This is a genomic window from Methylomonas sp. MgM2, assembly GCF_054172045.1.
On the sequence record NZ_JBSYXO010000002.1, the window covers coordinates 1 to 115,343 of the forward strand.

104 protein-coding genes and 1 other RNA gene (1 of these 105 running past the window's edge) are annotated in these 115,343 nt (G+C 51.4%); 41 read left to right on the forward strand and 64 right to left on the reverse strand.

Features of this window, described 5'->3' with window-relative positions:
• Positions 1 to 313: 313 nt before the first annotated feature.
• From ACW73I_RS01690 to ACW73I_RS01725, 8 genes are all read right to left on the reverse strand, one after another.
• Positions 314 to 9,628: a Tc toxin subunit A-related protein gene (locus tag ACW73I_RS01690; protein ID WP_458027474.1), complete on the reverse strand. Its 9,315-nt coding sequence runs from the start codon at positions 9,626 to 9,628 to the stop codon at positions 314 to 316.
• An 88-nt stretch (positions 9,629 to 9,716) separates the two neighbouring features.
• Positions 9,717 to 10,250 carry an REP-associated tyrosine transposase gene (locus tag ACW73I_RS01695; RefSeq protein WP_458027767.1) on the reverse strand — a complete coding sequence of 178 codons (534 nt, stop codon included), beginning with the start codon at positions 10,248 to 10,250 and terminating at the stop codon, positions 9,717 to 9,719.
• 227 nt (positions 10,251 to 10,477) lie between these two features.
• Positions 10,478 to 18,028, reverse strand: coding sequence for a SpvB/TcaC N-terminal domain-containing protein (locus ACW73I_RS01700; protein ID WP_458027475.1), 7,551 nt, complete (start codon positions 18,026 to 18,028; stop codon positions 10,478 to 10,480).
• A 281-nt stretch (positions 18,029 to 18,309) separates the two neighbouring features.
• Positions 18,310 to 19,290 (reverse strand): thymidylate synthase, encoded by a 981-nt coding sequence (locus ACW73I_RS01705; RefSeq protein ID WP_458027476.1) that lies wholly within the window; start codon positions 19,288 to 19,290, stop codon positions 18,310 to 18,312.
• Between the two features lie 43 nt (positions 19,291 to 19,333).
• Positions 19,334 to 19,888: a DUF2058 domain-containing protein gene (locus ACW73I_RS01710; protein ID WP_458027477.1), complete on the reverse strand. Its 555-nt coding sequence runs from the start codon at positions 19,886 to 19,888 to the stop codon at positions 19,334 to 19,336.
• Positions 19,885 to 20,481, reverse strand: coding sequence for a Uma2 family endonuclease (locus tag ACW73I_RS01715; protein WP_458027478.1), 597 nt, complete (start codon positions 20,479 to 20,481; stop codon positions 19,885 to 19,887). The genes ACW73I_RS01710 and ACW73I_RS01715 overlap by 4 nt, the downstream gene beginning before the upstream one ends.
• Positions 20,482 to 20,521: 40 nt before the next feature.
• The gene (locus ACW73I_RS01720; protein ID WP_458027479.1) at positions 20,522 to 21,739 is read right to left on the reverse strand and encodes a hypothetical protein; all 1,218 of its coding nucleotides are present in this window, start codon (positions 21,737 to 21,739) and stop codon (positions 20,522 to 20,524) included.
• A 4-nt stretch (positions 21,740 to 21,743) separates the two neighbouring features.
• Positions 21,744 to 22,586, reverse strand: a complete 843-nt coding sequence (locus ACW73I_RS01725; protein WP_458027480.1) for an outer membrane protein assembly factor BamD — start codon at positions 22,584 to 22,586, stop codon at positions 21,744 to 21,746.
• An 81-nt stretch (positions 22,587 to 22,667) separates the two neighbouring features.
• Between ACW73I_RS01725 and rluD the strand changes: the two genes are divergently transcribed.
• The 6 genes from rluD (at position 22,668) to cysN (ending at position 28,619) form a co-directional block, all read left to right on the forward strand.
• On the forward strand, positions 22,668 to 23,618 hold the full coding sequence (gene rluD, locus ACW73I_RS01730; RefSeq protein WP_458027481.1) for a 23S rRNA pseudouridine(1911/1915/1917) synthase RluD: 951 nt from the start codon (positions 22,668 to 22,670) through the stop codon (positions 23,616 to 23,618).
• On the forward strand, positions 23,599 to 24,324 hold the full coding sequence (pgeF, locus tag ACW73I_RS01735; RefSeq protein ID WP_458027482.1) for a peptidoglycan editing factor PgeF: 726 nt from the start codon (positions 23,599 to 23,601) through the stop codon (positions 24,322 to 24,324). The genes rluD and pgeF overlap by 20 nt, the downstream gene beginning before the upstream one ends.
• 2 nt (positions 24,325 to 24,326) lie before the next feature.
• Entirely contained in the window at positions 24,327 to 25,178 is an 852-nt protein-coding gene (locus tag ACW73I_RS01740; protein ID WP_458027483.1) for a ZIP family metal transporter, read from the forward strand.
• A gap of 168 nt (positions 25,179 to 25,346) precedes the next feature.
• Positions 25,347 to 25,598 (forward strand): hypothetical protein, encoded by a 252-nt coding sequence (locus ACW73I_RS01745; protein WP_458027484.1) that lies wholly within the window; start codon positions 25,347 to 25,349, stop codon positions 25,596 to 25,598.
• A 451-nt stretch (positions 25,599 to 26,049) separates the two neighbouring features.
• Entirely contained in the window at positions 26,050 to 26,958 is a 909-nt protein-coding gene (gene cysD / locus ACW73I_RS01750; protein ID WP_458027485.1) for a sulfate adenylyltransferase subunit CysD, read from the forward strand.
• A 35-nt stretch (positions 26,959 to 26,993) separates the two neighbouring features.
• Positions 26,994 to 28,619, forward strand: coding sequence for a sulfate adenylyltransferase subunit CysN (cysN, locus tag ACW73I_RS01755; protein WP_458027486.1), 1,626 nt, complete (start codon positions 26,994 to 26,996; stop codon positions 28,617 to 28,619).
• 57 nt (positions 28,620 to 28,676) lie between these two features.
• Here cysN and ACW73I_RS01760 read toward each other — a convergent pair whose 3' ends face one another.
• The 9 genes from ACW73I_RS01760 to ACW73I_RS01800 form a co-directional block, all read right to left on the reverse strand.
• The gene (locus ACW73I_RS01760) at positions 28,677 to 28,949 is read right to left on the reverse strand and encodes an oxidative damage protection protein (protein ID WP_458027487.1); all 273 of its coding nucleotides are present in this window, start codon (positions 28,947 to 28,949) and stop codon (positions 28,677 to 28,679) included.
• 9 nt (positions 28,950 to 28,958) lie between these two features.
• On the reverse strand, positions 28,959 to 29,999 hold the full coding sequence (mutY, locus tag ACW73I_RS01765) for an A/G-specific adenine glycosylase (protein WP_458027488.1): 1,041 nt from the start codon (positions 29,997 to 29,999) through the stop codon (positions 28,959 to 28,961).
• A 162-nt stretch (positions 30,000 to 30,161) separates the two neighbouring features.
• Complete coding sequence (locus tag ACW73I_RS01770) at positions 30,162 to 30,329, reverse strand: type II toxin-antitoxin system RelE/ParE family toxin (protein ID WP_458027489.1); 168 nt, start codon at positions 30,327 to 30,329, stop codon at positions 30,162 to 30,164.
• The gene (locus ACW73I_RS01775; RefSeq protein WP_458027490.1) at positions 30,326 to 30,535 is read right to left on the reverse strand and encodes an addiction module protein; all 210 of its coding nucleotides are present in this window, start codon (positions 30,533 to 30,535) and stop codon (positions 30,326 to 30,328) included. The genes ACW73I_RS01770 and ACW73I_RS01775 overlap by 4 nt, the downstream gene beginning before the upstream one ends.
• A gap of 102 nt (positions 30,536 to 30,637) precedes the next feature.
• Positions 30,638 to 31,021 carry a hypothetical protein gene (locus ACW73I_RS01780; protein WP_458027491.1) on the reverse strand — a complete coding sequence of 128 codons (384 nt, stop codon included), beginning with the start codon at positions 31,019 to 31,021 and terminating at the stop codon, positions 30,638 to 30,640.
• Positions 31,022 to 31,108: 87 nt separating this feature from the next.
• On the reverse strand, positions 31,109 to 32,689 hold the full coding sequence (gene guaA / locus ACW73I_RS01785; RefSeq protein ID WP_458027492.1) for a glutamine-hydrolyzing GMP synthase: 1,581 nt from the start codon (positions 32,687 to 32,689) through the stop codon (positions 31,109 to 31,111).
• 122 nt (positions 32,690 to 32,811) lie between these two features.
• Positions 32,812 to 34,278, reverse strand: coding sequence for an IMP dehydrogenase (gene guaB, locus ACW73I_RS01790; protein WP_458027493.1), 1,467 nt, complete (start codon positions 34,276 to 34,278; stop codon positions 32,812 to 32,814).
• An 80-nt stretch (positions 34,279 to 34,358) separates the two neighbouring features.
• Complete coding sequence (locus ACW73I_RS01795) at positions 34,359 to 34,835, reverse strand: hypothetical protein (protein ID WP_458027494.1); 477 nt, start codon at positions 34,833 to 34,835, stop codon at positions 34,359 to 34,361.
• Positions 34,836 to 34,841: 6 nt separating this feature from the next.
• Positions 34,842 to 35,432: a CPBP family intramembrane glutamic endopeptidase gene (locus ACW73I_RS01800; RefSeq protein WP_458027495.1), complete on the reverse strand. Its 591-nt coding sequence runs from the start codon at positions 35,430 to 35,432 to the stop codon at positions 34,842 to 34,844.
• A gap of 88 nt (positions 35,433 to 35,520) precedes the next feature.
• On the opposite strand from ACW73I_RS01800, the gene ACW73I_RS01805 reads away from it, so the two are divergent.
• The 5 genes from ACW73I_RS01805 to ACW73I_RS01825 all read left to right on the forward strand — a co-directional run bounded on the left by ACW73I_RS01805 (position 35,521) and on the right by ACW73I_RS01825 (position 38,899).
• Entirely contained in the window at positions 35,521 to 35,793 is a 273-nt protein-coding gene (locus ACW73I_RS01805; protein ID WP_458027496.1) for a YcgL domain-containing protein, read from the forward strand.
• A gap of 92 nt (positions 35,794 to 35,885) precedes the next feature.
• The gene (locus ACW73I_RS01810; RefSeq protein ID WP_458027497.1) at positions 35,886 to 36,905 is read left to right on the forward strand and encodes a DUF2333 family protein; all 1,020 of its coding nucleotides are present in this window, start codon (positions 35,886 to 35,888) and stop codon (positions 36,903 to 36,905) included.
• A gap of 4 nt (positions 36,906 to 36,909) precedes the next feature.
• Complete coding sequence (locus tag ACW73I_RS01815; protein ID WP_458027498.1) at positions 36,910 to 37,212, forward strand: DUF4389 domain-containing protein; 303 nt, start codon at positions 36,910 to 36,912, stop codon at positions 37,210 to 37,212.
• A gap of 3 nt (positions 37,213 to 37,215) precedes the next feature.
• The gene (gene dinB, locus ACW73I_RS01820; RefSeq protein WP_458027499.1) at positions 37,216 to 38,343 is read left to right on the forward strand and encodes a DNA polymerase IV; all 1,128 of its coding nucleotides are present in this window, start codon (positions 37,216 to 37,218) and stop codon (positions 38,341 to 38,343) included.
• A gap of 28 nt (positions 38,344 to 38,371) precedes the next feature.
• Positions 38,372 to 38,899 (forward strand): C40 family peptidase, encoded by a 528-nt coding sequence (locus ACW73I_RS01825; protein ID WP_458027500.1) that lies wholly within the window; start codon positions 38,372 to 38,374, stop codon positions 38,897 to 38,899.
• 380 nt (positions 38,900 to 39,279) lie between these two features.
• Here the strand turns inward: ACW73I_RS01825 and ACW73I_RS01830 are convergent, their stop codons facing one another.
• Entirely contained in the window at positions 39,280 to 39,405 is a 126-nt protein-coding gene (locus tag ACW73I_RS01830) for a hypothetical protein (protein WP_458027501.1), read from the reverse strand.
• A gap of 133 nt (positions 39,406 to 39,538) precedes the next feature.
• Between ACW73I_RS01830 and ACW73I_RS01835 the strand changes: the two genes are divergently transcribed.
• On the forward strand, positions 39,539 to 40,750 hold the full coding sequence (locus ACW73I_RS01835; RefSeq protein ID WP_458027502.1) for a vWA domain-containing protein: 1,212 nt from the start codon (positions 39,539 to 39,541) through the stop codon (positions 40,748 to 40,750).
• A 44-nt stretch (positions 40,751 to 40,794) separates the two neighbouring features.
• On the opposite strand, the gene ACW73I_RS01840 is transcribed toward ACW73I_RS01835, so the two are convergent.
• Positions 40,795 to 41,373, reverse strand: a complete 579-nt coding sequence (locus ACW73I_RS01840; protein ID WP_458027503.1) for an HMA2 domain-containing protein — start codon at positions 41,371 to 41,373, stop codon at positions 40,795 to 40,797.
• 286 nt (positions 41,374 to 41,659) lie between these two features.
• On the opposite strand from ACW73I_RS01840, the gene ACW73I_RS01845 reads away from it, so the two are divergent.
• Positions 41,660 to 42,043 carry a DUF6763 family protein gene (locus ACW73I_RS01845; protein WP_458027504.1) on the forward strand — a complete coding sequence of 128 codons (384 nt, stop codon included), beginning with the start codon at positions 41,660 to 41,662 and terminating at the stop codon, positions 42,041 to 42,043.
• 235 nt (positions 42,044 to 42,278) lie between these two features.
• On the opposite strand, the gene ACW73I_RS01850 is transcribed toward ACW73I_RS01845, so the two are convergent.
• From ACW73I_RS01850 to rpmH, 6 genes are all read right to left on the reverse strand, one after another.
• Positions 42,279 to 44,216, reverse strand: a complete 1,938-nt coding sequence (locus tag ACW73I_RS01850) for a PKD domain-containing protein (RefSeq protein ID WP_458027505.1) — start codon at positions 44,214 to 44,216, stop codon at positions 42,279 to 42,281.
• A gap of 622 nt (positions 44,217 to 44,838) precedes the next feature.
• Positions 44,839 to 46,176 carry a tRNA uridine-5-carboxymethylaminomethyl(34) synthesis GTPase MnmE gene (gene mnmE / locus ACW73I_RS01855; protein ID WP_458027506.1) on the reverse strand — a complete coding sequence of 446 codons (1,338 nt, stop codon included), beginning with the start codon at positions 46,174 to 46,176 and terminating at the stop codon, positions 44,839 to 44,841.
• Positions 46,177 to 46,182: 6 nt separating this feature from the next.
• On the reverse strand, positions 46,183 to 47,883 hold the full coding sequence (gene yidC / locus ACW73I_RS01860) for a membrane protein insertase YidC (protein ID WP_458027507.1): 1,701 nt from the start codon (positions 47,881 to 47,883) through the stop codon (positions 46,183 to 46,185).
• Between the two features lie 2 nt (positions 47,884 to 47,885).
• Positions 47,886 to 48,110: a membrane protein insertion efficiency factor YidD gene (gene yidD / locus ACW73I_RS01865; RefSeq protein WP_458027508.1), complete on the reverse strand. Its 225-nt coding sequence runs from the start codon at positions 48,108 to 48,110 to the stop codon at positions 47,886 to 47,888.
• Positions 48,092 to 48,460 carry a ribonuclease P protein component gene (rnpA, locus tag ACW73I_RS01870; RefSeq protein WP_458027509.1) on the reverse strand — a complete coding sequence of 123 codons (369 nt, stop codon included), beginning with the start codon at positions 48,458 to 48,460 and terminating at the stop codon, positions 48,092 to 48,094. The genes yidD and rnpA overlap by 19 nt, the downstream gene beginning before the upstream one ends.
• The gene (rpmH, locus tag ACW73I_RS01875; protein ID WP_458027510.1) at positions 48,461 to 48,595 is read right to left on the reverse strand and encodes a 50S ribosomal protein L34; all 135 of its coding nucleotides are present in this window, start codon (positions 48,593 to 48,595) and stop codon (positions 48,461 to 48,463) included.
• A 193-nt stretch (positions 48,596 to 48,788) separates the two neighbouring features.
• Here rpmH and ACW73I_RS01880 point away from each other — a divergent pair, with 193 nt between their 5' ends.
• Complete coding sequence (locus ACW73I_RS01880; RefSeq protein WP_458027511.1) at positions 48,789 to 48,950, forward strand: hypothetical protein; 162 nt, start codon at positions 48,789 to 48,791, stop codon at positions 48,948 to 48,950.
• Between the two features lie 226 nt (positions 48,951 to 49,176).
• Here ACW73I_RS01880 and ACW73I_RS01885 read toward each other — a convergent pair whose 3' ends face one another.
• From ACW73I_RS01885 to ACW73I_RS01895, 3 genes are read right to left on the reverse strand one after another with little or no spacing between them, the layout of a single operon-like run.
• Positions 49,177 to 49,764, reverse strand: a complete 588-nt coding sequence (locus ACW73I_RS01885) for a phosphoheptose isomerase (RefSeq protein WP_458027512.1) — start codon at positions 49,762 to 49,764, stop codon at positions 49,177 to 49,179.
• Between the two features lie 7 nt (positions 49,765 to 49,771).
• Positions 49,772 to 50,137, reverse strand: coding sequence for a YraN family protein (locus ACW73I_RS01890; RefSeq protein WP_458027513.1), 366 nt, complete (start codon positions 50,135 to 50,137; stop codon positions 49,772 to 49,774).
• Between the two features lie 2 nt (positions 50,138 to 50,139).
• Positions 50,140 to 51,837 (reverse strand): penicillin-binding protein activator, encoded by a 1,698-nt coding sequence (locus tag ACW73I_RS01895; RefSeq protein ID WP_458027514.1) that lies wholly within the window; start codon positions 51,835 to 51,837, stop codon positions 50,140 to 50,142.
• 119 nt (positions 51,838 to 51,956) lie between these two features.
• Between ACW73I_RS01895 and rsmI the strand changes: the two genes are divergently transcribed.
• The 7 genes from rsmI (at position 51,957) to rimK (ending at position 56,692) form a co-directional block, all read left to right on the forward strand.
• On the forward strand, positions 51,957 to 52,799 hold the full coding sequence (gene rsmI / locus ACW73I_RS01900) for a 16S rRNA (cytidine(1402)-2'-O)-methyltransferase (RefSeq protein ID WP_458027515.1): 843 nt from the start codon (positions 51,957 to 51,959) through the stop codon (positions 52,797 to 52,799).
• Positions 52,800 to 53,057: 258 nt separating this feature from the next.
• Positions 53,058 to 53,519, forward strand: a complete 462-nt coding sequence (locus ACW73I_RS01905) for a CBS domain-containing protein (protein WP_458027516.1) — start codon at positions 53,058 to 53,060, stop codon at positions 53,517 to 53,519.
• A gap of 58 nt (positions 53,520 to 53,577) precedes the next feature.
• An RNA gene (rnpB, locus tag ACW73I_RS01910) (RNase P RNA component class A) lies at positions 53,578 to 53,926 on the forward strand.
• A 26-nt stretch (positions 53,927 to 53,952) separates the two neighbouring features.
• The gene (locus tag ACW73I_RS01915) at positions 53,953 to 54,576 is read left to right on the forward strand and encodes a methylthioribulose 1-phosphate dehydratase (RefSeq protein ID WP_458027517.1); all 624 of its coding nucleotides are present in this window, start codon (positions 53,953 to 53,955) and stop codon (positions 54,574 to 54,576) included.
• Positions 54,573 to 55,130 (forward strand): 1,2-dihydroxy-3-keto-5-methylthiopentene dioxygenase, encoded by a 558-nt coding sequence (locus ACW73I_RS01920; protein ID WP_458027518.1) that lies wholly within the window; start codon positions 54,573 to 54,575, stop codon positions 55,128 to 55,130. The genes ACW73I_RS01915 and ACW73I_RS01920 overlap by 4 nt, the downstream gene beginning before the upstream one ends.
• Complete coding sequence (mtnC, locus tag ACW73I_RS01925) at positions 55,127 to 55,801, forward strand: acireductone synthase (protein WP_458027519.1); 675 nt, start codon at positions 55,127 to 55,129, stop codon at positions 55,799 to 55,801. Before ACW73I_RS01920 ends, mtnC begins: the two co-directional genes overlap by 4 nt.
• Positions 55,802 to 55,816: 15 nt before the next feature.
• On the forward strand, positions 55,817 to 56,692 hold the full coding sequence (rimK, locus tag ACW73I_RS01930) for a 30S ribosomal protein S6--L-glutamate ligase (protein WP_458027520.1): 876 nt from the start codon (positions 55,817 to 55,819) through the stop codon (positions 56,690 to 56,692).
• A gap of 55 nt (positions 56,693 to 56,747) precedes the next feature.
• On the opposite strand, the gene ACW73I_RS01935 is transcribed toward rimK, so the two are convergent.
• From ACW73I_RS01935 to ACW73I_RS01945, 3 genes are read right to left on the reverse strand one after another with little or no spacing between them, the layout of a single operon-like run.
• Positions 56,748 to 57,158 carry an ExbD/TolR family protein gene (locus ACW73I_RS01935; RefSeq protein ID WP_458027521.1) on the reverse strand — a complete coding sequence of 137 codons (411 nt, stop codon included), beginning with the start codon at positions 57,156 to 57,158 and terminating at the stop codon, positions 56,748 to 56,750.
• Between the two features lie 9 nt (positions 57,159 to 57,167).
• A complete protein-coding gene (locus ACW73I_RS01940; protein WP_458027522.1) occupies positions 57,168 to 57,833 on the reverse strand; it encodes a MotA/TolQ/ExbB proton channel family protein in 666 nt (221 codons plus the stop codon).
• Between the two features lie 15 nt (positions 57,834 to 57,848).
• Positions 57,849 to 58,586, reverse strand: a complete 738-nt coding sequence (locus tag ACW73I_RS01945; RefSeq protein ID WP_458027523.1) for an energy transducer TonB — start codon at positions 58,584 to 58,586, stop codon at positions 57,849 to 57,851.
• A 255-nt stretch (positions 58,587 to 58,841) separates the two neighbouring features.
• On the opposite strand from ACW73I_RS01945, the gene ACW73I_RS01950 reads away from it, so the two are divergent.
• Entirely contained in the window at positions 58,842 to 60,728 is a 1,887-nt protein-coding gene (locus ACW73I_RS01950) for a potassium transporter Kup (RefSeq protein ID WP_458027524.1), read from the forward strand.
• 552 nt (positions 60,729 to 61,280) lie between these two features.
• Here ACW73I_RS01950 and ACW73I_RS01955 read toward each other — a convergent pair.
• Positions 61,281 to 62,144: a fumarylacetoacetate hydrolase family protein gene (locus ACW73I_RS01955; protein ID WP_458027525.1), complete on the reverse strand. Its 864-nt coding sequence runs from the start codon at positions 62,142 to 62,144 to the stop codon at positions 61,281 to 61,283.
• Positions 62,145 to 62,232: 88 nt separating this feature from the next.
• Here ACW73I_RS01955 and ACW73I_RS01960 point away from each other — a divergent pair, with 88 nt between their 5' ends.
• Positions 62,233 to 63,120, forward strand: a complete 888-nt coding sequence (locus ACW73I_RS01960; RefSeq protein WP_458027526.1) for a calcium-binding protein — start codon at positions 62,233 to 62,235, stop codon at positions 63,118 to 63,120.
• 195 nt (positions 63,121 to 63,315) lie between these two features.
• Entirely contained in the window at positions 63,316 to 63,804 is a 489-nt protein-coding gene (locus tag ACW73I_RS01965) for a GNAT family N-acetyltransferase (RefSeq protein ID WP_458027527.1), read from the forward strand.
• Positions 63,805 to 63,871: 67 nt separating this feature from the next.
• Here ACW73I_RS01965 and ACW73I_RS01970 read toward each other — a convergent pair whose 3' ends face one another.
• Genes ACW73I_RS01970 through ACW73I_RS01985 form a run of 4 tightly spaced genes read right to left on the reverse strand, consistent with a single transcriptional unit; the run spans position 63,872 to position 66,920 of the window.
• The gene (locus ACW73I_RS01970; RefSeq protein WP_458027528.1) at positions 63,872 to 64,273 is read right to left on the reverse strand and encodes a thiol-disulfide oxidoreductase DCC family protein; all 402 of its coding nucleotides are present in this window, start codon (positions 64,271 to 64,273) and stop codon (positions 63,872 to 63,874) included.
• Between the two features lie 2 nt (positions 64,274 to 64,275).
• Positions 64,276 to 65,001 (reverse strand): rubredoxin-like domain-containing protein, encoded by a 726-nt coding sequence (locus tag ACW73I_RS01975; protein ID WP_458027529.1) that lies wholly within the window; start codon positions 64,999 to 65,001, stop codon positions 64,276 to 64,278.
• Positions 65,002 to 65,048: 47 nt separating this feature from the next.
• Positions 65,049 to 66,452 (reverse strand): class II fumarate hydratase, encoded by a 1,404-nt coding sequence (gene fumC, locus ACW73I_RS01980; RefSeq protein ID WP_458027530.1) that lies wholly within the window; start codon positions 66,450 to 66,452, stop codon positions 65,049 to 65,051.
• Positions 66,453 to 66,476: 24 nt separating this feature from the next.
• The gene (locus ACW73I_RS01985) at positions 66,477 to 66,920 is read right to left on the reverse strand and encodes a ferritin-like domain-containing protein (RefSeq protein ID WP_458027531.1); all 444 of its coding nucleotides are present in this window, start codon (positions 66,918 to 66,920) and stop codon (positions 66,477 to 66,479) included.
• Between the two features lie 231 nt (positions 66,921 to 67,151).
• Here ACW73I_RS01985 and acnA point away from each other — a divergent pair, with 231 nt between their 5' ends.
• A complete protein-coding gene (gene acnA / locus ACW73I_RS01990; RefSeq protein WP_458027532.1) occupies positions 67,152 to 69,845 on the forward strand; it encodes an aconitate hydratase AcnA in 2,694 nt (897 codons plus the stop codon).
• 21 nt (positions 69,846 to 69,866) lie between these two features.
• On the opposite strand, the gene ACW73I_RS01995 is transcribed toward acnA, so the two are convergent.
• The 3 genes from ACW73I_RS01995 to ACW73I_RS02005 all read right to left on the reverse strand — a co-directional run bounded on the left by ACW73I_RS01995 (position 69,867) and on the right by ACW73I_RS02005 (position 72,327).
• The gene (locus ACW73I_RS01995; RefSeq protein ID WP_458027533.1) at positions 69,867 to 70,073 is read right to left on the reverse strand and encodes a DUF6494 family protein; all 207 of its coding nucleotides are present in this window, start codon (positions 70,071 to 70,073) and stop codon (positions 69,867 to 69,869) included.
• A gap of 329 nt (positions 70,074 to 70,402) precedes the next feature.
• The gene (locus ACW73I_RS02000) at positions 70,403 to 71,743 is read right to left on the reverse strand and encodes a nicotinate phosphoribosyltransferase (protein ID WP_458027534.1); all 1,341 of its coding nucleotides are present in this window, start codon (positions 71,741 to 71,743) and stop codon (positions 70,403 to 70,405) included.
• Positions 71,740 to 72,327 (reverse strand): isochorismatase family protein, encoded by a 588-nt coding sequence (locus ACW73I_RS02005; protein ID WP_458027535.1) that lies wholly within the window; start codon positions 72,325 to 72,327, stop codon positions 71,740 to 71,742. The genes ACW73I_RS02000 and ACW73I_RS02005 overlap by 4 nt, the downstream gene beginning before the upstream one ends.
• 270 nt (positions 72,328 to 72,597) lie before the next feature.
• Here ACW73I_RS02005 and ACW73I_RS02010 point away from each other — a divergent pair, with 270 nt between their 5' ends.
• Genes ACW73I_RS02010 through nqrF form a run of 5 tightly spaced genes read left to right on the forward strand, consistent with a single transcriptional unit; the run spans position 72,598 to position 77,830 of the window.
• Positions 72,598 to 73,950, forward strand: coding sequence for a Na(+)-translocating NADH-quinone reductase subunit A (locus tag ACW73I_RS02010; RefSeq protein ID WP_458027536.1), 1,353 nt, complete (start codon positions 72,598 to 72,600; stop codon positions 73,948 to 73,950).
• Positions 73,943 to 75,130, forward strand: a complete 1,188-nt coding sequence (locus ACW73I_RS02015) for an NADH:ubiquinone reductase (Na(+)-transporting) subunit B (protein ID WP_458027537.1) — start codon at positions 73,943 to 73,945, stop codon at positions 75,128 to 75,130. Before ACW73I_RS02010 ends, ACW73I_RS02015 begins: the two co-directional genes overlap by 8 nt.
• On the forward strand, positions 75,127 to 75,942 hold the full coding sequence (locus ACW73I_RS02020; RefSeq protein ID WP_458027538.1) for a Na(+)-translocating NADH-quinone reductase subunit C: 816 nt from the start codon (positions 75,127 to 75,129) through the stop codon (positions 75,940 to 75,942). The genes ACW73I_RS02015 and ACW73I_RS02020 overlap by 4 nt, the downstream gene beginning before the upstream one ends.
• 7 nt (positions 75,943 to 75,949) lie before the next feature.
• Complete coding sequence (gene nqrE, locus ACW73I_RS02025; RefSeq protein WP_458027539.1) at positions 75,950 to 76,561, forward strand: NADH:ubiquinone reductase (Na(+)-transporting) subunit E; 612 nt, start codon at positions 75,950 to 75,952, stop codon at positions 76,559 to 76,561.
• 36 nt (positions 76,562 to 76,597) lie between these two features.
• Positions 76,598 to 77,830 (forward strand): NADH:ubiquinone reductase (Na(+)-transporting) subunit F, encoded by a 1,233-nt coding sequence (gene nqrF / locus ACW73I_RS02030; RefSeq protein ID WP_458027540.1) that lies wholly within the window; start codon positions 76,598 to 76,600, stop codon positions 77,828 to 77,830.
• Positions 77,831 to 77,882: 52 nt separating this feature from the next.
• Here nqrF and ACW73I_RS02035 read toward each other — a convergent pair whose 3' ends face one another.
• From ACW73I_RS02035 to ACW73I_RS02045, 3 genes are all read right to left on the reverse strand, one after another.
• Positions 77,883 to 78,089 carry a hypothetical protein gene (locus ACW73I_RS02035; protein WP_458027541.1) on the reverse strand — a complete coding sequence of 69 codons (207 nt, stop codon included), beginning with the start codon at positions 78,087 to 78,089 and terminating at the stop codon, positions 77,883 to 77,885.
• Between the two features lie 276 nt (positions 78,090 to 78,365).
• The gene (locus ACW73I_RS02040; protein ID WP_458027542.1) at positions 78,366 to 78,803 is read right to left on the reverse strand and encodes a LysR substrate-binding domain-containing protein; all 438 of its coding nucleotides are present in this window, start codon (positions 78,801 to 78,803) and stop codon (positions 78,366 to 78,368) included.
• Between the two features lie 138 nt (positions 78,804 to 78,941).
• Positions 78,942 to 79,463, reverse strand: coding sequence for a LysR family transcriptional regulator (locus tag ACW73I_RS02045; protein WP_458027768.1), 522 nt, complete (start codon positions 79,461 to 79,463; stop codon positions 78,942 to 78,944).
• A gap of 110 nt (positions 79,464 to 79,573) precedes the next feature.
• Between ACW73I_RS02045 and ACW73I_RS02050 the strand changes: the two genes are divergently transcribed.
• Positions 79,574 to 80,437, forward strand: coding sequence for a pirin family protein (locus ACW73I_RS02050; protein WP_458027543.1), 864 nt, complete (start codon positions 79,574 to 79,576; stop codon positions 80,435 to 80,437).
• Between the two features lie 281 nt (positions 80,438 to 80,718).
• Here ACW73I_RS02050 and phoU read toward each other — a convergent pair whose 3' ends face one another.
• The 6 genes from phoU to ACW73I_RS02080 form a co-directional block, all read right to left on the reverse strand.
• On the reverse strand, positions 80,719 to 81,438 hold the full coding sequence (gene phoU, locus ACW73I_RS02055; protein ID WP_458027544.1) for a phosphate signaling complex protein PhoU: 720 nt from the start codon (positions 81,436 to 81,438) through the stop codon (positions 80,719 to 80,721).
• A 10-nt stretch (positions 81,439 to 81,448) separates the two neighbouring features.
• The gene (gene pstB / locus ACW73I_RS02060) at positions 81,449 to 82,282 is read right to left on the reverse strand and encodes a phosphate ABC transporter ATP-binding protein PstB (RefSeq protein WP_458027545.1); all 834 of its coding nucleotides are present in this window, start codon (positions 82,280 to 82,282) and stop codon (positions 81,449 to 81,451) included.
• Positions 82,283 to 82,317: 35 nt separating this feature from the next.
• Positions 82,318 to 83,973 (reverse strand): phosphate ABC transporter permease PstA, encoded by a 1,656-nt coding sequence (gene pstA, locus ACW73I_RS02065; RefSeq protein WP_458027546.1) that lies wholly within the window; start codon positions 83,971 to 83,973, stop codon positions 82,318 to 82,320.
• Positions 83,970 to 86,249, reverse strand: a complete 2,280-nt coding sequence (locus tag ACW73I_RS02070; RefSeq protein ID WP_458027547.1) for an ABC transporter permease subunit — start codon at positions 86,247 to 86,249, stop codon at positions 83,970 to 83,972. Before ACW73I_RS02070 ends, pstA begins: the two co-directional genes overlap by 4 nt.
• Positions 86,250 to 86,447: 198 nt before the next feature.
• Positions 86,448 to 87,437: a PstS family phosphate ABC transporter substrate-binding protein gene (locus tag ACW73I_RS02075; RefSeq protein ID WP_458027548.1), complete on the reverse strand. Its 990-nt coding sequence runs from the start codon at positions 87,435 to 87,437 to the stop codon at positions 86,448 to 86,450.
• A gap of 114 nt (positions 87,438 to 87,551) precedes the next feature.
• Positions 87,552 to 88,043 carry a dihydrofolate reductase gene (locus ACW73I_RS02080; protein ID WP_458027549.1) on the reverse strand — a complete coding sequence of 164 codons (492 nt, stop codon included), beginning with the start codon at positions 88,041 to 88,043 and terminating at the stop codon, positions 87,552 to 87,554.
• Between the two features lie 55 nt (positions 88,044 to 88,098).
• Here ACW73I_RS02080 and ACW73I_RS02085 point away from each other — a divergent pair, with 55 nt between their 5' ends.
• From ACW73I_RS02085 to ACW73I_RS02105, 5 genes are all read left to right on the forward strand, one after another.
• Entirely contained in the window at positions 88,099 to 89,109 is a 1,011-nt protein-coding gene (locus ACW73I_RS02085; RefSeq protein ID WP_458027550.1) for an asparaginase domain-containing protein, read from the forward strand.
• Positions 89,110 to 89,291: 182 nt separating this feature from the next.
• Positions 89,292 to 90,776, forward strand: a complete 1,485-nt coding sequence (trpE, locus tag ACW73I_RS02090) for an anthranilate synthase component I (RefSeq protein WP_458027551.1) — start codon at positions 89,292 to 89,294, stop codon at positions 90,774 to 90,776.
• On the forward strand, positions 90,773 to 91,363 hold the full coding sequence (locus ACW73I_RS02095; RefSeq protein WP_458027552.1) for an anthranilate synthase component II: 591 nt from the start codon (positions 90,773 to 90,775) through the stop codon (positions 91,361 to 91,363). Before trpE ends, ACW73I_RS02095 begins: the two co-directional genes overlap by 4 nt.
• A 68-nt stretch (positions 91,364 to 91,431) precedes the next feature.
• The gene (locus tag ACW73I_RS02100; protein ID WP_458027553.1) at positions 91,432 to 92,388 is read left to right on the forward strand and encodes a beta-1,6-N-acetylglucosaminyltransferase; all 957 of its coding nucleotides are present in this window, start codon (positions 91,432 to 91,434) and stop codon (positions 92,386 to 92,388) included.
• A gap of 263 nt (positions 92,389 to 92,651) precedes the next feature.
• Entirely contained in the window at positions 92,652 to 93,536 is an 885-nt protein-coding gene (locus tag ACW73I_RS02105; protein ID WP_458027554.1) for a M28 family peptidase, read from the forward strand.
• Positions 93,537 to 93,549: 13 nt separating this feature from the next.
• On the opposite strand, the gene ureG is transcribed toward ACW73I_RS02105, so the two are convergent.
• The 16 genes from ureG to ACW73I_RS02185 all read right to left on the reverse strand — a co-directional run bounded on the left by ureG (position 93,550) and on the right by ACW73I_RS02185 (position 108,637).
• Positions 93,550 to 94,170: an urease accessory protein UreG gene (ureG, locus tag ACW73I_RS02110; RefSeq protein WP_458027555.1), complete on the reverse strand. Its 621-nt coding sequence runs from the start codon at positions 94,168 to 94,170 to the stop codon at positions 93,550 to 93,552.
• A 65-nt stretch (positions 94,171 to 94,235) separates the two neighbouring features.
• Entirely contained in the window at positions 94,236 to 94,910 is a 675-nt protein-coding gene (locus tag ACW73I_RS02115) for an urease accessory protein UreF (RefSeq protein WP_458027556.1), read from the reverse strand.
• On the reverse strand, positions 94,900 to 95,331 hold the full coding sequence (gene ureE / locus ACW73I_RS02120) for an urease accessory protein UreE (RefSeq protein WP_458027557.1): 432 nt from the start codon (positions 95,329 to 95,331) through the stop codon (positions 94,900 to 94,902). Before ureE ends, ACW73I_RS02115 begins: the two co-directional genes overlap by 11 nt.
• A 456-nt stretch (positions 95,332 to 95,787) precedes the next feature.
• Entirely contained in the window at positions 95,788 to 96,318 is a 531-nt protein-coding gene (locus ACW73I_RS02125) for an REP-associated tyrosine transposase (RefSeq protein WP_458027558.1), read from the reverse strand.
• A 92-nt stretch (positions 96,319 to 96,410) separates the two neighbouring features.
• A complete protein-coding gene (locus tag ACW73I_RS02130; RefSeq protein WP_458027559.1) occupies positions 96,411 to 97,445 on the reverse strand; it encodes a S1 family peptidase in 1,035 nt (344 codons plus the stop codon).
• Positions 97,446 to 98,003: 558 nt separating this feature from the next.
• Positions 98,004 to 99,707 carry an urease subunit alpha gene (gene ureC / locus ACW73I_RS02135; protein WP_458027560.1) on the reverse strand — a complete coding sequence of 568 codons (1,704 nt, stop codon included), beginning with the start codon at positions 99,705 to 99,707 and terminating at the stop codon, positions 98,004 to 98,006.
• Positions 99,704 to 100,021: an urease subunit beta gene (locus ACW73I_RS02140; RefSeq protein ID WP_458027561.1), complete on the reverse strand. Its 318-nt coding sequence runs from the start codon at positions 100,019 to 100,021 to the stop codon at positions 99,704 to 99,706. Before ACW73I_RS02140 ends, ureC begins: the two co-directional genes overlap by 4 nt.
• A gap of 48 nt (positions 100,022 to 100,069) precedes the next feature.
• Positions 100,070 to 100,453, reverse strand: a complete 384-nt coding sequence (gene ureA, locus ACW73I_RS02145) for an urease subunit gamma (protein WP_458027562.1) — start codon at positions 100,451 to 100,453, stop codon at positions 100,070 to 100,072.
• Complete coding sequence (locus tag ACW73I_RS02150) at positions 100,426 to 101,349, reverse strand: urease accessory protein UreD (protein WP_458027563.1); 924 nt, start codon at positions 101,347 to 101,349, stop codon at positions 100,426 to 100,428. The genes ureA and ACW73I_RS02150 overlap by 28 nt, the downstream gene beginning before the upstream one ends.
• A complete protein-coding gene (locus ACW73I_RS02155; protein ID WP_458027564.1) occupies positions 101,288 to 101,584 on the reverse strand; it encodes a hypothetical protein in 297 nt (98 codons plus the stop codon). Before ACW73I_RS02155 ends, ACW73I_RS02150 begins: the two co-directional genes overlap by 62 nt.
• Before the next feature lie 14 nt (positions 101,585 to 101,598).
• Positions 101,599 to 102,375 (reverse strand): ATP-binding cassette domain-containing protein, encoded by a 777-nt coding sequence (locus tag ACW73I_RS02160; RefSeq protein ID WP_458027769.1) that lies wholly within the window; start codon positions 102,373 to 102,375, stop codon positions 101,599 to 101,601.
• Positions 102,375 to 103,184, reverse strand: coding sequence for an urea ABC transporter ATP-binding protein UrtD (urtD, locus tag ACW73I_RS02165; RefSeq protein ID WP_458027565.1), 810 nt, complete (start codon positions 103,182 to 103,184; stop codon positions 102,375 to 102,377). The genes ACW73I_RS02160 and urtD overlap by 1 nt, the downstream gene beginning before the upstream one ends.
• On the reverse strand, positions 103,181 to 104,290 hold the full coding sequence (gene urtC, locus ACW73I_RS02170; RefSeq protein WP_458027566.1) for an urea ABC transporter permease subunit UrtC: 1,110 nt from the start codon (positions 104,288 to 104,290) through the stop codon (positions 103,181 to 103,183). The genes urtD and urtC overlap by 4 nt, the downstream gene beginning before the upstream one ends.
• A gap of 82 nt (positions 104,291 to 104,372) precedes the next feature.
• Positions 104,373 to 106,073 carry an urea ABC transporter permease subunit UrtB gene (gene urtB / locus ACW73I_RS02175; protein ID WP_458027567.1) on the reverse strand — a complete coding sequence of 567 codons (1,701 nt, stop codon included), beginning with the start codon at positions 106,071 to 106,073 and terminating at the stop codon, positions 104,373 to 104,375.
• A 72-nt stretch (positions 106,074 to 106,145) separates the two neighbouring features.
• A complete protein-coding gene (gene urtA / locus ACW73I_RS02180; RefSeq protein WP_458027568.1) occupies positions 106,146 to 107,447 on the reverse strand; it encodes an urea ABC transporter substrate-binding protein in 1,302 nt (433 codons plus the stop codon).
• Positions 107,448 to 107,470: 23 nt separating this feature from the next.
• The gene (locus tag ACW73I_RS02185) at positions 107,471 to 108,637 is read right to left on the reverse strand and encodes a hypothetical protein (RefSeq protein WP_458027770.1); all 1,167 of its coding nucleotides are present in this window, start codon (positions 108,635 to 108,637) and stop codon (positions 107,471 to 107,473) included.
• A 247-nt stretch (positions 108,638 to 108,884) separates the two neighbouring features.
• Here ACW73I_RS02185 and ACW73I_RS02190 point away from each other — a divergent pair, with 247 nt between their 5' ends.
• The 5 genes from ACW73I_RS02190 to ACW73I_RS02210 form a co-directional block, all read left to right on the forward strand.
• Entirely contained in the window at positions 108,885 to 109,649 is a 765-nt protein-coding gene (locus ACW73I_RS02190; protein ID WP_458027569.1) for a hypothetical protein, read from the forward strand.
• Positions 109,650 to 109,916: 267 nt separating this feature from the next.
• The gene (locus tag ACW73I_RS02195) at positions 109,917 to 110,462 is read left to right on the forward strand and encodes an REP-associated tyrosine transposase (protein ID WP_458027570.1); all 546 of its coding nucleotides are present in this window, start codon (positions 109,917 to 109,919) and stop codon (positions 110,460 to 110,462) included.
• Between the two features lie 78 nt (positions 110,463 to 110,540).
• Positions 110,541 to 113,909: a hybrid sensor histidine kinase/response regulator gene (locus tag ACW73I_RS02200; RefSeq protein WP_458027571.1), complete on the forward strand. Its 3,369-nt coding sequence runs from the start codon at positions 110,541 to 110,543 to the stop codon at positions 113,907 to 113,909.
• Positions 113,906 to 114,847: a response regulator gene (locus ACW73I_RS02205; protein ID WP_458027572.1), complete on the forward strand. Its 942-nt coding sequence runs from the start codon at positions 113,906 to 113,908 to the stop codon at positions 114,845 to 114,847. The genes ACW73I_RS02200 and ACW73I_RS02205 overlap by 4 nt, the downstream gene beginning before the upstream one ends.
• A 191-nt stretch (positions 114,848 to 115,038) precedes the next feature.
• Positions 115,039 to 115,343: the 5' end (the start) of a ParB/RepB/Spo0J family partition protein gene (locus ACW73I_RS02210; RefSeq protein ID WP_458027573.1), read on the forward strand. 490 nt of this gene lie beyond the right edge of the window; the window shows 305 of its 795 coding nt (coding positions 1-305); it begins with the start codon at positions 115,039 to 115,041; the stop codon falls past the right edge of the window.

Consider the following 115,343-nt stretch of genomic DNA (forward strand, 5'->3'; position numbering starts at 1 on the left):
CCCTGGGTAAATGTGCAAATACACATAGTTTCGTACTACACATAGTGGCCGCTATGTTGAGCTTAACATAGCGACCCAAACCGGTCATTCGCTTACATTACTCAATTTTCCATATACCAGACATTCAGTTGTCAATTTAATTTTCCTAGTTAACAAACATAAGATCTTGATATTTTTCCCTAAAAGCCTTGGTTCTCCAGTAATCGCTGTGGTAGTCACTACATGTATTGGCATTAGGCGATTTATGTGTACTACTGGCGGTTATCAATCACGGGAATCATGGGAGAACCAATACCTTACGATTAAATATAACCTATACTTTCGGAACTTTATATTTTATTACGAAAAATAACTCTTCAAGTTTTTCAATTTGATCTGCGGCTATAGACAATTTAAATGATTTGTCTATTTTAATTTCTTCAGTTTTTTCTCGACATAGTTTAAGTTCATTGCTAATTTTTTTTAAATCAATAGGATTGTCGTCAATACTTATTTGGTAAGTTGATGGGTTATCGCTAATTAGCCCCAAAAACATAACCTCTTCAATATCTGGTTTTTCTAAAACTTGAATCATATAAGGCAATCTGGATTTGGTTAGGGTCAGATCAATTGAACTATTCTTTTTTAGCATATGCCATTCATTGGGCATGTCATGCCGCATTGTTAGGGCAACATGCAAGCCGGATTCATTAATCGCCTGAGCAATGTTTTCAAGTTGCTTTGACAACGATTTGTTTGCAGCGGCTTTAAGAATTTCCCCGCCTTCATTGGCGATGTATTTGATATGAACAATAGCATCGGAAATGGTTTGGTAATCAAATTGCCGAATTTTTGGTAATTCTAGCCGCCATTTACTGATGACACCAGCCCCTTCAAAGGGAAGGTAGCGCTCATCTTTGAAATTAAGTTCGAACATGCCGCTGTCGTTTTGGGCGGAACTGACCACTACTGCATTAATCGGAATACGATAGGTACTAAACCGTTCATCCACTTCCTCGGTATTTTCTTCATAGGATTTGCCGCCAATGGCTGTATTGCGGAATTTATTTTCCAATAGGGTCAAGGTGGCGTTGATACTAGTATACGGGCCGACAATGCATGGAATAGAAAGTGAAACCGACTTGACCCGGCGTTTGTAATGGCCAGGAAAATCCAAATCAAAAATCGCTTCCGGGATTATAAATTCACATTTACCAGTTTCCCGAAGCTGGATAACCGCTAAAGGATCAAGTTGATAGAGCGATAAGTGCTTGGTAATTTCGTAATCATACCCGCGCTCGTTTTGATAGGCCGCTTCCAGTTGTTTCAAACCGACATATAGCTGTTCACCCGCCAGCAAACCTTCTCGTCCGGCATCGAAATAGCCAGGCTGGATAAAGTTGGAGTTGCTTAAGCCACGTTCGAATTGATACGTTTTTTCAGCCTTTTTCGCCAAATCATAGGCAAGGTTGTAAACCTGACGATATAAGGTTTTCAAATTACCTCGCATCCAGGTATAGAGTTCTTCGTTGGTATATTTGTTTTTTAAGAACTCTTCGACTTCAGTGGCATTGTCGATAGCCTTTTGTTGATTGGTGATCTCCTGGTTGGCGATGTCGATACGAATCTCTTGAGCGAGAATTTGCTTGTCGATTTGCTTGAGTTCATATCCGGCAGAATTGGCCTGGAATATGCGTTCTTGCAAAGCACGGGTAAAACCGCCTTTTTTACCAGCATTTGTTGATTCAAAAGCGTATTGCGACGAAATAATTTGTATTACTTTTGATGAGGCATTAGAAGCATTTCCAAAATGACTTCCGCCTAATTTTGCTTGAGCCCCAATACCAAATGGCATTGCGGCAATCGTGGCATCTGGCAAAGCATGAAATATTCCAGATAATGCTTCCACCGCACTGGCACCTATTTGCCAACCATGAGCTACATGAGATTTATCATATTCCTCTTTCTCAAATGGAATCAACTTCAATCCGCTATCGCCATCGACGGTAACAATCTCGTTGGGCAGGCCATTAAAATCCGCTGTATCGCCCGGCACCAAGCTTTCATCTAACCCAGCCAGTTTCAGATAATATTTCATCCTGGCTTCCGGTGATTTACGGTTTTGCTGTAGGCTTTCGATATTTTTTTGTGCTTCTTCTAGTTGCTTCTTCTTAATTTCCATCAACAAGTTTTGCATGACGCCTTCATGCTTCGCCCGGATCAACGCAATAGTTTCATTGTCTTTTTTCTCTATGGCCGACAACATGGCGCCACCCAATGACTTCAACTCATTGCATAATTCCAGAGCCTTTTGCAACAAGTAATAAAAGCGATAATTCGGCATCGGCGTATTAAGGTCGTTCAATACTGAATCGATGCTTAACCCTTGTGCTGCCGCTTTGACTAAGAGAGCCGGATCGATTGGCGGCTCAAACAATGGCAGTTTGCGGAATATCCCTTCAATATTCAGGCAATGTCGAATTTTATAAAGCCGGTCTGCCACGGTATCCCAATAGCCGATTAATTGGGGATTATTGGGAATGCAAAAATACAGCGTTTGGGCAAAACCGAATATGTTAGCAAAACCAATTTCTCCGGTTTTTAAATCAAAAGATCCAAGAGGTAAGTTGGTTTGGTTACTGAAAGGTGCCGCTAGCTCAAGCTCATCCATCGCATTACCGAAGGCATCCCATTTATCCAATAAACCGAGGTAGGTCTGTGGTTTAATCTTGCCACGTTTGGGTATCATCATAGGCTTTGGTCCAAGAATATGTCCCGCCAGCACATAAAGTTGGGTGGCTTGGTTAATGGTTTCAATCGTATCCTGACGAAACAGATAATCGGCCCAAGCCAGAAGATTATCGATGTACTTCATCACCACCCATTTCATATAGGCGACCGGACGGCTTCTTGCTACGACATGCGGCATGAATGGCTTGTTACGCCATTCATTGATGGCTTTATTAGACTTATTCGGTTCAAGAAAATAGAAAATGCTGTCTAATATCCGCTTACTATCGATGCTCTTGAATGGCTTGAATTGCCAGAAATGGTTATCTTCAGTTCCGTCAGCAATCGGGTTGAACACGAAGTGAAACCACTTCATGGCTTCTTCGTAATGCCGAGCCTTACTCAAGGCGTCAGCTAGTAATATTGGAGTATGAAAAAATAATTCCCAGTTATAAAGGGAATAAGGATGCTTTAATTCATGAAAACTTTTCGTTCCCGATGGTGCATCTTCCAGTATATATTGACCAAAGTCATCTGATAGCAATGACAAATTCAAGTCGAAAAATTTATTAAGCTGGCCAAGATTTATTTCTTTGAAAAACGATTTAGTTGATGGATGGTGAAAAACAATTTGACCTAAATCACTGCTTGAAAGCTTTTCTTTTGAATTTTCCTCAAAAAAGTAAATATCCTTGTTTACTAAAGAAGTCCCTTCAATTTGCCAAGAGTACATTCTTGCACTTCCAAGATCGACTGATTTAATTTCTTGTCCTTCAGCATATGGTACACTTTGATTAAAATAGATTATGGGCGTACTTTCAGTATTTTGAGAACCTTCAGTTTTCACGCTGTTACCATCAAACCGAAAAGCTCCTTTATACCCCCCGCCGTATTTAATTTTTTTACTTCCGTCAGAATCAAAATTATCATCTACGTCTATTAAGACGCCATTATCTCCTTGCATTATTGGAACGAATTTAAAAAATTGGACGTTGTTTGTATCGTCAATAGGATCAGAAAAAACTGCATCTTTACTTAATTGTTTCTGTGTCCATTTTCCATTTCGGTACTCGCTCCAGCCCATTTTAATTTCATAGTACTCTATTGATTTTGTATCATTGATACCTGTGCCTCTTTTTCCAAGTTCTTCAAACTTTCCTGTATTAGACGCCGGATTTGGTTTGGTTTTCTTTATGATTTGTGGAAAGAAAATCAATAATCGCCCATTCCATACAACAGGGGATAAAAAAGTTCCATTACCTGTCACTTCCTGTGTAACAGGATTAACAACATCATAATTGGGAATATCAACCTGCATTTTTTCCCAGGGATACCAGTTCATTTCGTCCAGTGCGAGGAAACGATAATAGAAAATATAAGGCGCATTTCGAGTTCTGGAAAAGATATGTAACTTAGCATTTTCGCTCCATTTAACTTCACCTTGAGGTGAGGTCGAACGAATACCGTCAATATATAAGCCGATGACTTCCATATTAGCCACTTCATCCACTTTATACAGATAAGATTTCAGCGCATCAGTCACGTTTTGTTTGCTAATATCTTTTTGCAGAAGCTCACTTTCCAGTTCTTTAAAGAACGGACTTTTATCATCGCGTAAATTGCTTTCGATCCAGTTTTCTGGATACAAAAACACCTTTCTATTGGCTTCCCAGACACGGTAGCGTTGCATCCAATTCCAACGATCCCGATCCAGGACATTGCTGGCAATGCCAATTTCGTTGCCAGAGCCATCAAGTTTTGATTCCAAGCCAAGAAAACACCGCTGAATAAATAATTGCAAGGATGAGAGCGCTTGTTTAATCCGCGAAGTTTCCATGCAGGCGTCCATCTGCACGTCAATCAGGAAGTATTCGAATAAGCCGTCAGCATCAATGACATTCCAGTCGATAAGCTCTTGCTGCTGCAGCAAATACGCCGTCAAAGCATCCCGCTGATGATTGCGTAGCTGGTCGTTCAGCGGCTTGACGACTTGCTCCCAGTCGGTTTGGTTATAACGGGCGCGTATGGCGTTTTTGATACTGTCCGCAATTACCCGGCATTTTTTGAAATTAGATGAGGGAATTGCCCAGTCAAAGAGCAAGTTAATATCCACGCCGATTTTATCGACCACTTTTAAAGCTTTTTGCAGTTTGAGCAGATTCTTTTCGTTTGTGTAATCTGATAATTTGGCGATATTAAAATGATCGGTTACAATTAACTTGTCTATGCGATCTTTTTTCCAAGATGTTAAATCGACAATTTTTTCACTTAGCTTCGAAACATCGGAAGCTGCGTCATAAGTCCAATGCCAGAAATCAAGTATATTAAGTTTAGTTTGTGGTAGAGAATTTCTTAGACGAACATAAGCATTCAGGCGGAGCCATTGTTCTAAAGTCAGTGCATTGAAATCCAAATTATCGAATTCTGCCTTGTGCTCGTCCAAGAAACGAATTTCATCGGCACTCAATTCAAAACCGGAAACCAGCATGGCCGCTTTTTTCAAGACAATTAATGCTGGTTCCGCTTGCTTTGAGGCAAAATCAGGAATGAGTGCACTAGAAGGAATGGCAGTTATTGCAGAAGCCGGTGTTTTCCAGAAGACATTTTTCAGCTCTACACCAGTTGTACTTAACTTGTAGAGCTTGCCTGCGACGAGTTCTTTGGCATCACTCCACCACTCGTTGGTAGGGTCTTCCTGGGCGGTAAAATTGAGTGCAACTCCATCAATACTAACGCTAGGCGCGGCATCGCTATTTTTAACGACAAAAGTAAAATTGGCGTTTGCGGCAGGTATTAAATATCCGTTCCAGTTTGTTTCAGTCGGTTTGGCACTATCTTTGATTTTTTCAAATATGTCGTAGATTGGGGCAAGCGGCATTCCCAGTTTAAGGGTTTTTGAAACCAGTTCATCTGTTACTTTGCTTTCCAGTTCAGCAAAACCTGCCAAGGTATCGATGACAAAACGGTGGGTTAACTGCTGACGTAAGTAGGGCAGGAAAATTTCTAAGAATGCAACTCGTTTCTTAGGGGCTGTATTGGGATCGGGGGCTCCATCCGGAATATTGGCTACAGGAACACTTATATCACCTAATTTAAATATGGTTTCTAAAGCAGCTTTTTCTGATGAATTCTTCGTTTTTTCATCGGCAATTACGCCAGACAATACTTCTTTAAATAATTTTGCTTGCTGTTTTTTAATGCGTGTGAGTGCTGGTTTCCACTCCGAATCAGTACTTAGGCTTTCATAATCATTGGCTTCGGAATTGGTCAATATTCCCGTGATTTGTATCGTGCCTGTTTTGTCATATTTCAGTTTGTTTTTAAGCGTCTTGGCATCAGGAACAACAACATCCAGATTTTTGGGCGCATTGGTTTGATAAGTATTTGTCCCTTCCAAGTACGCGATCAGCTTATCGACAACTGGGGTGTCAAACAACAAACTGGCTTTAGTACGAACTAGATCAGATGTCGCCTTTTGCTGGATATTTGTTTCTTTGGCCTGCTGAGTATTAGGAATGTTAGTATCGGGAGTTAAATCCTTATGGTCTTCATCGATGGCATTCAAGCCATCGTACAAGGTTTTGCTCAGCAGAAGGACTGTTTTTTGGTTTGGGGAAAAAGGCTTTTTGACATCATCAAAATTTTTAATGATGTAATTGAGTTGTTGATAGGTAAAACCGGCATCTTCCATTTTTGCCCAGCGTTCAAAAAACTCGAACGAAGAGTAGGCATCTTTGAAAATCTCACCGAATAAAGGCAAGATGTTCAGAAAAGCGGGAATTTTTAAACCCAAGACTTTCGATAATAAACGGTATCGATATAACAACGATAAATTGGCCAGCGTCAATTTATCTTCCATCGCGGCGGACTTCATGATGTCCTGAATATCATCGGCTGAAAGGTTCAATGCGGCCATGACGGCTGACAGATGATCGGTCAGTTTTGCATCACCTGTCAGATAATTGCCTTTAGTATCGGCTTTGAATACCTTATCGATACCCAAGATGTTATGGGTCAGGAATAATCGCTTATAAAGTGATTTTTCTCCAGAGGTGCTAATTGTCGTCCAAAAACAGAGCAGTTTAATCAGCTCCAACCCGGATATGTCGAGTAATTTAACAACAGCCGCTAGCTGATGAATGAGCCTTGGATTGATGTCAAACACTTCAATGCAGATGTCTTCCGCGCAGTCTTCACAGTCCCCGCAATCAGTTCCAACATCACTGCAATCATCGGAAGAATTTTCGTCGCATAGAAAATCGATTGAGCCGCCTGCACTGCCGCTCGGTTTCGACTCATCGACACTCAATCCGATAATCGCCTTATCGACTTCATCAATTGTCCAGCCCAGTTTCCGCCAAAGCCGGAGAAAACGATGAATCTTGTCGTATTCGGCTATGGTTACTGGCGTACCGTCCAGGTGTTGCAGCAATGCGGCATCGAGGTTGCAGCTGTCTTTTTGTTCGAATAAGACCAAAAAACATTGATCATTAGCAACCAGAAATCTTCCTTGCTCGCCTTTGTCACCAACAAAAAACCAATTGTTCTTTGCCGACTCAATTTGATTGGCCGTAGGAGTTTCATTGAAAGTAATCTTGCCTGTGTTTCTATCAATACTAGCAAACTCCTTCCATTCGCCTGCTGAAACACTCTTAGCATTATCCCGAACATAAATTTTACAGTCTGCGACCCGTAAAATTTCAACAAGCCCCTTGAAAAATGCTGTCTGTTCACTGCGTGAAACATTTTTATAAATCTTCCCATCAACACACCCTCTTCCGCTCTCGATCACAATCATCTTGCCGATTTTCTCGAAATAGCATTTCACCCAACAGATGATGTCCTTGTCGCAAATTTCAGGGGTGTCGTCACAGGTTTTGGGACAACTCAATGCCTTTTTATCGGTTAAAAACTCAATTTGCTCTTTGATCAGTGGAACAAGATCGGCCAATTTTTCCATTTTTACCAAGTCTTCAGCCATCTTGTCGATGCCGTGGATTTTGGCGTAGTTTTGTAAAAACCGGTAACTGAACCGCAGGCTTTCCATGATAGTTTTCGCCCTTCCTTTGGGCATGCACGGGTTGATCGTATCTGTCTTGAGCAAATCGACCAAATTGAAGTAATCGATACCCGTCCGCCGCAGAAATTCCTTCTTAATCTGCGTTAAACCGTTGTCGGCGAGCATTGTTGCTTCGTCTTCATAACCGTAGTATTCATGAACCGGTCTGCCACCGATCAACTGCCAATATTCTTGCTGAGTCAATGCGGGGTTATTTTTCAACTTCCGCATCAATTCAATATTCTCAAAACACTCCTTGGTCAGGATGACGTATTCTTCCTTGGTTATTCCTAAATATTCAGCGTCCGCTGCCCGATCCAGGGCTTCATCTTTAAGTTGGGTGAGTTCTACATCATCGCCAGCATTATTTTTCCGGAAGGTATCGATCAATTCATAGCGGCTAGTATCGAGAAACTTCAGGTACGTCCTGGCAGCATCAATGGGCTGATGATAAGGCAGCGTGAACGGATAGACTTCGTTCTTTAAGAGGCAATAAGCCTTGTATTCGGTATGTTGCGGCTCGGCCAGCAATTCGCTGCTGGTTTCATCGTCCACGTTGAAGGGTTTCAGCTTTTTAAAAGCGACATAATTTTCCATTACCTCATTGACCAAATCCACATAGGGAATCAACGTGTTGGTATTTTGACAGGTCAACTCCAGACAACCCAAGTCCGGCCGACGATCAAACAGTTTTTGCAATGGCGTACCGGAGATGTCCTTGGGATCGGCTTTTTTCGCGATTGCCCCTGTCGCGTCGGGATCAAGATTGTTATTTCTCAGGTAATTCAATAATTCCACAAAATACGAGGCTGGGCTGTAGACAGAATTACATTCTCCGCACTCGCAAAAATCAGCATCGCCGAACAGTAAATCCCAAGATAAATTATGTTTTTCTATTAATGCCTTGGCATATTCATCTCTAGGTTTTTCAGCCATTCTAGCTGAACCGACCGATTTAATGACATGCGCCTGTGGATGCACATAGGCGCCCAGGCTTTTGTCGATCATCGCCACGCCTGTTGGCTGAGCGGCTTCCCTTATCGACATCAGGAAATGCTCATTACGAACCTGCGTTTGCTGAGCGTTATAGTGAATTTGCGCCAGGGTATTCTCGTCTACATCGTTTTCGCTTAAAGCTGTCATGAACTGCTTCATTGGCAAGGCCGAGATTTGCATTGCGGATTGGATGTTGGCGTTGTAAAGCACCGGTACCGCATCAGGATCCGGGCTAACGGCGGCAATGCGTTGCAAAGTTTTTAATTGGGTTTTGACCCCATCCAGGGCATCGGCGGCAATATCCTTAAAAGCTTCCTCGTTTTTGATCAGCTCGTAAACGGAGGTGGTTTTAATATTGAAATCGGGCTGCTTGGTTAAGACATCGGCAATGTTGGCCCCGGTGGCGTCATTCAAAAAAGGAACCTTCGGGTCTTTGACCATATTAACCAACAATGCGGTCGGTTCCAGCGTAAATAAATCGCGCCGCAGGTTAATCGCGAAAGCGTACTTCTCTTCTTTAGATTTGCCCGGGGCTGCAATCTTGACTTTGTCGATAAACGCAGTTTTATCAAGCGTCAACGCTATATCGCGTAGCGAATTGGTGTGTTCATCTTTCTGAAACAGCTTCACCAAATCGGTATTGTTGTTGCTCCATGCAGAGAGATTGTGGGTGAACTCAAGATTATTGAGTACCTTATCGTTAAAACCTTCCTTACCCTTCAAATCGGATTTAATGGCCGACCAATTGCCGCTATGCTTGCTGAAGATTTCGGCAAACATTTTTTGCTGTTTTTCGGCATGCAAATCGAACTTAAAAAAATCGATTCTTTCGGCAAATTTTTGGTTTTCATTCGATGCAGCCATCGTATCCTCCTTTTCTGGGGAAGGTTAAATCAAAACAAATAGCTTGGTTATCTTTATCCGATTCATGCGCAAATTTATAAAACGTGTTTTATTCTCGTTCAGTAACTTCTAACTGGTATTCCAACCCACCTGCCCAATCATCTGGATATAGTCCGTCGCTCACATAACGATGAAAGCTGGAATAAGGCCAGTCTTTTAATTGTTTCACCAACGAATGCTTCATCGGATTCCAATGTACGTAATCCACATGACGCTTGAAATCCATTTCGTCTCGAATCGTATGTTCCCAATACCGACGCTGCCAAATTCCTCTTTCGTTCCGGCTCTTTCGGGTAGCTGAAAGCCGTTCTTGTTTCGGTAAGCTTTTGCTGAACAATAACTTGATCAAACGCCAACGGGTCGCAAAGTCCGCGTCGCCAGTCGGTAATGTCCATATGCAATGCATGTGATCCGGTAATACTACCCAGGCTACAATATCGAACGGATATAGGTGTTTCACACGACGTACAGAATCCCGCAACAACTCAATTTCCGTCACCAATAAATCCCGTTTACGCTCCAGTAAATTCACCGTAAAAAAATACGTTCCGCCCGGAATCCAATTCCGCCGATAGTCCGGCATCCATCCTCCCAAAAAATCATGTTTGCGTAGGGCGGATTCGGAGCAAAGCGACAATCCGCCAAATTCAAAACCATCACTAAACCCGAAAACATTCGGCATCTCCGCTCCGTTTATGGCGGATTGCCTATCGGCGAATCCACCCTACAATTCATCCGCCTTACGTGTTCAGCCATACGGTGGAACCCGCGATGCGATTCCACCCTACATCCGCCGTACGAGGTACGCGATTATCTCCCAAAGATGTAGTTGAATAGCGTCTTTGGCTTTTCAGGCGCAAGTTTGGCTGGATCGGTACCTGCTCGTTGCAGGCCTTCATTAAGCGCACGCTCGATACTTTCTCGATACTTGTTCATCCCATATGCACCGGCAGCAGAAGCAACCACAAAGCTAATGCCTTTAGGACCGAGTATTCTCGCAACGATACCCCCAACTAGAAATTTAGCGTATTCTTGGGCAGCTTCTTCATCTGTATTTGCTTGACCTAGCTGGGCTATGAGAACGCCCTTTTCAAATACTATTAAGGCTCCTTTCGCTACGGATCCGCTACCTCCTTTTGCACCAGTTTTTGGAGTTGAAGGACTTGGCTCAGCAGTTGTTGGTACGGTCGCTTTTGACACCTCTGGTGATGGCGGCTTAGTCTCTGCCGTAGGCTTGGACGAGGCGACCTCAGGAGCTGGTGTTTCGTTAGCTTGTAGTGGAGGACCAACAGACTCCTGTTTAGCCATCTCCAATAGCTTCGCCAAGTTCTTAATGGCTTGCAGCTCGTTTTCTGTTATGACATGAAGTCCAGCTTTCACTCGATCTCCAACCTTCAACCCTATTTCACCAAGGTTTTGTCCACCGCGAATCTCAATTTCCGCGCCCTCGAATACAGCTTTGAGGCCGCCTCTCTTGAGTTGGTTTCGCGTGAATGCTCGCGCCTTGACGTCACCCTTAATGGTCAACGCTTTCTCTGCCAACTTTTCTTCCACGTAGTAGTACTTGCCATTCACCTGAACAAGCTTGTCAGGCTTTAACGTGATTTCGGCTCCAGCGGCGTTTACGGTTTTGACAGTAACTTGTTTCGCAAACTTCACCCCCGATTCTTGGAGTATTTGTGAATTTGGTATTTCTACATCGAGCTTTTCTGTTTTCTTACCTTGCATGCCGTTAGGATCATGCAAGTGTGTGGGGCGATTTGCTACATATACATATAGCGAAGTGCCATCGACCAATCCTGCTGGGTCCACGCCTGTCCATCTCCCCAACCAAGGCAAATAATACCTAGCCGAGTGATACTCCAACCCACTCTCCTCATCCCGCTCCATCCCCGTATACCGATACCGCTTAGCCGCCCCCTTAATCGCAGCATTTTTCGCCTGAAACGCGGTCGTGCCATACGGATGATATTCCTCATAACTAATCACCTGTGCGGCATCGTCCAACTCCAACGCCGCCGAACCCAAATGGTTATGCAACTGGTAGCGCACAGTCTGTTCTGGGCTAGTGCGCCCGGCCGGAATGCCTAAAATCACTCTGGGCTTAGTTTCAGTATCGATCATCACAAACCGATGTTGCTGATCTAGCAGGCTTAAACTGGTGCGTTCCAGTCCGGCATCCGGCCCACTGTGTTGCTTGTAAAGTTCGTAACCGGCGATATAAATCCGCTCATCTTTTTTGGTTGGTGTAGCGCCCGGATTGGCGGTGTTTTCGGTAATTTTACGGATACGCTGGCCTTGGCCGTCATATTGGTAATAAGTCGTTTCCGGCGTACCGCCGTCGCTGCGGCGCTGGCGAATGGTCTTGACCAGTTCTTCCTTGAAATTCCAGCCGATGTCTTCCAGATGCGGCATCGCAGTCATGAAGCCATGCTGGGCATGGTGCGGATAGAGATAGGTATTGGCGCCGATTTGGGTGCTGATCAGCCGGTTATTTGAACCTTGATAGTTGTAGTTGCGCACCCAGGCATTACCCGAGGCTTGATGTTTCATTTGCAGGATGTTGCCGACGGCATCGTATTGGTAATTTTGGGTGTACGTGCGCATCGCCAGCGGATCACCGGGATTGAGCTGCTGCATGTAGGCGGCATCGTTCCAGTTATCCTGGGCATCAAAAGCTAACGGCTTGTCGTTTTCCCGCCCGGTAGCCGTAACTAAGCGGTAAAGGGCATCGTAACTGTATTGGTTGACGCCTGCGATTTTCTGATTGTTGAAGAAGACGACCGGAATGTTCTTGTCTTCGATATGGGTGATATTGCCGACCGCATCGAAAGTGTAACGCCAATCCTCTAAGGGATCGTTGTTTAGGCGTTTGCTTTCCAACCGGATTAGGCGGAAGGTTTCCTTGTCGTAAGTAAATTCGGTGACGACATCGTTACAATAGACGATTTTGTTGCGCTGGCCTTTTTCGTTGTAATCGATGTCCTTGATGTAAGTGACTGTCTTGTTCGGGCTTTGATGCTGCACGATTTCGGCATTCAATAAGCCCGCTTCGTTGTATTGCGGCGAGATGATGCTACCGTCCGGCGCGGTTTGCTGGGTAATCCGTCCCAGCGCATCGGTTTCGGTGGCAAAGGTGTAGCTATCGGTTTCCAGATCGTTGGTCAGATTGGCATCAATCCAGTTGGCAACGCCTTTGTAATCCTTGAACAGCTTGCGCCTGGTCGATTTGGGCTGGCCTTTAAAGTCGTATTCCGGCGTTTCGATCAAGCCGCCGGTATCGAAGTGCTTCACAACCTGCCCGCGCAGGTTTTTCAGGTGGGGGGCAGGTTCGTCTTCCCCGTAAAAAATCCGCTCAAAAATATGGTTGAGAACCGTACCGCCATCGCCGCCAATAACCTTGCTGTGGGTTGGCCGATGCAGGATGTCATAAGAATATTGGAACTCGTGATTGCGTTCGTCCCAGGTACGGAGCGGATTTCCAACTACGTTGATCAGTAACCAACGTTGTCCGGCATCCATGCTCTTCTGGTACACCTTATTGCCGAGCATGTCGTATTTGTAATGCATCACGACATTGCCCCGGGCATCGGTAACTTTGCGTAGGTTTCCTTCAATATCCCGCGTAACACTGGTTTGATAATACTCGTCCGCGCCGTTGCTGATGCTGCGGTTATGTTCGACCGAGAAAACCGGCCTGCCCAAGGTGTCGAAATGTTGCGTGACTGGCGTATTGGCGTGTTTGGCAGCTTGCTCGGCAGCGAATTTTTCTTTGTCCGGGTCTTTTCCTGCCGCCAGCAGTTCCGCATCGATCAGATGCTTGCTGCGCTTGTTGTACCAGTCCGATTCCAGCACGGTATCATTTGGGTCATAGATAACTTGTTTCCAGGAGTCAAATTCGGTACGGGAAAACGTGCCGTCGGGCAGTTCGGTTTTGATCAGCCGACCCAGCGCATCGTAATACATCAACGGCGTGACGCCGGACTCGACCAGTTCCTCCAGGTCTTCGAATTGATGAGTAACCGAGAAATAGGGTTCGTATTGCTTGACGGCATTGCCTTTGTTATTCAGGACAGTCCTGCCGTTGCCGATCCATCGCAGTTGCTTGGGGTTTTGAGCTGAAGTATCAACTTCGGTGATGCTAAAACTGCCATCGGCATTGACCGTCACTTGTTTGGCTTTTCCCGGTTCGGCTTGGGCTTTTTTCATGACCACTTGGCCAATGCCGTTGGAATATTCGAAACTGAGTTGGACTTTAGAATCGCTGTTTTTTTGAAAATGCTCTTCGCGCAGAATCGATGCAACGACGACTGGTTTCCCTGAATTGTTATAGGCGTTCAAGTCGTGGACAAAGCGTGCTGTGGCGTGTTGTAACAGGCTTTTGCCGTGTGTGACCAGTACATCCGAGGTAGGCGCTTGGAAGAAATTGTCGATTAATGTTTGTTCGGCATTATCGGTGTACTCATTCAGGCCATTCAGATCGTCGGCTTCATTACCTTTGCCGAACACTGCCAATGCTTTAACGAGACCCAGTTCATCGACCAGCACTTCCGAAAAATTACCGTTGGCATTCTGCATGCGCTTTGGCGATAGGGTGCGGAAATTGAACTGCTCCACTTTTTGTTTATTGCCGATGGCATCTTCGATTTCCTCAATGAATAGGAAATAATCGCTGTAATAGCGAACCTTGGATGTGGCACCAAACGGGTCTATATAAGATACTGGCACGTAGAAACGATTTTGCGCATCCAGCGTGTTTTCAGCAACTTCGATATATTGCGTGGTTCCCGAACGTATCCACCAGTTGCCGTCGCCACCGAGTTGGGTAAATTTGCCTTCGAGCATTAACGAGGCATCAGCTTTATCAGCATAGATATCGTTTAAAAGATTAGGCGTGTACGCCAGTTGGTAGCTTTCGAACGGTAATGCCAACGATTCCAAGGTATGAAAAGGCAGCGGCGAGGTCATGTTGTTGCTGCGATAAAGCGTACAAACGTGTTCGATCAAACGTTTTTGCGGCGTGCCGGCTCCCGGATTGCTGTTTATTTGATGGTAATCAAGTGCTTCTGCCTTATCGAGCACGGTTTCAAAATCGCTGATGGCATATAACTCGCCGGACTTGGTTATGCCTTTTAATTCGTAAGTGGCTGTTTCCGATGGCAATCTGAGCCGGTAAGTGTCCGATGTGTCGATGTCGTTGGTAAAGCGGTTTTGGGTGTAGGTGATTAAAGTTTGATTTTGAATTTGCCTGGTGGCTAACGGCAAAGTCGTATCTGCTTTTAGGCGTGGATAAACGACCGAGGCTGACTCTATAACATTACCGTATTCGTCCAATTTAACGTTAAGCGTATGCGCGATACGCGGATCATCGGTTTGACGTTCGAAACTGTAAGTTATCGCTTCGCTTTCCTTGACGACGAAAATGGCATATGGATTTTGCCCTTGGGGTTGCAGCAATTCGATGACGCAGTTGTGGGTGGCAACCGAATAGGGCGTTAAGGCTTTTTGTTGTTGTTCCGGTGTCGGATTATCCGATGGCGCATCATTTGCGAAGACTTCCGAGCGCAAGCTCATGCCTTTGCAGGCACGTAACGCTTCCCGCCATTCACAGAAACTGAGATGTGCAAGCAGCGAATCATCCAAACCAGGCGCTACAATTAATCTGCCATCTTGCAAAGGTGTTTCGAGGTTAACCGCTTCGAAACCTTGCCGTTTCATTTCTTCATACCAATAATCGTCGGCAAATTGGTTGAGGATTCTTTCTTTGGTCAGGAAAGCGCCGGTATGAAACCAGGTTTTCGTCACTACCGGTTCTTGGTGCAGGGTTTGTTCTACGATATTGGCCGCATCGCCTTTTACCCAATGCTCGAAATCCTCGCTGTCGGTTTGCTCGACCATGCCGAAACCGCGAAACTCGCGTTCGGCATGGTCGTAATAACCGTGATGGTATTTGTATGAACTGACAAAGCTATATCCGGAAATTTGATCTTTGGTTTCGGTTTTGGTTAGACAGTGGACCGGGAAATGCAGTTGGGTAACCCACGGTTTACCGGCTAGTTTATCCTCTAGATAAAAACGGGTTGAATGTGTATATTCCAGGGAAATCTCTTTACCCAGATTATTTTTATAGCCGATCATGACGTGCGGTTTTTTACTGTCCATCACGTCGATATACCGTAGCGGCGATTGGCTGTCTTTAGACAGGCGGCTCGACCAAACGATGCATGAAACGCCGGTGCCGAGTAGGTCGGTAACGGTGACTTTGGCCTGATCATGGATTTCTGGAAAACTGGCGGTCTCGAATGGGGTGGCATCAAATGCATTGCCGCTCAAATTCATCCAGCAGCTGAATTTATTCTTGCCCAAATAGATGATGTCTGTCGTGCCCGAGCCATCGATGTCGGCCAAGCGTATATATGCGGGATTAAATGCATCGGGGCAATCGAATTCCGGCGCATTGTCCATCGCGACTTTAGCGCCGAATTTACCATAGCCCAGATTAGGCCAGTAACAGACCTCCTTGTTACGAATTCTGACGATGTCAGTCTGACCGTCGCCAGACATGTCGGCGAGAAATATGGTTTCCTTGGCGTCGGCAAAGACAATGTGCGGGCCGGATTCTTCGTCGAAGGTTTTTATGGTTTTTTGTGCAGCTTCGAAGCCTTCTCTACCTTTGGATTCATACCAAGTGAATACATGGTCTTCGGTGATTAATATGTCCGCTTTGCCGTCGCCATTCAAATCCAGCATTTGGGTATTGGCATCGTTCAGATTGATATTGGGCAGTTGCTTAAAGCAACGAAACGGCTCCCATTCTTCGTCATCGCTCAATTCAAAATATCCCTTTGGTGTTTGATTGAGTTTTACTAACTGTTTGCTGCCGTCCGCGTCCAAATCCAGCAATTGAAGTTCGCCGCCCAAACCTGCAAATGATGGTTTGGGCGAAATCAGTTTGGCAGGAGCAAATTTTGCAGCCTTGTCTTGACTGATATTGTGCTTATAAAACCAGCCGCTTGCTTGCTCTGTTAATATTCCGGATAAACCTTCGCTGAATAAGTCGGTAAACAAGTATTCCTTTTCATCAAGGCCGACAGGATCATTGGCTAAATCTTCGATCGATATTGCCTTGATTTCGTTGTTCCAAGCATGCTTTTGATAGGCGAATTCGGTCGCCGGCAGGCTTTTTTGGCTGTAACTGCCATCGGTTTTTTTGATATACCCGATGGGGGTAATGGATTTAAGAAAAGTGAAGCCTTGTTGTTGATTAGTATCGTATTCGAAATCAAGCGATTTTACTAAAGCCGAGCCGCCTGGCAATTCATTGAATTGATGGAATAACAGCACTCTCCTGCAGAGTCTGGTCGTACGGATTTCAAAACCGGACTTATAAACTGAAAAGGCATCCGGTCGGAATGACCAATCGTTTATTGAGTTGAAAGGCGATTCAGCATCGTATTCGCCATAATCGAATACGGTTTGGAATAGGTAATCGGCTTCTGGTAGGAATGGGTCGTTGAACTTGACGTAAGGTGTTTTATTTCCATAAACCACCTTTTCTAAATAAAGATTGGTGTAGGTCGGCTTACCGTTTTTTATCCGGTTGTTGTTTTGTATTAGCGTGCTGTCGAGGCCTTTAGTGTCCTCCCGTTTATAGCGATAGTGACTACAGTTGCCTTTGTCGTCAAAAGCAAATTCCGGTAACCATTCGTAAATTTTGTTGTTATCACTGGGGTCTGCAATTATGGAATTATCACTCCAGCCGAATAGCGTGGTCAGATTGTCTTTTGTGATTACCCGCCATTTTATGCGGCTACCGGTTTTATCTTGCCAGCGCTCAATACGTGCAAATAAACCTTCGATGCGCGGCCGGTAATAACGAATCAGAAATTGACCGTCTGAAGACTGCGTTTCCTTGATTACATAATTGCCTTTGTCATCTTTGCTAAAACTGCCGTCGGTATTTTTGACAAATTCAGGAACGAGATCTTCGGCTTCGGAGAAAAGAAAAATATCCGAATCAATGTCATCAAAATATTGGGGCAGTTTTTTGTCGGTTTTGCGTTTGATCGATGCCAACGATAAATTCCAGCCCAGTCCGAACACACCGTTACCCGCACCTGAACTGTACGATAAATTGAGAGTTGGGGAACTTCCTCGCGCAGGAGAAAATGGCAATGAAATAGAGAAGGTGGCCGTTCCGTTGGTAGCATTGACGGAGAATTTTTCGTCGATTCCCTTGATTGCCCCTCCACCTTTGGGTAATTCAACGGTTGGTATAGAGATAGCGTTCGACTTCGTTTTCCCCCTTTCTGTGTTGAGGAATTGGTCGGATGCGTTCTCTTTATTTTGTTCTTTTTTCATAGCGGAAAGAACTGCAACATAGATTACTTCCTCTGAGTCCGTTGAACTCTAACAAGCAAATCAGGTGGCTAATAATAGAAACGAGATTTAGCGCTAGTCAAGTCAAATTTTTCTATTTCAACCGTATCTTTGAAAGAAGCTTTGAATGCCTCCTTGTCAGCGAACGTCTGGAGATTGAAAATTCAATGACTGCTATTGGCATGCAAGGAGGACCGCTTTTGGCCGACTGCTACACTGCTCCTTGTAAAATCGTTTACGGCAAACCGGCGAAATCCCAATACTCAAACCGCCATCGGCGCCGACAGCGGAGCATGGTGCCGGTAGTTTTCCAAGCGAAAGTCGCTAGGTTCGATTTTTTCGATCCAATCCGGTTCGTACCGGCCAGTGACGACATAGTCCGGAATCCGCTCGGACAGAATCAGTTTCGGTGCCGGGAACGGTTCGCGCCTTAATTGCTCCTGCAACATCTCGATATGATTTTCGTAGATATGGGCGTCGGCGATGAAATAGCTGAACCAGCGCGGTTTATAGCCGGTCAAGCGCCCGACCAAATGCAGCAGCGCCGCGCCCTCGGCCAAATTGAACGGCGCGCCGAGACCGATATCGTTCGATCGGATATAAAGGCACAGCGAAATTTCCCGCGCCGACGGATTGCACAGAAACTGGTAGAGCAAATGGCAGGGCGGCAAGGCCATTTCTTCCAATTGCGCCCAGTTCCAGCCGTGGAACAGGATGCGGCGGTTGGCGGGGTCGGCCATGATGGTGTCCAAACACTGTTTTAGCTGGTCTATGGCTTTGTAAAGCAGGACCCGGCTGCTTCCGTCCTGTTCGAGCAAGCCTATCTGCCGGTAGCCGCGCTCTAGCGCATCGGCGATCTGTCGATTGCCCAAAGGCCGATTCGGGTCGATCAGTTTGTACGCCGGCCACTGCCGCCATTGCACGCCGTAAACCGGGCCTAGATCGTCCTGCCCCAGCCGGTAAGGATTTTCCAGCCATTGGCCATTTTCGTTGGCGTTTTGGTCCCAGACTTTGCAGCCGAGGGCGCGAAAGTCGGCGGCGTTGCGCGAAGCTCGCAGAAAGCCGACCAATTCGCCGATGGCCGATTTGAACGCCAGTTTTTTGGTGGTTACGGCCGGAAAGCCCTGCTGCAAATCGTAGCGCAGCATCGCACCGGGCAAGCTGAGGGTTCGAATGCCGGTGCGATTCTGTTGCCAGCTGCCGTTATCGAGTATGTTTTGAACGAGGTCCAGGTATTGTTTCATGAATAAGATGGAAGAATGCCGCGCTGCGCTGCGGATGTTCGCTTTACCACATCAAGTCGTCGGGAATTTGGTAGGCCGCGTATGGGTCGTCCTCGGCGGGGATGTCTTGCGTCGCCCGGTTCAGCAACACGATGCCGGACGGGTCTCTGGCTTCGATTTTACGGGCGATTTCGGCCGGTACGATTTCGTAGCCGGATTCCAGACTGACGATGCCGGCGCGGCCGTTGATCAAGGCTTCGCGCACTTTTTCGTCCACATAGACCGTTTTGACTTTGTTGGCATGATTGAATTGATAGGCCACGCCGTCGGCATGCTGGGCGATGCGGTTCAGTTGCGCCAGTTGTTTGATTTGGGCGGCCAAGGCTTTTCGTTCTTCGGCCGCTTTGCGTTGCCGGTTCAGTTCCCGATCGCGCTCGGCCTGCTGCTGGCGCGCCTGCTCGGCGCCGAGTTTGACTTCATCGACGGCCTCTGCGCCGTTATTGCGCTGCGCTTTGTTTTGCTTGCGCTTTTCGGCCTTGACTTGCTTGGCCTTCGCTGCGCTGGCCAGGCCCGCTTTGAGTAACTGTTCCTGTAAAGAAATGGTTTGCGGTTTTTTCATGGGGTTTCATCATTTTTCAAATAGGGAGCCAACAAATCCCAATCAATGCTGACCTCGGGCAATACGCCGACGGCGGTTTTGCCATGTAACTCAAAAATATCCGGTTTACCGTATTCGCCGTTATGCAGGCGGTAGATAGTCAATAGCCGGTCGGTTGGATGAACCAGCCAAAACTCCAATACGCCGTGGCGTTCGTAGATACGGCGTTTTTCGATCTGGTCCCGGCTAACCGAAGAAGGAGACAGTACTTCCACAATCCAATCCGGTGCACCGCGCACACCGCGGCGATCCAGTTTTTTTTCGTCGCATACCACCAGTACGTCGGGCTGAACGACGACGTCGGTGTCTTCGTCGGCTTGGTCATGCCTAGGCAAGCGCACGTCGAGCGGAGCGACCAAGGCGCGGCATGGCTTGCCCGTTAAGGCATTTGCCGCTTGTCTAAATATCTCGCCCGCTAACTCTTGATGTGCCAATGACGGTGCGGGCGTCATCATATAAACCTTGCCATCGATCAATTCGCAGCGCACATCGTCCGGCCAGCTTAGATAATCGCGATAGCTGTAGTGCTTGTCTTTTTCCAATGCAAAAGCCATGGCATTGCCTCTTAAATTCGATTAAACAACCATAAGCCGCTTATCGGCCCAGCTGTTTGCCGCTGGCGTATTTCTGCCACCAGGTTAACGGTCTGGTTACCGGGGTCGGGCAACTATCATAACCTTGATATTCGATACCGCGAAACACCTCGTTACGTAACCAATGATAGGCCGCGGGCGCACTTTGCTTAAGACGTTCCGGGATCAGAATATATTGCGCCACCAGCTCGGCCAGTTTTTCCTGAACATTACCGTCGTAACGGCCGTCGTTGATATCATGCAGGTACTCGAAAGCCTCGAACCACTTGGACGGCCACAGGGCCAGCTTGGCGTCGGCGATGGTCTTCATGATTTGTTCGTCGTTGGAAATCTTGTGGTATTTGTAGAAAAAGTATAAATCGTCTTCGCCGTTCCAAAAATGGAAATTGTCGATGGTATGCGCGATTTCGTGCACGACGATAGGCAAACGGAAATCCACCAGGTATTGCACGTCGATGTCCCGGTAGACCGCGTCTTCTTTGCCTTTGTCGAATTCCTTAACCGTGAAAACGATCAGGTTTTGGCCGCTGAAGACCTGCGCCACGGTTTGCGAACGAAAGCCGATGCCGGGCACTAATGTCAATGGATGTCTATGATCTTGCCAGATGCTGGTGTTGTAATCCTGCTGAAAGGCATCTTTGATTAATTCCTGAATGGCGTCGGGCTGGTCGGCAATTTCTTTATCCAAGTTTTCAACCGGCTTGGCTCTACTGATACGTTGGCGCAGAAATGACGGGATTTTGCGTATGGCTTTTTCGAAGAGGCGCAAATGCTCGCCGGTAAACGGCTTTATCAAATAATTCGGATCCTCGCTGTGCTTGACAACGGTTTTGGTGTCGTAAAACAGAGCCAACGCCCGCCAAGCGGCATCTTTATCATCCCAATATTTTTCCAGTACGCAGATATCAACGGACGTGCTGTCTGCACAATCCTCCTTATAGTCGGATAGATCGTCCATACGGTCCGGGTTTTTATGATCAGTCAACACGGCTACCGCCTGTTGACGCAGGTCCGGATGATTGCGTTCATAGAAACGAACGATTTCCGACAACCGTTCGGTCGGAGTAAATTGTTGCGCACTGGTTGCGCACAGCAGTTCGTTGCTTTGCGACAGTGCGAAAAAGCGGTTTTGAAACAGCGGTTCAAAATCCTTGGCTAAGGTCGGTGCGGAGAGAAACAGCGATAAATTGGTCGCTATAAAACGAAAAAACAGACTCAAGTTTTTACTTATCCATGCCGATGGCTTCCCAAGCCTGTTCCATGAAAGTTTGCTCCTTGGTGTTAAGCACAGGCATCCCGTTAGGATAATTCAAATTGAACACGCGTTCGGCATCGGCCGCCAAGTCGTCCATACCCAGTTCGCGGTACCCATCCTGCATGATTTTTAACGCAAGCGGCACCGCCGGCGTGCGCTGATATTCTTTGATGATGTAATTGGCACGATCGACGGCGGCCACATAGGCTTCGCGCCGCAAATAAAAATCGGCGACATGGACCTCGTACATGGCCATGTTGTTACGCAAGGCCACCATGCGTTGACGGGCATCCGGTACGTATCTGCTCTCGGGGAATCGTTGAATCAGCTCTTGAAAATTATCGTATGCGTCCTTGGCGCTACCGGGGTCGCGTTGCGAGGTATCGGTAGGCATGAAGCGATCGATAAAGCCGATGCCGCGGTTATAGTTGATTAAGCCTTTCAAATAATAGGCATAATCCACGTGCGGATTTCTGGGGTTGACCTTGATAAATCGCTCGGCTGCGGCCAATGCGGCTTCCGGGTCATCGTTCTTGTAGTAGGCGTACGCGACATTCAGTTGTGCTTGGGCGGCATAATCGCCGAACGGATAGCGGGCCTCCAGCGCTTCGTAGAGTTTGATAGCCTTTTGATAGTTTTTGTCATCCAGTGCCGCTTTGGCTTCCTGATGAAATTTTTCATCATTCCAGCCAATGTATTCGTCTTCCTTTGCCGAACTGTCCTCCTTACCTAAGGCGCTTAGTGTTTCGCAGCCCGGCAAAATCGAAACTAAACTGCCAAGTAAGAGAGCTTTTATTAAAAGTAATCGCATAGGAAAGACAACACGTTGTAATATTGCGGGTTTTTTGCGCTATTCTGCATACCGACGCGCGAGTATAACTTAAAAACGATTATGACGAAATTAACGGCAATAGTTCCCGAAGAATTGGCGGGCATGCGCCTGGATCAATGTCTGGCCGAAATTTTTCCCGATTATTCCCGCAGCAAGCTACAAGCATGGATTAAAGACGGCCGCGTGTTGGTGGACGGCGAACAGCGCAAAGGCCGGGATAAATTGGACGGCGGCGAAGAAATCGAACTGAATGCCGAAGCCGAAGCCGTGCTGGACTATGAAGCTGAAGATATTCCGCTGGATATTGTGTACGAAGACGATTCGCTGCTTATCGTCAATAAACCCGCCGGACTCGTCGTGCATCCGGCGGTCGGAAATTGGCAGGGCACCCTGGTCAATGCGCTGCTGCATCACTCGCCTGGGTTAGACGCTTTGCCGCGTGCGGGCATTGTGCATCGTTTAGATAAGGACACCAGCGGCCTGTTGATGGTTGCCAAAACATTGAAAGCCCACCATAGCCTAGTCGAACAATTGCAAGAACGCACGATTAACCGCGAATACTTGGCACTGGTAAAAGGTTGGATGACAGCCGGCGGTACGGTCGACGAACCCATCGGCCGTCATCCGGTAGACCGCAAACGGAATGCCGTCCGTCGCGACGGAAAAGAAGCGGTGACGCACTATCGATTGGAGCAGCGCTTCAAACGTCATACCTTGATTCGAGTAAAATTGGAAACCGGCCGTACCCATCAAATCCGCGTGCATATGGCCCATATTAATTATCCTATCGTAGGCGACCCTATTTATGCCGGACGTTTCCAGATGCCGGCGGGGTGCAGCCCGGCGTTGGCCGAGGCGCTACGCAATTTTAAACGTCAAGCCTTACACGCCGCCAATTTAGGATTGGATCATCCGGAAACCGGAGAGTATTGCGAATGGGAACAGCCTATGCCGGACGACATGCAGAATTTGATCAAATTGCTGGCGGAAAATGAATTGGATCAAGCCTGATTGGCCGCTGCCTGCGGCAGTACGCGCCGTTACGACTTTACGCACCGGAGGCGTCAGTTTAGACGCTTACGCCAGCTTGAATCCCGCTGGTCACGTAAACGACGATCCCGCTCATGTGCAAACGAACAGGCAGCGGATTCGAGAAATGCTGCAATTACCGTCAGAGCCGGTTTGGTTACAGCAAGTTCATGGTGTGCGCGTGGTTAAAGCGGATCAGGCCGGGGGCTTGGAAGAAGCCGACGCCAGTTATACCGATCAGGCGGGCATTGTTTGCGCGGTGCTGACGGCCGATTGTTTACCCATCTTATTGTGCGGCGACAAGGGTGATGTCATTGCCGCCGCACATGCCGGCTGGCGCGGGTTATTGGCGGGCGTGATCAGACAAACCTTGGCCGCGATGAATTGCCGTGATATTTCCGTGTGGTTGGGGCCTGCAATCGGTCCGGAAAGTTTCGAGGTAGGCGACGATGTACGCACCGCGTTCGTTCAAGCAAATTCGAAGGCGGAGGAAGCGTTTAAAGCCAGTCCGTCCGGCAAATGGTTAGCCGATATCTATCGATTGGCACGTATAGCATTAGCCGAAGAGGGAATAGATCGTATCCATGGCGGCAATTATTGCACCGTAAATGATAGCCAGCGCTTTTATTCTTATCGCCGCGATGGTGCTGCGACTGGTCGTATGGCCAGTTTGATCTGGAGAGATTAAATTTGAGTATTTTGTTGTCGATAGTTACTTTTACTGCGTTGGGAGGCATACTCAGTGTCATTGCGGCCGGCGTATTTTTATTGTTACCGGAGCATCGCAGACAGCACATCTTGCCGCATGGAATCAGCTTTGCCATCGGCGCATTATTAACCGGCGCCTTTTGCGGTTTGATTCCTCATGCTTTTGAAGAAGTTGCGGCTGATGATATATCGGCCCTATCAGCAACAATATTGGCCGGCATTTTGTCATTTTTCATTCTGGAGAAACTGTTGGTTTGGCGGCACTGTCATTCCCATGCCTGCGAGGCCCACGGCGAGGATTCGCACGACGATCATCGCGTACATCATCATGACGATCATGGTCGCCGTGTTGCAGGCATGTTCATCATACTCGGCGATAGTATTCATAATTTCGTCGATGGCGTATTGATCGGTGCCGCATTCCTAACCGATCCGCAACTCGGCATCATTACCAGTTTAGCGGTCGCAGCCCACGAAATTCCGCAAGAAGTCGGCGACTTTGCGATTCTATTACACAGCGGTTACACACGAGGTAAAGCCTTTCTGTATAACGTGTTGGCAAGTTTGACAACCGTAATCGGCGGTGTGTTGGCTTATATCAGTTTAGGGGACTTACATCATGTCCTGCCTTATTTCTTGACCTTGGCCGCATCCAGTTTCATATACATCGCCGTAGCCGACTTGATTCCTTCCCTACATCAAAAAACCGATATCAAAACCTCATTGCAACAAATTGGGTTTATTCTATCCGGGGTCGTGTTGATTTTGGTCATGCAGACTATCGCTCATCAATTTGAAGGCAAACTTGAGCGCCAAACAATCGAGCATGAATAAGGCATGCAAGCGGGTTACTCAAACAAATTAGTAACTATACTCTGGCGACAATTTGTCGCGCGGCAATCCGCCACATTTTCCAGGAAATATTAATTGAGTAGACTTTGGACCACTCGCTCCTACCGTGGCGAGGGTGTTTACCCATTGTTCTTTATAGGGAGATAAATCATGAAAAAATCAACTATTATCTTAATTTCATCAGCCGTGTTGCTGGCTTTGAGTGCTTTTAACGTCATCAGCGCAGAAGAGCCCAATCAGGCTCAAGCCGAAAACGAAAAATCCGTAGCCTGGTATGTGGCCAATATTCGAGAAGCAAAAGCTAAAAACCAGCAATGCTTCGACAGTCGCACTCAGCAGTCGACTCCTGAATGCGAAAATGCGTTACATGCCTTACAAATTAGTTTCAATGGCGGTAATTAACTGAATCTATGTGCTGATGGCAGCCGGCTACCGGGTAGTCGCCTGCCTTCTTTTTTACCAGTCGTTGTATTCCTGCAACAAAGCTGTTTTAAATTGTGTTAATTTGGCGAGCAAGATATGTTGCATCTTGAATGTTGCCAATCTGCGACAGTTTGTCGCGTGTGACAATACGTCACATTTTCAAATATCCTCCGTCGCATTAAGATGCGCGCAACTCATGCATTGTTATGCGTAACTGAGTTGCTTAACCCTTCCTCCTAAAGCGGTCTTCTCAGGCCGCTTTTTTTTGTTTTTTGCTTTCCAAATTAACAGCTTGATGACCGAATTTTGCGCGAACTCCGTTCATTTTCGAAAACAAACCGCGCAGACAATAGCCTAAAGCAGGCCTTTACCTTTAAAATACCGGGATTACAATTTTCTGAAAATATGGGCCCAGTGCCGCGGAACGTTAATGACCGATTACAAATTGACTCATCTAAAACAACTCGAAGCCGAAAGCATACATATCATCCGCGAAGTGGCGGCGGAATTTGAAAAACCGGTCATGTTGTATTCCATCGGCAAGGACTCGGCGGTCATGTTGCACCTGACCCGCAAAGCCTTTTTCCCGGGTAAGCCGCCTTTTCCGCTGTTACACGTGGATACCACATGGAAGTTTCGGGAAATGATCGAGTTTCGCGATCGCATGGCGAAAGAATTGGGTTGGGATTTACTCGTACACATCAACCAAGAAGGCGTAGAACAAGGTATAGGTCCTTTTACTCATGGCAGTAAAAAACATACCGACGTGATGAAGACCGATTCGTTGAAGCAGGCCTTGAATAAATACCGCTTCGACGCCGCTTTCGGCGGCGCCCGCCGAGATGAGGAAAAATCGCGCGCCAAGGAACGGGTTTATTCGTTCCGGGACAAAAATCATCGCTGGGACCCTAAGAACCAGCGTCCCGAATTGTGGAATATCTACAACGGCAAGATCGACAAAGGCGAAAGCATCCGCGTATTCCCGCTGTCGAATTGGACCGAGTTGGACGTTTGGCAATATATCCACCTGGAGAACATTCCGATTGTGCCGCTTTATTTCGCCAAAGAACGCCCCGTAGTCGAAAAAGACGGCATGCTGATCATGGTAGACGACGAACGCATGCCGCTGGGACCGGACGACAAAGTCGAAATGAAAATGGTGCGCTTCCGTACCTTGGGTTGTTATCCATTGACCGGCGCGGTGGAATCCACCGCGACAACATTGCCGGAAATCATTCAGGAAATGCTGCTGACCACGACCTCCGAGCGCCAAGGCCGTTTGATCGATTTCGACCAAGCCGGCTCGATGGAACAGAAAAAGCGCGAAGGCTATTTCTAACGTCCATCCGATCAGCAACGAATTTAGAGAATATTATGTCCCACCAATCCGATTTAATCGCAACCGACATCGACGCCTATTTGGCGCAACACGAACGCAAAGAATTGCTGCGCTTTTTGACCTGCGGCAATGTGGACGACGGCAAAAGCACCTTGATCGGCCGCTTGTTGCACGATTCCAAAATGATTTATGAAGACCAATTGGCCGCGGTAGCGGCAGACAGCGTCAAATCCGGCACCACCGGTGCCGGCAAGATCGACCTGGCTTTGCTGGTCGACGGCTTGCAGGCCGAACGCGAGCAGGGCATCACGATAGACGTGGCTTATCGCTATTTCTCGACCTCCACGCGCAAATTCATCATCGCCGATACCCCGGGCCACGAACAATACACCCGCAACATGGCGACCGGCGCCTCGACCTGCGATTTGGCGGTGATTCTGATCGACGCCCGCTACGGCGTGCAAACCCAAACCAAGCGCCACAGTTTCATCGCATCGCTGTTGGGCATCAAGCACATTATCGTCGCGGTCAACAAAATGGACTTGGTGGCCTACAGCGAAGAGACTTTCAACAAAATCAAATCCGACTATCTGGAATTCATCAAGTCTTTGGATTTGCACGACGTTTACTTCATTCCGATGTCGGCGCTGGACGGCGACAACGTCGTGAACCCAAGCCTCAACATGCCTTGGTTCACCGGCAAGCCGATGATGGAGTTGCTCAATACCATCGAAATCGCCAGCGACCACAATTTCGCCGACGCCCGTTTCCCGGTGCAATACGTCAACCGCCCTAACTTGGATTTTCGCGGCTTCTGCGGCACGGTGGCCTCCGGTGTTTTCCACAAGGGCGATGCGATCACCGCGCTGCCGTCCGGCAAAACCAGCCATATCAAATCCATCGTCACTTTCGACGGCGATCTGGACCAAGCCTTTGCCGGCATGGCGGTCACCTTGACATTGACCGATGAAATCGACGTTAGCCGCGGCGACGTCATAGTCGGCCAACATGAAAACGCCGCCAGTGTCGCGGACAAATTCAAGGCACACATCGTTTGGATGACCGAACAAGCGATGACGCCGGGTCGGCAATACGCCATCAAACTGGCCACTCGCAGCGTGTCCGGTTCGGTGTCCATGATCCATCATCGGGTGGACGTCAATACGCTGGAGCATCACGACGCCAACGAACTGAAGCTGAACGAAATCGGTTTGTGTACCGTTGCAGTCAATGCGCCGGTCGTGTTCGATCCTTATAAGCTGAACAAAGCGACCGGCTCGTTCATCGTCATCGATAGACTGAGCAACGTCACGGTCGGCGCCGGCATGATATGCGGCGACGCCAGCGAAGATGAATGGTCGCGCGTGACAGCGGAAGAACGCGCGACTCGGTTTAGCCAGATCGCGTCGATAATCACCTTGACCGGCGCTAATGCCGAACAAACCGCCTATCATCTGGAGCGGAGATTGTTCGATACCGGCCACGCGGTGACCATTCTGGAACATGGCGGCGATGAATTGGCGATAGCCATCAAAAATGCCGGACTGCTATGTTTGCGGTTGAATAGTCAGTCGGGTCAAGCCGATGTATCGTTTGATTGCGGCGAATATAACGTCGACGAACTCTATGCGGCTCTGAAAAACCGAGGTTTGATACACTGATCGAAAAAAGGGCCGGTAGCAACCGGCCCTTTTTTCTTGCCCTAGCGAAAATTTCGATCAGTCGTCTTTGGGGACATAGCCTTCCGGCATTTCGAAGCCGCCGGCAAACAGGAATTTTTCGCGCTCTTCTTCCAGCAGTTTCTTGGCGGCGGGGTCGAAAGCGGCCAAACGGCGCTCGTTGATGATCATGGTTTGCATGGCCAGCCAATCTTTCCAAGCTTGTTTGGAAACGTTTTCGAAAATGTACTGACCCTTCGGCCCAGGAAAAGGCGGCGCATCCAGGCCTTCGGCCTCGACGCCCAGCTTCACGCATTTAACCATTCTTGTCATAGTATTCCTCTAAGTGATGTCTTGTAGCAGACGCTTGATCGGCGTCGGCAGTCCGAGTGAATGAATTTGATCGATTTTATACCAGACATCGCCGCCGGCTTCCATCACAGCATTAGTGGGGTTTTGTGTTCTCGCCGTTAACGGCGTGTAGTCCAAGTGGTAGTGCGAGAAGGTATGGCGCTTGGGTAGTAACGGTATCGTTTCGGTCAACACGAGATTACGGCGCTGGGTCCAGTCTTGAAGCTCACCGATTTCCTCGAATTCGGGCAAACTCCACAAGCCGCCCCAAATGCCGGTAGGCGGACGTTTTTCCAGTAATATCCGTTCGTTGTCGTCCCTAAGCAACAGGAAATAGACTTGTTTTACCGGCAGGGCCTTGCGCGGCTTGGGTTCGGGCAATTGGCCGACTAATCCCAATTTTTTAGCTCGACAGCCGTCTCGAACCGGACAGATCTCGCAGTGCGGCTTGCTGCGGGTACAAAGGGTCGCGCCCAAGTCCATCATCGCTTGGGTATAGTCGCCGCAGCGCTCGCTTGGCGTGTAGCGTCGGCTGATTTGCCATAACCGCTCGGCGGTCTTGGCATTTCCGGGCCAGCCGCGTATTGCATGAAAACGCGCCAGCACCCGCTTGACGTTGCCGTCCAATATGGGCTGGCTTTGCCCACAGGCGATGCTGAGTACCGCACCCGCCGTCGAGCGTCCGATGCCGGGCAAGGCGCTTAACTCTTCGACCGTTTGCGGAAACTCGCCGCCGTTACAGGCAACGATTCGCGCGGTTTTGTGCAGATTGCGCGCGCGGGCGTAATAACCCAATCCCGACCAATGTTGCAACACCTCGTCAAGTTCCGCTTCCGCCAAACTTTGCACGCTCGGAAAACACGCCATAAAACGCTCGAAATACCCGATCACGCTGGCTACTTGCGTCTGTTGCAGCATGATCTCCGACACCCAGACCCGGTACGGATTGATGTCCTGCTGCCACGGCAAATCTTTGCGGCCGTGGAGGTCGAACCAAGCTAAGAGTTTTTGCCGGAATTGTTCGGGAGGCATGGAAAACTTGTGAGAGAGGTGACTAGAAAGGTTTCTTACTCTTCAATACGATCAATCCAGTACTCGGGCTTCCTGTGTTGATGCGCTACGGCTAACACCAGGATGTGATCGTTCTCGATTGAATAGAGTAATTTGTATGGAAATTTATGGAGTAAGCATTTTCTAATTTCGCCACGCTCGATTGACCAAGCAAGGGTATTCGGCAATTCTAAGCGTCGCTTTTCTAACTTCGTCCTTGAATCGTTTGCCCAGGCCTTTGTACTCCAGTTCGTAGTAGGCAACGGCATCCATCAGTTCCTGTCGTGCGAATTCCGAGAATAGGACCTTCACGGTTCTTCCTTGAATATTTCCTCCATCGGTATCGCTTCCAAAAGCCCGTCACGATAGGCATTGAGCCGTTTTTCCGCCTCATCCGCCCAAAGCGCATCGAGTTGTTTGTCCGGTTTATCCAAGCTACGGAGCAAGCCCTCGATCAGCGCGAAGCGTTCGTCCGGTCTCAGGCGCAATGCTTGTTCAAGAATTTCTTGGCTTCCCATTACATACTACCTTATTTATTGAAAAATGTAGGATGTGCCGAACAAAGTGAGGCGCATCATTCGCGATCGTTGAGATTCCTATTGTCGGCACATCCAACTGGCCTAATCGTCTTCAATCATAAAATTGTATTTTTGTTCAAGCCTTTCAAACTTTTTTTGATAATACTTTGTCCATGTCATCCAATATATTGCTTGTCTCTCTAACTCTTGCCTGTCGCTTGTTCTTTCTGTTGTGTCCATATACATTGAAAGTGACTGTGTAGCGTCTCTCACTAAGGACGCATATTCTTCTAATGCATTTTTATCTATAAAACTCTGGTTTAATCGAATGATTTTTTCATATTTGTGTTGACCTAGCTCTTTAGCTGATTTTGAAAAGTGATGTAAATCGTTATCTACTTTTGGAGGCTTGATTTTAGACCAGATAAATTGAGCTATAACTATAAGCATTATCGAATATAAAATAACCGAATCAAAGTTCATCATTTTTGCCTTGGGTGTCGTTGTGAATGTCTCTTGATGTCGGCTAAAGAGCGAATTGTTTGTCCCAAATTAAACTTTCGCCTAGATTTTTTACTCCCATTCAATCGTCGCCGGCGGCTTGCCGGAAATATCGTAAGTCACCCGCGAAATGCCGTTGACTTCGTTGATAATCCGCCGCGATATCAAATCCAAGAAGTCGTAGGGCAGATGAGCCCAGCGCGCGGTCATGAAATCGATGGTTTCGACGGCACGTATCGCCACCACGTAGTCGTATTTGCGGCCGTCGCCCATCACGCCGACTGACTTGACCGGTAGGAATACCGCGAAGGCTTGGCTGACTTTATCGTACAAATCATGGCGGTAAAGTTCTTCGATGAAAACCGCATCGGCCTGGCGCAGCAGGTCCGCGTATTCCTTTTTGACTTCGCCCAGGATGCGCACGCCTAAGCCGGGGCCGGGAAACGGATGGCGATAAATCATGTCGGCCGGCAGGCCCAGTTCCAGGCCCAATTTGCGCACCTCGTCCTTGAACAACTCGCGCAGGGGTTCGACCAGTTTCAGCGTCATGTTTTCCGGCAAGCCGCCGACGTTATGGTGCGACTTGATTAGATGCGCCTTGCCGCTCTTGGCGCCGGCCGACTCGATCACGTCGGGGTAGATCGTGCCTTGCGCCAGCCATTTGGCGTCGGTCAGCTTGCCGGCTTCTTCGTCGAAGATTTCGACGAACAGGTTGCCGATGATTTTACGCTTGGCTTCGGGGTCGCTGACGCCGGCCAAGGCCGCCATATAGCGTGCTTCGGCATCGACGCGTATGACTTTGATGCCCATGTGCTGGGCAAACATAGACATGACTTGATCGCCCTCGTGCAAACGCAACAGGCCGGTATCGACGAACACGCAGGTCAATTGCGAGGCTATGGCTCTGTGCAGTAATGCGGCCACTACCGAGGAATCGACGCCGCCGGACAGGCCCAGTATAACTTGGTCGTTACCTACTTTTTCTCTGACCGTGGTAATGCTGTCTTCGATGATATTGCTGGCGTTCCACAATGCCTGACACTCGCAAATCTCAAGCGCGAAACGCCCGAGAATACGCCCGCCTTGTTTGGTGTGAGTCACTTCCGGGTGGAATTGCAGCGCGTAGAAATTGCGGTCTTCGTCGGCGATGCCGGCGATCGGCGCTCCGTCTGAACTGGCGATCAGCTTGAAGCCTTGCGGCAGCTCGACCACGCGGTCGCCGTGGCTCATCCAGACGTCCAATAAGCCGTAACCTTCCGGCGAGACGTGGTCTTCGATTTCCTTCAATAAGGAAGAATGGCCGCGGGCGCGGATTTGTGCATAGCCGAATTCGCGGTGGTCGGACGATTCGACCTTGCCGCCCAATTGTTCGGCCATGGTCTGCATGCCGTAACAAATGCCCAAAACCGGTATGCCGAGTTCGAACACCATTTGCGGTGCGCGCGGCGTGTCGGTGCTGGTCACGGTTTCCGGGCCGCCGGACAGGATGATGCCTTTGGGATCGAAATTCCGGATTTCTTGGTCGCTGCAATCGCAAGCGTAAATTTCGCAATAGACGCCGATTTCGCGGATGCGGCGGGCAATCAATTGGGTGTATTGCGAGCCGAAGTCGAGGATCAGGATCTTGTCGGAATGGATGTTGGTTTGGGTCACGGGCGGGGCCTTCGAAAAAACGTAGGGTGGGTTAGCGAAGCGCAACCCACCGTTGATGCTTGATATGTCGGGTTACGCTTCGTTTTCATGCTCGAAGGGTAAACCCAACCCACATAAATCGATTAATTCAACTGGTAATTCGGCGCTTCTTTGGTGATGGTCACGTCGTGTACATGGCTTTCGCGCATGCCGGCGCTGGTAACTCTGACGAACTGGGCATTTTGGTGCATTTGTTCGATCGTCGCGTTGCCGGTGTAGCCCATGCTGGAGCGTATGCCGCCCAATAACTGGTGGATGATGGCCAACACGCTGCCTTTGTAGGGGACTCTGCCTTCGATGCCTTCCGGCACCAGTTTTTCGACGTTTTCGGTGGAGTCCTGAAAGTAACGGTCGCTGGAGCCTTGTACTTGCGCCATCGCGCCAATCGAGCCCATGCCGCGATACGATTTGTAGGAACGGCCTTGGTACAGCTCGACTTCGCCGGGCGCTTCCTCGGTGCCGGCGAACAGGCCGCCCAGCATCACCGCGTAAGCGCCGGCCGCCAGAGCCTTGGCGACGTCGCCGGAATAGCGGATGCCGCCGTCCGCGATCAATGGAATGCCGGAGCCTTTCAAGGCCGCGGCAACGTCGGAAACCGCGGTGATTTGCGGTACGCCGACGCCGGCCACGATACGCGTCGTGCAAATCGAGCCGGGGCCTATGCCGACTTTCACGCCGTCGGCACCGGCCTCGGCCAATGCTTTGGCGGCTGCGGCGGTCGCGATGTTGCCGCCGATCACTTGAACTTGCGGGAAGTTGCGTTTGACCCAACTCACCCGGTCCAATACCCCTTGCGAGTGGCCGTGGGCCGTGTCGACCACGATGACGTCGACGCCGGCGCTCACCAACGCAGCAACCCTTTCCTCGGTACCGGCGCCGGTGCCTACCGCGGCACCTACACGCAGTCGCTCTTGTTCGTCTTTGCAGGCTTGGGGATTGTCTTTGGCCTTTTGGATGTCTTTTACGGTGATCAAGCCCCGCAGTTGAAAATCGTCGTTGACGACCAGTACTTTTTCGATCCTATGCTTGTGCAACTGTTCTATCGCTTCCTTCTGGCTGGCACCCTCGTTGACGGTGACGAGTCTTTCTTTAGGCGTCATGATGGAGCGGATCGATTCGTCCAAGCGGGTTTCGAACCTTAAATCGCGGCTTGTGACGATGCCGACTAATTCCTGGCCATCGACAACCGGTACGCCGGATATATTTTTCGAACGCGTCAATTCCAACACTTCCCGCACGGTGGCGTTCGGAGAAACCGTGATCGGATCTTTAATCACGCCGCTTTCGTATTTCTTGACGCGGCTTACGTGTTGCGCCTGCTGATCGATGGTCATGTTTTTGTGGATGATGCCGATGCCGCCCTCTTGAGCAATGGCAATGGCTAGGCGAGCTTCGGTGACGGTATCCATTGCGGCGGATACCAGAGGAATGTTCAGGGTGATGTTTCTGGTCAATTGGGTTTTAAGCTCCACTTCCCGCGGCAATACGGCCGAATGGGCCGGGACCAATAATACGTCATCGAAGGTGAGCGCTTCCTGAATGATTTTCATGTGACACCTGAGCTAAATTCTAAATAGCAGCGCATTGTACAACCTAATGCCGGGTTGCGACAAAAACGTAAATAGCTCATTTATATAGAGGATGAATCGTTTTTTTCGGACAGCGCGAAAACAATCGACTGCAATTCGGCTTGATCGGGTTTATGCAGATAAACCCCCAACACACCCAACAAGGTAAAAATGTAGAGGGTATTGTAATCGTCGCCCAACACAAACATGATGAAACCGAATAGGCCAGCCGGTTCTATCATGGACTGAGTCACGATCACTGTGACCAAATAGCGCTGTTCCGCGGACTTTGCCCCCGGCATGGTTTGGTTCAGGCGCAACAGAATATGTCGCATTAAATTTGTCAGTGGAAATAAAACAATGGCGATCACATAAAAAACGGTGCGGATTAATATGCGTTGCGGTTCGTCGATATTTAATCTGATGTCGTCGGCCCAGAAATGGCAAACAATATTGTAGACGGCCAACATCATTAACATCGCTGCGCAAATCAGCCAATGCAGGGTCAAGCGTTCGTTGTTTTCGGGTGATAAAGCCATGCCAATTTAAAAATATTTGTTCCTATAGTCGCGCAGAATAACAACGAACGCGACAAAATCGTAAAATCCGTGAATCACAACCGGTGTCGTTAAATTCCGTTCGCCGCCGTAATCCAGGCTCACCCCCAGATATAAACCCATTAGCATGGCCAACAAGGCATAAAGCGGCGTTACCGCATGCACCAACGCAAAGATGGCGTTACTGATCAGTAATCCGGCAGTAATACCGGTGATATTTTCCAGCCAGGGCTGCAAGACGCCGCGGAATAATATCTCTTCCGAAAAGCCGGCGATGGCCGCTAGAATCAGCAAATCCGTCCAATGGCGGCGGTAAAGCCTCGCGCCCAACGTCTCCAGCAACAAGGTTCTGATTTGTTGCAGCGGCGTATAGGGCAGTTGTTGCATTGCAAAAAACAGCAACAACAGAGGCAAAGTTAACAATACGCCGTTTGTCAAAGCCTGTTCATCGAAGATTAAATATGCAAAAGGATCAACTCCGGAAAGCCAACCAATCAGCATCGCCAATAAGACAAGCGCCGCTTCAAAATAACAAGCGACGCGAAAAAAATTATCGGGCTTCGGAACTGAGTTCGGCATTTGGGTCAATAATCGGGTGAAAGCAAACTGAAAATTTTATCGAAAAACCGTTAAAATTGGCAGGATTAGTCTTCCGGAGTTTTTCCCGATGTTATGTTTTATCTACAAAAGTTCGAAAAAAGACGAACTTTACCTTTATCTCGACAAGAAAGATGATTTTTCCGCAATCCCGGAAGACCTATTTAAGAGCCTGGGGCGCCTGCAATTTGTCATGGAATTGCAACTTTCGCCACAACGTAAACTTGCCAGGGAGGACGTATCCAAAGTGATGGCAAGCCTCGAAAACAGGGGTTTTTTTGTACAACTACCTCCTTTGCCGATACCGTCTGAACTGGTCGCTCGCAATCACCGGCTGCACTAAAGAAGCGCCTTCGAGATAAACCGTGCTACCATACCGACAAGAAAGCGTTTAATTGCTCATTGTTAATTTAGCCACATCGGGATACGCAACACATGTCTGAGAATCCACAAGTTTACGAAGACGCTAAGTCGAAAGGCATACTCTGGGGTTTTGGCACACTGGTAGGCGTTGTTGCTATTGTCATGTTGATATTGGGCGAATGGTGGAGCCGCGAGCCAAGTCAGTTCAATGTTCAAGATGAAGCCGTCGAACGCATGAATGTCACCCATACCGATCAAATGCCGATCGGTTACGTTTATGCGAATACTTTGGCGCACATCGCCGATGTGATTTTGCACAAGCCCGGCGGTTATCTGACCAACGACGTCGCGCCTCCCGGCTTGTTTTGCGACAACATTCAAAGTTGGGAATACGGCGCGCTAGTCATGCTGCGCGATGCCACAACCGCGTTGCGTAACCATTTCGCCCGCGACCAATCGCAATCGGCGGAAGACCCGGACTTAGCCCAAGCGGAACCCTACTTTTACTATGAGCATAATTCCTGGGCATTGCCGTCTACCGAAGCGGAATATGAAAAAGGCGTAGAGGCGCTGCATCATTACATGACCCGTTTGCAAAACCCGACCTCGACATCCCGTCCCGCGCAGTTCCATTCCCGCGCCGACAATTTATGGCAATACACCGAGGTTGTGATTAAGCGCTTAGGTGGTTTAAATACCCGCTTAGCAGCCAGTACCGACCGTTTTTCCGGCGCAACTCACGGCGACGCATCCAACCCCATCGACATCAACATGCCGACGATCGGCCAAACCCCATGGATGGAAATCGACAACGTGTTTTACGAAGCGCGCGGCGCATGTTGGGCCTTGCTGCATATCCTGAAAGCCATCAAACATGATTTTTCGGACATTCTGCTGGACAAGCGCGCGATGAATACTCTGGACAACATGATCCAAGCATTGGAAAACGCGCTGACCCCGACCTTGAGCCCGGTAGTTTTGAACGGCGACGGTTTCGGTTTATTCGCAAACTATTCTTTAGCCATGGCCAATTACATCGCGCGCGCCAATGCCGCGGCGCTGGACTTGCGCGACGTCATGAACAGAGGCTAACATCATGCACGAGCAAATCAACGAAAACCTGAAAAAAATCGAGACTTGGAAACGCATCATCTTCATGCTGATTTATGCGGTGATAGACAGCATGGTTAAGCTGCTGTTGTGGTTGGTTGTGCTGTTACAAGTCGGCTCCGTATTGTTAACCGGCGCCACCAATCCCAACATTCTGGGCTTCGGCCGCAGTTTGTCGACCTACCATTACCACATCCTGCTGTTCTTGACCTTCAACACCGAGCAACTGCCGTTTCCGTTTTCCGATTGGAACGATACGGCCAAGTTGGAGTCCGTCGACCAGCCGTAAGTCATGCGCGACGCCCCGCGAAAAATCATCCATATCGATATGGATGCGTTTTACGCGGCGGTCGAGCAGCGCGACAATCCGAAATACCGCAACCGACCGATCGTTGTCGGCGGCAAACCCGATTCGCGCGGCGTCGTCGCTACCGCCAGTTACGAAGCCAGGCGCTACGGCATACATTCGGCGATGCCTTCTTCCCAAGCGTTCAGGCTTTGCCCGCAAGCCGTTTTCATCAAACCGCGGTTCGACGCCTATCGCGAAGCTTCGGAAACCATCCGCGCCATATTCGCCCGCTATTGCGATTGCATCGAGCCTTTATCGCTGGACGAAGCCTATCTCGATGTCAGCGAAAGCCTATTGTTCCGCGGGTCGGCAACCTTATTAGCCAAGCAAATCAAGCGGGATATTCTAAAAGAAACGCGGCTAATCGCCTCGGCCGGTATTTCTTATAATAAGTTTTTGGCCAAAATCGCCTCGGACCTGGATAAACCGGACGGCTTGCATGTCATTACACCGTGCCAGGCCGAAACTTTCGTGGAAACGCTTCCCATCGGCAAATTTCATGGCATAGGGCCCGCCACCGAAAAGAAAATGCGCGAATTAGGCATAGAAACCGGTCTTGATTTAAAGCGCATGCCGTTAATCATACTCCAGCAACATTTCGGAAAATCCGCCGCGCATTACTACGATATCGCCCGCGGCATGGACCGGCGTCCGGTCAACGGACAGAGGGAACGCAAATCGATAGGCGTTGAAACGACCTTTGCCGAGGACATAAGCGATCCGATACAGATACAACAACATTTACTGCTGTTGTTGAGGCAGGCGCTAACGAAATTAGGCGAAAAGCAGCTGACCGCCCACACCCTGACCATCAAAATCAAGTATCAAAATTTCGTACAAATCACCCGGGGACGCACCCTATCGGAAGCAATCGCCGATACGCCGAATATTGCGCTGGTCATAGCGGATTTATTGAAAAGTACGGCAATCGCCGATAGAAAAGTACGTCTGCTGGGTGTTACATTGTCGGCTTTACAACGGCAAGATCGGCAATGCACTTATCGGCAATTGGACTTATTCGATCAATATGATGCGAAAAATCAAAAGCAATTAAGCGGAATCGAACTATAATCGCAAAGATCAGCATACTCGTTTTACGATGATGTTTAACCGTTATTCATTCATTTTGCCTGTCTTTTTGGCGCTGTTGTTATCGGGCTGTGCCGGCACTGAGAAAGCGCCGCTGAACAATCCGCTCGTCCCTGATGCCGGTAACGTTAGAGCGGCAAAAGATGCTTTGCAGTTACAGGGGCAACCGTATACCTATGGCGGACAATCACCGGAGGAAGGTTTCGACTGTAGTGGTTTGGTCGTCTACGTCTATAACCAGCAAGGGACGAGGCTACCGCGCTCGGCACGTTCGCTTGCCCGGCAGCTACCGCCGATAAAGCCGGAACTACGCGAGCCGGGCGATCTACTGTTTTTTCATACCGACAAACCTTTTTCTCATGTCGGCATCTACGTAGGTAACGACAACTTCGTGCACGCGCCGAGCAGCCGCACCGGCCGGGTGATGGTTTCCAGTTTACGGCAGCCCTATTGGCGCGCGCGCTTTATCGGCGTTCGCCGGCCGACACTGAGGCAGGCTTGGTCGTCAAGTTTCCTTGATGAACATAAAGCCGAGTAATCAATCGATCGTCGGTCGACCAATCGGTTTTGACCGAGGATTTGCGCAATTTGCTCTTGTCTTTCCCTGCGCCGGCTTTGTTCGTCGGGGCTTATACCATAAGCCAGTGCGGACGCATCGTTGCCGGGCAATAGCGGAGTGGACAAACGACCTTTGCCATCGACCTGGAAATAACCGATTAAGCCGGGGATACCAGTGTCGGGCGGGAAGCCGGACAGCGGCGAGCGTTGCAAAAAACCTTTGCCGGCGTAGCCTGCAATATTTAGAAAGGCGTAATCCGTAAACGGCCGCGCCTCTTCCCGGACGATTATTCGCATGTATTCAGCGTCGATACGTTGCGCCAGCTCTTCGGCCAGCACCCGGTTGCGATGAAAAGCCTCTCACTTCAACTGATCCAGTGCATGATAAATCAGCGCCGTAGCCGGTACGGCCAGTGCAAGAAAAAATACACCCGGCCCCCAACGCAATCGCTGTAAACTCAAAGCGCTTAGCATCTTCCGACGCATGGTTAGCCGCTCATCAAACGGTAACCGGCACCGCGCAACGTCATTAAGCGTAAATTGGAGGCGGAACGGCTATCGGAATGCATGGATCGGCAAATCGCCGCGCTGGCCGACTTGGGCGTGAATGGGTTGGCGTATGAAAACTAAATTAATTGCCTTGAGCCTGTTTGCGAGCACCACCGCTGCAGTGGCATTGTATCCCGATCTACAACAAATCACTTCTGACTATCCCTCGCCCTCGATTCCGCTGACCGCGTCCCAGCAACCGGCCGGCAGCCAGCGTTCCAAGGTGGGAGTGGTGTTCGTATTGGATACGACGGGCAGCATGAGCGGCTTGATTCAAGCGGCGAAAGAGAAACATCTGGTCGATTGCTACCACGATGGCTTCGGCGCAACCTGCCCCGGAATTCGCATGGTTCTGGTCGCTTACCGGGACAGAGGCGACGCCTATGTCACTAAAGTGATCGATCTTTCCAGCGACCTCGATTCGGTTTATGCCGCGTTAATGGAATTCGAGGCCAGTGGCGGCGGTGACGGTCCGGAAAGCGTCAACCAGGCTTTACGGGAAGCAGTGGAAAACATCCAATGGAGACAGGATGGACAGGTTTATAAAACCGTGTTTCTGGTCGGCGATGCGCCGCCGCACTCCGATTACCAAGACGAGATGCAATATCCGCAGTTCCTGCAAAACGCCATCCGGCAGTGCATTGCCGTCAATACCGTGCAATGCGGCCAACAGCGGGAGACCCGGCAAACCTGGCAACAAATCGCCGCGCTTGGCAAAGGCGAATATTTCCAGGTTGATCAGGCCGGCAGCGCAGTAGCGATCGCCTCGCCGTTCGACAAACGGTTGGCTGAATTGTCGGAAAAATTGGATAAAACCCGGCTGTATTACGGTAGCGACGAGGAAAAAGCCGAAAAAAGACGAAAACAAGCGGCGACCGAAAAACTACATGCCGAAGGCGCTGTAGAATCGCGTGCGCGCCGTGCGGCCTTTAATGCCTCCGCCAGCGGTAAAGCGAATTTGATCGGCGACAGCGAACCGGTGGACGATGTCGCTTCCGGTCGTGTAGACCTGGATACGCTGGAGCAAAAAGCATTGCCGGCAACCATGCAAGCTATGTCACCCGATGAGCAGAAAATACTCATCAACGAAACCGCTCGGCAGCGCCAAGTATTGCAGCAAGAAATTACGGCACTGTCCGGAAAGCGCGACAGCTATCTAAAACAAAAGGTGAAAGAAATCGGCGGCGCAAAAGGCTCCCTAGATCAGAAACTTTATAGTGCAGTGCGCAAGCAGGCGGCTAAGAAGGGTCTGCTTTATGAGGAGGATGCGGTGAAATATTGATCCGTTGCGGCAGTTTGTCGGATATCGGCTTATAGCCGATAAAATTAGACCTCTTCGTTCTGCGGATATTCCGATGATGCGGGGATGTTATGACCGGAATGCATTTTGACGAAGATATCGAAGGCCAGCCATAAAAACAACCAGCCCGGGACTTTTTCAACCATTAACCCGCTTTTACCGATCGACCAGATACCGGCAGTTAGAAAGGTCAAAGGAATAACATGTTTGAGGTTAACGGGTAGTCCGGTGGTTTGTTTAATACGCGCGTTCAGATCGTCGATAGCGGCTATAAATTCGGGAGTTTGGCCGTAGGCATTGTCCGGACCGCTATCTAAATCGACGCTTGGTAAATGGCCAACGGATTCCACCACGATATCCAAGTCCTCCAAGAAACCGAGTATGCCGGCCATGGAATGCCGATCTTTGTCATAATGGACGACGACGCTTCCGCACTTTTGATTGAGGCGTACATTCTGTATTCCTTCCAGAGACGTTAAGCGATGGTATAGCGATTCCATTGCCTCCGGACTTCTGTTGTTCGGATGAAGTTTAAGACGGACCCTGCCGTGGATATGGCTGGCTACCTTTGCATTAGCGGTATTCGAATAGATTTTGTCGTCCATAGTCTTTCACCAACGATTCGCGAATTGTAATTATCAAAAGTTGTTAACAATTACTCAAACAAAGTAGAAAATGACTGTATCACAGTATAAAAGCGTCGGGATTTTTCTTGCCATGTGGCGCCGGTATTTTTTCGACTGTCAATAGTTGTTAACATGTCCGCCGGCCACTTTAATGACAGACGTTTGATTGCGAGGCTGTCGCCGACTTCGCGCAAACAGGGTTTATCCGGATTGCGCATCTGCCGCTTAGGCGAGACACGCTCTTCCGAATCAAAAGGAGAACACCATGAGAAACGAAGCCGACCCCATCATAGGTAATTGGTATCAACACCTGGATAAGGGCCAAGCGTTTCAAGTCGTCGCTGTGGACGAAGACGCCGGCACGGTCGAGTTACAGCACTTTGACGGCGACGTGGAAGAGATCGAGCTTGATATTTGGTACGGACTCCCGATCGATCCGATCGAAGAACCGGAGAACTGGAGCGGCGCGTTCGATGTTAGTGATATGGACGATCTAACCGGCACCGAAGCCACCGACACCGCCGTTACCGATTGGACCGAACCATTGGAAGAGATAGTCAAACCCGAGGATAGTCCTTCAGATGTGTGGGCGGAAAAAGGCGACGGCTGGGATGAAGCTTATCCGGGGGAAGAGCCCGAGGAGAATTAAGATCAACCCTGCCTCAGGACACGCTAAACCGAAACGCTCGCTCCAACCCTGTAACATTAGGCAAGTTAAGCCGGATCCGTTTCTACATTTCCAACAGCGCTTCAATCAGTTGTGTGAGTAAGCTTACTCAATGATTGCCAAAGTCTTTTAATTTTATGACGGTGTCATGCGGGTAGCGGAAAACATAAAAAAGCGGGAGTAAATGCAAAGGCTCCCGCTTTTGTCAGGCTTACTACTACCAAACGATAGTGAACACCGATTTAACGTTTTTAGTAGGATCATAGGTATAGCCCGGTAACGCGATATTGCTAAGCGTGTACGTACCAGAACCACCTTTAGCCGTTGTTTTTGTAGTGGCTGATTGCGCGACAATTCCGTATTTATTGGTTTTGCTGCTCACTGTGCCGTTAAATGCACCAGACCACGTTCCCGTTACCACCGCATTGGGAATTGCTTTTCCGTTAGCATCAACAACTTTAATCGTCATGGTTGCGCTCACGGATGTGCGTCTTTTAACTACTCTGATGCTCGCAGAGCCTGCACTCAAAGTTGCCTTGGTCGGAGGCGCCGTTACGACGATTTGAACGGTTTGAGAACCGCTTAGCATGTATTCATTGGTGACAGTCAATTTGGCCGTATAGGTACCGACTGTGGTGTAAGTATGAACCGGGTTTGACTCTGCCGATGAACTGCCATCACCAAACACCCATTGATAAGCAACTATGTTACCGTTTCCGACCGAATTGTTTGCCGAGAAGTTAACCGTCAACGCGGCCGGACCTGAGGTGGTAGAAGCCGTCAATACGGCGACAGGCGCCAATGCATCGGTGTCGCTGGTTGTTTCATAGGATCCGGTAATTTGATATTGCCCGAGACTTCCGTAGTTCGAATAACCGTAATCCGAACCTGAAGCAGCCCTGCCAGAATTACTTATTGCTAGGAAATATGTGCCGGCCGGTAGGGCTTGATTAATTGCGGCTGATAAAGAAGTTGAAGGAGCACTTGATGCGATAACGGCTCCGGCACTGTTGTACAGCGTTAATTTTGCGTCCAGATTGGGGCCGGTCGCTACGGGAGAGGCGGTTAAATTGACCGTTCCGCCTGCACTATCGAACATAAACATGTCGACATCGGACGATGTTTCTATGACGCCAAAGGTTTGAACGGTTGCAGTGCCGCCGCTACCAATATTGGTTAATGAACTTGCAGTCGTCATGGTGTTGCCGACATCGTCCGTTTTGGCAGCGATGCCGTTAGATGCCATGACGGCAATATCATCTTGTTTGTTATTGGCATTAGGGTATTCGCCTTTGCTCCATTGCGTGACATTGGCGTAATAACCGGCCCCCATAATGGGCGCCCAACTGGTGACGCCTGTGCCATGGCCTGTGTAATAGGCACTGCTTGTGTTTCCATCATGAAACAAGCCTAAGGTATGCCCCGCTTCGTGCGAAATGGCTTCAGCGATATATTTTTCGTTATTGGCTAGCGATTGTTGAAATACCCAAGCCGGTTGATAGTAGGTGTTATTGACCATGGAAACGACACCGACATAGGCGACGCCACCGCAACCGCAGTTAAAGAGGTCTGATTTAGCAATGACGACTTGGGTACCGTAGGCGGCGTCGGCCACGCTGCTTCTGATTAACGCAGCCTGTGTCGGCGGTTCCGTGGTCACATCTACGTCAAACGCCGAGTAATCTTCAGCGACTCTATTCCAAATACTGATGATATTGCGGCGCTCATTGTCATCATAATTGGATGGGTTGCCGTTTAAATCATAAGGAGCGGAAGAAATCGTGCCGGAAGACCAAGCGGTTCCTGATCCCGTGTAGCCGACAAAATTGAGATAAATGGTTTTAGATGCTCCGGGATTGCTATGCAGCTTGAAAGCATCGGCTAATTGCGCCGTTGTCGCGATCGGGATGCTTGCATTGCTTGCGGTCGCTCCAGAAGCTGAATCAGACTCTACGGTGGCTTCTTGCCGGCCGCCTTGATCCCTGACATCGACATCGATGTAAAAAAGTTGACGATTGCTGTCGATGCGGACAGTCGCGTCATTCAACAATAAATCTTTAAGTTTTTCCGGGGTTAACCCATAGTTAGCGGCAACTTTAGGTAAATCGGCCCCGATATAATCAATGGCATCCTGGCCTTGATAATTTTTCGGCAATTCAATCGAATCTGTTTTTGTTTGATTATTAGCGCTTGATGGACCAGCCGCCAGTAATTGCGGCGAAGAGCCATCGCCATTAGCGCCGGTATCGATAATTTGTTTGATTTTACCGGCTTGGTCGACTCTAACCACATAGTTTCTGCCTTGCATTGCTGACGAAACCCTATCTTGATTTTGATCGAAACCTATTCCTATTAGATCCGAAGTAGCAGCCGCTAAGGCCGTTGCGGGAAATATGCTTTCTAACACGACCAGGATGATTCCAATGGCTGCGGACTTTATTTGGATATATCGTTTCATATCGGCCTCCTTTTGAATTAACTTTGGCAAGGTACACCAACCGATCCAACCCTGCCAAAGGGAACATTATTGCTATCGCAGTTTGTTAAGTGTTTATATCAAAAAAGAGATTAATTTATGTGACGCATCTGCTACTTTTAAGCGATTGCTTGCAAACACCGGAATCGGTCGGCTTGTTAAACAACCGAAAACAAAAACTCGCTTGTAGCTCGCCTGGGTGCAGGGCGCTCGACTCAGCCGGTACTTATACGTGGGCTCCGGCCTTAACTCATCATCCGCATGTGCATGGCATCGTTGCCGGCGGTGGCTTGAAATGGTTTTATTTGCCTATGCAAAAGCTACCGAAGATCTCGCCCAACAGGTCGTCGGAACTAAATTCGCCGGTTATTTCGGACAAGCGGGTTTGGGCTTGCCTTAGGTCCTCGGCAACCAATTCGGACGCTTGATGGTTTAATTGCTCGGCTGCGTTTTCGACGGATTCTTGGGCGGCGTTCAAGGCCAGCAGGTGGCGGCGGCGGGCGATGAAGACATTAGCGATTGTTTCACCAAAACCGACGCTGTTTTTTAGGTGTTGTTTTAATAAGTCCAGGCCTTCACCGGTTTTCGCCGACAAATAAATATCGGTTCCTTGGTCATATTCGGCGATGTGCGGCGGCTGGCCGGTCAGATCGATTTTGTTAAAGATGCGGGTGACGTCGACGCCGACAGGAAGTTCTTTCAGTAATTCGCCGTTTTCGCGTTCGGTACTATCCATCAGTAACAACACTTTGTCTGCTTTTTCAATTTCAAGTTTGGCGCGGCGTATGCCTTCCAGTTCGACCACATTGTCGCTGTCGCGCAGGCCGGCGGTATCGATAATATGCAACGGCATGCCGTCGATTTGAATGCGTTCCCGCAATACGTCGCGGGTGGTACCGGCGATGTCGGTGACGATGGCGGCATCGTGGCCGGCCAGCGCGTTCAATAAACTGGATTTGCCGGCATTGGGTTTTCCCGCCAGCACTACGGTCATGCCGTCGTGCAATAATCGTCCTTGCTGGGCGGTGGCGTGTATTTGGCGTATTCTGTCCCGCAATTGCTCGATTCTGGTGGCAACCGTGCCGTCGCTGAGGAAATCGATTTCTTCGTCTACGAAGTCGATAGCCGCTTCGATGTAAACCCTCAGCTCGATCAACTCGTCGACGAGCTCGTTGATTTGTTCGGAAAACACGCCCTGCATGGATTGCTGAGCCGAACGCACGGCTTGCTCGGTGCCGCAGGTGATCAAGTCGGCGATGGCTTCGGCTTGGGCCAAATCGATCTTGTTGTTCAAGAACGCGCGTTGGCTGAATTCCCCGGGATTGGCCAATCGCGCGCCCAAATCCAGCACGCGACGAAGCAGCATGTCCAATACGACGCTGCCGCCGTGGCCGTGCAGTTCCAAGGTGTCTTCGCCGGTAAACGAGGTGGGAGCGGGAAAGTAGAGTGCTATGCCCGAATCGATGATACTCTCATTGCCGTCACGAAAATGGCAATACCGGGCGTAGCGGGGTTCGGGAAGTTTGCCGGTGATTTTACGGGATATATCGGCGGCGGCAGGCCCTGAAATGCGGATGATGCCGACACCGCCGTTGCCCGGCGGTGTGGCGATGGCGGCTACCGTGTCGCCGGAGTTCATAGGGTTTTAGTGGTGATGACGCTCGTCTTCAGCCAATACGTGTTTGGTGATATACCACTGCTGGATGATGGACAAGCTGTTGTTGCAAATCCAGTACAGCACCAAACCCGATGGGAAGAACAGGAAAAACACGGTGAAAACGATGGGGAACATTTTCATGACCTGCGCCTGCAGCGGGTCGACCGGCGCCGGGTTCAAGCCTTGTTGAATTTTCATCGTGATGCCGTAGATGATAGGCAACAGGTAGAACGGGTCTTGCGCGGATAAGTCTTGTATCCACAAGGCGAAGTCGGCTTGCCGTAGTTCGACGGTTTCGATCAGTACCCAATAAAGCGAGATGAACACCGGAATCTGCACCATGATGGGCAAGCAGCCGCCGAGCGGGTTGACCTTCTCCCGCTTGTACATGGCCATCATTTCGGTATTGAACTTCTGTCTGTCGTCGGCGTAGCGCTCTTGCAGTTCCTTCAGTTTAGGCTGAATCTTGCGCATTTTGGCCATGGACTGGAAGCTGGTTTTGGATAGCTTGAAGAACAGGGCTTTGATGAAGAAGGTTACACCCAAAATAGCCACACCCCAGTTACCAACGTAGCCATGAATTTCGTTTAACAGCCAGTAGATCGGCTTGGCGATAATGGTCAGCCAGCTATAGTCGACGGTCAATTCCAAACCAGGGACGATGGCCTCCATGACCGGTTGGATTTTGGGGCCAACGAACAGGCGTGTATTCAGCGCTTGTTCGCTACCGGCCGCAACGTTGATGTCTTGCGAATAGGTGCCGATGACGAAACGGTTATCGTTTAGAGCCTTGGTATAAAAATGGTTTTCTTGTTCCTGAGCAGGAATCCAGGCGCTGGCGAAATAATGCTGTATGAATCCGCTCCAGCCGCCTTGGGCGGCGACGTCGAGATTCTTGTCCAACATTTCGTCGAACTTGATTTTCTGAAACTTTTCTTTGTCGGTATAAAGCACGCCGCCGGAAAAGGTCCGAATGAAGGTATTATTGTTGCCGTCGCTATGTTGGACACGCATCAGCTGGTTGTATTGGCGGCCGGACCAGGCTTTGTCGCTGCGATTATTGACTTTATGTTCCACGTCAATCACATAGCTGCCGCGTTTGAAGGTAAACACTTTGGTAATGCTTAAGCCTTGGTTGTTGGTCCAGGTCAAAGGCACATTCAATTCGTCTTCGCCGTTTTGCAGTTCGAAAACGGTTTGATCGCTGTTGAACGCGGCGTGATGGTCTGGAGCGCTAGCCGAATTGCCGCTGGCAACTAGGCCACTTTGTGCAAGGAAAAGTTCTTCAGGGCTAGCGTCGAACAGGCGAACCGGCGATAAATCGCGTTCCGCGACGTCCATCCCGACCAATGCCCGTAATTTATTTACATAAGTGTTTTCTTTTTCGCGCGGATATTGCAGCAGGTCGAGATTGCGCAGCGTGCCGCCTTCGGGGTCAATTTCCAGCGCGAATACGTCGGTTCTGACTGTGATGATTTTATGTTTTGCTTCGATTTCCGTCGGTGCCTGTGTATCGCCTACGTTTTGATTTGTGGCGGGAGAAGACGCAATTTCGTTGCCGCCGGCAACCAAAGGTTTGTCCGAAACAATAGCTTGCGGTTTTGGACCATAGTCGATCTGCCATTGCTCCCATAGCATATAGGAGATCATCAGCAGTGCCATGACCAATACAAATCTTATGTTATCCATTGTTATTTACTCAATTTTTTTGGAACAGGATCGATGCCACCCTCGTGAAAAGGGTGACATTTCAATAATCGTCGAAGCGTGAGGTAGGAGCCTTTAATAGCACCGTGAAGCTGAATCGCCTCTATGCCATAACTTGAACAGCTGGGATAAAAACGGCATCTTGGCCCCAGCAAAGGACTTATTAAGTATTTGTAAATCTTGATCAGGGTTATGAGCAGGAATCGCATCGATCTACCAATTTATGCCAATGCCTTTCCAATGACTTCCTCAAAATATGCACGTCTGCGTTAGCCGCGTCGCCGCGGGCCAATACTACGATATCAATGTTGACAATCTGTGGACGTTTTAATCGAAAGCTTTCCCGTACAGTTCTTTTGATGCGATTCCTTGCGACTGCTTTTCTGATAGCTTTTTTAGCGATAGCCAATCCCAGCCGCGGGTGCGGCAGGCGATTGTTAGTCGCTAACACCGTAAAATACCTGTCAGTGGATCTTATCGGATTTGCAAAGACTTTTTTGTAATCGGCCGGCGTCCTGAGCCGAAACAGATCGGGGAAACTGAAGTCTTTGGCCGACAATTAGACAGTCAGTGAAGCGCGGCCTTTCGCTCTGCGCGCGTTGATCACTTTACGGCCGCCGGGAGTCGCCATTCTGGCACGGAAACCATGGGTTCTGACGCGTTTGATTTTGCTCGGTTGGTAGGTTCTTTTCATTAGAGATTACCTTATTAATAAAAACGGATAAAAAAGTCTGCGGATAATACGTGAGGGGGGGCTTAATGTCAATTTGGCTTAACACAAGCAAATTGATAGAAAAGGGCGTTACCCCCACAAACGCTTGCTTCAGTTTTTAGCTTAACATCAGAAACTTAAGCAGTGACTAAAAATATTCATCGGTTTTAGCGGCATGCCTATTAGCGATTGGTTGTGCGGCTACAACCGGTTAAACGCCAAAGTCGACACTTACAATAATCCCAAGGCATATTGGTTGGATCGCAATATGCCGGAGTACCAACAACCGACCGGCGGCAAGTTCCATGAAAGAAACGCCTACCGGCGGCATCGGTAGTGACGGTTAGCAGGGATTTCGGCCGGATGAGACCTATAAAAACGCGTACCTCAGCTCTAAGACAACGCGGTTTTAAGGTTTTGAATCAAGTTCGCGGGGAAATCGTTTAATTTCAGGCGATCTTTTCTTCAGTGGAGCGTCTGTGTTCTAAAATTGCCGGGCAATTTTAGAACTTGCTTAAGTCTGAACTCGCCCGCGCGGTGCGGTTTAGAGGCCTTGAGTGGCTTTAACCGCCAAACAACTGATGATCAATCAGGTCACACAGGCAATGCGAAATGAGTAAATGCACTTCCTGGATACGAGCCGTAGAGGTAGAGGGGACGCGAATCTCGATGTCCGCCTCGTTCAATACACTCGCTAGAACGCCTCCGTCCTTGCCGCTTAAGGCAATGACGGTCATATCCCGATCGTGAGCCACTTTAACCGCCTTGATGATATTGCCTGAATTTCCGCTGCTGGTATAGGCCAATAAAACATCTCCAGCTTGCCCCAGTGCGCGTATTTGTTTGGCAAAAATCTCGTCATAACTGTAATCGTTGGCGATCGATGTAATGGTCGACGTATCGGTACTTAGCGCAATCGCCGGCAAGGCCGGGCGTTCGCGCTCGAAGCGATTGAGCATTTCCGAGGAAAAGTGTTGGGCATCCCCTGCGGAGCCGCCATTGCCGCAGGTCAGTATTTTTTTGTCGTTCACCAAGGCCTCAACGATTTTTTGCGAGGCAAATTCGATCAGCTCGCACAAACTGGCCATTGAATCCTGTTTGGTTTGAATGCTGTCGGAAAAGTGGTTAATGATGCGGTCTTGTAAGCTCATAAAATCGTTAGGTTTGAAAAGCGTTTTTAATCCAATTGATGCGGTCGTCACCGGAAATAGCGACTACGTCGAAGCGAATTGCGGAATGGCTGAGTTTGTTGATTATGACATAGTGTTGCGTTGCGGCGATGATACGCACCTGTTTTTGCTTAGTGATACTGGCCAATGCGCCGCCGAATTGTTCGGATTTTCGATAACGGACTTCAACGATGACTAACACGCCGCCATCCCTCATGATCAAATCCAGTTCACCGGCCTTACACCGGAAATTGCTGCATTCCCAGCGCAAGCCTTGTTGTTGCAAATAACTTAGGGCTTTCCGCTCCGCGCTATCGCCTTTTAATAAATGAGAGGCCTTGGATTTACCGAACATTCCTACTCCGCGTAGCCGGTTGCTACCGGTACACCGCCCGTAAATTTCGCACAAACCAAATTACGCACGATCCGATTCTCGCCGTTTAATGTTAACCGTCCGGTCGCGCCATCGAACGGCTTTGTCGCCAATTGATCTAAATGCCCAAGCAAGTTGTAGGCATCGATGCCAAGTGCCACTAATCGAATCAGGGAGTCGGGAAGCCCTTGCCAACTCGTTTGTAATGCCGATTGACTTAAAGGCCCGCTGTAATAATCGTTAAACAGCCACGGCACATCGCAAAATGTGAATAACCCAAGCTCAGCATCCTGAACCGGCTTGGGCTGGCCGGAATAAATGGTCGGCATGGCATAAACGCTTAAGTCGATGCTTTGATGATATTTCAACTGCGGCGCCAGCTCTCTGGCCACTTCGTCATTCGCGCTCAGCAGCACCGCTTTAGGCGGTCCGCCGCTATAGGCGGATGAATCGACCAAGTTGGCAAAACTTTGCGCAACGTCGTGCGTTCTAGGGTCGTAACTTTGTACGCCGGCTAGAACGCCGCCGCGGCTTTGCCAGGACGAGGCTAAATAATTGCCGATGCGCTGCCCTTGGGCGGTGTTCGGTACCAATATCCAGGCACTTTGTTTACCGTCGCCCATGGCCTTGAACGCCAAAGCGTCGGCTTCGTCGATCGGACTTAAACCGAACTGATACAAGTTCGATTCGGTCAGATTTTCTATATGATTGAGCGCTAAAACCGGTACGCTTAAATCGCCATAGGATACCAAAGCCTGAATTTGCTCCTTGACCAGGGGACCGATGATGTACTGAGCGCCTTCGGATACGGCTTGTTGATATAAGCCACTGATATCGTCTTGCGCGCTATCGTAGAATTTTAAAGGTGGCCGCGGCTCGGCACCGGCCGCCAATCGGTAGGCAGCTTGCAAACCGGCTTTGACCGCATTTCCCGCCGGCGCATAGGGGCCGGATACCGGTAATAGTACCGCGACGAACTCCCGGCCTCCTTCGGCCGATTGCGCGTTATCGGCCATTACTCCCGTTTCAGGCGCTGTTAGGTAAGCCTGCAAAAAATCGGCATTAGCCGGATGCTTGGGATAATCGAGGCGCCATTGTTGAATTCGTTGATCGATATCTGTATCCGGCTGATTGCGTTGTTTAAGAATCTTGGCTAATGCGACCCAGCCGGCCAGCTCACCATCGATATCCGCTTGGGTATACAACGCGTCTTCGGGTAACGAGCCAAGCATATCGACGATGGCCGCAATATTGGCTTGCTGTTCGGCGGGTTGATCGAGTAGCTCGCCTAACTTGATTCTGGAGTTGACGCCTTGCAATACATTTCCGGTTAACCAATATGCAAACGCAAGCGACTGATAGTAAGCGATTTTGTCTGATTTCGACAACAGTGCCGGGCGAACCAGTCTGAAGCGCTGCAAAGCGTTTTCCGCATCGCCTCTGTTCAAGTCTATTTGGGCGGCCAGCAAATTGAACTCGTTGCGTTGTTCGGTCGATAGGCTGGCGAGACTAATCAAATCCAACTCGGTTTGAGCGGCGTCGGCGTCGCCGGACTTCAGCAAGGTGCCAGCGCGTAACAAATGCCGAGGTGCTTGATTATCGCTTAAGCCGTAACTTTTTATCGGAGCCGGCGCGGCCTGTTGAGTTTGGCCGGTTGCGCGATAACGAACATCATTTTTCAAGGGTTCGCTGCTGCAGGATGCTAATAGCGCTACGGCAAAAATCCAGCACATCCCTAAGCGGCGGGGCATAATGGAAAAATATATCGAATCGGACATCACATCGAAGAGCTTAAATGCATATGTTAGGGAAATTATACGTGGTTGCCACCCCAATAGGTAATTTAGCGGACTTTAGCTTTCGCGCGGTGGATATCCTAAAGCAGGTCGACCTGATTGCTGCGGAGGACACTCGTCACGTCAAACTACTGCTTCAACACTATGGTATTCATAAGCCGCTGGTTTCATTACATCAACATAACGAAGACAAAGTTTCGTCCGGCTTGGTTGAGAAAATACAAAACGGAGAATCGATTGCCTTGGTTTCGGACGCCGGTACGCCGTTGCTGAGCGATCCTGGGCTGCCCTTGGTTAAATTGGCCAGACAGCAAGGCATAGATGTTTCTCCGATTCCCGGCGCCTGCGCGCTGATAGCCGCCCTGTCGGTCTCCGGCTTGCCGGTCACACGTTTCACGTTCGAAGGGTTTTTACCCCGGACCTCATCCGTCCGAAAACGATTTTTTCAAGCAAAATTGCCGGATACCGCAACCTGGGCTTTTTACGAATCCAGCCACCGCATTCAGTCGGCGTTGGAAGACATGGCCGAGATTTTTCCGGCGAACCATGAAATTGTCATTGCCCGGGAAATCACCAAACTACATGAGACTATTGTCAAAGCGCCGTTGACCGAAGCCCTACAGAAAGTGCAAAGCGACGAAAACATGCGTAAAGGCGAGTTTGTCGTGATCGTTGCAGGAAGCAAAATCGAGCCCGAGGAAGAACTAAGCGATGAACATCTTAGGATTTTAGATTTGTTATTGAAGGAATGCTCGATGAAAACAGCCGTGTCCCTGGCAGCCGAAATCACCGGACAGCGCAAGAAGGAAATTTATCGGGCGGCACTGAGTTTGAGAAACAGACCATGACCAACTACGATCGGGTGATATCTCAAACACTGATTTCCGCGCCGAATTGAAGGCGGAAAAGATCGTGATCTCGGCGTCTGAAAATCTGCCGATTATGGCCACACCAATTTCCGACGACCGGACGGGTGAACTCAAGAATGTTTGATGACCGGTAAATTTAAACCGGTTTTGTTTTTTACCGATGTCAGGATCATTTGACCTTGTCAATTGGCGGCGATTTCCCTATTCTGTAGCGCTAATTTCTACCAGGAGTACACTATGCGCGTTGCCGAGTTAATGACCAGCAAAGTATTTACCGTTGAACCGAACGATTTGATCGATCGGGTGTTTTTTTTACTGCATTATGAAAAAATTCGCCATTTGCCGGTCGTAGAAAAAGGCAAGTTGGTAGGCATTGTGTCGGATCGTGATTTGTACAAGGCATTGGGTCCCAAAAGCAATTCCAATGCGGTTGAGGCGGGCAAGGATAATACCCAGTTGCACGTGGTTTCCCAAAGAGTAGCCCATATCATGCACCGAGGCGTTTTCACCATAGCTCCCGAAGCGATGCTGTCGGAAGCGGCCGCGTTGATGGCGGAGCACCGGATCGGCGCCTTGCCGGTCGTCGAAAACAATAAATTGGTGGGCATTCTGTCTTCCGTCGATATTTTAAGAGTTTTCGCCAAGATGGAAAGCGCGCGCGAAGAACGGGAAAGAAAAATCGCCGAAGGCCAAAACTAAAATCGATGTTTACCTATTTTCGGTCCATTTCTGCCGGGAGTTCTGTATAATCGCCGCCAGAGTTGGCCGAACAGCCGCCGCCCCTTTGTAAGGGGGGGAGGAAAGTCCGGGCTCCATAGGGCAGGGTGCCAGGTAATACCTGGGAGGCGTGAGCCTACGGAAAGTGCCGCAGAAAATATACCGCCTGATTCTACGGAATTCGGCAAGGGTGAAATGGTGCGGTAAGAGCGCACCGCGCGACTGGCAACAGGCGTGGCAGGGAAAACCCCACCCGGAGCAAGATCAAATAGAGGCGCGTACGCGCGGCCCGCGCGGCGCCTGGGTAGATTGCTTGAGCGTTCAGGTGACTGAATGCCTAGATGAATGGCTGTTCTCGACAGAACCCGGCTTACAGGCCAACTCGCATTCTTTTTGCAATTCGCAAAATTTCCCCATGACACATAAATCCGACGAATTTTATACGAGGGCCGATGAACTCATTGCCGCCGGCCGCTTTATCGATGGCAAAGGCTGGGTGCCGGCTACCAGCGGTAACTTCTCCGTCCGCCTCAGCGATGGCAACATCGCTATCACGGTTTCAGGACGCCATAAAGGCCGGCTTCAGCGCGAAGATATCATGTTGATCGACGCCGAAGGAAACTCGTTAGACGGCAAAAGACCGTCGGCCGAAACCCTGTTGCACACTTCTCTTTATCGGCGTTATCCGCCGGTTCGGGCGGTGTTGCACCCGCATTCAATCAATGCCACGCTGGTAGCGCGTTTGTTCAAAACAGAGATTGTGTTGGAAGATTACGAGTTGCTGAAGGCGCTGCCCGGTATCGATACCCATGAAACCCGTATTACGGTTCCGATATTCGCCAACGACCAAAATATTCCGCGTTTGGCTTTAGCCGTGGAAAACTATTTGGATCAGCATAAAGACATATATGCTTATATCATAGCCGGTCACGGCTTTTACACCTGGGGCGATTCCGTCTCATCCGCTCTGCGCCACCTAGAGGCGCTGGAATTTTTATTCGATTGTGAAATACGATTGAAAGGAGTAAAACAACCATGAGTGCATTAACGATTTACCCCGACAATCAACCCCAGCACGGCAGCACTAGCCAAGATTTCGACAACATTGCCGAACAGTTAAAAAGTATCGACGTACTGTTCGAACGTTGGGAACCAGGCAGCGAGTTCATTGCGGAAGGTCAGGTGCAAACCGTCACCGAGGCTTATCAAATGCATATCGATAGATTGAAGAAGCTGTTTGGTTTTCAATCGGTCGATGTCGTCAGTTTGTCGCCGAATCACCCTGACAAGGAAGCTTTAAGACAGAAATTTTTGTCCGAGCATACCCATAGCGATTTCGAAGTGCGTTTTTTCGTTGAAGGTAGCGGCCTGTTTTTTCTGCATGTAGCCGACAAGGTTTATGCGATCTTATGCGAACAAGGCGACTTGATCAGCGTGCCTTCTCACACCAAACATTGGTTTGACATGGGCGAAAGTCCGGAATTCAAATGCATACGCTTTTTCACCACCGAAGATGGCTGGATTGCCGAATATACCGGCGACCCGATAGCGGAGCAATTTCCGACTTTCGATCAATATTTGGCAAGCCTATGATCAAAGCCATCGTTACGGATATCGAAGGCACTACATCGTCTCTATCTTTTGTAAAGGATGTTCTGTTTCCTTACGCACGGGAGCGCTTGCCGGAATTTATCAGGCGGCACCGTGCCGACACGGAAATTAAGGCATTATTGGAGGATGCCCGTCGATTGGCCGGCACTGAATTGGACGACGATCAATTGACGGCGCAATTTATTGAGTGGATAGACCGCGATCAAAAGATTACGCCGCTCAAATCGTTGCAGGGTTTGATCTGGGAGACGGGTTATAAGCAAGGAGATTTTAAAGGCCATATCTACGAGGATGCCGCTCGCCAATTACAACACTGGAAGCGGGCGGGATATGCGCTTTATGTTTATTCGTCCGGATCGGTTTATGCGCAGAAACTATTGTTCGGCCATACCGATTACGGCGATTTGACGTCCTTGTTTTCGGGATATTTCGACACGCGCATAGGCGGTAAACGCGAAGAGGCTTCGTATCAGGCCATTGCCGCTGAAATTCGGCTGCCCGCCGAGCGGATTCTATTTCTGTCCGATGTGGTTGAGGAGTTAGACGCCGCGCGCACAGCGGGTTATAACACCTGTTGCTTGGTCAGGGATCAGGCCGTGAATCCTGCCGCTACCCATCGTCAAGTCAGCGATTTCTACGCCATCGCTTTTTAATTTAGTTGCGTTTTAATGAAAATCGCCATTCTTTCGCGCGACGCTACTCTGTATTCCAGCGTGCGCCTGCTAGAGGCAGCGGCTGCCCGCGGCCATCAAGCGCGGGTGCTTGATCCTACTCATTGCTACATGAACATCACGTCGCGGAAGCCGTCGATCCATTACCAAGGCGAAAATTTGTTGGGTTATGACGCGGTGATTCCCCGTATCGGTCCGTCGATTACTTTTTACGGTACCGCGGTATTGCGCCAATTTGAGGTGATGAACACCTTTTGTTTGAATAATTCCGCTGCCATCAGTCGCTCGCGGGACAAAATGGCTTCCAGCCAACTACTGGCGCGCAAAGGGATTGACTTGCCGATTACGGCCTTCGCACATAATCCCGACAATATCGAAGATCTAATTAGCGAAGTCGGCGGCGCGCCATTGGTGATTAAGCTGGTGGAAGGGTCCCAAGGCATCGGCGTAGTGCTGGCGGAAACGGACAACGCCGCACGTAGCGTCATTCAGGCGTTTATGGGCTTGAATGCCAATATCATGGCGCAGGAATTTATCAAGGAGGCCAAAGGTAGCGATATTCGTTGTTTTGTGATTGGAGACAAGGTCGTGGCGGCCATCAAGCGACAAAGCCCCGAGGGAGAGTTCCGTTCTAATTTGCATCGAGGCGGTAGCGCCAGTCTTGAACGGCTGACGCCGCTGGAGAGATCGACAGCGGCACGCGCCGCCAAAATAATGGGGCTTAACGTCTGCGGCGTCGACCTCTTGCGCTCCGAACGCGGACCGTTGGTGATGGAGGTCAATTCTTCGCCCGGTTTGGAAGGCATCGAAAAAGCGTCCGGTAAGGATATCGCCGGCTTAATGATTGAATATATCGAGAAGAATATCGCTTAGAAAATAAACGGCAAAACCGAGTATTTCGCCTGATCAGCGTCAATCACCACAGGATTCATTGCTCTACCGTCACAAATGCAAGCTTGGCAATGCCCGCATGCTGGGTGGCCGCCATGACTTCCGCCACCTTCCCGTAATTGACCGCTTCGTCTGCGTAAACATGCACCGTTAGGTCCGGATTGGCGGCTAATTCGTTTTGGAGGGTTGTTTCAAGTTCGGTCAAATCGGAGATAGGGTTTTTGTTCAGCGTGATATTGCCTTTAGCGTCTATTCCTAATTGCAGAGGCTGCTTCTCGGTGTCCGGCGTGGTAGACGCGGTCTTCGGTAGCGCCACATTCACCGATTGCGTCAATAACGGTGCGGTGACCAACAAAATGATCACCAGCACCAACATCACGTCGACCAAAGGCGTGACGTTAATGTCGCTGACCGCTTCGTCATCGTCTGCTTGCGTTTTAAATCCCATCTAGATCTCCTAGTACTGCGTAGAATTGTTGCCAAAAGCGATATGTAAAAAGCCGTCCACAAAATGTTCAAGCGACGCACGGTGATGTTTTGCTCGACGTAGAAAAAAGTTATAGGCCAAAACCGCCGGTACCGCCACGGCAATACCGACAGCCGTGGCTATCAACGCATCGCCGATGGGACCCGCAACCACATCCAAACTGGCCGAACCGGTCTTGCTGATATCTTTCAGTCCGTTCATGATGCCCATTACCGTACCGAACAAGCCGACAAAAGGAGCCGTGCTACCGATACTGGCCAGCATGGTTAGGCCGCTTTCCATGCGCTTTTGTTCCTCTTGCGTCTGTTTGCGCAGGGCTTGTTCCAATAAGTCCTGAGGCTCGCCGCGAAATCTAAGGCTGGATGAAGTAACCGGGTCTTTGTGTTCCGACAACCATGTGAAGCCGCAGACAGCGATGCGCGCTTTGGGTCCTCTGACTTTTTCCTTCGACATATTTTCGGCTTCCTTTAGATCCGGTGCGTCCCAAAATGCGGCACTATAACGTTTGTTATAGTAGTTGTTTTTGGCAAATTGCCAAATTTTGAAAAAAATTAAAGTCCAGGTAATCAGTGAAAACACGAGTAGCGTATACAAAGTGCCGTCAATTATGACAGCCGGTGAAACATGGAACGGCATTAAGGTCTCCTGATGTTAATTGCGCAAGGTAAAAACAATCGGCACGATCACCGAACTGGCCACGGGCGTATCTCCGCGTTTCGCCGGGATAAAACGCCATTTACTAACAGCTTCAATGGCTGATTCGTCAAGTATTTCATGGCCGCTGGATTGCTCTACGGTAACCGCTTCGCTCAAACCTTGTACGGATACCTTAACCCTTAATAAGACTTTGCCTTGCCATCCACGGCTTTTCGCAATCGCCGGGTAATGAGGTTTAGGGTTATGAGCGTAGTTAGCTCTGAAATTCGCTTCAGTAAAAGTTTGTGTGTTTTCGCTGGGTTTTGCCGCATTACGGCTAGACTCAGACGACGCATTAGCCGAGTTATTCGTCTGCTGCGGCTGCTCCACCGGTTCGAACGGTTTGAACGGAGCAAAATCCGGTATTTCCTGTACTACCGCGGGCGCCGGTTTTTTCTTGATCGGTTTCGGTTTGGCCTTAGCCTTCTTGATAGGAAGGGGTTTTTGTTCCGGCGGCGGGGGCGGCGGCGCAGGTTTAGGCGGTGCCTCCACGGATTTCGGTGCAGATATCGATATCATAGACACCTCCATTACCAACGGTACGGCCTCTGTGGTTTTCTCCACCGAGCGAATCAACCATGACAGCATCCAGACGTGCAAAAGAGCTACTAATATTGTTAGCAACACCAACATATCGCGAGGCCGCTCTTCGCCTAATAACGCGCTCCAAATTCGTTGCCCTATTGTTGTCATGCCCTCTACTGATTCATCTAAAGATTCGTATTTTTATGCCGCGAAGCATTTGCGCCGCCTCGAACAAAAAATTAAAAAACAGTCGTATGAAAAACTGCGTAAAAATCTTGCCATTGTAAAGGATAAATTGATTACCCGTCATACCGAATCCCAAACAAAGTATAAGATACCGACAAACGCCGAGGATTTGTTTAGCGTAAAAATCACACTGTGTGGCATAATTTCCACACTTGTCTCGTTTTACGCAGATACTCTATGTCCGCAAAACACCCAAGCCGCCCTAACGATACTTTAACCGCTTTGGCTTTTAGTGCCATTGGTGTTGTCTTCGCCGATATCGGTACCAGCCCGCTATACGCCGTCAAAGAAATTTTTCACGGCGGTTTACCTTATGACGCGTCACACATTTTAGGCGTGTTATCGCTGATTTTTTGGGCGTTGACACTGGTTGTCGCGACAAAATACGCCACTTTTATCATGCGTGCCGATAACAACGGCGAGGGTGGCATTATTGCATTGGCGGCGCTGGCCTTGAATGGCTCAAAGAATCACCCGGAGCGCAAAGCATTGGTCCTGACCTTAGGTTTACTGGGAGCGGCTCTTTTTTACGGCGACAGTATCATCACGCCGGCTATCTCAGTCCTAAGCGCATTGGAAGGCATAAAGGTTATCGCACCCCGAGCGGAAAGTTGGGTGATACCGCTCTCGGTGATCGTCCTAAGTGCATTATTCATCATGCAGACTAAAGGAACCAGGCAGGTAGGTAAATATTTCCCGGTGATTATGTGCGTCTGGTTCGCTACGCTTGCGATTCTCGGGTTGGTTAATATCTTTCATTACCCGGACGTCTTACGGGCGATTAATCCTCTTTATGCCGTTAATTTGTTATTCGAAATGGGATGGAAAGGTTTTGTCATCATGGGCGGCGTGGTGCTGGTCATAACAGGTGCGGAGATCTTGTATGCCGATATGGGAAATTTCGGCTTAAAACCGATTCGATTGGCCTGGTTCGCGTTTGTTTTTCCGGCTTTGGTGCTGAACTATTTCGGCCAGGGTGCCTTACTGATTTATAACCCCGATGCCTTATCCAATCCATTTTATTTGCTAATGCCTACCTGGCTGTGCTATCCGATGCTGATTCTGGCAACGCTAGCCACGGTAATCACCTCACAAGCCGTCATATCCGGTGCGTTCTCGGTCACTCGTCAAGCTATTCAACTAGGCTATTGCCCGCGCATGGATATTAGGCATACTTCCGATGCCGAAGCGAACCGGATCTACATTCCTTTGATCAATTGGTTATTGATGGCGTCGGTATTGATTTTGTTGTTAAGTTTCAGAACCTCGTCCGCATTGGCTTCCGCATATGGCATCGCTGTCAGCGGTACCATGATCGTCGATACCATTCTGGCATTCATCGTTATTAAAGCCCTATGGCAATGGGGCAGCGCAACCAGCACTATCTTCCTGTCGGTATTTTTATTTATCGATTTACTGTTCCTATTATCCAATAGCTTAAAAATTCCAACCGGCGGCTGGTTGCCGCTTGTGGTTGCTACCGTGCTTTTCCTAGTCATGACGACCTGGATAAGAGGCAAGGAAATGCTGGCAAAATATCTTGATGAAAAGAGGGTATTATTCGAGGAATTGCAAGAGCAATTGAAAGATAGGCCGCTTGCGATCGTACCGGGCACGGCTATTTATATGGCGCGCAGTTTACATGGGGTTCCTCAGGTTTTATTACACAATTTGGACCACAATCATGTGATGCATGAAAAAATTATTGTGCTGACCATCGTTACGAAGGAAGAACCTTATGTGGATGAAGCGCATAGAGTAAAGGTGCGTGCCTTTGGCGACGGGGGAAATTTTTTCCGGGTTAAACTCTATTTCGGCTTTCAAGAAGAACAAGATGTACGCCGCGCGCTACAGCTATGCCGTCACGAAGGCGTGGAAATCGATCAAAAAAACGTTTCGTTTTTCATCGGCAGCGAGCGCTTATCTTTTCGGCGCATGAACCCGATGCCGATCTGGCAGCGTTCTTTGTTTAGATTTTTGACTCATAATTCGGCCAGTGCCATCGCGTTTTTCAGGATTCCGGTTGAACGCGTCGTCGAATTAGGTATACGGGTTGAGCTATAGTTTAGCGATATCACTGATTCCGGCGCTTATGTTCTCTTGTTTGATATCCTCCCTGCCTGATTTCGCGGTATCCAGACTTATTTTGCACGTGAGCGGAATTCTTCGAAGGGCGGTAACCGGAGCCCTGTGATCGATGAGTCTGTTGGTTTCGCTGGCGATCGTCCTTTCTTGGCATGTTCGGATTCCACCGTTGCTTGTGATCGTGCTTTTTGGACGATTGCCAATCCTTGTGTTGGCTATAACGGCCACTATCCCAGTCGTAGCGACGCGGGTTGTGGGGAGACATATAATGTTGGTTGTAATAGATTATCGGACTTGGCTGATAATAGTAAGAGCGCACGGGATAATTGGAGTAACCGGGCGCGGCATAAGCGCCGCCGTAACTGACGTAAGATCGCTGATACCCGCCATATTGGGCACAACCTGACAAGCTTATTGCCATTAATAAAAAAATCGGCTTTAGGATTTTCACAAGCGCCCCTCGGCATACGCCAATTCAATTCGAACCGGCTTCAGCATAGTGGATTTAGACTTAATCCATCCTTAACCTCATCATTCTACGCAAAAGCCATCAGGCTCCATGATCACCGGATTGCTTAAACTGCCGATTCCCTCGATTTTGACGCATACTGTTTGTCCCGGTTTCAGATAGCCGCGCGGTGTCATTTTTACTCCGACCCCCGCCGGTGTACCGGTGCTGATCACGTCTCCCGGCTCCAAGGTCATTGCCTGACTAAGGTAGGCCACAATTTCGTAACAGTTGAACAACATCTGCCCGGTGTTGGCGTTTTGCCGCAATTCGTCGTCCACCCAAGTTTCGAGGCTTAAGCGATGCGGGTCGACGATTTCGTCGGACGTGACTATCCAGGGCCCCATCGGCCCATGGGTGTCGAACGATTTGCCCAAAGTCCAGGTAGGCGAACGGTGCTGCCAGTCGCGCACGGTGACGTCGTTGCAAATCGTATATCCGGCGATAAATTCTCGGGCGCTTTCCGCGGACACGCGCTTGCAGCGTTTGCCGATAACGATGCCTAATTCGCCTTCGTAATCGACTTTTTCCGAAATCGCCGGGCAATGTATGGCTTGGCCCGGCCCGATGACGCAGGTACTTTGTTTGGTAAAAAACATCGGATGTTCGGGCCTCTCACGTCCGGTTTCGCCGATATGATCCGCATAGTTTAAGCCTATGCCTAAAAATTTACCCGGACGCGGAATTGGCGCAACTAATCTGACCTCCGACATCGGAATGAGCGGCTGTCCGCTGTCCATCAAACCTTGCATTGCAGAGATGGCCGCTTCGCCTTTGCTTAAAAAGGCCGACATGTCGGCGGCAATGCTGCTGCCGTCCGCAATTTGCCCGTCCAATACGGAGCCGATTTTGATGGTGTTATTATGGATGAATGACGTTAACTTCATGGCATCGAAAATTTAATTTGGCGTTAATTGTTTGGGTTCAACGTATTGCTTTAAACTCCCATATCTTACATGTTACCGGAGAAAAATAATGGGGATGAAATCTTCCCGATTAGCTCGAGCGGCCTTTTGCATAGCGACAATCGGGTTTGCGTCACAAGACGCGGTTGCAGGAAAAAAGAGCAAGATCATGCGCTGCATGGGACACGAAGTGACGGTTGACTTGAATAAAGGCGAACTACCAACTGAATACGATGACGTCATTTTAGGAACTAAGCGGAACGATGTCATTTATGGGCTTGGCGGCGACGACATTATTTGCGGAGGATCCGGCAACGATATTATCTACGGCGGACCCGGTAACGATATTATCGACGGTCAAAACAAAAATGATGAAATTGACGGTGGACCGGGAGACGACACGATATATGGAGGTAACGGTAACGATATCATTTATGGTGGCCGCGAAGTTATTCTTGTAGACGAAACTAATACACCTATTCATGATGAGTACAATCAGCCTCTCACCGATAACGATGAACTATACGGCGGCAATGGCAACGACATATTGATGGGAGGCGTCGGCGGCGATGAGCTAAAGGGTGAAAATGGCAAAGACCGGCTTTACGGCGAAACGGACAGCTTTTTTGACGACGCCGGTTTGGCCGATCCATACGACAACAACGGCGACTATCTGTCCGGAGGTAATGGCAAGGATTATCTCTATGGCGGGCCGGGAGCTGACGACTTAAGCGGCGACAACGGTAACGACGAGCTATACGGTGGACCGGGTTCGGATTCCTTTTTAGGTGGCAACGGCAAAAATAGGATTCACTATGATGAAGACGATAGCACTGTCGGCAGTGGCGGCGGTAAAGATAAATGCTTCTTGAAAACTGAAGGAAACGGCGAACAAGAACTGGAATGCGAAAGCGCCCGAGAGCCGGAGCCTGAAGACCGTCGTAAAGGTCGCCGTTAAAGCCCGTCTCTCGAAAATATCTACGATACTTGCGATCTTGATTTGAAATCTTGATCGCTATAAGGTCTGTCGACGGTAAAGCCGGGCAATTTGCCGCCCGGATACCGCCGTCGCGACTTGTCGGCCTCGAATAGGCAAGGCCTCGTGATCAAATGGTCGGAAGCATGAATCCAAGAAAACGATAAGAACGAATGCATGCGAATCCTGAATCTAAAAGACGAATCCCGGCATATCGAGAAACTGGCTGAATGGCATCAACGCCAATGGGCGGCGCTGAATCCCGGCCAAACTCTCGAGCAACGCATCGCCTACATGCAAGCCTACTTAAACGAAGGTTTGGTACCGAGTACTTTCATTGCCGAAGGCCCCGAGCTGATGGGATCGGCCGCCATCATCGCCAAGGACATGGACACCAAACCGGATTGGACGCCTTGGTTAGCCAGTGTATTTGTTGCGCCGAAGTACCGCAACCGAGGGGTCGGCAGCCGCTTGGTTGAACACGTCATGCAACAAGCCCAAGATGCCGGCATAGACAGACTTTTCCTTTTTACGCCGGATAGGGTGTCTTTTTATCAGAGATTAGGCTGGACCATGCTTGCCGAAGAAGCTTATCGCGGCCATACCGTGACGGTGATGACGGCCGATCTTCTTGATACGTCATTTCGAGCATATCCCGCCACCTGACGCTCGGCAAATGAATCGCAAAAGTGCCTTACCTATAGATAGACACTCATAACGGTTGCTAACCGATTCAATAACCTCGTTTACGTAAACGTCGATTGACTTGCCAGTGGTAGAATTTTGCCAATAACGGCCGAATCAGCGGCAAGCCGATCAGCCAGGCGACGGGCTTTAAGCGCGGCACCCTGCGCATCAGCAAAATATAAGCATCCAATTCCGAAACAATGCGGCCGTCGGCATCGCGTACATGCAGCTCGGCCAAGGCCTGCTTAGGATCGATTCCCTGCTCGCGCAAATGTTCGTCCTGTCCTGTGATATCGAACCAACAAACCTCTTTTCCAGCAGCATCCCCTAATAGTTTTTCGTAGACCTCCCGGTCGCGCCTACATTTGGGACAGGCCGCATCGTAATAGACGGTCAATCGCGGCGTATCGCCTTCGTGCGTCGAGTTTACGATGGGATTTTCCGACATTTTTACACGACCAAGCGTTCGAAAAGCGGCATCCAATCGGCGAAGGACGCGACATAGTTATAGCCGCAGACAGTCTCCAATTCCCTATCCTCGACGATGCCGTAGATTTGTTTGGCTTGTTGATAGGTTTCGTCCGCCGGTCCATAGGGGTTGAAGCACATCTCGCCGGCCTCCAGAAAAATATAATCGCAGATGAACAAGGTATCCCGGTAGATGTAAAAGGTGAATCCGGGGGTGTGTCCGCCGACATGATGGGCTTCGATGTTATAAGCCGAAAAGTCTTCGCTAAAACGGCGGTCGATGTCGAATAACGCGACTAGCCGATGCTTGGCATCCAGTTCGTGCAGCCAGACTTCCGCATCCCAAATCCGCCGGTATTGATTGCAAGCGCCGAGAAAATGGCGGTGCGTGAATAAAATGGCATCGACCGGCGTCAAATCACGATTGAACGCCGAAGGCGCATCTATCCATACGGCGCCGGCAGCGGTTTCGACTCGATACGCCGCGTGTTCCAGACCCAATTTGGGTACCGATAACAATTGAGTGGTATACGAATTAACGGGGGTTGGCGTGACCCGAAAGGTTTTCTCGGCTTCGTCCCAGGCCATGAAGCGGTCGTGTTTGGCGCCGCAAAACGGACAAACATCCGGCATGTCCCCTATCATGTTGTAGCCGCATTGTAGGCAAACCCATTGTCGGGTCGCTTCCGGCGTGTTTGCAATGTTCATGGACGCTCCTTATGTTTCGAGTTGAGCGAATGGCGGTTTGAATGGTGTTAACCCGGCCCAAGCATGCGTTCGGGACGAACGATCGCGTCATACGTTTCGGCACTGACCAGCCCGCTGGCAATGGCCGCTTCCCTGAGCGTGCTGCGGTTTTGCAATGCCGAGTTGGCAATCTTTGCCGCGGCGTCGTAACCGACATGCGGCGCCAGCGCGGTAGCCAGCATCAAAGATTGCTGCATCAATTCGGCGATGCGGTCATTGTTAGCTTCAATACCGCTTACACAATAATCGGTAAAACTGACGGCGGCATCGCTTAGCAAGCTAATGGACTGCAGCACGTTATAAACGATAACCGGCTTGAACACATTGAGTTCCAGTTGGCCCTGCGCGCCGGCCAAGGTGACGGTGCAGTGGTTGCCGATCACCTGCGCGCAAACCATGGTCAGCGCCTCGCACTGGGTGGGATTGACCTTGCCGGGCATGATAGACGAGCCGGGCTCGTTCGCCGGAAGGCGCAACTCGCCCAACCCCGACCGGGGCCCCGAGCCCAGCAAGCGGATATCGTTGGCGATTTTATTCAGGCTGACCGCGATGCAATTGAGTATCCCGGACATTTCCACCAAGGCATCGTGGCTGGCGATGGCTTCGAACTTGTTCTCGGCGCAACGGAAAGGTAGGCCGGTAAAACGCGATACCTCGCGCACAAAGGCTTCGGCAAAACCGGTTTTGGCGTTAAGTCCGGTGCCGACTGCCGTGCCGCCCTGGGCGAGCGGATAAAGCCTTTGCAAGCCGTCATGAATCCGGTCGATGCTAAACCGCACTTGGGTCACATAAGCGGAGAACTCCTGACCTAAGGTCAAAGGCGTGGCGTCTTGCAAGTGGGTGCGGCCGATCTTGATGATGTCTTGAAATATACGGGACTTTTGCAGCAAGGTTCGGTGCAAATGCCGCAATGCCGGAATCAAACGGTGATTTAACTGTTCGACCGCAGCGATATGCATTGCAGTCGGGAACACGTCGTTGCTCGATTGGCCGCGATTGCAATGATCGTTAGGATGTACAGGCGATTTGGAGCCGAGCTCGCCGCCGAGGCGTTCGCTGGCCAGGTTGGCGATCACCTCATTCGCGTTCATATTGGATTGAGTACCGGAACCGGTCTGCCATATGAACAGAGGAAACTGGTCGTCCATGTCTCCTGAGATCACTGAAACCGCGGCCTCGGCAAGCGCATGACCTATAGTAGCATCGAGATTGTCCACACTGATATTGGCAAGCGCCGCGCAATGCTTGACGATGCCCAAGGCCCTGATCATCGGCCTCGGTAATGTCTCGCTGCCGATATTGAAGTGAACTAAAGCGCGTTGCGTTTGCGCGCCCCAATATTTATCGGCGGGCACGTGGACTTCGCCCATGGAGTCGGTTTCTATGCGGAACGTGACGGATTCCTGTCGCATCTGGCTATCCTTTTCTGCGAGGTTTCAGTCGCCGGGTTTTCTCAGCATCTTGCGCACTTCGCCGACGTGGGCTTCCTCCAGCGCGCACATGCTGCGTGCGTATTCTTCGAGCATGACATTGTGACCCGCGACCAAGTCGAGCAAACGGTAGTATTCGCCCAAAGCCTGGGTTTCATGCTCCAAGGATTCGCGCAGGATATCGCCGATATCGTGACGGTAGGTTTCCAGCAAGGGGCCGATGCCCAAGGACGGATGGCCGCCCAGTTGGGTGATCATCTCGCCGGCCTGGTTGGCATGCGCCAAGGATTCGGTGGCTTGGCCCCGCATCCAGCTCACGATGGGAATGCGGTTGTAGCCGAATACCATCAGCGCATAGTGCGTATAGCGGACGACACCGGCCAATTCGGCTTCCAATATCTTGTTCAAGATGCCGATGACGGCCTCGTTGTCGACTTCATGACTCGCCATGATACCCCCCTTTTCTTTGGGAAAGAACGACTGCCGCAACGAGGCTACTCAATGAGCAAGAACGCGCGTCAGTGGCAGGAAGACTCTGTTTCAACTAAAAAGTTGCGTCAAAAAAATGGATTTGTAATTTGCTTGGGATCGTGTGCCGGCATAATTTAGATCGGCATGGAATCTTATGAGGTCAATTTGGTCGATGGTTTTACCGGCGCGCTTCAATCCAAGGAGGCAACCATGTCAGAAAAAAATCCGCTTGGTGCTCTAAAACCGCTCGGTTTTGCTTCATTATCCTTCTACGCGCTTGCGGCAATCGAGGAAATGGGGCTTGCAGCCGCCTCGCGCTTACCCTTTTCGATCAAACTGTTGCTGGAGGCGGCGCTACGCCATTACGACGGCCGCGCGATCACGCTTGACGACGTGGCTTGCATCGCCAACTGGCAAGCAAACGGCGCCCGCCATGAAATTCCGTTTAAACCGGCGCGCGTGCTGTTGCAGGATTTTACCGGAGTGCCTTCTTTGGTCGATTTGGCGGCCATGCGCGATGCGATAACGGATTTCGGTGGCGATCCCCTCAAAATCAATCCGCTGATTCCGTGCGATTTGGTAATCGACCATTCGGTGCAAGTCGATTATTACGGAACGAAGGTGGCCTTGCCGATGAACGAAAAATTGGATTTTCAAAGAAACGAAGAGCGGTACCGATTTTTAAAGTGGGGCCAAACCGCGTTCGAAAATCTGCGGGTGGTGCCGCCGGCCACCGGCATCGTACACCAAGTGAATCTTGAATATTTGGCCAAGGTGGTTTTTTGCAACCAGTCCACTCGGATTTGCTACCCGGATAGCTGCGTCGGCACCGATTCGCATACCCCGATGATCAACGGCCTAGGGGTATTGGGCTGGGGCGTCGGCGGCATCGAAGCGGAAGCCGTCATGCTCGATCAAGCGATCGATATGCTGTTGCCGGACGTGGTCGGCATCAAGCTGGTTGGAGCGCTTCCGCCGGGGGTAACCGCGACGGATTTGGTTCTAAGAATTACCGAGTTGTGCCGGCAACTGGGCGTGGTCGGTAAATTCGTGGAATTTTTCGGGCCGGGTTTATCGGCGATCAGCGTGCCGGATAGAGCGACGATCGCCAATATGGCGCCGGAACAGGGCGCGACGGTCAGCTATTTTCCGATCGACGCCGAAACCCTGGCCTATATGCGCCTGACCGGCCGCGGCGAGGAACAAGTCGAGCTCACCGAACGTTATAGCAAACGGCAAGGTTTGTTTCGCACCGATACGATGCCGGACCCCGAATTCAGCGAAGTGCTTGAACTCGATTTAGCGAATATCGAGCCGGCTCTGGCAGGCCCCAAACGTCCGCAAGACCGCGTTAGATTGAGCCAGGTCGGGCCGACTTTTAGGCGGATGCTGACAGCGCCGGCCGGCAATCACGGCGTGGGGCTTACCGAAAGCGAACTCGACCGCCAAGGCGTCGTCAGCCAGAAGGGCAGCACGGAAACGCTAGGCCATGGCGCGGTCGTGATTGCCGCGATCACGTCCTGTACCAACACCAGCAATCCGCAGGTCATGCTGGCGGCCGGTTTATTGGCTAGAAACGCCGTGCGTAAAGGTCTTAAAGTCAAAAACTATGTCAAAACCTCGCTGGCTCCCGGTTCGACCGTGGTCACCGAGTACTTGAAAGCATCCGGTTTGCTGGCCTACTTGGAACAGCTGGGATTCAATCTGGTCGGCTACGGTTGCACGACCTGTATCGGCAACTCGGGACCGTTGGACGAGGCCGTTGAAAAAGCCATCGTGGACAAGCAACTGGTAGCCGCGGCGGTACTTTCGGGCAACCGGAACTTCGAAGGCCGGGTACATCCTTTGACCAAAATCAATTATCTGGCTTCACCGCCGCTGGTCGTCGCCTATGCATTGGCCGGCAGCATGGCATTGGACATGACGCGCCAGCCCATCGGTACCGGTTCTGATGGCCAAGCCGTTTACTTAAAAGAGATCTGGCCGACGAATCAGGAAATTACCGACACGATCAGACGGTGCTTGACGCCCGAGATATTCGAACAGCGTTACGCCGATGTGTTTGCCGGTAGCGAGGATTGGCAAAAAATCGACGTGAGTCCCTCGCCGCTTTATCCGTGGAATCCGGAATCCACCTATATTCGTAAACCGCCGTTTTTCGCCGGATTGAGCCTCGCAAACCAAACGATCGGTCCGATTACGGGACTTAGGGTATTGGGGATGTTCGGCGACTCGATAACGACGGATCATATTTCGCCGGCCGGGCAAATCGACGAGCAATCGCCGGCCGCCGCTTATTTGTTACAGCACGGCATAGAACGCAAGGATTGGAATAGTTACGGTTCCCGGCGCGGCAACGATGAGGTGATGAGCCGCGGCACTTTCGGCAATATCAGCATCCGGAATAGCTTAGTGCCGGACACCGAGGGCAATATGACCGTCCATCATCCAAGCGGCGACAGGATGAGTTTTTTCGATGCGGCGATGCGTTACGAACAGGCCGGTATTCCGTTATGCATACTGGCCGGCCGGGATTACGGTTCCGGGTCGTCGCGCGATTGGGCGGCAAAAGGGCCTTACTTGCTCGGAGTTAAAGTCGTTATCGCCCAAAGTTACGAACGCATCCACCGCAGCAATCTGATAGGCATGGGCATACTGCCGTTACAGTTCATGGCCGGCGAATCGGCGCTTAGCCTGAATTTAACCGGCACCGAAACCTACTCGATCACGCTGACCGACTCGCTGCGCCCCCGTCAGCAAATCGAGGTCGTAGCGAGCTCGGAAAAGGCATCGATTACATTTAAGACGCTATGCCGCATCGAAACGCCGGTCGAAATCGAATATTATCGGGACGGCGGCATATTGCGTCACGTGCTGAAAAAATTATTGAAGCCTTCGGCCTGACCCACTCTTAGGCCCGTATCCTCATTCCAGCGCGATGGTGCCGGAAATGGTGTGGTTGACGTCGGCGTCCGAAAGCTCCAACGTCATTTTAACATTCAGCGTCTCGGAACCCTTCAGCTTGCCGGATTCGATGGCCTTATAAACCGCGTGTTCGATCTCGCGTTGGGAGCTTAGCCCTACCGTTTTCAGGTATTTGCGGATTTCCATGTTGAAAGTGTCTTCGTTCATGACGGTATCCTCCGGATAGTATTGATAGAAAAAAACGTCGCGCCGGCTTACGCCGCCTTGATGATATGCGAAAAAAGCGTTTGTGCAATTCCTTAGGATTTGGCCAAAAACCACTTCCCGTTTTGCCGGTGCGAACCCTGGGGCATACCGAATGAGGAACGCCGTGAACCCTTCCATGGGGGCTTGACGGCAGCGTCCTTGCCGCCGACATCCTCACTCGGTACGTCCCCAGTGACTATTGCCGTATCGGGAAGTTTTTTGGACGATATCCTTACCGGATTCGCGGCACAAACAGCTGGATTAACCGCGGCGCGATTTAGTTCCGCGTATTAAGCGCCATCAATGGCACGATCTACGCTTCCGACCAGTTCGACGAGTTCGTCGGAAACCCGCACCGGATAAACCGGAGCCTTGTCGAGCGTTTTGAACGGCGGCGCCAAGCTTTGCAGTTGCGTTTTTGTATATTGCCTGATCGTTTCTAGCGACGGGTGCGGCGCGCAAATCCGGCCGCCCTGCATGACCGTCTCGAGTAAAGGCCGTCCGCCGCAGGCGGCATCTGCCAAGGTCAGGGTATCGCCCGACATGAAACCGTCCTTATCGTAATGCCGATAAACTCGTTTGCGTCCCGGCCAGGTGGCTTTGCCTTCCGAGCGCTTCCGGCGGGCGGTGCCGGCGTATTCCTGCAGTTTATAAACACAATCCAGATAGGGACGGTCGGCGGAAGTGGTCATGCGCGTGCCGATGCCGAACGCGTCGATCGGTGCGTTCAGTTCCAACAGTGCCTGCAGCTTGTATTCATCGATATCGCCGCTGGCAAAAATCGCGGTATCGCTCAGGCCGCCGGCGTCCAGAATTTTTCTGACGCGGCGGGCGTGTTCCGCCAAATCGCCGCTGTCCAGGCGCACGGCCTTTATCTTGATGCCCCGCGCCTTTAACGACGGCGCCAGATCGACGACCTTGCGGGCACCGGCCTCGGTATCGTAGGTATCGATCAGCAACACCACATTGTCGGGGTTCGCCAGCGCGAAATCCTCGAAAGCCAGGCTTTCGCTGGTATGCGCCTGAATGTAGGAATGCGCCATCGTGCCGAATAGGGGAATATCGAAATAGCGGCCGGCGCTGACTGTCGCCGAACCGGCGAAGCCGGCCAGATAACTGGCCCGTGCTGCCAGCAGTCCCGCTTCGCCGCCGTGGGCGCGACGCATGCCGAAGTCGACTAAGGCCTTATCCGGCGCGATCAATACCGAACGGACGGCTTTGGAAGCAATCATGGTCTGAAAATGCAACAGATTGATGATCCGGCTTTCGACTAATTGAGCTTCGGGCATCGGTGCGGTAACGCGGAGTATCGGCTCATCGGGAAAAAAAACAGTTCCTTCCGGCATGGCATGTACCTCGCCCGTGAATTTCAATGCCGCGAGATATTCCAGAAAATCGGGCTTGAATCGGCCGCCGGCCTTGAGCCAATCCAGTTCCGATTTTGTCAATTGAACGTGTTCGAGAAAATTCAGCACCTGTTCAAGGCCTGCCGCCAGCAAAAAGCTACGGTTCTCAGGGAGTTTCCGCACGAAGAATTCAAATACGGCCGTGTCTTGCATGCCGGTTTCGAAGCCTGCTTGCAGCATGGTCAACTGATATAAATCGGTTAACAGGACTTCATTTGAAATCATAGTATGCTATCCAGGTTCAACGGTTCCGCGCCATGGGCCAGCATCGTACGCACGGCATTTTCGCCGTCTGTTGGATTTAGGTTGACTGCGCGCACTGCGTCCTCCAATAAAAACACCCGATACTGCAAATGCAGCGCGGAAAGCACCGTTTGTAACACACAGTAATCGGTTGCGATACCGCAAACGAACAAACGGTTCACGCCGGCATGTTTCAGATCGGCGTGCAAACCCGTCCCGGCAAATACCGAATAACCGTTGTCAGCCGCTTCGACGCCTTTTGAAACGATACGACAACCCTCCGGCAGCTGTAACGCAGCCGAAAACTGAGCGCCGGAGGAACCGGCAACGCAGTGTTCAGGCCATGGCCCGCCTTGACTAAGGAAAGAGCAATGATCGGTCGGGTGCCAGTCTCGGGAAGCGTAAACGGGAAGTTTGCGGCACCGGAATTTTGCTATGTAAGCATTGATCACCGGAATTACCCGGTCGGCGCCGGGGACGGCCAACGAACCGCCCGGCAGAAAATCGTTCTGTAGGTCGACAACTAACAGCGCATCACCCAACTTCAATTTCAACCGACGCGTCATCGGTGCTTACCTCATTGATCCAGTTTCGCCATGTTAACCGATCTTTTCGGTCGTGTGTCGGCAGCCCGACGAATCCAGTCAATCGGACGCCGATAGGCTGCACGCGGTTGGCGGTTCTAAGGCCTTCGTCAACGGACTTCCCCGTCGCTACTTTGAGCGACATTTACAGCACTCAATTTGATTTGAGCGATCGGATGAACTTATCGCCATCACTGCTACACTAATTTGCCGACGGATTGATTGTTCGGTAACTTTGGATTAGGCAATCATATGATCATGATTAAAAAAGGTCTGGATTTACCAATAACCGGCGGGCCGGAACAGCTTATCAGCCCCGCTAAAGCTACCGGCGAAGTCGCTCTGCACGGCGCCGATTATCCGGGATTGAGACCGGCCATGGCGGTCAAGGAATCGGATACGGTCGTCAAAGGCCAGTTGCTGTTTAGCGATAAAAACCTGCCGGACGTCTGTTTCACCGCGCCCGGGGCGGGCCGGATCAAGGCCATTCATCGCGGCGAGCGGCGCAAATTGCTTTCGGTGGTCATCGAACTTGACGGTGACGAAGAAACGGCTTTCGATGCCTACTCCAACGAACGATTAGCGGAACTGACACCGGATCAAATCAAAGGCCAATTGTTGAAATCCGGCCTATGGACGGCGCTCAGGGCCAGGCCTTTCAATAAAGTCGCCGATCCGGGTGCTAGTCCGAATTCGATTTTTATTACGGCGATGGACAGCAATCCGCTGGCGCCGGCCATGGCTCCGATACTCAGCGGCCAGGAACAGGCGTTGGAGCAGGGCCTTCGCCTGTTGACCAAGTTGACCGCGGGCAGTTTGTATCTATGCAAGTCGCCGGCGACCACCTTGCCATCCCATGTAGCGATCTCCAATCTGAAGATTGTTAATTTTATCGGTCCTCATCCGGCCGGCAATCCGGGTACGCATATTCATTTTCTCGATCCGGTAAGTCGCGGCAAAACGGTTTGGCATATCGGTCTGCAGGACGTGATCGCGATGGGTAAGTTATTCACGACCGGCCGCTATCCGGTCGATCGCGTCGTCTCGCTGGCCGGCCCATCGGTAATGAAGCCGCGCTTGCTGAAAACCCGCCTGGGAGCGAATCTGAACGAATTAGTCGCCGGCGAACTGGCGCTCGGCGAGCATCGCGTCATTTCCGGTTCGGTATTATCGGGGTTTCACGCGCGTGAGCAGACCGCTTATTTAGGCCGATATCATCAGCAGGTTTCGGTGTTGCCGGAAGACCGCCGTCGCGAATTCCTGAATTGGCTTAAGCCCGGACTGAATAAATTTTCGCTGAAACGCACCGTTTTATCTCGCTTCCTGCCCTGGCGGACTTTCGAATTTACCACCGCCACCAACGGCGAAACCAGACCCATCATTCCATGCGGCAATTACGAGCGCGTCATGCCGCTGGACATCATGCCGCTATTTTTGATCAGGGCTTTGGCTGTGCAGGATATAGAGGAAGCGGAAAGCCTCGGCTGCCTGGAACTGGCCGAAGAAGACCTGGCCTTATGCGCCTATGTCTGCCCGTCTAAACAAGCGTTCGGCCCCATGCTGCGCCGGACCCTGGATTTGATAGAGGAAGAGATACATGGCTGAATCGCCGCATCGCAAAGACAGTGGTAAAGACCGGCGCCTAGATCGGCTGCAGCCTCTGTACGAGGCGGTTGAACGGTTTTGGTTTACGCCGGGCGAAGTAACCCGCGCCGCGCCGCATGTCCGGGACGCGATGGATCTCAAACGGATGATGATCACGGTGGTTTTTGCGCTATTACCGCCCGTGGGCATGGCGCTCTACAACACCGGATTGCAGACCAATTTGGCCTTGCAGGCGCAGGCGGCGTCTCATTTCTCCGGCTGGCGAGGACAAGTGCTGACCTGGCTCGGAACGGGCTTAAATCCCGGCAGCATTTTTGACAACGTGCTGCACGGCGCCTTGTATTTCTTTCCGGTTTATTTGGTGGCGCTGTTGGTCGGCGGCTTTTGGGAAGTTCTGTTTGCCTGCGTCCGAAAGCTAGAGGTCAACGAAGGCTTTTTGGTGACCAGCCTGCTATACGCTTTGATATTGCCGCCGTTGATTCCGTTATGGCAGGTAGCCTTGGGAATCTCGTTCGGGATCGTCATCGGTAAGGAAGTGTTCGGCGGGACGGGGATGAACATCTTGAATCCGGCGCTGGTCGCGCGTTGTTTCGTGTTCTTTTCCTATCCGCAAGACATGACCGGCGACCGGGTATGGGTGGCAGCGGACGGCTACAGCATGGCGACGCCGTTGGCGCGCATGGCTAATCCCGAGTTACCGGAAGTAACCGGTTGGCATGATGCTTTTTGGGGCTTTATTCCCGGCTCAATGGGCGAAACGTCGACATTCGCTTGTCTTATCGGCGCCGCGATATTGATCATCAGCCAGGTTGCATCATGGCGCATCATGGCGGCGGTTGCGCTCGGTATGGTCGGCACGGCGCTGGCGTTTAATTCAATAGGCAGCCAGACCAACCCCATGTTCGCGCTGACGCCGCAATGGCATTTGGTCTTGGGCGGATTTGCTTTCGGCGCCGTGTATATGGCTACCGATCCCGTTACGTCGACTCATTCTCAAGCCGGCCAATGGGTCTACGGTCTCTTGATCGGCGCCTTGACCGTGCTGGTCAGGGTGATTAATCCGGCTTTCCCCGAAGGCATTATGCTGGCCATATTATTCGCCAACATATTTGCGCCTGCCATAGACCGGGTCGTCATTAGCCTGCATATGCGTAAACGGCAGAGGAGATTAGGGATATGATCAATCCCGGTTTGCTGCGCTCTCTAAAGATTGTGCTGATCGTCAGCCTGTTTTGCTCGCTGCTGGTGTCGGCCGCGGCAATCTTATTGAATCCGCTGCAACAGGCCAATCTTCACCGATACATGATCCGGAACATTCTGATTGCGGCCGATTTGCTCCAAGCCGGGATGTCCAGCGATGTTATTTTCGAACGGCGTATACAACCCATGCTGGTTGAATTAAGCACCGGCGAAAAAGTCGATCCTTCCGTGGTCGGCCCGGGTTTTTCCCTGGAAGACTTCGATATCAAATCGTTCGTCGATGACCCGGCTTTGAGCGTTCCGGTTCGGCCCGACCTTGACGTCGCCAAAATCAGCCGTAGGCCGAAATACATGGTGGTCTATGTCGCGAACGCCCAAGGTCATCCCGATAGGCTGATTCTGCCGGTATACGGCAAGGGCTTATGGTCGACGATGTACGGTTTGTTGGCGCTGGAACGAGATTTGCGCACGGTAGCGGGCATCACGTTTTACCAACAGGGCGAAACACCGGGCTTGGGCGGTGAAATCGATAATCCCGATTGGCAAGGCAAATGGCACGGTAAAAAAGCGATCGATGCCGACGGGCGGGTTATTATCGACGTCATCAGAGGCGAGGTCGATCCTGCGGCAATCGATGCCTATCGCCAAGTCGACGGCCTGGCCGGAGCGACGTTGACCAGCAAAGGCGTCGAGAACTTATTGCATTATTGGTTAGGCAACGACGGCTTCGGTCCTTTATTGAACAGGTTGCGGCGTGAATGGCAAGCCGCTTCCGAGACGCAAGGCGGGTAGGTAGCAGATGTTCGAGCATTATCTAGGCATGTTGATACGGTCTATCTTCGTCGAGAACCTGGCATTGTCTTTTTTTCTCGGCATGTGCACCTTTATAGCGGTCTCCAAACAGCTTACTACCGCGGTCGGTTTGGGTTTTGCGGTGATTGCCGTGCAAACGCTGACGGTACCTTTGAACAACCTGATCTACCAGCACATACTCAAAAAAGATGCCTTGGCTTGGGCCGGTCTGGGCGGCATGGACATGACGTTTCTGGGACTTTTGGCCTACATCGGCGTCATTGCCGCGACGGTACAGATCGTCGAAATGGTATTGGATAAATATGTACCGGCCCTTTATAACGCCTTGGGTATTTTCTTGCCCTTGATCACGGTGAATTGCGCGATATTGGGCGGCAGTCTGTTTATGGTGCAGCGCAATTACAATTTCCTGGAAAGCGTCGTATTCGGCTTCGGTTCCGGCAGCGGCTGGGCGCTGGCCATCGTCGGATTGGCCGGGATACGTGAACGCATGAAATATAGCAACGTGCCTCCGGCCTTGCAGGGTTTGGGCATCACCTTTATCACCGCCGGACTGATGGCAATGGCGTTTATGATTTTTTCGGGCATCGAATTATGAGAACGAAGAATCCGGCCCATCAAGTGCAGGTGATCGATGGCTGATTTGAAATTAATTTTGATCGGCATGGGCTTATTCACCGTCATCGTCGTTCTATTGGTCTTGGTCGTCGAATTTGCCCGCAGCAAACTGGTAGCCAGCGGCCGGGCACTGCTCACCGTCAACGGCGACAGCGAAAATCCCTTACAGCTCAACACCGGCGGAAAATTGCTGAATACCTTAGCCGAGCGGAATATTTTTCTTCCTTCGGCTTGCGGCGGCAGCGGCACTTGCGGGGAATGCCGAGTCGTGGTCAAAAGCGGCGGCGGCAATATCTTGGAGACCGAGCGCGCCAAGCTTTCGCGCAGGCAAATCCATGACGGCTATCGTTTGTCGTGCCAGCTAGTGGTCAAGCGCGACTTGGAAATCGAATTGCCTCCCGAACTGACCAAGGTGGAAAAATGGCAATGCACGGTCAAGTCTAATCGCGGCGTGGCGACCTTTATCAAGGAATTGGTTTTGGCCTTGCCCGAAGGCGCTCGGCTCGATTTTCGCGCCGGCGGTTATATCCTGTTGGAAGCGCCGCCTTACAAACTGAAATATACGGATTTCGATATCGAAGAACGCTTCCGTCCGGCCTGGGACCATTTCGATTTATGGCGATACCAATCGATCGTCACGGAGCCTGTCTCTTCGGCTTATTCCATGGCGAATTATCCGGACGAAAAGGGCATCATTATGCTGAACGTACGGATCAATTCGCCGCCGCCGCGGCTTCCAAACGTCCGGCCCGGCAGGGTTTCGTCGTATATTTTCAATCTGAAACCGGGGGATAAAGTCACCGTGTCAGGCCCATACGGCCAATTTTTCGCGAAAGACACCGACAATGAAATGGTGTTTGTCGGCGGCGGTTCAGGCATGGCGCCGATGCGCTCCCATATCTTCGACCAGCTCAAGCGCCTGCATTCCAAGCGCAAGATCACTTTCTGGTATGGAGCGAGAAGCCTGGGCGAAGTGTTTTACCAAGACGAATTCGACCGGCTGGCCGAAGAATGCGACAACTTCAGCTGGACGATAGGGCTATCGGACCCTCAAGCCGAGGATCATTGGCAAGGGCCGACCGGTTTTATCCACCAGATCCTTTACGACCTTTATTTGAAAGAACATCCGGCACCCGAAGATTGCGAATATTATTTGTGCGGGCCGCCGCCTATGATAGAGGCGGTTGAAAAGATGCTTTACGATCTAGGAGTCGACGCCAAGAACATCATGTTCGATAAATTCGGTTGATGACGCTTAGCGCAGCAACGGCCGCTTGATGCAGCCATTGCTGCGCGGCGGATTAGGCTGTGTGGCAGGTCGTGGCGCAATGCGGGCAACCGTTTACCAGTCTGAAACTTTGGGCTGCTTTTTTTAAGGCGCTGGCGCAACTGGCGATAGAGCCCAGATAGCGTATGGTTTCTTTAGCTGGCAATGAAGAACAATCTGCGCGGTGAACGACATGTTCTCCATTATCCTGAGCGTTGATTTCGACGTAAAACTCGGCCATGACATATACCTCTCTATTTGTTGAATGCAGGTGAAGGGCTCGCTCAACGGACAGCCGGCGCCTTGTTCATTAGTCGATAATCCAACAATTCGTATCGGTTGATGTGTTGAAAGCGACACAAATACCGGCCGAAATCCGTAATTCGCGAGCTCTAATCCTGATACAAGCAAACCGGATACCATATTAACCCTTTAATATTTAAGGAAAAATTACCATATAATCCATGCAGGATTTGCCTCGCAGATCGGATACGCCCGCATCGTATAGTTGACTTATTCATGGTTCGTCGAACCCCGCATAACATTCGGCCCGATAATCGATCAACGTTCTGACGGAAGGCAATAAGCCTCGTCGTGACGGAAATACCGCATGAATGATTTCCCTTCGCGGTGTCCAACCGGACAATAATTGCATCAAGCTGCGATCGGCCAATTGCTCCCGCACCACCAATAGCGGCAGTTGGGCCACGCCGGTTCCGGCTAAAGCCGCTGCGCGTAAGGCCATCATATCGGTCGTGATAAAGCGCGGCCGATGATGCACCGCCGTTTTCTCGCCCTTAGCGCCGTACAATTCCCAGGTAAAATTCTGCTGGGGGCGATCTCCCAAACCCAAGCTGAGCCAGTCATTTAACTCCGCCGGCGTAACGGGATAGTCGAAACGGCGGATTAAATCGGGACTCGCCACCAAACATTGTCCGCGGTCGGACAGGTACACGCATCACCAGATCGCTGTCCTGTATGGGCGGAGGACGCACGTGTATCGCAACATCGAAGCCTTCGTTCAATAAATCCACGCGCCGGTTGGTGGCTTCCAAATGAATTTTCACCCTCGAATAGCGCAGCATGAAATTGGCTAAGGATATCGTCCAAAATAACCTCCCGAGATGGCAATAGTCACTGGTGACGTACCGAGTGAGGATGTCGGCGGCAAGGACGCTGCCGTCAAGCCCCCATGGAAGGGTTCACGGCGTTCCTCTTCGGTATGCCTCAGGGTTCGCACCGGCAAAACGGGAAGTTGTTTTTGGCCAAATCCTAACATGCTCCCGGCATGTGCATGGAGTAAGGTGGTGGGACAGGCCATGCGTATGGTTCCGCTAGGCTCGCTCTGCAGGGTGTCGATCGCTGCTTGGGCGGCTTCCGCTTCCACTAGCATGGCTTTACAGTGCCCGTAATAAGTCCGTCCGACTTCGGTTACGCGGAAATGGCGGGTGGATCTTTGAATTAAACGCACGCCTAAACGGTCTTCCAATAGCGCGATGCGGCGGCTTAGTTTGGACTTTGGAATGCATAAGGCCCGGCCGGTGCAAAACCGCCCTGATCGACCACTTGGACATAGTAGTAGAGATCGTTCAAATCCTGCATGGAAGCCCTGTATTTACCGTTCAGTAAATGGAACTCTGATAGCTGATTTTGTCATCTACAAGAATTTTTGTTTCGATTCTATTATCTATGCGACCTGTTTATGACAACTAGTAGGAATTTGACATGACGAAAACTATTCTCGGTATCTACAATGCGCCTGACGGCCATTGGGTGGGCGACGGATTTCCGGTACGTTCGCTCTTCTCCTATCAAAGCCACGGCAAACAACTCAGCCCGTTTTTGCTGCTGGACTACGCCGGTCCGCGCGATTTCGCGCCAAGCGCCGAGCCGCGCGGCGTCGGACCGCATCCGCATCGCGGCTTCGAGACCGTTACCATCGTCTATAAGGGCGAAGTGGCGCATCGCGATTCGACCGGCAAAGGCGGCGTGATCGGCCCGGGCGATGTGCAATGGATGACGGCGGGAGCCGGAATTCTGCATGAGGAACTGCATTCCAAAAAGTTTAGCGAGTCGGGCGGCACCTTGGAAATGGTGCAATTATGGGTAAATCTGCCGGCCAAGGACAAGATGACGCCTCCCGGCTATCAAGCCATATCCGATCGGGCGATTCCAAACGTGGCGCTGGCCGGCCATGCCGGAACCCTAAGAGTCATTGCGGGCGAATATCAAGGCCGCGCCGGACCAGCCAAGACCTTCACCCCGATGCATGTATGGGATCTGCAATTAAACCAAGACGGTATCAGTGAATTTGCGCTGCCTGAGGGCTGGAGCGTCGCCTTAGCCGTATTGCACGGGTCGGTCCGGATCAATGGCACCGCATTGGCGCGAGATGCGGAACTGGCGGTGCTGGACCGCAACGGAAAAACCCTGTCCATCGAGGCCGAAACCGCCGCGAAGGTGCTGTTATTGAGTGGCGAGCCAATTGCCGAGCCTATCGTCGGTCACGGTCCGTTCGTGATGAACAGCCGCCAGGAAATCGATCAGGCGGTGTTGGACTTCAACGGCGGCGGCTTCGGTCGGATGTAAATGCCTTACTCGTTCTTCGCGTTACGCAACGGATTCCGATACTAAGAATTTGGCCAAAAACCACTTCCCGTTTTGCCGGTGCGAACCCTGGGGCATACCGAATGAGAAACGCCGTGAACCCTTCCATGAGAGCTTGACGGCAGCGTCCTTGCTGCCGACATCCTCACTCGGTACGTCCCCAGCGACTATTGCCATATCGGGAAGTTATTTTGGACGATATCCTAAGCTTACGGTTATAAAAGAACACCGGCTCAAGCCGGTGTTCGCTTGGAGACGACCAACTATCGGGGTTCGTTAACTGTCTGTTCGAGTTCTTCGTGGCTCATATGCCTCACGTCTTTTCCTTTGACCATGTAAATGACGTGTTCACAGACATTGCAAGAGTGATCGCCTATGCGTTCAAGCGCGCGAGCGGTCCAGAGCATATCCAGGGCGCGAGAGATATTGCGCGGATCTTCCATCATCTGCGTGATTAACTGCCGGGTGATACTGGTGTATTCGCGGTCAACTTTATTATCTTGAGCGGTGATCGAAACCACTTCTTCGGTGTCGGTGCGCGCATAGGCATCTAAAGCCCCGTTCAGCATGTCTTTCACCAATTCCAATAAATGCTCGATTTCATAATATTTGTCCTGATAGAAATCGGTGCCTTCCAAACGCATGGTCATTTTGGCGATGCGCGCAGCCTCGTCGCCGATTCGTTCCAAATCGGTGATGATCTTGATGGTCGCGATCAGCATCCTCAAGTCGAACGCCGCAGGTTGGCGCTTGGCCATGATTTCCGTGCATTCCTGATCGATGTCCTTTTCCAAACTATTGATCAGATGATCTTGCTGGACGACTTTTTCGGCGATCTCCATGTCGCAACTCATAAAGGCGTTGGTGGCCAGATCCAGTTGTTGTTCGACTAAGCCGCCCATGGTCAGCACCTTGTTGCGGATGTCTTCCAATTCAATGTTGAATTGGCGCGAAATATGTTGAGTAATACCTGCTTTGTCCATGACTGCTCTCCTAACCGTAGCGGCCGGTAATATAATCTTCGGTCTGTTTTTTTGCTGGGTTGGTGAACAATTCGCTGGTTTCACCAAATTCGATCAATTCACCCATGTACATAAAGGCGGTATAGTCGGATACCCTGGCCGCCTGCTGCATGTTGTGCGTAACGATAACGATGGTATATTTTTCTTTTAGTTCGTCTATCAATTCTTCGATCTTCAAGGTGGAAATCGGATCTAATGCGGATGCCGGTTCATCCAATAAAATCACTTCCGGTTCGATCGCCACGGCTCTGGCGATTACCAGCCGTTGCTGCTGGCCGCCCGACAACCCAAGCGCGTTATCATCCAAGCGATCTTTTACCTCGTCCCACAACGCCGAACCGCGTAGGGACTTTTCGACGATTTCGTCCAAAATCCGTCTATCGTTAATGCCTTGTATGCGCAAGCCGTAGGCGACGTTTTCGTATATGCTTTTCGGGAAAGGATTGGGTTTTTGAAACACCATACCCACCCGGCGACGCAAGGCGGCGACATCGACACCCTTGTCGTAAATATCGTCGTTACCTAACAATATTTTGCCTTCGATGGTCACGTTATCGACTAAATCGTTCATTCGATTGATGCAGCGTAACAAGGTTGATTTCCCGCAACCGCTAGGACCGATGTAAGCCGTCACCTTTTTACGGGGCATTTCCATCGTCACATCGAATAAGGCCTGCTTAGTGCTGTAAAACAGATTTAGATTCTTGACGGTAATACAAGTATCAAAGTTTTCAGTGCTTGCCTTTTCCGCTCGAGTTAGCGCGCTAATGTCAATGGCGTGAGTTTTTCGTTCGTCTGTTGTCATTATGTAAATCCAAACATGTCATATTAAAGGCGACGTTAATTTTCCAATGCGCGGTATTTTTCTCTTAGGTTGTTGCGAATAGCGATGGCGAACATATTTAAGCCGACAATAACTAATACTAACAACAATGCAGTAGCATAAACCAAAGGCCGTGCCGCTTCGACGTTCGGGCTTTGAAAACCCACATCGTATATATGAAAGCCAAGATGCATGAATTTTCTGTCCAAATGCAAATAGGGAAAGTTCCCGTCCAATGGCAAAGTTGGCGCCAGCTTTACGACGCCCACTAACATTAGCGGCGCCACTTCGCCGGCCGCACGGGCTATCGCTAGAATCAGGCCGGTCATGATGGCGGGGCTGGCCATCGGCAATACCGTGCGCCACAAGGTTTCCGCCTTGGTGGCACCTAAGGCCAGACTGCCCTCGCGAATCGATTTGGGAATACGCGACAAGCCCTCTTCGGTGGCCACGATAACGACCGGCAGCGTTAGTAAAGCCAGGGTCAAGGAAGCCCACAATAATCCCGGAGTACCAAACACAGGCGCCGGAGCCGCCTCCGGGAAAAACATCTTATCGATGTTGCTTCCGATGATATAAACAAAGAACCCCAAGCCAAATACGCCATAAACAATCGACGGCACGCCGGCCAAATTGTTGACCGCGATCCGAATGATACGCACCAATAAACCTTGGTGAGCATATTCGCGCAAATACACGGCCGCGATCACTCCAAACGGGGTGACTACGATCGCCATCAAGATCACCATTAACACCGTTCCGAAAATCGCCGGAAAAATGCCTCCCTCGGTATTGGCTTCACGCGGCTCGTCGCTAACAAAAGATGCGAAATTTTTAACGTAGTCTATCGATTTTTCGAACACGTTCATCGCGTTCGGGCGAGTCAGTTTTACAACCCGACCCAATGGCAGCGTAATTTGTTTGCCGCTGGATTCCGAAACGACAATACTGAAGCGCTTCATTTCTCTGTTGAGTTTGGCCAGTTGTTCCTGAATGCCTTTATATTGTTGTTCGTAATCCGCTTTTTGTACGGCAAATTCCTGCGCCTTGGTATCGTTCCATTGGTTTTTCAGCTCCAAAGCCCTTTGTTTCAGGCGTAAACGTTCCAACTGATAGTTGATGGCGCCGATATCTTTGTCTTGTAGCCGCTCGATTTCATCAAACAACTCCAATACTTTCGCCAGCTTTTCCTGCGCCACTGCCCAGGCTTGCTCGCCTTCGGCAATGATTTGCCCATTCTCTTTAACCGCGCTCAAGCGTCCGTAAAAGTTGCCCCATTCCCGGCGCTCGACGACAATCAAATCTTCCGGCATGCTTTTTTGCTGAATGTATTGATCCTGAATCCAACGAAAATCGCCGCCCAGCACGTCGCGGTTGCCGGTTTTGACCAGAAATTGAACTAAATACTCCGCATTATTCAATACTTCGTATCCGGCCGCATGCGCTTGCGCTTCGGGCAACAAAGATTCATCAACTTCTTCGCCGATAATCACACTCTTTTGACCATTGTTGTCTTGGTAATGATATTCGACAATATCGGACGGCCAAAAATGGCCTAAGCCACGGACCGCAATCAATAGTAACAAACCGAGTACCAATATCAGATTGATGCTGACCGCGCCGGCAGTCATCCAGATCCATGGCAAACCGCTCTTAAACCAAGTTTTAATCATAACGAACTGTATTTTTGTCTCAGATTCTGACGAATCAATTCCGCGAACGAATTGACGATGAAAGTAAACATAAACAATACTAAAGCGGCTAAAAACAATACGCGATAGTGTGTACTGCCCACTTCAGACTCCGGCATTTCAACAGCGATATTCGCAGCCAAGGTGCGTAGACCCTGAAAAATGCTAATGTCCATGACGGGCGTGTTTCCGGTAGCCATCAACACGATCATGGTTTCGCCGACAGCCCGGCCCAGACCGATCATTACCGCCGAGAAAATGCCGGGGCTGGCAGTCAAAATCACGACTTTGGATAAAGTCTGCCAAGCCGTCGCACCAAGCGCCAAAGAGCCGTTAGTCAAATGTTTGGGCACACTGAAAATGGCGTCTTCGGCAATAGAAAACACCATCGGAATCACCGCAAATCCCATCGCGAAGCCAACCACGAGGGTATTTCGCTGGTCGTAGCCGATACCGTACTCGGTCCGCATCCAAGTGCGCAAATCCCCTCCGAAAAACCACAGATCTACGTAAGGACCCACGGCAAACGCCAGCCAGCTGCTGAATATAATGACCGGAATCAATACAATGGCATCCCAGCCATCCGGAATTTTATTGCGATATCTTTTGGGTAGGAACTGCCAAAAATACGCAAAAATCATCACGCCCAAGGGCACGACGATCAACAACGTGAAAATGCCGGTCAAGTGTTTTTCGACAAACGGCGCCAGCCATAAACCCGCCAAAAAACCAAGAATCACAGTGGGCAGGGCACCCATAATTTCAATACCGGGCTTGACGTATTGGCGCATGCCGGGTGCCATGAAATAGCCGGTATAAATCGCGCCGCATAGGGCTAACGGAATGGCGATCAGCATAGAATAAATCGCGGCTTTCAACGTTCCGAATACCAGTGGCACCAAGCTCATTTTCGGCTCAAAGTCGTTGCTGGCAGCCGATGACTGCCAAACATATTGCGGCTCCGGATAACTTTCGTACCAGACTTTTTGCCATAAGGAAGACCAAGAAACTTCGGGATGCTCGTTCTGGATCGTCCAGAAATGGATTTTGCTGTCTTGATCCTGCAATAGCATCGCATTCGCTTTTGGCGACAAGGCAACAGCAACCGCCTGGCCTTTGAGTATTTGTTTTTTGACTAACTCCCGTTCTGAAGTCGTATAGTAAATACCGACTTCGCCATTGGCGTCGCTCACTAATAAGCCTTTGCGGCGTTGCTCGGAATTGATGGTACGGACAGGAGCGTTACCGACTTTGAACGAACGCAGTTTTTGTAGACTGTATCGATTTTGTTTGTCCCTAACGATGCTCCATTGACCAAGTTCCCCTGAGCTATCACCAACCAGCACGGAAATATCGCCGTTCAGGAATTCCACGCTGGTAATTTGCACGCCTTGGCTTACCGCATTTATTTTATATTTGATTGCCGGCTGACTTTTATCGGTAATGTCAACCACCAGTAAATCGCCTGATTTGCCGGCCAAATACAAATTACGCTGGTCCTTGTCCATCAACATGAAGTCCACTTCAGCGTTTGCTATCTCTAAATCGGCTTCCGTGCGTTCCCAGCTAGCATCGTCATCAAACAGCGATTGTTTTTTTGAGAACGACGTCAACAACAGACGGCCATCGATAACCTTAGCTATAAAAGTAGTGCTATCGTCGTCTACCTTAAGCGCGATTTCAGTTAGCGCTTGTCCTTGATTATCAAGCACAATCGGCTCTCTACCCATCGGATAAGCAATAGCGGGTGTAATAACGCGCTTGCCGTCCGGATAGGACAGCTTATATTCGTGTTTAACCAAAACGGCACGGCCGTCCGATAAACCGTAGGCAACCACGCCTTTATCAATACGACCATGCGCAAAACTGGTGATTTGCACACCTTCGGGAATCGGCAAATCGTCAACCCGCATCACCGATCCATCGGCAACCGAAAAAAAGACCGCTTTACCCGCATCGGTGAAACGCACCCCCACTTCGTTTTGTTCCTCCACGGACAAAAACCGAGTGCCGCCCAATGCCGTTTCCGGCACTTGATAACTACTGACCGGAGTCACATGGGCTGACAGCAATAGAGGAAAAACAACGTAGAGCAAATAGAAGAAGATCAAAACGACAGCGAAGATGATGCCCAATCCTCCAACGGTGACGGCTTGTGCCACGATTTTGTCTTTTAAATGCCGCCATCGCTGATAAGCGGCACTGGCCGACAATTCTAATAATGTCGACTTCGCTGAAGATGATTGAGTATTAGACATAAATAAACATAGGTATCAACAGGTGACGCCTTGGCATCACTTAACATGGATTTTCTGTATAAAAAAGCCGATAAATTACCTAAGCAATTCACCGGCTTTGAAGCGAGGTGTAAAACCAACATGAATCCGTAGATTTTACCTTAATCTTTAAGCATCCCTGCCTGTTTTTTCCTTATATCATTCATCCCTAAATGACGATTATTGAATGAAGCCCAGCGCTTTTTCGGCTGCGCTGGCCGGCAGAGGAATATAACCGTCTTTCACAACAACTTGCTGACCGGTTTTCGACAGCACCATTTTCAGAAATTCTTTTTCCAAAGGCGCCAAAGGCTCGTTTGGCTTTTTGTTTACATAGATATATAGGAAGCGGGATAGCGGATATGCGCCCGATACTGCATTTTCAGGTGTGGGTTCGACCAGCGGAGCGCCTTCTTTGCCTGAAAGCGGGATTGCCCTGACGCCGGAAGTCTTGTAACCAATACCTGAATAGCCGATACCGTTAGCAGAAGTAGTAACGGCTTGAACCACGGAAGCGGAACCCGGTTGCTCGTTTACGTTGCTTTTGTAATCGCCTTTGCATAGCGCTTCTTCTTTGAAGAAACCATAGGTACCGGATACGGAGTTACGGCCGTATAGTTGAATCGGCTTACCCGCCCAACCGCCGGTCAGACCTGCGTCGCCCCAGTTTTCGATGTCCGATGCATGACCGCATTTACGGGTTGAAGAGAAAATCGCATCAACTTGAGGAATGCTCAAACCTTTAACCGGATTGTCCTTGTTGACGAACACGGCCAATGCGTCGATTGCAACCGGAACTGCAGTCGGCTTGTAGCCATATTTGCTTTCGAAATCGTCGATTTCGTTGTCTTTCATTTTCCGGCTCATGGGGCCGAGGTTAGATGTACCTTCGGTCAGCGCCGGTGGCGCGGTTGAAGAACCTGCCGCTTGAATTTGAATATTGACGTTAGGATACAGTTTACCGAACTCTTCCGCCCACAAGGTCATCAGGTTTGCCAGGGTGTCCGAGCCTACACTGGAAATGTTACCGGATACGCCGGCGGCGGATGCATAGTCGGGCAACGCAGCGTCTATTTCGGTAGGAGCCGCTGCCGCGTCAACTGTCATGAATGCTGCAGAAGCAAAGCCCACGCCCATAATGAGCGACTTCAACTGAAATGTTTTTTTCATATTATCTCTCAATCAACTTTAAAGGTTAGAATTTATAGTGCCGTTAGAGGTTGACAATAGTATGAAGCAAATATGACGGTTTTGTGACATCCGTGTTAATTTAGATCGAAATCCTTAATTTTTAAGGTTTTCCAATTTTAAGAAACTATAAGAAAAATCGACAAGCGGGTCATCTTCGACATCTTCTCGGCTTAACACTCGCCACTCGTTGTAATCGATCTCGGGAAAATAGGTATCTCCATCAAACCTTCGATTAATCAGTGTCAGATAGAGGTAATCCGCCGTCGGCAGCAATGCTTCGTATAGCGTGGCGCCGCCGATCACAAACAGTTCGCCGCAAGCAGACGCGTAGTCGAGACCGGTTTCGATGCTGGTAAATACGCGGCAACCCGGCTGCCGGTAGTTTTCGTTACGGCTGATAATCAGATTTTCCCGCCCGGGCAAGGGCCTGCCGATAGCATCGAAGGTTTTCCGGCCCATCATGATCGGAGAGCCCATGGTAATCTGCTTGAAACGTTTTAAATCGGCCGACAAATGCCAGGGCATCCGGCCGTTGAGACCGATAACCCGATTATTCGCCATCGCGACGATCAATGAAATTTTCATCGCTTATGTTTAAGATGCTGAACTCGTTGAACTTAGGCGCGCATCTTACTATTTTATGACAAACATATTGTTGGTTTTTACTGGCGGCACCATAGGCTCGCAACTCGAAAACGGTACCATCGATACCGATCAAACCGCCGGATTTAAATTGATTCGGCTGTTTCGCCAGCACGATCCGGATCAGGCGCACGTTGAATTCAAAACCTTGCAACCCTTGCAAATCCTCAGCGAAAACCTGCATCCACGAGCCTGGCAAACCGTCATAACAGCAATAGAAGCCCAAGATTTATCCGATTTCGACGGCATCATCATCACCCACGGCACCGACACATTAGCTTTTTCCGCCGCTGCTTTCGGAATTTATTTTAACGCGCTAAATATACCGGTTCTGCTGGTTTCCAGCGACCTGCCGCTGGACAACCCTCAAGCCAACGGCCTTAACAATTTCCTGTGCGCGGTGGAATATATCCGTCAACGCCGTTCCGCCGGCGTATTCGTACCCTATCAGAATTCCGCTCAAGCGATGCAGGTGCACATTGCCACTCGTTTAGCCTCTTGTCTCCCGCTGAGCGGCGATTTTATCAGCGTGCAGAATAAACCGTATCTGACCTACGAGCATGGCGAATTCAACCAACACCACAGCTTGGCGGCAAGAACCGGCGCCGCGTACAAACTGCGGCCGAAATTTGCGACGATTTTATTGATCAGACCCTACCCCGGGCTAAATTATGCCCATTTCAATCCGGACAATGTCGACATCGTCCTGCACGACCTCTATCACTCCGGCACGGCCTGCGCCTCGCAACAATGGGGGAAATCACACAGCTTGGTCGCGTTCAGCCGGCGCTGCCGAAAATCGGGTATCCCACTCTATTTAGCGCCGGCAATCCAATCCGAATCAGCATATAGTTCTACCCGGCAACTACTGGAACACGGTGCGGGCATGATCTGGAATACCTCTATAGAAACGGCTTATGCCAAACTGGCGATCGCTTACGGCAACTTCGGCGATAGCCGGACTATCGATGATTTTCTGGCGCAAAATATTGCTTGCGAAAAGGTATAAACCCTATCGAGCCACCTAAAAATCTTTCCTCGTGTTATCGGCGTCGAAATGTCTCGAGTCGAAAAGAAAGCCCATTAAGCTGGCATCACGAAACCGCTATTAGCGGTCGCTGCCGGCGGCGTAGTGCGTTACAATTCGACGCTGCACAACCGCTTGCATGAGACCACGCCTAGAGAATTAGCATGACGCCCGCCGAATTTACCGAATACGCCCGCCAGGGCTATAACCGCATCCCCGTCTGCCGCGAAGTATTGGCCGACCTGGATACGCCGCTTAGCGCCTATTTGAAGTTGGCCGACGGCGCTTACTCCTATTTGTTCGAATCGGTGCACGGCGGCGAGCAGTGGGGGCGTTATTCCATCATCGGCCTACCTTGCCAAACCCGGGTCAAGATCAGCGGTTTTTCCATTACCGTGGAAAACCAGGATACGGCGGTAGAACGCTTCGAGCACCCGCAACCGCTGGAGTGGATAGAAGAATTTCGCCGGCAATATCGGGTGCCCGATATCGAAGGATTACCGCGCTTCAACGGCGGTTTGGTCGGTTATTTCGGCTACGAAACCATAGGCTATATCGAGCCGCGCCTGCAATCGACCGGCAAGCCCGATCCGATCGGTACGCCGGATATTCTGTTGATGGTGTCTCAAGACCTGTTGGTGTTCGATAACCTATCGGGCAAGATGCTGCTGTTGACCCATGCCGATCCTGCCCAAGCCGACGCCTACCAACAAGCCCAAGCCCGCCTGGCCGAATTGGTGGACAAGCTGCATCAGCTCAAGGCCCACCCCAAGCCGCATCCGGCCAGCAAGCACGTGCACGAAGACGACTTCGTGTCCGGTTTCACCCAGCAGGGCTTCGAAGACGCGGTGCGCAAGGCCAAGCAATACATCACCGACGGCGACTGCATGCAGGTGGTGTTGTCGCAACGCATGTCCATCCCCTTCAGCGCCTGGCCGCTGGACTTGTACCGCGCCCTGCGCTGCCTGAATCCGTCGCCTTATATGTACTTCCTGAATCTGGACGATTTCCACATCGTCGGCTCGTCGCCGGAAATCCTGGTCAGACTCGAAGACGGCGAAGTCACAGTGCGGCCGATCGCCGGCACCCGGCCGCGCGGCGCCACGCACGAGCGGGATATGGAACTGGAAAAAGAACTGTTGGCCGATCCCAAGGAAATCGCCGAACATCTGATGCTGATCGACCTGGGCCGCAACGACACCGGCCGCGTTGCGAAAATCGGCAGCGTCAAACTGACCGACAAGATGATCATCGAACGCTATTCGCACGTGATGCACATCGTTTCGAACGTAACCGGCCAATTGCAGGACGGCAAGAACGCCTTCGACGTGCTGGCGGCGACCTTCCCGGCCGGCACCGTCAGCGGCGCGCCCAAGATTCGGGCGATGGAAATCATAGACGAATTGGAGCCGGTCAAGCGCGGCATCTATTCCGGCGCGGTCGGTTACATTTCCTGGTCCGGCAACCTCGATACCGCGATCGCGATCCGCACCGCGGTCATCAAGGACCAAACCCTGCATATCCAGGCCGGCGCCGGCATCGTCTACGATTCGGTGCCGCGCAGCGAATGGGAGGAAACGATGAACAAAGGCCGCGCGGTGTTCCGCGCCGTCAGCATGGCCGAAGCCGGCCTCGGAGGAAAAGCATGAGCGCCGTCAGACTGGTCATGGTCGATAACTACGACTCGTTCACCTATAACCTGGTGCAATATTTCGGCGAACTCGGCGCGGACGTCACCGTCGTGCGTAACGACGAAGTCACGGTCGAGGAGATCGAAGCCTTGCGCCCGGACAAGATCGTCATCTCCCCCGGCCCCTGCACGCCGAAGGAAGCCGGCATATCGGTCGAAACCATCCGCCGTTACGGCGGCAAATATCCGATTTTAGGCGTTTGCCTGGGCCACCAAAGCATAGGCTACACCTTCGGCGGCAACATCGTGCACGCCAAAGAAATCATGCACGGCAAGGTGTCGCCGGTGTATCACAAGGATTTAGGCGTATTCAAAGGCCTGAGCAACCCCTTTACCGCCACCCGCTACCACTCTCTGGTCATCGAACAGGCGACGCTGCCCGATTGCCTGGAAATCACCGCCTGGACCCAAGACCAAGCCGGCAACATCGACGAAATCATGGGCGTGCGCCATAAAACCCTGGATATAGAAGGCGTGCAATTTCATCCGGAATCGATACTGACCGAGCACGGCCACGATATGTTGCGGAATTTTTTGATCCGGTAATCTAGAGACCTATAACAGATTACTTTTTAGTAATGACTCATTTACGTGTTGAATAACGGGAGAACAAAATGGAAGGTTTCGTATACCTTATCTTTTCTCACGGAGAACCAACCCAAGTTGTCAGACTGGTTAGGGCTATCAGGTCGCTTAGCCCGGATAGTGCAATCGTTATTCATCACGACAAATCGAGCGAACCCTTAGATAGTATTTTATTCGGCAATATTAATAATTTATATATAATCGAAGACCGAGTTCGCGTACGCTGGGGAGATATCTCGTTTGTCGATGCGATCCTGTCGTCGCTTAAATGGGTGACCGACAATCTTGATTATACTTGGGTAATTACTATCTCAGGTGCGGATTACCCGATCAGCCGGTTGAGGGATTTCGAAAACCATTTGATATCGCAAAAAACCGACGGGGCATTTCGGTATTTCGAAGCCTTTAGCCATCCCGGTTGGCCGCCTGGCCAAGGAAAAAAGCGCTACCTCTATAATTACTTTTCATTACCGGATATTCCGTATCATCGTGTTCCGGAGTCCATTAGAAAAGTTATTTCGGTTTTCGTAACTAACATTAACAAACAAGGCTTATTCAAAATCAAACCTAAATATAGGTCGTTAAATACTGCGATAGGTTTACGCAAACTGCATACTCCATTTAGTCAAAATTTCAAATGTTATGCTGGTTGGGATTGGCTTAATTTGAGCAAAAAAGCGGTAACCGAATTGCTGGATTTCGTTGCCCTGAATCCCGAAATCAAATATTTTTACAAGAATTCGATACTCCCGAGTGAATCTATGATTCATACTATTTTAATCAACAACGATAGCCTAAAATTCGAAAACGAATCTTATCGTTTTATAAAATGGTTCGGCAAGAACGACGCTAGCCCCAAAAATTTTGAATCCGAAGATATGGACTTACTAATTGAATCTTCAATGCCTTTTGCGCGAAAATTCGATATGCATTTTGACGCGGACGTACTAGATAAGTTGGATTCTTACCTAGGCATTGAATCATGATCTTATGTGTGCAATAAGAGTTATCAATTTTTTGTTTGGCCGGTGGAGATTATCAGCCGCGTTGATTCAAATCGGGGTTAACTGTAAGTCCTCGTATTGTCCGCGGCAAAAACAAACCTGAGAAACGTTACGGTCCGAGTGGCGAAGACGTGATTATTGGGGGCAAGTCGATAGATCACGCCGGATGTCGCAAAAGATATCCATACCTACCTGATTCATGGTATACGGATCCAATTAACAGTTAACTTTGTTTTATTCATAACATGAACGAAGTTTCACCCCGGCAATTACGTGCCCATGTTTACCAGCTTGCCGGTAAGCTCGGCCAACACAATGTGTTTCATCCCGAGGCATTGCATGCCGCCGAAGCCTACATCACGGCAGAATGGCGGCGCCAAGGTTATTCGGTGAACAAGCAAGTTTATACGGCACGCGGCGTCGAATGCGCCAACCTGGAAATCACCCGTCCCGGCAACGGCGAGAACGACGACGTCATACTGCTAGGCGCTCACTACGATTCGGTGTTGGGCAGTCCCGGCGCCAACGACAACGGCAGCGGGGTGGCGGCTTTGCTGGAACTCTCCCGGTTGTGCAAAGACATCACGCCCGATACCGCGCTACGTTTCGTCGCATTCGTCAACGAAGAGCCGCCCTTCTTTTTCTGGCCCGGCATGGGCAGCATGGTATACGCAAAAGCCGCCAAGCGGCGCGGCGATCCGATCCGGTACATGATTTCGCTGGAAACGATAGGCTATTACCGAAACCAAAGGGGCAGCCAAAGCTATCCGCCCTTGCTGAAATATTTCTATCCCGACACCGGCGATTTCATCGCCTTCGTTTCGAACTTGCGCTCGCGGCGCGTCATGCGCGACTGTTTCAAGGCGTTCACCGCCGCGACGGCTTTCCCGGCCCAATCGCTGGCCGCGCCGGCCTTCGTGCCCGGCGTTTCCTTGAGCGACCAGCTCGCCTTCTGGCGCCACGGCTACAAGGCTTTTATGATCACCGATACGGCTTTTTACCGTTACCCTTATTACCATACGGCCGAGGACACGGCGGATAAGCTCTGTTACGTGCCCTTCGCCGAAATGGCCGACGGCCTGTTTTCGATGTTATGCCGGCTCACCAATGCGAGGGCGCTGCAAGGCTAAGGCCTAGCCGCCGTTAGGCCGCAACATCCAGCATGCCTTGCTTGACGATGAATTCCGCCACCCGCTCCAGTCCTTGTCCGGTCTTAATGTTGGTGAATACGAAGGGCTTGTCGCCGCGCATTTTTTTGGCGTCCCGGTCCATCACGTCCAACGACGCGCCGACATAAGGCGCCAGATCGATTTTGTTGATGACCAGCAGGTCGGAGCGGGTGATGCCCGGGCCGCCCTTGCGCGGAATCTTGTCGCCGGCGGACACGTCGATCACGTAAATGGTCAGATCCGCCAATTCCGGGCTGAAGGTGGCGCTGAGGTTATCGCCGCCGCTTTCGACCAGCACGAAATCCAGCTCCGGCCAGCGTTCGCATAATTCGTCCACCGCGGCCAGATTCATCGAGGCGTCCTCGCGTATCGCCGTATGCGGGCAGCCTCCGGTTTCCACGCCCAAGATCCGCTCTTCCGGTAAGGCCTGGCTGCGGATCAGAAACTGCTGGTCCTCGCGGGTATAAATGTCGTTGGTCACCACGCCGATTTCGTAGTCGTCGCGCATGCGCTTGCACAAAGCGTCGACCAATGCGGTCTTGCCGGAACCCACCGGACCGCCTATGCCGATTCTCAATACTGGTTTGTCGTTCACGTTCTTTCTCCAAAAAAATTCGAATTGAAATCTCCCCTCGTAACGAACAACGGAAATCATGCGCCTTACGACCGAAACAAGCGCGAATACTGCTGCTCGTGCCGGCTGCTAGCCAAGGCCAGGCCGAAACAGCTGCCGCCGATTTCGTCGTCGCTTATAGCCAAAGCCTTTGCGGTCAGCTCCGGTATATCGGCCGCCAATTCCCGCAGCAAGCGTTGGCCCGCCACTTGGCCCAAGGGCACCAGCTTCACCGCGCACAGCACTTGGTTTTCCAGCCAGCTATACAGATAGCCGCAAACGGCATCGGCTGTAGCGATTTGCCAACGGGCCGCCGCCAGCGCGAACATTGCGGCCAGCGTCGCATCCCGCCGACGCCGCCATATCTTGGCCTCGGTCAAATCGAGGTCGGCCAACAAGCGGGCTAGGGCTTGGGCGGTGTGCCGGTCTTCCGCCCGCAGCTCGGCGGTTTCCCGACAGGCCGCCAGCGTTTGATTCCAATGTTCAATTTCGGCTTCATCGCCTCGCAGCCAGGCGCCATGCAGACGGGCCAGGATAGGCGCATCCACCCGGGCCAAAGCGTTGTGCAGCAGGCCGCGCAGCCAATCGCCGGTTTCGTCGGCGGTCGTGATCCAGCCGTCGTGCACCGCCCGCTCCAGCCCCTGGGAATAGCTGTACATGCCGATCGGCAGGCTGGGGCTGACCAGTTGCAGCAGGCGCAGCAAGGCTAAATCAGTGGCCATGGCTGTGGTAGGCGCCGGCTTCCGGCTCGAACGGTAAAGTCAAATGTTCCACGGCTAATCCCAACCCAGTCAGCATTTGATCCAGCACATGGTCGGTCAGAAAGCGCAATTCGCCCGGCAGGATTTGCAGCGCCACATGCCGGTTACCGAGGTGGTAGCAGGCACGGGCGAACAACAAGGGATCGTTGCATTTGACCACGGACAACGCTTCCGGGGCTGCTTCGACTCTGACTTTGAAGCCTTGGCTGTTGGTGAGTACCGCGCCGTGTTTTAGCGTTTGTCCCCTGGGTAAAAACACCCCGACTTGCAGGCCGCTCTTTGTGGTTGCGGGTTGGCGGGATTTTTGGCGGGCGTCGAAGGGGAGGGTTAGGGTGTCGTCCGGGGTTTCTTTTGAATTGGTGGTTTCGGTGAGTTTTAGCATTTTATTTTGCTGTTTGTTTTTGTGTCGCTGTTGCGACGGTTTTTTGAAGTCGGGTCTCGGCCCGACAGCCGAGATACTTTTCTTTGCTTGTCTTCGGCAACTGCTCCATGCGTTGCTCTACCTCCTGCATCCATGCAGTCGAAAGAAAAGTATCCAAAAGAAACGACACCCGGATTCCGCCTTAATCACTCGGCACATCCATGTGCCTCGCCCTCCGGGTGCGAAGCATGCAAATCGGCTTTCCTGCCGATTTGTCCTGCGCTTCTCGCTTTTGGCGAGGGTTTTCGAAGGGCCATCCCTGGCCCTACGAAAACGAGCGGCATCCATGCCGCTCCCCTATCGGGCCTGATTCGCCAAAAGCTGCGATGCTCGGGGCGGAATAACGGGAGCAAAACCCTCCCCAAAATTAAAGGACAAATCCGTAGGTCCGATTAGCAAAGCGTAATCGGACGCATGTTAATCATTCCCGGCGATCGAAATCTCCAAATCGCTGCCCCAATCTTCGGGATAAATGCCTCTTTCAACATACCGATGAAAACTGGAATACGGCCAATCGATAACTCGATTAACCAAACCGTGTTTAACCGGATTAACATGCACATAATCGACATGCCGTTCGAAATCTCGCTCGTCGCGTATACAATGTTCCCAAAAATGCCGCTGCCAAATTCCCCGCTCGTTGGCGACTTTTCGTACATTCGACCGATACTCCGTTTTCGGTAACGCGCGCGAAAACGCGCTTTTGATCAAACGCCAGCGTTTACTAAAATCGGCATCGCCCGGCGGCAAAGTCCAAACCGCATGCATGTGTTCCGGCAATACCACCCAAGCATCGATTTGAAACGGATGGCGTTTTCGCACCGCCCGCACCGTTTCACGTAACAGATCGATTTCCCGAACCAGTAAATCGTTGTTTTTACGTTCCAGCAAATTCACCGTAAAAAACCACGTTCCGCCTAGAATAAATGCTCGTCGGTAATTGGGCATAGTTTGTCGCGGTTATGAATATCGGCTGTCGTTAGGATTTAAACATGCGTCCGATTACGCTCCGCTAATCGGACCTACGCGGGCTTAAAGAGTTAGCGATCATCACTAATAAAGTCATCAGTACCAAAGCGACTTGAACCAAATTTAACTTGATATGTGGAATCCATAACTTGTGCAAGTTCTCTAGCCTCTAGTTCTGTTTTAAAAAAACCAGCTAGATGCCAAGGATTATTCCTCCGCACAGCCCAACCTTGTCGCCACATTGGATTTAAACAGTCGAACGTAGGCGCCAAAGTTTTAAAGTAAGGTATAAATCCAAAACTGGTAGCCCAACCAACCCCGGGAGAACCATCATCGCTAAGTAATGACCTGCTTACAAGTCCAATTACCTCACCACGTGAATTAAATACAGGACCTCCGCTCATTCCTGATGGCCAATTACATTCAACTTCAAATACAGGATTTGGTCTGGATTGGTTCACTCCATTACGGTAGATTTTTATTATCTTTCCGTAAGCTCCATACATACCTTCGCTTAAGGTAACAGGGCGATTATGTCCATTCTGCTGACAATCTAATTCAGGGAAACCAACTGCTAGTACAGTCTCGCCAATGGTAGGGTTCCAGCCAGCAGCCTTAACCGGTACAGTATGTGGCGTAATGGACCTCGACTGAATTGGTGCTGTGATAACCGCCAAATCGGCCAGTATATCCAAAGAACTTTCCCCTCTAAGTAGGGACATCGGATCATCTTTCTGATATAGAGCGGAAATAACTTTAACTCCTGACAAGAATGCTTCAGGAGGAACGGGGACTGTTCCAAATATCAAGCCGAGACCCAGAAAAAGCACCAAATTGTCGATTTCAGAATGTTGTTGGTTCCTTAAAAAATCAATTACATGATCGGCTGTCAAAAATGTTCCCCAACCATCCACATGAAATGCCGTTCCCATTCCATAGAGTTCTCCATTTGCATCTCTTCTAAAAATTGGAACAATCGCTTTTCTTAATCCCCAAGGATCCTGAACTAGAAATGGTTCATATCGATTTTCTATTAGAGGTTTGAAATTAAATCCGGCTTCGTTTTTAACAATTGCTTCACATGTTCGAATTTGAAAAGATTCCATTTATTAAATCTCCTTGAATAACTTGATTTTTCATAAGTTTTGTAAGATGGTTCCGATTTAATGCACATACGAAATATAAGGCCAACGGTGGGCAAAATTGCCCACCCTACGCCTCACGTTAACTTTTAAATTCATACAATACCTTATCTACTGCAGTCGGGTAATCCCCTGATGCCGCGCCGAGCACCGAAGGGTTTGGACGGATTAGCCCTTTAGGGGCGCGGCACGGACGCCGCGCGTTTTACGTAGGGGCTGGATGCCCCTTCGGAAAACCCCGTTCAAACGCTTCGGAGCGCAGGACAAATCGGCAGGATAGCCGATTTGCATGCATTGCACCCGCAGGGCGAGGCACAAGGATGTGCCGAGTGAGCTAAGCGGCATGGGGTGCCGTTTTCTTTGGGTACTTTCTTTTGGGCAAGCAAAAGAAAGTACCTCGGCTGTCGGGCCGAGACCCGACTTAAAATACATCGCCGCGATAGCGACACCCCCTATTTGATTCTCCTCTCCCTAACCCTCTCCAGCAGGAGAGGGAATAGCAAGGTCGCGCAGCAAAAACAATCAAAACAAAAAATACCGCTGCGCCATCGGCAGCACCACCGCCGGCTCGCAAGTCAGCAACACCCCATCGGCCCGAACTTGGTAAGTCTGCGCATCGACCTCCATGACCGGCTGATAAGCGTTCAATTTCATGTCCGCCTTGCCGATGTTGCGGGTGTTTTTGACGGCGGCTATCCGCTTTTGCAGGCCCAATTGTTCCGGCACGCCGGCCGAAACCGCGGCTTGCGATAAAAACGCGATGGAATGGGCGGCTGCCGCGGCGCCGAAGCTGCCGAACATGGGACGGTAATGCACCGGTTGCGGGGTCGGGATCGAGGCGTTGGCGTCGCCCATCGGTGCGGCGGCGATGAAGCCGCCTTTGATCACCAGGCTGGGTTTGACCCCGAAGAAAGCCGGTTGCCACAGCACCAAGTCGGCCAGTTTGCCGGCTTCGACCGAACCCACTTCGTGGGCGATGCCGTGGCTGATGGCCGGGTTGATGGTGTATTTGGCGATGTAGCGCTTAATCCTGAAATTATCGCTGCCGGTCGGATCGTTGCCCAAGCTGCCGCGTTGCACTTTCATCTTATGCGCGGTTTGCCAGGTGCGGATGACGACTTCGCCGACCCGGCCCATGGCTTGCGAGTCGGACGAGATCATCGAGAACGCGCCCAGGTCGTGCAATATGTCTTCGGCGGCGATGGTTTCGCGGCGAATGCGCGACTCGGCGAAAGCCACGTCTTCCGGAATCGCCGGATCGAGATGGTGGCAGACCATCAGCATGTCCAGATGTTCGTCCACCGTGTTGACGGTGTATGGCCGGGTGGGATTGGTGGAAGACGGCAGCACGTTGCCGAAGCCGCAGGCCTTGATGATGTCGGGCGCGTGGCCGCCGCCGGCGCCTTCGGTGTGGTAAGTGTGTATCGTGCGGCCCTTGAAGGCGGCGATGGTGTCTTCGACGAAGCCGGATTCGTTCAGGGTATCGGTGTGTATCGCCACCTGCACGTCGTAGCATTCGGCGACGCCCAGGCAGCAATCGATGGCCGCCGGCGTGGTGCCCCAATCTTCGTGCAGCTTCAGGCCCATGGCGCCTGCTTCGACCTGCTCCGCCAGCGCGCCCGGCAAACTGGCGTTGCCTTTGCCCAGCAAGCCGAAATTCATCGGCATGCCGTCCAGCGCCTTCAGCATTTGCCCGATATGCCAAGGTCCGGGCGTGCAGGTGGTGGCATTGGTGCCGGTGGCCGGGCCGGTGCCGCCGCCTATCATCGTGGTGATGCCGGAGCACAGGGCTTCTTCGACCTGCTGCGGGCAAATGAAATGGATATGGGCGTCTATGCCGCCGGCGGTCAGAATCTGGCCTTCGCCGGCGATGACCTCGGTGCCCGGTCCGACGACGATATCCACACCGGGCTGGATGTCGGGATTTCCGGCCTTGCCGATCTTGGCGATGCGGCCGTCCTTGACGCCGACATCGGCCTTGACGATGCCCCAATAATCGACGATCAACGCATTGGTGATGACCAAGTCGACGGCCCGGTCCGAGCCGAACTGGCTTTGGCCCATGCCGTCGCGGATCACTTTGCCGCCGCCGAATTTCACTTCGTCGCCGTAAACCGTGTAGTCGGCTTCCACTTCCAGTATCAAATCGGTGTCGGCCAAACGCAGCCTGTCGCCGGTGGTGGGGCCGAACATGTCGGCGTAGGCCTGTCTGGATATCTTGCTCATTGCGACCCACCCAATGCGCCCATGACGTCGCCTCTAAAGCCATAGACCTCCCACTTGCCGGAAAAGGCGACCAATTGCACTTCGCGCCGCTGGCCCGGCTCGAAGCGCACCGCGGTGCCGGCCGGAATGTCCAGCCGAAAACCCATGGCCAGGCTGCGATCGAAATTCAGGGCCGGATTGGTTTCGTAAAAATGGTAATGCGAGCCGACTTGTATCGGCCGGTCGCCGCTGTTGGCAACGACGATTTTGATCGTCGTGCGGCCGGCATTCAGTTCGATGTCGCCGTCGGCGGGGAAGATTTCTCCGGGGATCATGTTTGGCTCCTTTGATGTTCCGCGTGGGCACCATGTGCCCACCCTACATTAGATGATGGGTTCGTGGACGGTGACCAACTTGGTGCCGTCCGGGAACGTCGCCTCCACCTGCACCTCGGTCAACATTTCGGCGATGCCGTCCATGACGTCGTCGCGGCTCAGCAAGGTGCGCCCGTATGCCATCAATTCGGCCACGGTCCTGCCGTCGCGGGCGCCTTCCATGATCGCGGCCGAAATATAGGCCACAGCTTCGGGATAATTCAGTTTTACGCCCCTGTCCTTGCGGCGCTCGGCCAGCAGCGCGGCGGTGAACAGTAAAAGCTTGTCTTTCTCTCTGGGTGTCAGTTGCATGGCAATCTCTTCAAGTCGTAGGGTGGGCACGACAGTGCCCACGCGAAATAACGTCAGGTCGCCCAAATCCTCGGCGCGCAAATCTTATGCCCGACGATATCTTCACGCAACAAGGCCCAAACCTGCTCGAAAAATTGCCTGAGCCTGTCGGCGCGCTGGTCCAAGGCTCGGCAAACCAGTAAGTCTTCGATTTGGGTCACGCCTTTATCCGCCTGATCGCCGATCAATTGTTGCACCGCGTGCAAATGTTGCGGCGCGGTCGGACAGGCGAACAAGGTGCCGCAAGCCGAATGGCCTTGCAAACCCCAGCGGGCCTGAAAGGCATCGGCGTTCAGTTGCAGACGCTCGATATAAAACAAGCGTCCCGCCCGGCTGATGCGCCAATTCAACGTCGCGCTGCCGCTGTCGAAGCCTTCTCCGGCGGCCGGCCGGCCCAGCGCCAGCACTTCCCAGCCGACGAAGCCGGAGTCTGCGGACAGTTCGATTCGGGTATCGCTTCGCACCCGGGCGCCGTCGTAGACGATGGTTTCCTGCGGCAGCCATTCCAGGCTGGCATTCCCGGCGATAGTCAGATGCAGGTTTTGCCGGGCCTCGCCGCCGCCGCTACGGTAAAATTTGCCGGCGGCGGGCGTGGTGATCAAGGCTTGCGCGCCGGTTTCAGCGGTCGCCGCGATACTCAAGCGATCGCCGGCGACCACGCCGCCGGGCGGATGCAACAGGTAAACGTGGCATACGCCGCCTTCCGGATAAAAAGGCCGTTGTACGGTCAGCGGGCCGCGATGTTCCCGGCGGGCCAACACTGTTTTATCGCCGCGATGAGCGAAACCCAGCTTTAACTCGGCTTCCCAGGAGGCGCCGGGAATGCCGGCTGGGGCTGCGGAATGTTCGGCTGCAAAATCCGGGCGCATGGTCGGATTAATTTGGGTGACGATGATCGTCAACGCGTACCGGCTGCGCCCGCATGTCAAACCCGGCATGATTTGCCGGCCTCAGTCTTTGCCTGATTGCGCCTGCTAAGGCCATTGCTACTAAAACCGCCAGCAATAAAACCGGCCAATAGGGCGTTTCCAATAGCGGATGCAATAACGCGGCGGTCAATTTCATCAAGCTGCCGCCGTGTTGCATGGCTTCCAGGCTGTCGTGCGCCAGGCTATTCAAAGGCGCGCCCAACAGCAGTAACATCGATAAACGGCTAACAAATTGCTTTTTCATAGTGACTCCAATCGTCAAACGGTTAAATAACGTCTTACCATATCGTCGCTCAAATCTTCCATCGCGCCGGCAGCGACATGGCGTCCCCTATCCATGATACAGAAACGGTCAGCCACTTTGCGGGCAAACGGCAGTTTTTGTTCGACCAGCAGCACCGTGACGCCCAATTCGTCGTGTATGCGCTTGATGGCTTGATGCACTTCGCCGATTTCCGCTGGTGCCGGCGGCTGCACCGCTTTGCCGCGCGAGCGGTTCAGGCGGATGATGACGTCGCCGATTTCGCTGACGATGTTGGGTTGTATGCCCTCGGTCGGTTCGTCCAGTATCAATAAGCGCGGATTCAACACCAGGGCGCGGCCTATGGCCAATTGCTGTTGCTGCCCGCCGGACAAATCGCCGCCGCGCCGTTTCAGCATTTGCTTCAATACCGGAAAGATTTCGAAAATAGCGTCCGGAATTTTCTTGATGCCTTGCTTATTGGCGGCGCGCAAACCGGTTTTCAAGTTTTCCTCCACCGTCAGCAGCGGAAAGATTTCCCGGCCTTGCGGCACGTAGCCTATGCCGAGTTCGGCGCGGGATTCGGCTTTGGCCTTGCCGAGCTCGATGCCGTCGAAGCTGATGCTGCCGTCCCGGATCGGAATCAGGCCCATGATCGCTTTCAGCAGCGTGGTCTTGCCGACCCCGTTGCGGCCCATCAGGCACAGGCAGGCGCCTTGCGGCACATCGATATCCACGTCCCACAGGGTATGGCTGGCGCCGTAATATTGTTGCAGTGCGTTTATGCTTAACATCATCCCCCCAAATAGACTTGAATCACGCGAGTATCGTTTTGCACTTCGTCCATGCTGCCTTCGGTCAGTACCGTGCCTTCGTGCAGCACGGTGACCTTGCGGGCGATGCTGCGGACGAATTCCATATCGTGCTCGACCACGACGATGGAATGTTTGCCTTGCAGCGACAGCAACAGTTCGGCGGTGCGTTCGATCTCCTGATGGGTCATGCCGGCGATGGGTTCGTCCACCAGCATCACCTTCGGGTCCTGCATCAGCAGCATGCCGATCTCCAGCCATTGCTTCTGGCCGTGCGACAGCGCGCCGGCGGGGCGGTGTATCAGTTCCGGCAAGCCGATGATGTGCAACACTTCGGCGATACGGTCGCGCTGCTCGCCGCTCAGTTTATGAAACAGAGTCGGCCAAGTGCGCTTGTCGGTTTTCAGGGCCAGTTCCAGATTCTCGAACACCGACAAGGCATCGAACACGCTGGGCTTTTGAAATTTGCGGCAGATGCCGGCCTGGGCGATGGCAGGCTCGTCCATTTGCAACAGATTAATGGTCTGGCCGAAAAACACCTCGCCGCTGTCGGGCTTGGTCTTGCCGGTAATCACGTCCATCAGCGTGGTTTTGCCGGCGCCGTTCGGGCCGATCAGACAGCGCAGCTCGCCTTCGTCGATATACAGCGACAGATGGTTCAGCGCCTTGAAACCGTCGAAACTGACGTTGACGTCTTCCAGGTACAGAATAGGATGGCCGTGCCGGGTGTCGACGAAATCCGGAAACTGAGGGCTGGCGCTGCCTTTAGGCGTAATGGCTGGTTCGATCATAGCGCTTCTCCTAGGGCTGCGGAGTATTGTCTCGGTTTAACCAGGCGCTTCAGCAGGCCGACGATGCCGTCCGGCAACAACAAGGTCACCAGAATAAAAGCCCCGCCCAAGCAGAACAGCCAGGCGTCCGGCATCAGGCCGGTCAATACGGTTTTGGCGTAGTTGACCAGGACCGCGCCGATGATTGCGCCGTACAACGTGCCGCGGCCGCCGACCGCTACCCAGATCACGATTTCCAGCGAATTCAACGGCGAAAATTCGCTGGGGTTGATGATGCCGACCTGCGGCACGTACAGCGCGCCGGCCAGGCCGGCCAGCATGGCCGAGAACACGAACATCCAAAGCTTGAACAGTTCCACCCGATAGCCGAGAAAGCGCACCCGCGATTCCTGGTCGCGAATCGCGGTGACTACGCGGCCCAGTTTGCTGCCGACGATCCAGCGGCACAGCAGCAAGGCGCCGATCAAACTCAGGCCGGTTGCGAACAGCAGCACGGCGCGCACGCCGTCGGATTGTATGTTGAAGCCCAGAATATCCTTGAAGTCGGTCAAGCCGTTATTGCCGCCGAAGCCCATTTCGTTGCGGAAAAAAGCCAGCAGCAGCGCATAGGTCAAAGCCTGGGTGATGATGGACAAATACACGCCGGTCACCCGGGAGCGGAAAGCCAGCCAGCCGAACACGAAGGCCAGGATGCCCGGCGCCAGGAACACCATCAGCATCGCAAAGCCGAAGTTACCGAAGCCGTACCAATACCAAGGCAATTCCTGCCAATTCAAAAACACCATGAAATCCGGCAATTCCGGATTGCCGTACACGCCGCGCGTGCCGATCTGCCGCATCAGATACATGCCCATCGCATAGCCGCCCAACGCAAAGAAGGCGCCCTGGCCCAGCATCAGAATGCCGGCGTAACCCCAAACCATGTCCAGCGACAATCCCAGCAGCGCAAAGCACAAGTATTTTCCGATCAGCGACACACTGTAGGCGGAAAAATGCAAGGCCGAGTCTTCCGGGAAAATCAGGTTACACAGGGGGATGATGAAGGTAACCGCGGCCAGGGTGATTAGCACCGAGGCGTAGGTTTTGTCTTGGCTTAATAGTTTCATAAGTGATCCGTTGATTCGTAGGGCGGGCAATTTGCCCACCGTTTTTATCGTCCGCGTGGGCACTAATCGTGCCCACCCTACCTTAACCATCCGCCGCCCGGCCTTTTTGCGGAAACAATCCGCGCGGCTTCTTCTGGATAAACAAGATAATGAACACCAGCACCAAAATCTTGGCCAATACCGCCCCGGCATAGGGTTCCAACACCTTGTTGGCGATGCCTAGCGAAAAGCCGGCGACCAGCGTGCCGAACAGATTGCCGACGCCGCCGAACACCACCACCATGAAGGAGTCAACGATATAGGATTGGCCCAGGTTCGGTCCGACGTTGGTGATCTGGCTCAAAGCCACCCCGGCCACGCCGGCGATGCCGGAACCCAAGCCGAAGGTCATCGCATCAACCCTATCCGTCGGTATGCCCATGGCCTTGGCCATGCCGCGGTTTTGCGCGACGGCCCGCACTTCCAGGCCCAATTTGGTACGCTTCAGGATTTGCAGCAAGGCCGTGAACACCAGCAGGCAGAAAATCAAGATGTAGAAGCGGTTCCAAGTCAGCGACAGAAAGTCGTTGATTTGCAAAGAGCCGCTCATCCAGTCCGGGGTGGACACGCTGCGGTTCAAGGGCGAGAAGATCGAGCGCACGCTTTGTTGCAGAAACAGGCTGACGCCGAAGGTCGCCAGCAGGGTTTCCAAGGGCCTGCCGTACAGAAAACGGATGATGCCACGTTCGATGGCGATGCCGGCCAAGGCCGCCACCAAAAACGCCATCGGAATCGACAAGATCAAGGCCGTGCCCAGATAGTCCGGCAACAGCTGTTGCATGACGTAAGTGGTGTAGGCACCCAGCATCATCAGTTCGCCGTGGGCCATGTTGATCACGCCCATCACGCCGAAAGTGATGGCCAGACCGATGGCGGCCAACACCAGCACCGCGCCCAGGCTGAGGCCGAAAAACACGGTTTCGACGGCGGCGTAATTTTGCAGCCGGCTTTCGAATTTCTTCACGGCGCTTTGGGCCGCTTCGCGTATTTGAGGATCTGCTTCGCCGCCGGCATCCTGTTCCAGCATGCGGCGCAGACGGTTGTAGGCGTCTTGACTGTTGCGGTCTTTCAGGGCGTCGATAGCGGCCAAACGAGTGGTCTTGTCGGCGCTGTCCAAATCCTGCAGCCAGAGTATCTCTTGTATGGCCGCCAATACGTCGGTATCGCTCTCGCTTTGCAGGCGGTTGCGCAGAAGTTGTAGCGATCTGTCGTCGATTTCCTTGCCGATGGCTTTGACCGCGGCCAAACGGGTGTCGGCATCGTCGTCGCTCAGTTGCAATTCGCCTATGGTTTTACGTAAAACCCGGCGCAGTTTGTTGGTCAGAGTAATTTTTTTCAGCGCCTCGCCGTCCGCCGTGCCGATGGCTTTAGCGCTGATCGAATCGGCGATGCGATAGCCGCCGGACGTTTCGGTGCCTATGACCAAACGCGCTTGGGATTTCCAATCGAATAACCTGCCGTCCTGCAGCGCCAGCAGCGCTTTCAAGCTGCGTTTATCGGTCGACAATTGAGCGATGGCTTGTTCGCGCTCCGCTAGGCTGCCGGTGCGCAGGCTTTCCATCGCGGCGGCGAAAGGGTCTTCCGCTTGGGCCAAGGCCGAGACGCTGAACAAAGTCAGTATCAATATCCGCAAAAACGAAGTTAAAACGCCGGCAGATTTCGAATGGCCGCGCGCGTTCGCCGGCCCCAAGCGATGCTGGGACGACGGCGTTTTAAACTCATCTCTGTTCGATTTGCTTGACATAAATAATCCCGCAATGATTGTGAAAGGTTGCGGCGTCCCTGCCGCAATATTGGTTTTTCTAAATGGTGTGACTTAGTAGTTTTGTCCCGAACACTTCTTGGTCGCGGTGTTGTAGTTGCCGCAATTGATGGGCGCGGTCCAGTCGGCGATGATGGGTTGGCTTTCCGGCAGATAATCCGACCAGGCGTCGCCCGGCACCACTTTATTGGTTTGCCAAACCGTGGCGAACTGGCCGTCGTCCTGAATTTCGCCGATCAACACCGGTTTGGTGATGTGGTGATTAGGCAGCATCTTGGCGGTACCGCCGGTCAGGTTGGGGAACTCCACGCCGATCAAGGCTTTTTGCACCGCTTCTGGATCGGTGGTGCCGGCTTTCTCGACGGCTTTCACCCACATGTTGAAGCCGATGTAATGCGCTTCCATCGGGTCGTTGGTGACTCGTTTCGGATTCTTGATGAAATCGTGCCATTCCTTGATGAAAGCGGCATTTTTAGTCGTGTCGACGCTCATGAAATAGTTCCATGCCGCCAAGTGGCCGACCAAAGGTTTGGTGTCCATGCCGGACAGTTCTTCCTCGCCGACCGAAAAGGCCACGACCGGAATATCCTCCGCCGATAGGCCCTGGTTGCCCAATTCTTTATAGAAAGGCACGTTGGCGTCGCCGTTGATGGTGGATACCACCGCGGTTTTCTTGCCGGAAGAACCGAATTTCTTGATTTCGGCCACGATGCTTTGCCAGTCGGAATGGCCGAACGGGGTGTAGTTGATCATGATGTCTTCGTCCTTGACGCCCTTGGATTTCAGGTACGCTTCCAGGATTTTGTTGGTGGTGCGCGGATAGACGTAGTCGGTGCCGGCCAGTACCCAGCGCTCGGTTTTCAGGTCGTTCATCAGATAATCGACCGCCGGAATCGCCTGCTGGTTGGGCGCGGCGCCGGTGTAAAACACGTTTTTAGAGGATTCTTCGCCCTCGTATTGCACCGGGTAAAACAGGATGCCGTTCAATTCCTCGACCACCGGCAGCACCGATTTGCGCGACACGGAAGTCCAGCAGCCGAAGATGGCCGCGACTTTGTCTTTGGTCAAGAGTTCGCGGGCCTTTTCGGCAAACAGCGGCCAGTTGGAGGCCGGGTCCACTACGACGGCTTCCAGTTTCTTGCCGAGCAGGCCGCCTTTTTTGTTCTGTTCGTCGATCAGCATCAGCATGGTGTCTTTCAGCGTGGTTTCGCTGATCGCCATGGTGCCGGACAAGGAGTGCAGCACGCCGACCTTGATGGTGCCTTCCTCGGCTCTGGCCGTCGAAGCGAACAGCATGGAGGTCAGGGCCGCGCCCAGCGCCAGTTTACGTAGGGGATTTTGCAATAAATTCATCATGATTCCTCGTTGTGGATAGAACATTAGATTTGCCATTGAAAGCCGACCAAGAACTGACTGACGTCCGCTCCGGTTGCGTCCGATTTGTAATTAAGGCCTTTGGTGATATGGTCTCCGTATTGGTAGCTCAAAGAAATTCTGGCGTTGTGGCCGTCGATGACGTAGTTGACTCCGGCTTCGTATAGATCGCGGGTACTGCTGGTGGTGGGATCGACGTTGACGTAGCGTAGATAGGGTTGAAATTGGCCTATCCAGACTTTGTCCGGAAACAGATACATGCCGCTGACATCGAAGGCATTGCCTTCGAACACATCGAAGCCGCCGCCGGCATCGCGCGAGGCTTGGCTGTAGCCATCGGAAACGCCGTAGTTTTTGTATTCGCCGTTAAAGGTGACGACGCCGGAATTCGACAATACTTTTTCCAACAGAACGTCGACCGAGGTGCCGCGAAAGTTTCCGGGATCTTCCACGGTGCCGGCGCCGTCTTCCTGGTATTGGTTGGCAACCGCCACGGTCAGAATATCGCCGCCCTTGCCGTAATAGGTGCCCGAGGTGTAGTAGCCCGGATTTTTCTCCACTTCCCAAAAGTTGTAAGAGATACGTTGGGCGTAAAGAATGTTGTCGTCGTAGTTGGCGCCGTTGCGCAAACCGCGGAAGAAGCCGACCGCATATTGGAAGCGGCCGTCGAACGCCGCGCCCCAGAACGTGGCGCCGTCGTCGCGGCCGAAAGAACCGGCTGAGGTACCGTCCGATTTGATCACGAGGTTGTAATCGGACGGCTCGAAAGGCGTGCCGGAAAAAATGTTGTAGACGGAGCTGTAGAAAGGGCCGTTCATCTCCCGGCGCTCGGCAGGCACCAGCATGCGGCCCACCCACAAGTTGACGTAGGGGTTGAATTCGAATTTGCCTATCGCGTCCAGAACCCTGACTTCGCCGCCGTTGTTACAAGTCTGGCAATCGGTGTTGAATTCGATTTTTAAGTATTTGTGTATCTGGCCGTTTACGTACAAACGCATGTTGTCCAGACTAAAATCATTGCTCCAGGTGCTGCCGTCGGTACCGGCCCCGCTTTCCGTGGCTCGAAAGCTCGTGCGCAAACCGGCGCCTATGCTGATCCATTTGGTATCGTCGATTTTAAAAGTCGCACCGGCTTCGGAATTGCTTGCGTACCCAAGCATCAATGCCGCCATGGTCGTGCTTGCCCAAATTCGGCTATGTTTATTGCTTCTGATGTAATTGAGCCCACTCATCGGAACATTCCCCCAATAGAATTGAAACGGCAATCGCGGGAGGCGATTGTTTTTACTTCGGGGAAGATTTTTTCAAGGACCGGGTGCCGTCCACAATCGGGTGAATGACTGATCAGTCATTTGACGTATGGCTGAAAATCAACGGCTTACGTACAGTTTCTATCCAAACGGCAAGAGGAAAATCGACATGTATGCATTAAAACCATTAGCGAGATACTGGCCCTTGTTATGGGCCATATGGGTTCCCGTAATTTACGCCGGCACCGTTCCCGACCCGGGCGAGGTCAGTGCGATTGAAGTCCGGATAGAGCCCGATAATCTGGAGCAGTTCGGCTTCGATTTGTCCGCGATCGACCTGGCCGACCGAGTCCGCCTGAACCTGGCCGAATGGAATTACCCGCTGCCGGACAAAGGCCCATACAGCCATCAACTGCAAGTCAATATCGGTGAAATCGTGCACAGCGAGACGCCGGTTGGCTTTTCCTTCTCCAGCGGCAACTCCAATCCGAGGGCGCTGGACTTTCAGAAAGCCGACGTATTGCCGATTGAATGCGTGTTCGGGAAACAAGGCGGCGAAGATGTAATCGCCGAAAGCAAATCGACTTACAGCGCCCGCCCGTTTGCCAAAGGCCATGGCAGCGCCGAGATGACGGATAAGCTGATCGATCTGATCAGCACCACCTGTTTCAATTTGCTGGAAGAATTGCCCAAGCACCAGCCAAATCCGCAAACGAGCACCACAACCTTCGAACCGAAATGGATGCCGGACGTACGGGTGGAAGTGAAAGAGACACCGGTTGTAAAAGAAACGCCGGCTGTGCCGGGGACACCGGTACAGGGAACGGACAAAACCGAATCGAAGACCGAAACCGGCGGTGAAGTGACGAAAGAGATCATTATTCATAACCAGGGCACGCCGTTGATTTTTAAATTCGGGCATGACAGGTTGTGAGATGGTGTCGCTGGCGCGACGGGTTATTTGGGAGTCGGATTCACGAAACACATCCATGTGTTTCGCCCCACGGGTGCTCGGCGCGGCATAAGGGTATAAATTCACATTGCCGCAGGAACGACGTGAAAGTCTGGATATTATCTGACCTATAATTTTATGTTGGTAAATGTCGAATTGAATTAAGGAACCGCCGATGCAGACAGTTGTAGGGTGGGCACGATCTATCGTGCCCACGCGGATAATTGTTTGATGTAAAACTACGAAAAAATGTCTCGATACCGCCGCTCACAAACCGCCGGAGCAAGTTATTTTTTCACGTTAATCAGCTACCGGCGTCAAACAATCTTGTGCGACGAGTCGGTACGCGAAGCCTTGCGCTCTGCGATTGAAAAAGTACGGGCGAAACACCCTTTTACGATCGACGCTTGGGTGCTGCTACCGGATCATTTGCATTGCATTTGGACATTGCCGCAGGGCGACGCGGATTTTGCGATGCGCTGGGGAATTATTAAGCGGCAGGTTAGCGTCGCCTGTCGGGATAGCCATAGGAAGGAAGCATTGCTCACGCCGTCGAAACAAAAACACCGCGAATCGACCCTCTGGCAACGCCGTTATTGGGAGCATCAAATCCGCGATGAAGGCGATTTTACCCGGCATATGGATTACATTCATTACAACCCGGTTAAACACGGTCATTGCCGGCGTGTTGAAGAGTGGCCGTATTCGACCTTTCACCGATATGTGCAACTAGGTGTTTATCCGGTGAATTGGGGCTATGACGGAATTGATGCGAATGTTAATGCCGGCGAATGATTTATTCCGCGTGGGCACGATGAATCGTGCCCACCCTACAACTGTCGGTCCGCGAACCGACACAACCATAGAAACCATGTGAACACCATCCGCCAACGTATTACCAAAATCCGCCGGGATTACAACGCTCTGGTCGCCAACGAGACCATGGAAGATTACGCGCTGCGTTACGCGCCGCGCAGTTTCCGCAAATGGAGCGAATTTCGGGTGGCGAACACCGCATTCGGCTCGACCTCGTTTCTGGTGTTGGAGGCCATAGGCGGTTTTCTGGCCATCAATTACGGGTTTACCAATGCCTGTTGGGCAATTTTGATCGTCGGCCTGGTGATTTTCGTCACCAGTTTTCCGATTACCTATTACGCCGCCACTTATCATATCGACATCGATTTACTGACCCGCGCCGCCGGTTTCGGTTATATCGGTTCCACGGTAACCTCGCTGATCTACGCCTCCTTTACCTTCACGCTGTTCGCGCTGGAAGCGTCCATCATGTCGCTGGCACTGGAGCTGTATTTTCAGATACCCATTGCCTATGCCCACGTGATTAGCGCGATCACGGTGATTCCGCTGGTGACCTTCGGCATCACCACGATCAGCCGGATGCAGTTATGGACCCAGCCGGTTTGGCTGGTTCTGTTGATCGCGCCCTATATCGCCGTGGCCAATGCCGAACCCGAAGCGATGATGACGGTCAGCACCTATTTCTGGATTGCCGGCAGCGGGCAGGACTTCGATTGGCTGTTGTTCGGCAGCGCTACCACCGTGGCATTTTCCATGGTGGCGCAGATCGGAGAGCAAGTCGATTTTCTGCGGTTCTTGCCGGACAAAGACCACACAAACAAAAAACGCTGGTGGATAGCCATGCTGACGGCGGGCCCCGGCTGGATAGGTTTCGGCATCCTGCGCCAGTTGGCCGGGGCATTGTTGGCGCATTTGGCGATACGCCACGGCATCGATCCCGGCCATGCCCACGAGCCGACCCAGATGTACCTCGTGGCCTATAACGAGCTGTTCGACGATCCGCGCTGGGCGCTGGCCGCCACGACGCTGTTCGTGGTGTTGAGCCAGCTCAAGATCAACGTGACCAATGCCTATGCCGGCTCGCTGGCCTGGTCCAATTTTTTTTCCAGGCTGACTCATAGCCATCCCGGCCGGGTGGTCTGGCTGTTGTTCAACGTATTGATCGCATTGCTGTTGATGGAGTTCGGCGTGTTCGGTGCGTTGGAAAAGGTGCTCGGGCTTTTTTCCAACATGTCTATCGCCTGGATCAGCGCGGTGGCGGCGGAATTGATGATCAACAAACCCTTGGGATTGAGTCCCAAGGAAATCGAATTCAAACGGGCCTACCTGTCCGATTTGAATCCGGTCGGCATCATCGCCACCTTCGCGGCCTCGCTGGTTTCGATACTGGCATACGTGGGGCTGTTCGGCGACTATTTGCAGGCATTCTCGGCGTTTATCGCGCTCGGCCTGTCGTTTCTGCTGGTTCCGCTGCTGGCCTGGCTGTGCTGCGGCGAGCATTATTTGGCGCGCGACCGCAGCTTGCATAACCATAGCGCCGGCGAAACCTGTTCGATTTGCGAAAATGCCTTCGAACACGAGGATATCGCGTACTGTCCGGCATACGGCGGCAGCATTTGTTCGTTGTGCTGCACGCTGGACGCGCGCTGCCTGGATTCATGCAAGGTCGGATTCAGATTGGACGATTATCTGGGGCGCCTGGCCGAGCGCTTCATTCCGTATTTTTCCGGTATCTCGGCGCGCCTGCGCCTGATACGCTTCGGCTTGACCTTTGTGTTTTTGGCCTCGCTAACCGGCATTTTCATCAGCATCATTTATTACCAGGACCTTCTGAACGCCAAGCAGAACTCGCTGGCTTTCTCGCTGTTGGTCAATAATTTTCTGAAAATCTATGCGTCGCTGCTGGTATTCATCGGTCTATGCACCTGGTGGCTGACCTTGAATTCGGAGACGCGCAAGGTCGCGCATGAGGAAACCGCCAAACAAACGCAGCTGTTGCTTCAGGAAATCGACGACCACAAAAAAACCGACTTGAAACTGCAGGAGGCCAGAAAAATGGCGGACGCGGCCAATCAGGCCAAGAGCCGCTTCCTGAGCAATATGAGCCACGAAATCCGTTCGCCGCTGAACAGCATTCTCGGCTACGCGCATATCTTGCAGCAAGACTCCGACATTCCGGCGCACCGCAGGCAAGCGGTCGATACGTTGAAACGCAGCGGCGAGCATTTATGTTCGCTGATCGAAGACATCCTCGATATCGCCCGTATCGAGGCGCGCAAATTCGAGTTCAAGCAGCAACCGATTGAGTTTCCCGAATTCATTCAGCATTTGGCGCATTTGTATAAGGCGGAAGCCGAAGACAAAGGCTTGAGTTTCAGTTGCCAGATCAGCAGTTCGCTGCCGAAGCGGGTGCGCGGCGACGAAAAGCGCGTCGGCCAGATATTGATGAATTTGCTGGGCAATGCGGTCAAGTTCACCGGCGAGGGCGGCATCGTGTTCCGGGTAGCCTATGCCTCCGGCGTCGCCAATTTTCAAATCATCGATACCGGCAGCGGCGTCGACCAGCAGGAGCAGCACAACATATTCCAGCCGTTTACCCGACTGGAAAACCCGAGCGGAAACGCCGCGACCGGCTGCGGGCTGGGTTTGACGATCAGTAAAATCCTGACCGAAATGATGGGCGGCGAGCTGACGCTGCAAAGCATGCCGGGCCAAGGCTCCACCTTCGGCGTGCGCTTGCTGCTGCCCAGTCTCAGCGCGGATAGCGAGATCGAGCCGCAAGCCCCCATCATAGGCTACGACGGGCGCCGCCGCCGCATTTTAGTGGTGGACGACCAGCGCGAGCACCGCGAGTTGTTGCTGTCGCTGTTGGAGCCTTTGGGTTTTCATCTGAGCGAAGCGGATTCCGGCGAGGATTGTTTGCACAAGGTAACGGAACTGAATCCGGATCTGATCTTGCTGGACATTACGATGACCGGCATCAACGGCATCGAAACCGCGATGCGGCTCAGGGAAAGCGGCTTCGACGCGCCTGTACTGGTCCTGAGCGCGAACGCCTATACCGAGGATCAGAACGCCGCATTGAGCGCCGGTTGCGACGATTTTCTGGCCAAGCCGATCAACGTGACGGAACTGATGCAGAAACTGAAACTCTATTTAGCGTTAAACTGGCAACACCGGGATTTGGTTTCGGCCGAGGCGGCGGAACAACAACCGGATCGTCCACCACAGGAGCTGTTACGGCAATGTATAGATCACGTCCGCATCGGGGATTTATTGGGTCTGAAAAAAGAGTTGACCCGATTAAGCGCCGCTCAACCGCAATACAATGCTTATTTCGCCAAGCTGGCACACCTGGCGGAGCAATTTCGGATAGGTGAAATCAGGGCGCTATTAAGGATGAACGGACCGAAGGGGAAAGCATGATGGATATGTCGACCAATGGCACAGTACTGATCGTAGACGATACGCCGGGCAATCTGGCATTGCTGTCGGATACCTTATCCGAAGCCAACTATCGGGTGCTGGTCGCTACCGACGGCCAGTCGGCGCTGGAGCAGATTCAATACGTCAAACCCGATATCATCCTGCTGGACGTCATGATGCCCGGAATAGACGGCTTCGAGACTTGCAGACGGTTGAAAACAAATCCAGACACCCAATCTATTCCGGTTCTGTTCATGACAGGCTTGGGCGAACTCGACGATTTGCTGCGCGGCTTCGGCGAAGGCGCGTTGGATTACATCGTCAAACCGATACGGCCGCCCGAAGTATTGGCGCGGGTCGAGGTGCACCTCGGTCAAACCCGCACTTTGCTCAGGGCCGAGCGGCTGCTGGCCGATAGCGAATTCGCCGCGCTTGCAGCGGATGCCGCGGGACGCATCGTCTGGTTGACGCCGGCCGGTGCTTGCTGGTTACACGAATTCGGCTTGTTGCAAGCATCGGAAAGCCGATACGGTGTCGGCGATTTGCTGCCGACAGCCATCTTGGATTGGTTCCGGCTGTGGCAGGATCGTCGGAATTGCCTTGCCGACGACAAGGCAAACGAACACGATTTGGCGCAAGGGTTCGGCTTCGTCATCAGTCCTTGCGAACAGCCCGATCAATTCATTCTGCAGTTACAAAGGAAGGACGCGGAAGAAGCCGACAGTCATCAATATATACGGGAAAAACTCAAACTCACCAACCGCGAAGCCGAAATTCTGATGTGGATCGCCCGCGGTAAGACCAACAAGGAAATCGGCTTGATCCTGAATACCAGCCCTAGAACGGTCAACAAGCACTTGGAGCACGTGTTCGAAAAGCTCGGCGTATCGACCCGCTCCGCGGCGGTTGCGATGGCTTTTAAAACCGTAAATCCCTAAGGGGCCAAATTGCGGATAGCTCGCGATCCCTCCGCTAGCAGGGGGCGTATTGGAGATCCGAATTTTTCACGCTTTGAATAGTACTGTTCGAATTGGTTTTCAGACTGTTGCCTATATTCAGTTCAATAGCGCCGGTTTATTTGGTTATCATAATGAATTATGAATATTAATCATCCGAACGAGGACGTTCCATGCTGGCAACCAAACGGTACGAATATTTACCCATTGAACAGATAGAGTTCCATCATACTCTGACCAATCACAGAGAGTTGGATCGCGGCAAAGTCGCCCATCTCGAAAAGGATATTCTGACCAATGGCTTATTCGAACCGCTCGTCGTGTGGGAACGCAACAACGGAGAATATTATTTGGTGGGCGGTTTTCATCGGATGGAAGCCATTCAGGGCATTCGTCAATACAATCCGGGCTATTTTGACCGGGTAGACGTTAGGATCGTGGCCGGCGACCCGGATGAAATCAAGGCGCTGAATCTGAA

What these genes read in the sequence shown, in the direction of transcription:
- guaB (WP_458027493.1), bottom strand. Translation starts at nt 34,278, where the DNA reads ATGAAAATCATTCAGGAAGCGCTCACCTTCGATGACGTATTATTGGTC.
- ACW73I_RS02005 (WP_458027535.1), bottom strand. Translation starts at nt 72,327, where the DNA reads ATGACGCGTCGGTTGAAATTGAAGTTGGGTGATGCGCTGTTAGTTGTC.
- ACW73I_RS01835 (WP_458027502.1), top strand. Translation starts at nt 39,539, where the DNA reads ATGAAAACTAAATTAATTGCCTTGAGCCTGTTTGCGAGCACCACCGCT.
- ACW73I_RS01710 (WP_458027477.1), bottom strand. Translation starts at nt 19,888, where the DNA reads ATGAAAAAACCGCAAACCATTTCTTTACAGGAACAGTTACTCAAAGCG.
- ACW73I_RS01700 (WP_458027475.1), bottom strand. Translation starts at nt 18,028, where the DNA reads ATGAAAAAAGAACAAAATAAAGAGAACGCATCCGACCAATTCCTCAAC.
- ACW73I_RS01950 (WP_458027524.1), top strand. Translation starts at nt 58,842, where the DNA reads ATGTCCGCAAAACACCCAAGCCGCCCTAACGATACTTTAACCGCTTTG.
- ACW73I_RS02115 (WP_458027556.1), bottom strand. Translation starts at nt 94,910, where the DNA reads ATGGCCACTGATTTAGCCTTGCTGCGCCTGCTGCAACTGGTCAGCCCC.
- ACW73I_RS02015 (WP_458027537.1), top strand. Translation starts at nt 73,943, where the DNA reads ATGGCTGAATCGCCGCATCGCAAAGACAGTGGTAAAGACCGGCGCCTA.
- ureC (WP_458027560.1), bottom strand. Translation starts at nt 99,707, where the DNA reads ATGAGCAAGATATCCAGACAGGCCTACGCCGACATGTTCGGCCCCACC.
- ACW73I_RS01945 (WP_458027523.1), bottom strand. Translation starts at nt 58,586, where the DNA reads ATGACAACAATAGGGCAACGAATTTGGAGCGCGTTATTAGGCGAAGAG.
- ACW73I_RS01810 (WP_458027497.1), top strand. Translation starts at nt 35,886, where the DNA reads ATGTCTGAGAATCCACAAGTTTACGAAGACGCTAAGTCGAAAGGCATA.
- ACW73I_RS01970 (WP_458027528.1), bottom strand. Translation starts at nt 64,273, where the DNA reads ATGTCGGAAAATCCCATCGTAAACTCGACGCACGAAGGCGATACGCCG.
- urtD (WP_458027565.1), bottom strand. Translation starts at nt 103,184, where the DNA reads ATGATCGAACCAGCCATTACGCCTAAAGGCAGCGCCAGCCCTCAGTTT.
- ACW73I_RS02035 (WP_458027541.1), bottom strand. Translation starts at nt 78,089, where the DNA reads ATGGCCGAGTTTTACGTCGAAATCAACGCTCAGGATAATGGAGAACAT.
- ACW73I_RS02105 (WP_458027554.1), top strand. Translation starts at nt 92,652, where the DNA reads ATGAACGAAGTTTCACCCCGGCAATTACGTGCCCATGTTTACCAGCTT.
- ACW73I_RS02195 (WP_458027570.1), top strand. Translation starts at nt 109,917, where the DNA reads ATGTCTCGATACCGCCGCTCACAAACCGCCGGAGCAAGTTATTTTTTC.
- ACW73I_RS02155 (WP_458027564.1), bottom strand. Translation starts at nt 101,584, where the DNA reads ATGAAAAAGCAATTTGTTAGCCGTTTATCGATGTTACTGCTGTTGGGC.
- ACW73I_RS02130 (WP_458027559.1), bottom strand. Translation starts at nt 97,445, where the DNA reads ATGGAATCTTTTCAAATTCGAACATGTGAAGCAATTGTTAAAAACGAA.
- pstA (WP_458027546.1), bottom strand. Translation starts at nt 83,973, where the DNA reads ATGATTAAAACTTGGTTTAAGAGCGGTTTGCCATGGATCTGGATGACT.
- ACW73I_RS02000 (WP_458027534.1), bottom strand. Translation starts at nt 71,743, where the DNA reads ATGATTTCAAATGAAGTCCTGTTAACCGATTTATATCAGTTGACCATG.
- ACW73I_RS01795 (WP_458027494.1), bottom strand. Translation starts at nt 34,835, where the DNA reads ATGGCTTTATCACCCGAAAACAACGAACGCTTGACCCTGCATTGGCTG.
- ACW73I_RS01915 (WP_458027517.1), top strand. Translation starts at nt 53,953, where the DNA reads ATGACACATAAATCCGACGAATTTTATACGAGGGCCGATGAACTCATT.
- ACW73I_RS02100 (WP_458027553.1), top strand. Translation starts at nt 91,432, where the DNA reads ATGGAAGGTTTCGTATACCTTATCTTTTCTCACGGAGAACCAACCCAA.
- urtB (WP_458027567.1), bottom strand. Translation starts at nt 106,073, where the DNA reads ATGTCAAGCAAATCGAACAGAGATGAGTTTAAAACGCCGTCGTCCCAG.
- rluD (WP_458027481.1), top strand. Translation starts at nt 22,668, where the DNA reads ATGACGAAATTAACGGCAATAGTTCCCGAAGAATTGGCGGGCATGCGC.
- ACW73I_RS01995 (WP_458027533.1), bottom strand. Translation starts at nt 70,073, where the DNA reads ATGAACGAAGACACTTTCAACATGGAAATCCGCAAATACCTGAAAACG.
- ACW73I_RS02150 (WP_458027563.1), bottom strand. Translation starts at nt 101,349, where the DNA reads ATGCCGGGTTTGACATGCGGGCGCAGCCGGTACGCGTTGACGATCATC.
- fumC (WP_458027530.1), bottom strand. Translation starts at nt 66,452, where the DNA reads ATGCGACAGGAATCCGTCACGTTCCGCATAGAAACCGACTCCATGGGC.
- rimK (WP_458027520.1), top strand. Translation starts at nt 55,817, where the DNA reads ATGAAAATCGCCATTCTTTCGCGCGACGCTACTCTGTATTCCAGCGTG.
- trpE (WP_458027551.1), top strand. Translation starts at nt 89,292, where the DNA reads ATGACGCCCGCCGAATTTACCGAATACGCCCGCCAGGGCTATAACCGC.
- ACW73I_RS01985 (WP_458027531.1), bottom strand. Translation starts at nt 66,920, where the DNA reads ATGGCGAGTCATGAAGTCGACAACGAGGCCGTCATCGGCATCTTGAAC.
- ACW73I_RS01695 (WP_458027767.1), bottom strand. Translation starts at nt 10,250, where the DNA reads ATGCCGGACTATCGGCGGAATTGGATTCCGGGCGGAACGTATTTTTTT.
- ACW73I_RS01965 (WP_458027527.1), top strand. Translation starts at nt 63,316, where the DNA reads ATGCGAATCCTGAATCTAAAAGACGAATCCCGGCATATCGAGAAACTG.
- nqrE (WP_458027539.1), top strand. Translation starts at nt 75,950, where the DNA reads ATGTTCGAGCATTATCTAGGCATGTTGATACGGTCTATCTTCGTCGAG.
- ACW73I_RS02070 (WP_458027547.1), bottom strand. Translation starts at nt 86,249, where the DNA reads ATGTCTAATACTCAATCATCTTCAGCGAAGTCGACATTATTAGAATTG.
- ACW73I_RS01890 (WP_458027513.1), bottom strand. Translation starts at nt 50,137, where the DNA reads ATGTTCGGTAAATCCAAGGCCTCTCATTTATTAAAAGGCGATAGCGCG.
- ACW73I_RS02085 (WP_458027550.1), top strand. Translation starts at nt 88,099, where the DNA reads ATGACAAACATATTGTTGGTTTTTACTGGCGGCACCATAGGCTCGCAA.
- ACW73I_RS01800 (WP_458027495.1), bottom strand. Translation starts at nt 35,432, where the DNA reads ATGCCGAACTCAGTTCCGAAGCCCGATAATTTTTTTCGCGTCGCTTGT.
- urtA (WP_458027568.1), bottom strand. Translation starts at nt 107,447, where the DNA reads ATGATGAATTTATTGCAAAATCCCCTACGTAAACTGGCGCTGGGCGCG.
- acnA (WP_458027532.1), top strand. Translation starts at nt 67,152, where the DNA reads ATGTCAGAAAAAAATCCGCTTGGTGCTCTAAAACCGCTCGGTTTTGCT.
- pgeF (WP_458027482.1), top strand. Translation starts at nt 23,599, where the DNA reads ATGAATTGGATCAAGCCTGATTGGCCGCTGCCTGCGGCAGTACGCGCC.
- cysN (WP_458027486.1), top strand. Translation starts at nt 26,994, where the DNA reads ATGTCCCACCAATCCGATTTAATCGCAACCGACATCGACGCCTATTTG.
- ACW73I_RS01775 (WP_458027490.1), bottom strand. Translation starts at nt 30,535, where the DNA reads ATGGGAAGCCAAGAAATTCTTGAACAAGCATTGCGCCTGAGACCGGAC.
- mnmE (WP_458027506.1), bottom strand. Translation starts at nt 46,176, where the DNA reads ATGAACTCCGGCGACACGGTAGCCGCCATCGCCACACCGCCGGGCAAC.
- ACW73I_RS01935 (WP_458027521.1), bottom strand. Translation starts at nt 57,158, where the DNA reads ATGGGATTTAAAACGCAAGCAGACGATGACGAAGCGGTCAGCGACATT.
- ACW73I_RS01960 (WP_458027526.1), top strand. Translation starts at nt 62,233, where the DNA reads ATGGGGATGAAATCTTCCCGATTAGCTCGAGCGGCCTTTTGCATAGCG.
- cysD (WP_458027485.1), top strand. Translation starts at nt 26,050, where the DNA reads ATGACCGATTACAAATTGACTCATCTAAAACAACTCGAAGCCGAAAGC.
- pstB (WP_458027545.1), bottom strand. Translation starts at nt 82,282, where the DNA reads ATGACAACAGACGAACGAAAAACTCACGCCATTGACATTAGCGCGCTA.
- ACW73I_RS01975 (WP_458027529.1), bottom strand. Translation starts at nt 65,001, where the DNA reads ATGAACATTGCAAACACGCCGGAAGCGACCCGACAATGGGTTTGCCTA.
- ureE (WP_458027557.1), bottom strand. Translation starts at nt 95,331, where the DNA reads ATGCTAAAACTCACCGAAACCACCAATTCAAAAGAAACCCCGGACGAC.
- mutY (WP_458027488.1), bottom strand. Translation starts at nt 29,999, where the DNA reads ATGCCTCCCGAACAATTCCGGCAAAAACTCTTAGCTTGGTTCGACCTC.
- rpmH (WP_458027510.1), bottom strand. Translation starts at nt 48,595, where the DNA reads ATGAAAAGAACCTACCAACCGAGCAAAATCAAACGCGTCAGAACCCAT.
- ACW73I_RS01885 (WP_458027512.1), bottom strand. Translation starts at nt 49,764, where the DNA reads ATGAGCTTACAAGACCGCATCATTAACCACTTTTCCGACAGCATTCAA.
- ACW73I_RS01780 (WP_458027491.1), bottom strand. Translation starts at nt 31,021, where the DNA reads ATGATGAACTTTGATTCGGTTATTTTATATTCGATAATGCTTATAGTT.
- ACW73I_RS01715 (WP_458027478.1), bottom strand. Translation starts at nt 20,481, where the DNA reads ATGGCTTTTGCATTGGAAAAAGACAAGCACTACAGCTATCGCGATTAT.
- ACW73I_RS01840 (WP_458027503.1), bottom strand. Translation starts at nt 41,373, where the DNA reads ATGGACGACAAAATCTATTCGAATACCGCTAATGCAAAGGTAGCCAGC.
- ACW73I_RS01745 (WP_458027484.1), top strand. Translation starts at nt 25,347, where the DNA reads ATGAAAAAATCAACTATTATCTTAATTTCATCAGCCGTGTTGCTGGCT.
- ACW73I_RS01725 (WP_458027480.1), bottom strand. Translation starts at nt 22,586, where the DNA reads ATGCGATTACTTTTAATAAAAGCTCTCTTACTTGGCAGTTTAGTTTCG.
- ACW73I_RS02050 (WP_458027543.1), top strand. Translation starts at nt 79,574, where the DNA reads ATGACGAAAACTATTCTCGGTATCTACAATGCGCCTGACGGCCATTGG.
- ACW73I_RS02080 (WP_458027549.1), bottom strand. Translation starts at nt 88,043, where the DNA reads ATGAAAATTTCATTGATCGTCGCGATGGCGAATAATCGGGTTATCGGT.
- ACW73I_RS01955 (WP_458027525.1), bottom strand. Translation starts at nt 62,144, where the DNA reads ATGAAGTTAACGTCATTCATCCATAATAACACCATCAAAATCGGCTCC.
- ACW73I_RS02160 (WP_458027769.1), bottom strand. Translation starts at nt 102,375, where the DNA reads ATGTTAAGCATAAACGCACTGCAACAATATTACGGCGCCAGCCATACC.
- ACW73I_RS01825 (WP_458027500.1), top strand. Translation starts at nt 38,372, where the DNA reads ATGATGTTTAACCGTTATTCATTCATTTTGCCTGTCTTTTTGGCGCTG.
- ACW73I_RS01845 (WP_458027504.1), top strand. Translation starts at nt 41,660, where the DNA reads ATGAGAAACGAAGCCGACCCCATCATAGGTAATTGGTATCAACACCTG.
- ACW73I_RS02075 (WP_458027548.1), bottom strand. Translation starts at nt 87,437, where the DNA reads ATGAAAAAAACATTTCAGTTGAAGTCGCTCATTATGGGCGTGGGCTTT.
- ACW73I_RS02095 (WP_458027552.1), top strand. Translation starts at nt 90,773, where the DNA reads ATGAGCGCCGTCAGACTGGTCATGGTCGATAACTACGACTCGTTCACC.
- ACW73I_RS02190 (WP_458027569.1), top strand. Translation starts at nt 108,885, where the DNA reads ATGTATGCATTAAAACCATTAGCGAGATACTGGCCCTTGTTATGGGCC.
- ACW73I_RS01905 (WP_458027516.1), top strand. Translation starts at nt 53,058, where the DNA reads ATGCGCGTTGCCGAGTTAATGACCAGCAAAGTATTTACCGTTGAACCG.
- ACW73I_RS01805 (WP_458027496.1), top strand. Translation starts at nt 35,521, where the DNA reads ATGTTATGTTTTATCTACAAAAGTTCGAAAAAAGACGAACTTTACCTT.
- phoU (WP_458027544.1), bottom strand. Translation starts at nt 81,438, where the DNA reads ATGGACAAAGCAGGTATTACTCAACATATTTCGCGCCAATTCAACATT.
- ACW73I_RS02205 (WP_458027572.1), top strand. Translation starts at nt 113,906, where the DNA reads ATGATGGATATGTCGACCAATGGCACAGTACTGATCGTAGACGATACG.
- ACW73I_RS02125 (WP_458027558.1), bottom strand. Translation starts at nt 96,318, where the DNA reads ATGCCCAATTACCGACGAGCATTTATTCTAGGCGGAACGTGGTTTTTT.
- ACW73I_RS01815 (WP_458027498.1), top strand. Translation starts at nt 36,910, where the DNA reads ATGCACGAGCAAATCAACGAAAACCTGAAAAAAATCGAGACTTGGAAA.
- ACW73I_RS01705 (WP_458027476.1), bottom strand. Translation starts at nt 19,290, where the DNA reads ATGAAACAATACCTGGACCTCGTTCAAAACATACTCGATAACGGCAGC.
- urtC (WP_458027566.1), bottom strand. Translation starts at nt 104,290, where the DNA reads ATGAAACTATTAAGCCAAGACAAAACCTACGCCTCGGTGCTAATCACC.
- dinB (WP_458027499.1), top strand. Translation starts at nt 37,216, where the DNA reads ATGCGCGACGCCCCGCGAAAAATCATCCATATCGATATGGATGCGTTT.
- ACW73I_RS02185 (WP_458027770.1), bottom strand. Translation starts at nt 108,637, where the DNA reads ATGGCGGCATTGATGCTTGGGTACGCAAGCAATTCCGAAGCCGGTGCG.
- rsmI (WP_458027515.1), top strand. Translation starts at nt 51,957, where the DNA reads ATGTTAGGGAAATTATACGTGGTTGCCACCCCAATAGGTAATTTAGCG.
- ACW73I_RS01940 (WP_458027522.1), bottom strand. Translation starts at nt 57,833, where the DNA reads ATGCCGTTCCATGTTTCACCGGCTGTCATAATTGACGGCACTTTGTAT.
- ACW73I_RS01880 (WP_458027511.1), top strand. Translation starts at nt 48,789, where the DNA reads ATGCCTATTAGCGATTGGTTGTGCGGCTACAACCGGTTAAACGCCAAA.
- yidC (WP_458027507.1), bottom strand. Translation starts at nt 47,883, where the DNA reads ATGGATAACATAAGATTTGTATTGGTCATGGCACTGCTGATGATCTCC.
- nqrF (WP_458027540.1), top strand. Translation starts at nt 76,598, where the DNA reads ATGGCTGATTTGAAATTAATTTTGATCGGCATGGGCTTATTCACCGTC.
- ACW73I_RS02140 (WP_458027561.1), bottom strand. Translation starts at nt 100,021, where the DNA reads ATGATCCCCGGAGAAATCTTCCCCGCCGACGGCGACATCGAACTGAAT.
- ACW73I_RS01760 (WP_458027487.1), bottom strand. Translation starts at nt 28,949, where the DNA reads ATGACAAGAATGGTTAAATGCGTGAAGCTGGGCGTCGAGGCCGAAGGC.
- mtnC (WP_458027519.1), top strand. Translation starts at nt 55,127, where the DNA reads ATGATCAAAGCCATCGTTACGGATATCGAAGGCACTACATCGTCTCTA.
- ACW73I_RS01690 (WP_458027474.1), bottom strand. Translation starts at nt 9,628, where the DNA reads ATGGCTGCATCGAATGAAAACCAAAAATTTGCCGAAAGAATCGATTTT.
- ACW73I_RS02010 (WP_458027536.1), top strand. Translation starts at nt 72,598, where the DNA reads ATGATCATGATTAAAAAAGGTCTGGATTTACCAATAACCGGCGGGCCG.
- yidD (WP_458027508.1), bottom strand. Translation starts at nt 48,110, where the DNA reads ATGCGATTCCTGCTCATAACCCTGATCAAGATTTACAAATACTTAATA.
- ACW73I_RS01920 (WP_458027518.1), top strand. Translation starts at nt 54,573, where the DNA reads ATGAGTGCATTAACGATTTACCCCGACAATCAACCCCAGCACGGCAGC.
- ACW73I_RS02020 (WP_458027538.1), top strand. Translation starts at nt 75,127, where the DNA reads ATGATCAATCCCGGTTTGCTGCGCTCTCTAAAGATTGTGCTGATCGTC.
- ACW73I_RS01830 (WP_458027501.1), bottom strand. Translation starts at nt 39,405, where the DNA reads ATGCGTCGGAAGATGCTAAGCGCTTTGAGTTTACAGCGATTGCGTTGG.